The 111033-nt window shown below is 61.6% G+C and carries 112 protein-coding genes (2 of these 112 only partly in view); 36 read left to right on the forward strand and 76 right to left on the reverse strand.

Annotation, left to right across the window (positions count from 1 at the left end):
* From AB4Z25_RS06995 to AB4Z25_RS07005, 3 genes are all read right to left on the reverse strand, one after another.
* Nucleotides 1-95: the 5' end (the start) of an ArsC family reductase gene (locus AB4Z25_RS06995; protein ID WP_112385160.1), read on the reverse strand. It extends 256 nt beyond the left edge of the window; 95 of the gene's 351 nt are visible here — the first part of the coding sequence; its start codon is at nt 93-95; the stop codon falls past the left edge of the window.
* 2 nt (nt 96-97) lie between these two features.
* Nucleotides 98-1156 (reverse strand): M14 family zinc carboxypeptidase, encoded by a 1059-nt coding sequence (locus AB4Z25_RS07000; protein WP_112538359.1) that lies wholly within the window; start codon nt 1154-1156, stop codon nt 98-100.
* Nucleotides 1157-1233: 77 nt separating this feature from the next.
* Nucleotides 1234-1707 carry a 2'-5' RNA ligase family protein gene (locus AB4Z25_RS07005; protein ID WP_162698716.1) on the reverse strand — a complete coding sequence of 158 codons (474 nt, stop codon included), beginning with the start codon at nt 1705-1707 and terminating at the stop codon, nt 1234-1236.
* Between the two features lie 327 nt (nt 1708-2034).
* Between AB4Z25_RS07005 and AB4Z25_RS07010 the strand changes: the two genes are divergently transcribed.
* Nucleotides 2035-2598 carry a methylated-DNA--[protein]-cysteine S-methyltransferase gene (locus AB4Z25_RS07010; protein ID WP_112538360.1) on the forward strand — a complete coding sequence of 188 codons (564 nt, stop codon included), beginning with the start codon at nt 2035-2037 and terminating at the stop codon, nt 2596-2598.
* Nucleotides 2599-2662: 64 nt separating this feature from the next.
* On the opposite strand, the gene AB4Z25_RS07015 is transcribed toward AB4Z25_RS07010, so the two are convergent.
* Nucleotides 2663-3688: an SDR family oxidoreductase gene (locus AB4Z25_RS07015; RefSeq protein WP_112538361.1), complete on the reverse strand. Its 1026-nt coding sequence runs from the start codon at nt 3686-3688 to the stop codon at nt 2663-2665.
* 111 nt (nt 3689-3799) lie between these two features.
* Between AB4Z25_RS07015 and AB4Z25_RS07020 the strand changes: the two genes are divergently transcribed.
* Entirely contained in the window at nt 3800-4396 is a 597-nt protein-coding gene (locus tag AB4Z25_RS07020; RefSeq protein ID WP_442207914.1) for a TetR/AcrR family transcriptional regulator, read from the forward strand.
* 52 nt (nt 4397-4448) lie between these two features.
* Here AB4Z25_RS07020 and guaA read toward each other — a convergent pair whose 3' ends face one another.
* From guaA to AB4Z25_RS07085, 13 genes are all read right to left on the reverse strand, one after another.
* Complete coding sequence (gene guaA / locus AB4Z25_RS07025) at nt 4449-6011, reverse strand: glutamine-hydrolyzing GMP synthase (protein WP_112428816.1); 1563 nt, start codon at nt 6009-6011, stop codon at nt 4449-4451.
* A gap of 94 nt (nt 6012-6105) precedes the next feature.
* Nucleotides 6106-6744, reverse strand: coding sequence for a 5'-methylthioadenosine/S-adenosylhomocysteine nucleosidase (locus AB4Z25_RS07030; RefSeq protein WP_112385166.1), 639 nt, complete (start codon nt 6742-6744; stop codon nt 6106-6108).
* Nucleotides 6741-7190, reverse strand: a complete 450-nt coding sequence (locus AB4Z25_RS07035; RefSeq protein WP_442207915.1) for a PaaI family thioesterase — start codon at nt 7188-7190, stop codon at nt 6741-6743. Before AB4Z25_RS07035 ends, AB4Z25_RS07030 begins: the two co-directional genes overlap by 4 nt.
* A 68-nt stretch (nt 7191-7258) precedes the next feature.
* On the reverse strand, nt 7259-7711 hold the full coding sequence (locus AB4Z25_RS07040) for a TspO/MBR family protein (RefSeq protein ID WP_112538362.1): 453 nt from the start codon (nt 7709-7711) through the stop codon (nt 7259-7261).
* 40 nt (nt 7712-7751) lie between these two features.
* The gene (locus tag AB4Z25_RS07045; protein ID WP_112538363.1) at nt 7752-8843 is read right to left on the reverse strand and encodes a DUF1513 domain-containing protein; all 1092 of its coding nucleotides are present in this window, start codon (nt 8841-8843) and stop codon (nt 7752-7754) included.
* A gap of 5 nt (nt 8844-8848) precedes the next feature.
* The gene (locus tag AB4Z25_RS07050; RefSeq protein ID WP_112538364.1) at nt 8849-9943 is read right to left on the reverse strand and encodes an imelysin family protein; all 1095 of its coding nucleotides are present in this window, start codon (nt 9941-9943) and stop codon (nt 8849-8851) included.
* The gene (locus tag AB4Z25_RS07055) at nt 9943-11481 is read right to left on the reverse strand and encodes a di-heme oxidoredictase family protein (protein ID WP_112538365.1); all 1539 of its coding nucleotides are present in this window, start codon (nt 11479-11481) and stop codon (nt 9943-9945) included. Before AB4Z25_RS07055 ends, AB4Z25_RS07050 begins: the two co-directional genes overlap by 1 nt.
* Before the next feature lie 46 nt (nt 11482-11527).
* Complete coding sequence (locus AB4Z25_RS07060; protein WP_112385171.1) at nt 11528-12805, reverse strand: imelysin family protein; 1278 nt, start codon at nt 12803-12805, stop codon at nt 11528-11530.
* Between the two features lie 176 nt (nt 12806-12981).
* Complete coding sequence (locus tag AB4Z25_RS07065) at nt 12982-14271, reverse strand: RsmB/NOP family class I SAM-dependent RNA methyltransferase (protein WP_112538366.1); 1290 nt, start codon at nt 14269-14271, stop codon at nt 12982-12984.
* A 140-nt stretch (nt 14272-14411) separates the two neighbouring features.
* Nucleotides 14412-14780, reverse strand: coding sequence for a septal ring lytic transglycosylase RlpA family protein (locus tag AB4Z25_RS07070; protein ID WP_112385173.1), 369 nt, complete (start codon nt 14778-14780; stop codon nt 14412-14414).
* A gap of 399 nt (nt 14781-15179) precedes the next feature.
* Complete coding sequence (locus tag AB4Z25_RS07075) at nt 15180-16052, reverse strand: SDR family oxidoreductase (RefSeq protein ID WP_442207916.1); 873 nt, start codon at nt 16050-16052, stop codon at nt 15180-15182.
* Nucleotides 16052-17209, reverse strand: coding sequence for a tRNA epoxyqueuosine(34) reductase QueG (queG, locus tag AB4Z25_RS07080; RefSeq protein ID WP_112538368.1), 1158 nt, complete (start codon nt 17207-17209; stop codon nt 16052-16054). The genes AB4Z25_RS07075 and queG overlap by 1 nt, the downstream gene beginning before the upstream one ends.
* Nucleotides 17210-17221: 12 nt before the next feature.
* Complete coding sequence (locus AB4Z25_RS07085) at nt 17222-17914, reverse strand: glutathione S-transferase family protein (protein WP_112385176.1); 693 nt, start codon at nt 17912-17914, stop codon at nt 17222-17224.
* Between the two features lie 269 nt (nt 17915-18183).
* On the opposite strand from AB4Z25_RS07085, the gene AB4Z25_RS07090 reads away from it, so the two are divergent.
* Nucleotides 18184-18981: an undecaprenyl-diphosphate phosphatase gene (locus AB4Z25_RS07090; RefSeq protein WP_112538370.1), complete on the forward strand. Its 798-nt coding sequence runs from the start codon at nt 18184-18186 to the stop codon at nt 18979-18981.
* Nucleotides 18982-19102: 121 nt separating this feature from the next.
* Here the strand turns inward: AB4Z25_RS07090 and AB4Z25_RS07095 are convergent, their stop codons facing one another.
* The 7 genes from AB4Z25_RS07095 to dnaN form a co-directional block, all read right to left on the reverse strand.
* The gene (locus AB4Z25_RS07095) at nt 19103-19399 is read right to left on the reverse strand and encodes a hypothetical protein (RefSeq protein WP_148194260.1); all 297 of its coding nucleotides are present in this window, start codon (nt 19397-19399) and stop codon (nt 19103-19105) included.
* A 141-nt stretch (nt 19400-19540) separates the two neighbouring features.
* A complete protein-coding gene (locus AB4Z25_RS07100) occupies nt 19541-20521 on the reverse strand; it encodes a complex I NDUFA9 subunit family protein (RefSeq protein ID WP_112538371.1) in 981 nt (326 codons plus the stop codon).
* Nucleotides 20522-20633: 112 nt separating this feature from the next.
* Nucleotides 20634-20921 carry a DUF1330 domain-containing protein gene (locus tag AB4Z25_RS07105; protein WP_112514160.1) on the reverse strand — a complete coding sequence of 96 codons (288 nt, stop codon included), beginning with the start codon at nt 20919-20921 and terminating at the stop codon, nt 20634-20636.
* Between the two features lie 23 nt (nt 20922-20944).
* Nucleotides 20945-21640, reverse strand: a complete 696-nt coding sequence (pyrF, locus tag AB4Z25_RS07110) for an orotidine-5'-phosphate decarboxylase (protein ID WP_112538372.1) — start codon at nt 21638-21640, stop codon at nt 20945-20947.
* Entirely contained in the window at nt 21637-22227 is a 591-nt protein-coding gene (locus AB4Z25_RS07115) for a histidine phosphatase family protein (RefSeq protein WP_112538373.1), read from the reverse strand. Before AB4Z25_RS07115 ends, pyrF begins: the two co-directional genes overlap by 4 nt.
* On the reverse strand, nt 22227-22820 hold the full coding sequence (pmtA, locus tag AB4Z25_RS07120; protein WP_112538374.1) for a phospholipid N-methyltransferase PmtA: 594 nt from the start codon (nt 22818-22820) through the stop codon (nt 22227-22229). Before pmtA ends, AB4Z25_RS07115 begins: the two co-directional genes overlap by 1 nt.
* Before the next feature lie 114 nt (nt 22821-22934).
* Nucleotides 22935-24053 (reverse strand): DNA polymerase III subunit beta, encoded by a 1119-nt coding sequence (dnaN, locus tag AB4Z25_RS07125; protein WP_112385183.1) that lies wholly within the window; start codon nt 24051-24053, stop codon nt 22935-22937.
* Between the two features lie 95 nt (nt 24054-24148).
* Between dnaN and AB4Z25_RS07130 the strand changes: the two genes are divergently transcribed.
* The 10 genes from AB4Z25_RS07130 to AB4Z25_RS07175 all read left to right on the forward strand — a co-directional run bounded on the left by AB4Z25_RS07130 (nt 24149) and on the right by AB4Z25_RS07175 (nt 33297).
* Nucleotides 24149-24307, forward strand: coding sequence for a hypothetical protein (locus tag AB4Z25_RS07130; RefSeq protein WP_162698717.1), 159 nt, complete (start codon nt 24149-24151; stop codon nt 24305-24307).
* On the forward strand, nt 24300-25217 hold the full coding sequence (gene rsmI / locus AB4Z25_RS07135) for a 16S rRNA (cytidine(1402)-2'-O)-methyltransferase (RefSeq protein ID WP_112538375.1): 918 nt from the start codon (nt 24300-24302) through the stop codon (nt 25215-25217). The genes AB4Z25_RS07130 and rsmI overlap by 8 nt, the downstream gene beginning before the upstream one ends.
* The gene (locus AB4Z25_RS07140) at nt 25207-25575 is read left to right on the forward strand and encodes a YraN family protein (protein WP_442207917.1); all 369 of its coding nucleotides are present in this window, start codon (nt 25207-25209) and stop codon (nt 25573-25575) included. The genes rsmI and AB4Z25_RS07140 overlap by 11 nt, the downstream gene beginning before the upstream one ends.
* 125 nt (nt 25576-25700) lie before the next feature.
* The gene (gene ugpB, locus AB4Z25_RS07145) at nt 25701-27026 is read left to right on the forward strand and encodes a sn-glycerol-3-phosphate ABC transporter substrate-binding protein UgpB (RefSeq protein ID WP_112385186.1); all 1326 of its coding nucleotides are present in this window, start codon (nt 25701-25703) and stop codon (nt 27024-27026) included.
* A gap of 62 nt (nt 27027-27088) precedes the next feature.
* The gene (gene ugpA, locus AB4Z25_RS07150) at nt 27089-27973 is read left to right on the forward strand and encodes a sn-glycerol-3-phosphate ABC transporter permease UgpA (protein ID WP_112538377.1); all 885 of its coding nucleotides are present in this window, start codon (nt 27089-27091) and stop codon (nt 27971-27973) included.
* Between the two features lie 10 nt (nt 27974-27983).
* Nucleotides 27984-28832 (forward strand): sn-glycerol-3-phosphate ABC transporter permease UgpE, encoded by an 849-nt coding sequence (gene ugpE, locus AB4Z25_RS07155; RefSeq protein ID WP_112385188.1) that lies wholly within the window; start codon nt 27984-27986, stop codon nt 28830-28832.
* Between the two features lie 2 nt (nt 28833-28834).
* Nucleotides 28835-29938, forward strand: a complete 1104-nt coding sequence (locus tag AB4Z25_RS07160; protein ID WP_112538378.1) for a sn-glycerol-3-phosphate ABC transporter ATP-binding protein UgpC — start codon at nt 28835-28837, stop codon at nt 29936-29938.
* 100 nt (nt 29939-30038) lie between these two features.
* Nucleotides 30039-30542, forward strand: coding sequence for a cupin domain-containing protein (locus AB4Z25_RS07165; protein ID WP_112538379.1), 504 nt, complete (start codon nt 30039-30041; stop codon nt 30540-30542).
* Between the two features lie 97 nt (nt 30543-30639).
* Nucleotides 30640-31587, forward strand: a complete 948-nt coding sequence (gshB, locus tag AB4Z25_RS07170) for a glutathione synthase (RefSeq protein ID WP_112538380.1) — start codon at nt 30640-30642, stop codon at nt 31585-31587.
* Between the two features lie 177 nt (nt 31588-31764).
* The gene (locus tag AB4Z25_RS07175) at nt 31765-33297 is read left to right on the forward strand and encodes a YifB family Mg chelatase-like AAA ATPase (protein ID WP_112514154.1); all 1533 of its coding nucleotides are present in this window, start codon (nt 31765-31767) and stop codon (nt 33295-33297) included.
* Nucleotides 33298-33470: 173 nt separating this feature from the next.
* Here the strand turns inward: AB4Z25_RS07175 and cysK are convergent, their stop codons facing one another.
* Both cysK and AB4Z25_RS07185 read right to left on the reverse strand, forming a co-directional pair.
* Nucleotides 33471-34433, reverse strand: a complete 963-nt coding sequence (gene cysK / locus AB4Z25_RS07180; protein WP_112385193.1) for a cysteine synthase A — start codon at nt 34431-34433, stop codon at nt 33471-33473.
* 133 nt (nt 34434-34566) lie between these two features.
* Nucleotides 34567-35184, reverse strand: a complete 618-nt coding sequence (locus AB4Z25_RS07185) for a LysE family translocator (RefSeq protein WP_112538381.1) — start codon at nt 35182-35184, stop codon at nt 34567-34569.
* Nucleotides 35185-35267: 83 nt separating this feature from the next.
* Here AB4Z25_RS07185 and AB4Z25_RS07190 point away from each other — a divergent pair, with 83 nt between their 5' ends.
* Complete coding sequence (locus AB4Z25_RS07190) at nt 35268-35825, forward strand: cysteine hydrolase family protein (RefSeq protein ID WP_112538628.1); 558 nt, start codon at nt 35268-35270, stop codon at nt 35823-35825.
* Here the strand turns inward: AB4Z25_RS07190 and AB4Z25_RS07195 are convergent.
* On the reverse strand, nt 35815-36711 hold the full coding sequence (locus tag AB4Z25_RS07195; protein ID WP_112538382.1) for a DMT family transporter: 897 nt from the start codon (nt 36709-36711) through the stop codon (nt 35815-35817). The two genes, AB4Z25_RS07190 and AB4Z25_RS07195, sit on opposite strands and share 11 nt — an antisense overlap.
* A gap of 70 nt (nt 36712-36781) precedes the next feature.
* On the opposite strand from AB4Z25_RS07195, the gene AB4Z25_RS07200 reads away from it, so the two are divergent.
* A complete protein-coding gene (locus tag AB4Z25_RS07200) occupies nt 36782-37273 on the forward strand; it encodes an Lrp/AsnC family transcriptional regulator (RefSeq protein WP_442207918.1) in 492 nt (163 codons plus the stop codon).
* Here the strand turns inward: AB4Z25_RS07200 and AB4Z25_RS07205 are convergent, their stop codons facing one another.
* A complete protein-coding gene (locus AB4Z25_RS07205) occupies nt 37274-38167 on the reverse strand; it encodes a GNAT family N-acetyltransferase (RefSeq protein ID WP_112538384.1) in 894 nt (297 codons plus the stop codon).
* The gene (gene dut / locus AB4Z25_RS07210; protein WP_112538385.1) at nt 38164-38634 is read right to left on the reverse strand and encodes a dUTP diphosphatase; all 471 of its coding nucleotides are present in this window, start codon (nt 38632-38634) and stop codon (nt 38164-38166) included. Before dut ends, AB4Z25_RS07205 begins: the two co-directional genes overlap by 4 nt.
* A 91-nt stretch (nt 38635-38725) precedes the next feature.
* On the opposite strand from dut, the gene AB4Z25_RS07215 reads away from it, so the two are divergent.
* The 4 genes from AB4Z25_RS07215 (at nt 38726) to AB4Z25_RS07230 (ending at nt 43106) form a co-directional block, all read left to right on the forward strand.
* Nucleotides 38726-40306, forward strand: a complete 1581-nt coding sequence (locus AB4Z25_RS07215; RefSeq protein WP_112538629.1) for a peptide chain release factor 3 — start codon at nt 38726-38728, stop codon at nt 40304-40306.
* A gap of 87 nt (nt 40307-40393) precedes the next feature.
* Entirely contained in the window at nt 40394-40924 is a 531-nt protein-coding gene (locus tag AB4Z25_RS07220; RefSeq protein ID WP_112538386.1) for a transporter suffix domain-containing protein, read from the forward strand.
* A 30-nt stretch (nt 40925-40954) separates the two neighbouring features.
* Complete coding sequence (locus AB4Z25_RS07225) at nt 40955-42064, forward strand: HlyD family secretion protein (protein WP_112538387.1); 1110 nt, start codon at nt 40955-40957, stop codon at nt 42062-42064.
* Nucleotides 42065-42230: 166 nt separating this feature from the next.
* Nucleotides 42231-43106 carry a DUF2955 domain-containing protein gene (locus tag AB4Z25_RS07230; protein WP_442207919.1) on the forward strand — a complete coding sequence of 292 codons (876 nt, stop codon included), beginning with the start codon at nt 42231-42233 and terminating at the stop codon, nt 43104-43106.
* Nucleotides 43107-43116: 10 nt separating this feature from the next.
* Here the strand turns inward: AB4Z25_RS07230 and betC are convergent, their stop codons facing one another.
* On the reverse strand, nt 43117-44631 hold the full coding sequence (gene betC, locus AB4Z25_RS07235; RefSeq protein ID WP_112538389.1) for a choline-sulfatase: 1515 nt from the start codon (nt 44629-44631) through the stop codon (nt 43117-43119).
* Between the two features lie 147 nt (nt 44632-44778).
* Here betC and AB4Z25_RS07240 point away from each other — a divergent pair, with 147 nt between their 5' ends.
* The gene (locus AB4Z25_RS07240) at nt 44779-45681 is read left to right on the forward strand and encodes a choline sulfate utilization transcriptional regulator (RefSeq protein WP_112538390.1); all 903 of its coding nucleotides are present in this window, start codon (nt 44779-44781) and stop codon (nt 45679-45681) included.
* 3 nt (nt 45682-45684) lie between these two features.
* Here AB4Z25_RS07240 and otsA read toward each other — a convergent pair whose 3' ends face one another.
* From otsA to AB4Z25_RS07270, 6 genes are all read right to left on the reverse strand, one after another.
* A complete protein-coding gene (otsA, locus tag AB4Z25_RS07245) occupies nt 45685-47058 on the reverse strand; it encodes an alpha,alpha-trehalose-phosphate synthase (UDP-forming) (protein ID WP_112385205.1) in 1374 nt (457 codons plus the stop codon).
* A gap of 44 nt (nt 47059-47102) precedes the next feature.
* Nucleotides 47103-47900 (reverse strand): trehalose-phosphatase, encoded by a 798-nt coding sequence (gene otsB / locus AB4Z25_RS07250; RefSeq protein WP_112538391.1) that lies wholly within the window; start codon nt 47898-47900, stop codon nt 47103-47105.
* Nucleotides 47901-47955: 55 nt separating this feature from the next.
* Nucleotides 47956-49431 carry a S10 family peptidase gene (locus tag AB4Z25_RS07255; protein ID WP_442207994.1) on the reverse strand — a complete coding sequence of 492 codons (1476 nt, stop codon included), beginning with the start codon at nt 49429-49431 and terminating at the stop codon, nt 47956-47958.
* A gap of 163 nt (nt 49432-49594) precedes the next feature.
* On the reverse strand, nt 49595-50884 hold the full coding sequence (locus AB4Z25_RS07260) for a CynX/NimT family MFS transporter (protein WP_112538393.1): 1290 nt from the start codon (nt 50882-50884) through the stop codon (nt 49595-49597).
* Nucleotides 50881-51558, reverse strand: a complete 678-nt coding sequence (locus AB4Z25_RS07265) for a FadR/GntR family transcriptional regulator (protein ID WP_112538630.1) — start codon at nt 51556-51558, stop codon at nt 50881-50883. The genes AB4Z25_RS07260 and AB4Z25_RS07265 overlap by 4 nt, the downstream gene beginning before the upstream one ends.
* Nucleotides 51559-51916: 358 nt before the next feature.
* A complete protein-coding gene (locus tag AB4Z25_RS07270; protein ID WP_162698718.1) occupies nt 51917-52090 on the reverse strand; it encodes a hypothetical protein in 174 nt (57 codons plus the stop codon).
* 58 nt (nt 52091-52148) lie between these two features.
* Between AB4Z25_RS07270 and AB4Z25_RS07275 the strand changes: the two genes are divergently transcribed.
* Nucleotides 52149-52958 carry a class II glutamine amidotransferase gene (locus AB4Z25_RS07275; RefSeq protein ID WP_112538394.1) on the forward strand — a complete coding sequence of 270 codons (810 nt, stop codon included), beginning with the start codon at nt 52149-52151 and terminating at the stop codon, nt 52956-52958.
* Here the strand turns inward: AB4Z25_RS07275 and coaBC are convergent.
* The 3 genes from coaBC to AB4Z25_RS07290 all read right to left on the reverse strand — a co-directional run bounded on the left by coaBC (nt 52945) and on the right by AB4Z25_RS07290 (nt 56146).
* On the reverse strand, nt 52945-54156 hold the full coding sequence (gene coaBC / locus AB4Z25_RS07280) for a bifunctional phosphopantothenoylcysteine decarboxylase/phosphopantothenate--cysteine ligase CoaBC (protein ID WP_112538395.1): 1212 nt from the start codon (nt 54154-54156) through the stop codon (nt 52945-52947). The two genes, AB4Z25_RS07275 and coaBC, sit on opposite strands and share 14 nt — an antisense overlap.
* 72 nt (nt 54157-54228) lie before the next feature.
* Entirely contained in the window at nt 54229-55152 is a 924-nt protein-coding gene (locus AB4Z25_RS07285; protein WP_112538631.1) for a DMT family transporter, read from the reverse strand.
* Nucleotides 55153-55246: 94 nt separating this feature from the next.
* Nucleotides 55247-56146 carry a LysR family transcriptional regulator gene (locus AB4Z25_RS07290; protein ID WP_112385387.1) on the reverse strand — a complete coding sequence of 300 codons (900 nt, stop codon included), beginning with the start codon at nt 56144-56146 and terminating at the stop codon, nt 55247-55249.
* A gap of 121 nt (nt 56147-56267) precedes the next feature.
* Between AB4Z25_RS07290 and AB4Z25_RS07295 the strand changes: the two genes are divergently transcribed.
* The gene (locus AB4Z25_RS07295) at nt 56268-57131 is read left to right on the forward strand and encodes an NmrA family NAD(P)-binding protein (RefSeq protein ID WP_112538396.1); all 864 of its coding nucleotides are present in this window, start codon (nt 56268-56270) and stop codon (nt 57129-57131) included.
* A 53-nt stretch (nt 57132-57184) separates the two neighbouring features.
* On the opposite strand, the gene AB4Z25_RS07300 is transcribed toward AB4Z25_RS07295, so the two are convergent.
* Nucleotides 57185-57949: an SDR family oxidoreductase gene (locus AB4Z25_RS07300; RefSeq protein ID WP_112538397.1), complete on the reverse strand. Its 765-nt coding sequence runs from the start codon at nt 57947-57949 to the stop codon at nt 57185-57187.
* Nucleotides 57950-58064: 115 nt separating this feature from the next.
* Here AB4Z25_RS07300 and AB4Z25_RS07305 point away from each other — a divergent pair, with 115 nt between their 5' ends.
* Nucleotides 58065-58973, forward strand: a complete 909-nt coding sequence (locus AB4Z25_RS07305; RefSeq protein ID WP_112538398.1) for a LysR family transcriptional regulator — start codon at nt 58065-58067, stop codon at nt 58971-58973.
* Nucleotides 58974-58983: 10 nt separating this feature from the next.
* On the opposite strand, the gene AB4Z25_RS07310 is transcribed toward AB4Z25_RS07305, so the two are convergent.
* Nucleotides 58984-59856, reverse strand: a complete 873-nt coding sequence (locus AB4Z25_RS07310; protein WP_112538399.1) for a LysR family transcriptional regulator — start codon at nt 59854-59856, stop codon at nt 58984-58986.
* A gap of 114 nt (nt 59857-59970) precedes the next feature.
* Between AB4Z25_RS07310 and AB4Z25_RS07315 the strand changes: the two genes are divergently transcribed.
* Nucleotides 59971-61209: an MFS transporter gene (locus tag AB4Z25_RS07315; protein ID WP_112538400.1), complete on the forward strand. Its 1239-nt coding sequence runs from the start codon at nt 59971-59973 to the stop codon at nt 61207-61209.
* Nucleotides 61210-61218: 9 nt separating this feature from the next.
* Here AB4Z25_RS07315 and AB4Z25_RS07320 read toward each other — a convergent pair whose 3' ends face one another.
* The 7 genes from AB4Z25_RS07320 to ubiE form a co-directional block, all read right to left on the reverse strand.
* Nucleotides 61219-62880, reverse strand: a complete 1662-nt coding sequence (locus AB4Z25_RS07320) for a urocanate hydratase (RefSeq protein WP_112538401.1) — start codon at nt 62878-62880, stop codon at nt 61219-61221.
* Nucleotides 62881-62936: 56 nt separating this feature from the next.
* Nucleotides 62937-64034, reverse strand: a complete 1098-nt coding sequence (locus tag AB4Z25_RS07325; protein ID WP_112538402.1) for an S-methyl thiohydantoin desulfurase domain-containing protein — start codon at nt 64032-64034, stop codon at nt 62937-62939.
* Complete coding sequence (locus AB4Z25_RS07330; RefSeq protein ID WP_112538403.1) at nt 64034-65296, reverse strand: Zn-dependent hydrolase; 1263 nt, start codon at nt 65294-65296, stop codon at nt 64034-64036. Before AB4Z25_RS07330 ends, AB4Z25_RS07325 begins: the two co-directional genes overlap by 1 nt.
* Nucleotides 65293-66675 (reverse strand): amidohydrolase family protein, encoded by a 1383-nt coding sequence (locus AB4Z25_RS07335; protein WP_112538404.1) that lies wholly within the window; start codon nt 66673-66675, stop codon nt 65293-65295. The genes AB4Z25_RS07330 and AB4Z25_RS07335 overlap by 4 nt, the downstream gene beginning before the upstream one ends.
* A gap of 24 nt (nt 66676-66699) precedes the next feature.
* Nucleotides 66700-68283 carry an aromatic amino acid ammonia-lyase gene (locus AB4Z25_RS07340; RefSeq protein ID WP_112538405.1) on the reverse strand — a complete coding sequence of 528 codons (1584 nt, stop codon included), beginning with the start codon at nt 68281-68283 and terminating at the stop codon, nt 66700-66702.
* Between the two features lie 93 nt (nt 68284-68376).
* Nucleotides 68377-69951, reverse strand: a complete 1575-nt coding sequence (ubiB, locus tag AB4Z25_RS07345; RefSeq protein ID WP_112538406.1) for a 2-polyprenylphenol 6-hydroxylase — start codon at nt 69949-69951, stop codon at nt 68377-68379.
* A 170-nt stretch (nt 69952-70121) separates the two neighbouring features.
* A complete protein-coding gene (gene ubiE, locus AB4Z25_RS07350; RefSeq protein WP_112538407.1) occupies nt 70122-70898 on the reverse strand; it encodes a bifunctional demethylmenaquinone methyltransferase/2-methoxy-6-polyprenyl-1,4-benzoquinol methylase UbiE in 777 nt (258 codons plus the stop codon).
* A 152-nt stretch (nt 70899-71050) separates the two neighbouring features.
* Between ubiE and mutM the strand changes: the two genes are divergently transcribed.
* The 5 genes from mutM to AB4Z25_RS07375 all read left to right on the forward strand — a co-directional run bounded on the left by mutM (nt 71051) and on the right by AB4Z25_RS07375 (nt 76841).
* Nucleotides 71051-71941 carry a bifunctional DNA-formamidopyrimidine glycosylase/DNA-(apurinic or apyrimidinic site) lyase gene (mutM, locus tag AB4Z25_RS07355; protein ID WP_112538408.1) on the forward strand — a complete coding sequence of 297 codons (891 nt, stop codon included), beginning with the start codon at nt 71051-71053 and terminating at the stop codon, nt 71939-71941.
* Between the two features lie 10 nt (nt 71942-71951).
* On the forward strand, nt 71952-72725 hold the full coding sequence (locus AB4Z25_RS07360) for an enoyl-CoA hydratase (RefSeq protein ID WP_112385226.1): 774 nt from the start codon (nt 71952-71954) through the stop codon (nt 72723-72725).
* Nucleotides 72726-72919: 194 nt separating this feature from the next.
* On the forward strand, nt 72920-73198 hold the full coding sequence (gene rpsT, locus AB4Z25_RS07365) for a 30S ribosomal protein S20 (protein ID WP_112385227.1): 279 nt from the start codon (nt 72920-72922) through the stop codon (nt 73196-73198).
* 878 nt (nt 73199-74076) lie between these two features.
* The gene (gene dnaA, locus AB4Z25_RS07370) at nt 74077-75627 is read left to right on the forward strand and encodes a chromosomal replication initiator protein DnaA (RefSeq protein WP_112538632.1); all 1551 of its coding nucleotides are present in this window, start codon (nt 74077-74079) and stop codon (nt 75625-75627) included.
* 131 nt (nt 75628-75758) lie between these two features.
* Nucleotides 75759-76841, forward strand: coding sequence for a saccharopine dehydrogenase C-terminal domain-containing protein (locus AB4Z25_RS07375; RefSeq protein WP_112514122.1), 1083 nt, complete (start codon nt 75759-75761; stop codon nt 76839-76841).
* 24 nt (nt 76842-76865) lie between these two features.
* On the opposite strand, the gene fhuF is transcribed toward AB4Z25_RS07375, so the two are convergent.
* A complete protein-coding gene (gene fhuF / locus AB4Z25_RS07380) occupies nt 76866-77630 on the reverse strand; it encodes a siderophore-iron reductase FhuF (RefSeq protein ID WP_112385229.1) in 765 nt (254 codons plus the stop codon).
* Nucleotides 77631-77807: 177 nt separating this feature from the next.
* A complete protein-coding gene (gene gcvA, locus AB4Z25_RS07385; protein WP_112385230.1) occupies nt 77808-78692 on the reverse strand; it encodes a transcriptional regulator GcvA in 885 nt (294 codons plus the stop codon).
* A 207-nt stretch (nt 78693-78899) separates the two neighbouring features.
* Between gcvA and AB4Z25_RS07390 the strand changes: the two genes are divergently transcribed.
* On the forward strand, nt 78900-79820 hold the full coding sequence (locus AB4Z25_RS07390) for a DMT family transporter (RefSeq protein ID WP_112538409.1): 921 nt from the start codon (nt 78900-78902) through the stop codon (nt 79818-79820).
* Nucleotides 79821-79823: 3 nt separating this feature from the next.
* Here AB4Z25_RS07390 and hemW read toward each other — a convergent pair whose 3' ends face one another.
* The 4 genes from hemW to rph are packed head-to-tail and all read right to left on the reverse strand — an operon-like array spanning nt 79824 to nt 82821.
* A complete protein-coding gene (gene hemW, locus AB4Z25_RS07395; RefSeq protein WP_112538410.1) occupies nt 79824-81026 on the reverse strand; it encodes a radical SAM family heme chaperone HemW in 1203 nt (400 codons plus the stop codon).
* Between the two features lie 9 nt (nt 81027-81035).
* Entirely contained in the window at nt 81036-81680 is a 645-nt protein-coding gene (rdgB, locus tag AB4Z25_RS07400) for an RdgB/HAM1 family non-canonical purine NTP pyrophosphatase (protein WP_112538411.1), read from the reverse strand.
* An 8-nt stretch (nt 81681-81688) separates the two neighbouring features.
* The gene (locus AB4Z25_RS07405; protein ID WP_112538412.1) at nt 81689-82105 is read right to left on the reverse strand and encodes a VOC family protein; all 417 of its coding nucleotides are present in this window, start codon (nt 82103-82105) and stop codon (nt 81689-81691) included.
* Nucleotides 82102-82821: a ribonuclease PH gene (rph, locus tag AB4Z25_RS07410; protein WP_112538413.1), complete on the reverse strand. Its 720-nt coding sequence runs from the start codon at nt 82819-82821 to the stop codon at nt 82102-82104. Before rph ends, AB4Z25_RS07405 begins: the two co-directional genes overlap by 4 nt.
* A 182-nt stretch (nt 82822-83003) precedes the next feature.
* Here rph and hrcA point away from each other — a divergent pair, with 182 nt between their 5' ends.
* Together hrcA and grpE are read left to right on the forward strand one after the other, a co-directional pair.
* Nucleotides 83004-84092 (forward strand): heat-inducible transcriptional repressor HrcA, encoded by a 1089-nt coding sequence (gene hrcA / locus AB4Z25_RS07415; RefSeq protein ID WP_112514114.1) that lies wholly within the window; start codon nt 83004-83006, stop codon nt 84090-84092.
* Between the two features lie 102 nt (nt 84093-84194).
* Complete coding sequence (grpE, locus tag AB4Z25_RS07420; RefSeq protein WP_112538414.1) at nt 84195-84827, forward strand: nucleotide exchange factor GrpE; 633 nt, start codon at nt 84195-84197, stop codon at nt 84825-84827.
* A gap of 51 nt (nt 84828-84878) precedes the next feature.
* Here the strand turns inward: grpE and AB4Z25_RS07425 are convergent, their stop codons facing one another.
* Nucleotides 84879-85823 (reverse strand): nucleoside hydrolase, encoded by a 945-nt coding sequence (locus AB4Z25_RS07425; RefSeq protein WP_112538415.1) that lies wholly within the window; start codon nt 85821-85823, stop codon nt 84879-84881.
* Nucleotides 85824-86095: 272 nt separating this feature from the next.
* Between AB4Z25_RS07425 and AB4Z25_RS07430 the strand changes: the two genes are divergently transcribed.
* Both AB4Z25_RS07430 and AB4Z25_RS07435 read left to right on the forward strand, forming a co-directional pair.
* Nucleotides 86096-86521, forward strand: coding sequence for an Hsp20 family protein (locus AB4Z25_RS07430; RefSeq protein ID WP_112385237.1), 426 nt, complete (start codon nt 86096-86098; stop codon nt 86519-86521).
* A 49-nt stretch (nt 86522-86570) separates the two neighbouring features.
* Nucleotides 86571-86828: a DUF1150 family protein gene (locus AB4Z25_RS07435; RefSeq protein WP_112385238.1), complete on the forward strand. Its 258-nt coding sequence runs from the start codon at nt 86571-86573 to the stop codon at nt 86826-86828.
* 9 nt (nt 86829-86837) lie between these two features.
* Here AB4Z25_RS07435 and trmB read toward each other — a convergent pair whose 3' ends face one another.
* The 17 genes from trmB to AB4Z25_RS07520 all read right to left on the reverse strand — a co-directional run bounded on the left by trmB (nt 86838) and on the right by AB4Z25_RS07520 (nt 101853).
* Nucleotides 86838-87539 carry a tRNA (guanine(46)-N(7))-methyltransferase TrmB gene (gene trmB, locus AB4Z25_RS07440; RefSeq protein WP_112538416.1) on the reverse strand — a complete coding sequence of 234 codons (702 nt, stop codon included), beginning with the start codon at nt 87537-87539 and terminating at the stop codon, nt 86838-86840.
* The gene (metK, locus tag AB4Z25_RS07445; protein ID WP_112514110.1) at nt 87536-88789 is read right to left on the reverse strand and encodes a methionine adenosyltransferase; all 1254 of its coding nucleotides are present in this window, start codon (nt 88787-88789) and stop codon (nt 87536-87538) included. The genes trmB and metK overlap by 4 nt, the downstream gene beginning before the upstream one ends.
* Before the next feature lie 181 nt (nt 88790-88970).
* The gene (locus AB4Z25_RS07450; protein ID WP_112385241.1) at nt 88971-89390 is read right to left on the reverse strand and encodes a helix-turn-helix domain-containing protein; all 420 of its coding nucleotides are present in this window, start codon (nt 89388-89390) and stop codon (nt 88971-88973) included.
* Between the two features lie 150 nt (nt 89391-89540).
* On the reverse strand, nt 89541-91142 hold the full coding sequence (gene lnt, locus AB4Z25_RS07455) for an apolipoprotein N-acyltransferase (RefSeq protein ID WP_442207920.1): 1602 nt from the start codon (nt 91140-91142) through the stop codon (nt 89541-89543).
* Nucleotides 91143-91222: 80 nt separating this feature from the next.
* Nucleotides 91223-92359, reverse strand: coding sequence for a hemolysin family protein (locus tag AB4Z25_RS07460; protein WP_112385243.1), 1137 nt, complete (start codon nt 92357-92359; stop codon nt 91223-91225).
* Complete coding sequence (gene ybeY / locus AB4Z25_RS07465) at nt 92356-92871, reverse strand: rRNA maturation RNase YbeY (RefSeq protein WP_112538418.1); 516 nt, start codon at nt 92869-92871, stop codon at nt 92356-92358. Before ybeY ends, AB4Z25_RS07460 begins: the two co-directional genes overlap by 4 nt.
* A gap of 5 nt (nt 92872-92876) precedes the next feature.
* The gene (locus AB4Z25_RS07470) at nt 92877-93923 is read right to left on the reverse strand and encodes a PhoH family protein (protein ID WP_112538419.1); all 1047 of its coding nucleotides are present in this window, start codon (nt 93921-93923) and stop codon (nt 92877-92879) included.
* Between the two features lie 24 nt (nt 93924-93947).
* Complete coding sequence (gene miaB / locus AB4Z25_RS07475; protein WP_112538420.1) at nt 93948-95360, reverse strand: tRNA (N6-isopentenyl adenosine(37)-C2)-methylthiotransferase MiaB; 1413 nt, start codon at nt 95358-95360, stop codon at nt 93948-93950.
* A gap of 49 nt (nt 95361-95409) precedes the next feature.
* Nucleotides 95410-96207, reverse strand: a complete 798-nt coding sequence (locus tag AB4Z25_RS07480; protein WP_112538421.1) for a lysophospholipid acyltransferase family protein — start codon at nt 96205-96207, stop codon at nt 95410-95412.
* 30 nt (nt 96208-96237) lie between these two features.
* Entirely contained in the window at nt 96238-96666 is a 429-nt protein-coding gene (locus tag AB4Z25_RS07485) for a Fur family transcriptional regulator (protein ID WP_112385248.1), read from the reverse strand.
* A 38-nt stretch (nt 96667-96704) separates the two neighbouring features.
* Entirely contained in the window at nt 96705-97205 is a 501-nt protein-coding gene (locus tag AB4Z25_RS07490) for a GNAT family N-acetyltransferase (RefSeq protein ID WP_442207921.1), read from the reverse strand.
* The gene (gene tsaB, locus AB4Z25_RS07495; protein WP_112538422.1) at nt 97202-97861 is read right to left on the reverse strand and encodes a tRNA (adenosine(37)-N6)-threonylcarbamoyltransferase complex dimerization subunit type 1 TsaB; all 660 of its coding nucleotides are present in this window, start codon (nt 97859-97861) and stop codon (nt 97202-97204) included. Before tsaB ends, AB4Z25_RS07490 begins: the two co-directional genes overlap by 4 nt.
* A gap of 99 nt (nt 97862-97960) precedes the next feature.
* Nucleotides 97961-98527 (reverse strand): NifU family protein, encoded by a 567-nt coding sequence (locus tag AB4Z25_RS07500; protein ID WP_112538423.1) that lies wholly within the window; start codon nt 98525-98527, stop codon nt 97961-97963.
* Nucleotides 98528-98640: 113 nt separating this feature from the next.
* Complete coding sequence (locus AB4Z25_RS07505) at nt 98641-99132, reverse strand: universal stress protein (protein ID WP_112385250.1); 492 nt, start codon at nt 99130-99132, stop codon at nt 98641-98643.
* Between the two features lie 83 nt (nt 99133-99215).
* Nucleotides 99216-100175: a hypothetical protein gene (locus AB4Z25_RS07510; protein WP_112538424.1), complete on the reverse strand. Its 960-nt coding sequence runs from the start codon at nt 100173-100175 to the stop codon at nt 99216-99218.
* Between the two features lie 120 nt (nt 100176-100295).
* On the reverse strand, nt 100296-101360 hold the full coding sequence (gene trpS, locus AB4Z25_RS07515) for a tryptophan--tRNA ligase (protein ID WP_112538425.1): 1065 nt from the start codon (nt 101358-101360) through the stop codon (nt 100296-100298).
* Nucleotides 101361-101451: 91 nt separating this feature from the next.
* A complete protein-coding gene (locus AB4Z25_RS07520) occupies nt 101452-101853 on the reverse strand; it encodes a VOC family protein (RefSeq protein WP_112538426.1) in 402 nt (133 codons plus the stop codon).
* Between the two features lie 332 nt (nt 101854-102185).
* Here AB4Z25_RS07520 and AB4Z25_RS07525 point away from each other — a divergent pair, with 332 nt between their 5' ends.
* The gene (locus tag AB4Z25_RS07525) at nt 102186-102614 is read left to right on the forward strand and encodes a D-Ala-D-Ala carboxypeptidase family metallohydrolase (protein ID WP_112385254.1); all 429 of its coding nucleotides are present in this window, start codon (nt 102186-102188) and stop codon (nt 102612-102614) included.
* Nucleotides 102615-102617: 3 nt separating this feature from the next.
* Here the strand turns inward: AB4Z25_RS07525 and murJ are convergent, their stop codons facing one another.
* The 4 genes from murJ to mutS form a co-directional block, all read right to left on the reverse strand.
* Nucleotides 102618-104198 carry a murein biosynthesis integral membrane protein MurJ gene (gene murJ, locus AB4Z25_RS07530; protein ID WP_112538427.1) on the reverse strand — a complete coding sequence of 527 codons (1581 nt, stop codon included), beginning with the start codon at nt 104196-104198 and terminating at the stop codon, nt 102618-102620.
* Nucleotides 104195-107086 (reverse strand): [protein-PII] uridylyltransferase, encoded by a 2892-nt coding sequence (locus tag AB4Z25_RS07535; protein WP_112538428.1) that lies wholly within the window; start codon nt 107084-107086, stop codon nt 104195-104197. The genes murJ and AB4Z25_RS07535 overlap by 4 nt, the downstream gene beginning before the upstream one ends.
* A gap of 127 nt (nt 107087-107213) precedes the next feature.
* Nucleotides 107214-107486: a hypothetical protein gene (locus AB4Z25_RS07540; RefSeq protein ID WP_112385257.1), complete on the reverse strand. Its 273-nt coding sequence runs from the start codon at nt 107484-107486 to the stop codon at nt 107214-107216.
* 10 nt (nt 107487-107496) lie between these two features.
* Nucleotides 107497-110211, reverse strand: coding sequence for a DNA mismatch repair protein MutS (mutS, locus tag AB4Z25_RS07545; RefSeq protein WP_442207995.1), 2715 nt, complete (start codon nt 110209-110211; stop codon nt 107497-107499).
* Nucleotides 110212-110513: 302 nt separating this feature from the next.
* On the opposite strand from mutS, the gene AB4Z25_RS07550 reads away from it, so the two are divergent.
* Nucleotides 110514-111033: the start of an NADP-dependent malic enzyme gene (locus AB4Z25_RS07550; protein WP_112385259.1), read on the forward strand. The gene runs 1766 nt beyond the window's last position; 520 of the gene's 2286 nt are visible here — the first part of the coding sequence; the start codon lies at nt 110514-110516; the stop codon falls past the right edge of the window.

Here is a 111033-nt window from a genome sequence, read left to right on the forward strand (position 1 = left end):
TCGTGGAAGTCGTAGCCCGCCCCATTCTCCTCAAGCCAGGTGCGGGCCTTCTTCATCGTGTCGCAGTTCTTGATGCCGTAAATCGTCGTTGCCATCGTCAGTCTTCCAGCGTTCCGGCCTTGCGCAGCGCCGTGCTCGGCTCGTCGCAGGCAATCTTCATCAGGTCTGCGCGCCGCCGCACCAGCCGGTCGGACGTGCGCGTCACGATCAAGCCTGCCTGCGGGGCACGGATCTCCGTCTCGCCATCGGCCATGCCCGGCCGCGCGACGATGGTTGCCAAAAGATCGCCGGCAGCGACCGTCTCGCCGATGTCGCGGTGGAAAAGAAGGGTGCCGGCAACCGGCGTGCGGATCATCTCGATATTGTCGAGCGGCACGGCAGGTCCGGTAAAAGCACCGAGAGGGGCGCTGTCCCTGACCGCCCCGCGGGCGGCGAGGAAGGCGAAGACGCCATCGGCGTCAGCGCTTGCCATGTCAGGATAGACGTCGCGGCGGCCGCGAAGCTCCACCGTAACGGAGAGCTTGCCGGGCAGGCGGCTGCGCTTCTCGCCGGGCACCTCGTATTTCCACGCAAAACCGACAGCTTCCTCGAAAGCCGAGCTTTCGCCATCCGAAAGCAGCAAGGCATCCATCGACAGAGCGCTGGCCAGATCGGCGGCCTCGGGCCAGAAGGCCTCGTCGATATAGGCATATTGCAGCGATTCATCGTCGCAATGCAGATCGAGCACCAGATCGGCGCCGAGTGCCATGTGGATCAGCTGTCGCTTGAGACGATCCGTAGCCGGATACCGATCCAGATCCTCGACCAGCGTATCGCGGTCGCGCAGCGAAATCAGCGGGAAATCGCGATTGAAGTTAGTGCGCGATCCGAGATCGAAGCGTCCCTGCAGCTCGCCGAAATGCGATTGCGCCGCGCCGATCGGGTTGGCCTGCGGAACGATGGTAATGTCGCTGGCGATCCTTCCGGCATCTTCGGCAGCTCTGAGCTTCCGGCAGAGGAAATGCAGCAGTGCCGTTCCCGGCAGCTCGTTGGCATGCAGCGCCGCCTGAATGTAGATCCGCGGCGCGTGCGGGTCGCTGCCCTTGAAATGCAGCACCGGCAGGCGCCATTCGATGCCCGGCGTATCGCCAGGAATGATGATCTCGGTCGTATCCATGTCAGCACTCCGCAAAATCTGCTGGGAGCAGCTTTAAGCAACTCCGCTGCACTGGCGCAAGCGTCAATAGGGGCGCCTCATCCAAGCAGCGGCCATTCTTCGATATCCACATGCCGGCCTTCGCCGACGAAGCTGTTGACCAGAACGAAAGACTTCGCCGTCCAGACGATCGGCTCCGAAAGGATTGTCTCGGGCACGCTGCGATAATCATATAGCAGCGTCATATGGGGCTCGAGTTTCGGCTGAACCCTGACGCTGACGCCGCGGTTGAGCAGCGACAGGGCGAGCTGCGCATGCAATGAGAGAACCTCCTGCCGCCCTTCGTCTGCCCGCAAAACCAGTGCCGGCTTACCCTGGCGAAAGCTCACGGCGCGCCGGAAGGTCAGCTTGAAGGGGCGCATTCTGACGGCAGCGGCGGCCGCCAGACCATCGAACAGCATGCTCGGCGGGATCGCATCCCATTCCCCGAGATAGCAGAGAGAGACGTGGAGCAGGCGCTTGGGCCGTGGCTTCTCCCGTAAGCCGAAACGCCGCCGCAGATCACCCGCCATGCGCCTCGTCTGCTCTGCCGCCCGCTCGTCGGGGCGCAACGCGAAGTAGACATTGCAAGGCTTTCGATCCGCTCCGCCGCGACCCGGCGCCGCGGGGTCAGCCGCACGGTCAAATGAAAATTCCGTCTGGTTCTGAGCAACCATCTCCAACCGGCAAGCGCCGCCTCCTCGTGAAGGACCAGAGGCTAGCAACAAGGGCAGGAATTGACAAGAACAAAAAGAGAACAAATAATCGAAGCGTTGAGATTGCGTTGGTGGGCAAGAATCGGGTTGAAGGCCGGGCGCAGGCATACGATCTTTGGGGCAGTCAATCATGGAGGTTGCGTCATGAGCGAGGCAACGCATCACTACAGCATCTTCGAAACCGCAGGCGGCTTTTGCGGCATCGCCTGGAATGCGGCCGGAATCATCCGCTTCCAGCTGCCGACCAAATCCGGGCATTCGACCGAACAGTTGCTGCTGAAGCGACTGTCATCAGGTCTTCGCGCCGATCCGCCGGCCGCGGTCGCGGCGACGACCGAATCCGTCAAACGCTACTTCGCCGGAGAGACCGTCGATTTTTCGGATGTTGCAGTGGATCTATCCAATCAGGACGAGTTCTTCCGGGAAATCTACGCCGCCGCACGCCGTGTCGGCTGGGGCAGGACGACGACCTACGGCACGCTCGCAAGGGAACTCGGCCGCGGCCCGGAAGCCGCCCGCGACGTCGGCCAGGCCATGGCCAAGAACCCAGTCGCGCTGATCATCCCCTGCCACCGCGTCCTTGCCGCCGGCGGCAAGCTCGGCGGCTTCTCGGCCCCTGGCGGGTCGAACTCCAAAGCGAAGATGCTGGAACTGGAGGGTGTCAACCTCGGTCCGCCTGAACCGGCCCAACAGTCGCTGGGGTTTTAGGCAGCGAGAGGGGTTCTGCTCCCATCTGCCTTTCGAGTTTACGGCGGGATCTGCTCATCGGCAATCAGGTTTTGACAAGGCCCAACCTTAGCAGACTTTCGGCGCTGGCCACAATTGCCTCTTCTCGCGAGCGAGGCGTCCAGCCGAGCAGGCGTTCTGCCTTTTCTCCGCTGGCGTCCAGTTTGGCCCCCAGAAGCGGCAGGAGACCTTTCATTGCTGGGTTGGCGAGAGCCATCGAACGCACGAGTATGTTTGGCAACACACGCGTCGAGACACGGCTAGCAGCCATGCCCATACGCTCTTTAAGCAGCCTAGCAATTTCCGCCAGCCAAAGCCCTTCGCCTGAGGTGGCCAGGAAGCGTTCGCCGTTTGCAGCAGGATCGGTCATGGCACGCAGATGCAGGTCGGCGACATCCCGCACATCGACGACGCAGGTCTTGATCTTCGGGTATCCGGGCTGACCCTCCAGCATTTCTCTGATCGTGCGGATCGAATGCGAATAATCCGGCCCCAGCGCCGGTCCGAGTACCATGGTGGGGTTGACAGACGCGAGCTCCAGCCCGCGGCCTTCGTTGGCAATGAAGTCCCATGACGCCCGTTCGGCAAGGGTCTTCGATTTTTGGTAGGGCGCGACGTTTCCGGTCAGGTCGGTCCAGTCGGTCTCGACGAACGGACGGGCGAGCGGCTTGTGCCCAGCGCCGATTGCGCCGAAGGCCGAGGTGAGAACGAGCCGCTTGACGCCTGAATCGCGCGATGCACGCAGAACGCGGAGGTTGCCATCGACTGCAGGCTTGATCCATTCCTCCTCGCTCGCATAGGTTCCGGATGGGGTGGGTGAAGCACCGTGAAAGGCGTAGGAGCAACCGGCTGCCGCTTCTGGCCATCCATCGTCGGAATTGAGATCGGCAGCAATGAAAGACAACCGCTCGCCAGGCTCGACACCACCGGCCTTCAAGTTGGCGCGCACTTCTGCCTCGCGCGACAACGATCGCACGGTTGTCCTGACTCGGTAGCCGGCATTTATCAGGGCGATGATGCAGTGTTGTGCGATAAAGCCGGTTCCGCCCGTGACGAGGACAAGTTCGTCCATATGAAACTCCTGAGGATATTGAGCGATCGGCGTTATAGGGTACGAACGGATCGCGGTTGTGACATTCGATATACGACCGTATACTGAATTTCGAATTAAGTCTACAGGTGTATGATGAAATCAACGCAGCCGCCCAATAGCCGCGCCGCCAAGGCCGACGCGACACGTGCCGCGATCCTCGCATCGGCGCGAAGAGCCTTTGCGGAACATGGTTATGACGGTGCGGGCCTGCGTGGCATCGCTGAAGCAGCGGGTGTCACCGCGATGATGGTCGGACGCTATTTCGGATCGAAGGAGGGTTTGTTCGGTGAGGTGGTCACCGACACGATGCGGGATCCGATCATCCTGTCACAGGACAATCTGAAGCGGGCCGAGTTATCCCGCGCCTTTGCGGAAGCGCTCGTCGGGGTCACAACCCAAGGCAAGGTGCCGCTTGACGGATTTCTGATCCTGTTTCGCTCTACTGGAAGTGCGACAGCGGCGCGAATTGCCCGTGAGCGCATCGCCAAAGTGCATCACGCGGCCGCGACCGGGGCCATTTCAGGGGACCACGCTTCGGAGCGTGCAGCTCTATTTCTGGCGGTTGTTGCGGGCGTGCAGATGATGCGACAGATGCTCGAACTTGAACCGCTGACGAAAGCGGAACCGGCTTTGCTCGTCGAACTACTGACGCCGGTCATTGCAAGCCTGATCGAACCGAAGAAATAGGCGCTTCCGATCAGGCTCGAAACGATCTAATCGAAAGCAAGGGCGTTCTCTCTCACTCCCACTCGATCGTGCCCGGTGGCTTGCTCGTCACATCATACACGACGCGGTTGATACCGCGGACTTCGTTGATGATGCGAGTGGCGGCGCGGCCGAGGAATTCCATGTCGTAGTGGTAGAAGTCCGCCGTCATGCCATCGACCGAGGTCACGGCGCGCAGCGCGCAGACGAATTCGTAGGTGCGGCCGTCGCCCATGACGCCGACGGTCTGGACCGGCAGCAGCACCGCGAAAGCCTGCCAGATCGCGTCGTAGAGACCGGCCTTGCGGATTTCGTCGAGATAGATGGCGTCGGCTTCGCGCAGGATCTCCAGCTTTTCGCGGGTGATGCCACCCGGGCAGCGGATCGCCAGACCTGGACCCGGGAACGGGTGGCGGCCGATGAAGCTGTCGGGCAGGCCGAGCTCCTTGCCGAGCACGCGCACTTCGTCCTTGAAGAGCTCGCGCAGCGGCTCGACGAGCTGCATGTTCATGCGCTCGGGCAGGCCGCCGACATTGTGGTGCGACTTGATCGTCACCGACGGGCCGCCGGTGAAGGAGACGCTTTCGATCACGTCGGGATAGAGCGTGCCCTGGCCGAGGAAATCGGCGCCGCCGAGCTTCTTGGCCTCTTCCTCGAAGGTCTCGATGAACAGGCGGCCGATGATCTTGCGCTTCGTCTCGGGATCGGAAACGCCCTCGAGCTCGCCGATGAACTTGTCGGACGCGTCGACGTGGATCAGGTGCAGATTGTAGTGTTCGCGGAACATGGCAACGACGTTGGCCGCCTCGTCCTTGCGCATCAAGCCGTGGTCGACGAGCACGCAGGTCAGCTTGTCGCCGATAGCCTCGTGGATCAACAGGGCCGCAACGGAGCTGTCAACGCCGCCGGAGAGGGCGCAGAGCACGCGCTTGTCGCCGACCTGCTCGCGGATCGTATCGACCGCCTTCTGGCGGTAGGCCGACATCGACCAGTCGCCCTTGATGCCGGCGATGTTGTGAATGAAGTTGCCGATCAGCTTGGCGCCATCGGGTGTGTGCACCACTTCCGGGTGGAACTGAACGCCGTAATATTTGCGCTTCTCGTCGGCGATGAACGCATAAGGCGCGTTCGGCGAGGTCGCCACGACCTTGAAGCCCTCAGGCAGCGCGGTAACGCGGTCGCCGTGGCTCATCCAGACCTGGTGGCGCGAACCCTTCGACCAGAGGCCCTCGAACAGCTTGCTGTCCTCATCGACCTCAAGGAAGGCGCGGCCGAATTCGCGGTGATGGCCGCTTTCGACCTTGCCGCCGAGCTGCATGCACATCGTCTGCTGGCCGTAGCAGATGCCGAAGACAGGAAGACCGCTGTCGAAAATGATCTGCGGCGCACGGGGCGAGCCTTCATCGACCGTCGAGGCCGGGCTGCCGGACAGGATCACGGCTTTCGGCTGGAGGCGCTTGAAGCCCTCTTCGGCGGACTGGAAGGGAACGATCTCGCAGTAGACGCCCGCTTCGCGCACACGGCGCGCGATCAGCTGGGTTACCTGGCTGCCGAAATCGACGATGAGAACGCTGTCGGGATGTGCTGTCTGGGTCATGGCGAGCCTTTAATGAATAGCACCCGGTCTTGCAATGCGGGAAATCACGGCCTGGCCGATTTTATTGTCCCGATTGTCCCTGCCTGCAAGGCTTTCAGAACCAGAAGACACCGTCTTCGAGCGCTGTAAAGAGGCTGTCCACGGCATAGGAAAGCTTGCGGTCGATGACATGCAGATATTCCGTCCAGCCGGAAATATGCTGCAGTTCCTCGATGCCGTCGGAAATGCCGCGCAACCCGATCAGCGGCAGATTATATCCCTGGCAGGCCCGCAGGATCGCGAAGGTTTCCATGTCGACCATATCGGCGTCGATCGTCTGATAGGCGGCGCCTGAAATGACGTTGCCGCCGGTCGAAAGCGTCGCCTCGGGGATGCCGGGAATGCGCAGAGGCAGGTCGAGCGTCGCAGGAAGATCGAGAAACGGCGTCTTGCCCTTCTCGAAACCGAGCGGCGAGGCATCCATGTCGCGATAGGCGACCGAGGAAACCTGATAGACCTCCGTCTGCTCCAACTTGGCGGAACCGGCCGACCCCAGCGAGACGACGAGTTGCGGGAGATCGTCGGCAGCATCGAGCCGCGTCAGCGTCTTGGTCATCGCCACCGCTGCCTCGACAGGACCGATACCGGTCATCAGCGGTTCGAAGCGGGACTTGAGGAACGGACCGTATTCCGCCTCCGCTGCCATCACGAACAGGATCGACTTTCCGGCAACGGATTTCAGTTCGAACTTCATCCGGTAATTCCCTCTCTTCCCCGCACGACCATCATCGTGCCTGTCATCGATGCGATCAGTTTGGCCGGACCGTCGCCGATCGCGTAGCCGCGCCCGTCTGCGACGATGATGTTGCTGCCCGGCTTGGTGATCTCTCCCCGGAAGACAAAGCGATCACCCCTGCCGGGAGACATCAGGTTCACCTTGAATTCGATTGTCAGGATCGAGGCATCGGCGTCGATCATCGTGTAGGCGGCGAAACCGCAGGCGCTGTCGAGCGCGGCGGAAATGATGCCCGCGTGCAAAATGCCGTGTTGCTGTGTCAGTTTCACGTCGAACGGCAGTTCGATCTCGACGACGCCGTGTTCGACGCGCGTCAGTTCCGCTCCGATCGTCTCCATCGCCGCCTGGCGCGAGAAGCTCTGCCTTATCCGTTCGCGGAAATCACCGTTATTACCGACGCTCATGCCTTGTCCCCTTCGAGCCGCGAAAGTGGCACGGCGCGCCGGATTCGACAAGGATGCCAAGGGGTAAATCAGTTCAGGTAGGCAATCGAGGCGTTGAGAATTGTCGCAAAGCCGACCCAGGCGGCGTAGGGCAGGAAAAGGGTGGCGGATATCCGGTCTGAGGACCAGCGATTGGCAATGAACGCCAGTACCAGCCCGAGCAGGATCACGATCACGACGAGCGCTGCCTTCGGCATCTGGGCGCCGAAGAAGAATGGCGACCAGAGGAAGTTGAAGACCATCTGCCCGGCCCAGATCAGCATGGCGGCCGAGAGGTGGCCGCGCAGCCAGGTCCGCGCGCCGGCAATGCCGATCAGCACGTAAAGGATCGACCACACAGGGCCGAAGATCCAGTTCGGCGGATTGAAGACCGGCTTGGCCAGCGACTGATACCATTCGCCGGGCAGATTGTTGGTGCCGATCAGGAGGCCGCCGCCGAGGGAGACGGCAATGAAGACGATATAGGTGAGCGCTTTGTTCATGCCGCGAAGTTAGGGCCGTCCGTCCGGCGGTCCAGCAATGTCAGGCGCCTTTGCGCTGAATTCGGACGATGTGTTGATCCCATGCCACATCGCTCTGGGTCGACAGGAATTCACCCTCGTAGGAAGATACCGCAAACCCGTGTTCCGCGGGCGCGACACCTGCCGCCTCCGGCAACGCATCTTCTGCAACCATCCGTCCCGTGCGGGCATCGATGGTGACCGAAACACCCTTTGGCGAGGTGATGCCGATCAGCCGGTCGCCGCGGTTGACGGCAATGGCGCCGACATAGCTGCCGAGCCGTCGCGTCGTCTCTTCGGGCAGGTCAATAAGGGTGAGATCCTCGCCCTTGGAGAAGTGGCCGACCAGCGGCGGAAGATCGCGCCGCGACCCTTCGTACTGGCAGGCAAACCAGACGCGGCCATCCGCATCGAGATCGACATGCCGGGTCGAGACCTGCGCCCATTGCGGTGGCAAGGTACGCCGCTCGATGAGCGCGCCCGATGCCGCGTCGATCAGCGCCAGAGATGGCTGCATATTGTCGAGATTGAGTTTGGTGCGGCCAAAATCCGGATGTGTCTCGATACCGCCATTGGCAATGATCAGCATCTTTCCGTCATCGGAAACGGTCATGTCGTGCGGGCCGACGCCATAGGTCTCGTATTCGCCGATCCGGGCGAAGCGGTTGGTGGTGTCATAGAGCCCGATCATGCCGCGATTGGCGTCGAAGTCGTTCTCGCTGGCATAGAGGATGCGGCCATCGGGAGAGAAGGCACCATGCCCGTAGAAGTGCCGGCCTTCGACCGAAGTGATGACAACGGGCTCGCCCTTGTTCCAGGGATCGAAGATCATCGCATAGGTGCCGGGACGGCGGGCAAAGGCCACGGTCCTGCCGGTCGCCTTGCTGAAAGCCATGCCATGCGCACGGTCAGGCAAGGTTACCTGATCGATGATCTCTCCGCGCTCGGTGACCGTCGCCACCGCGAAAGAGCCGTCAGCTGCGCGGATGCCGGAGGCATAGACGGCGTCGGCGCGCTCGAGCGCAAACAGGCTGCGTGGCTGTAGTGCAGCCAGGAAGGTCACGCCTGCAGCCTTCATGAAGCCGCGCCGGTCGATCGCAGCACTGCGCCACATCGGTATCAGTCTCCGTCGGAGAAGGAGAAACCGGCCGAAAGGCCGACCGCACCACCGAAATCATCGCTGATACGGGTGATCAGGTCGCGGCTGGTCGCCAGAAACGCATCGAGCTTGGCCTTCTCGGCATCGCTGGTCGCGACGTCGATGTCAGGGTTGAGCTTCGGCACCGTGTCGAGCAGCGTCTTGAAATTGGCGTCGATCGCGTCGGCGATCGGCTTCTTGTCGGCGGGCAGCAGCTCGGCCATGCCGGCCTTCTGCCAGAGCGTGCGCAGACCTTCGATGTTGGCCGTCATCGACTTCCAGGTGTTCTTGGAGCGCCAGTAGATCGCCATGCGCGGGCGCGGTGCTGTGTCTTTGCCCTTGTAGAACTGTTCCAGCCGCTGGTCGCGCACCGTCTCGGCGCCATGAACGAGGATGCCGAGCAGTGCTGTGACGGCTTCATTGTTGTCCATGAAGTCTTCGCTCTCAGGGCCTGGATGTTTCCAGCTCGCCTGCACGCCATCGGGCTTTTCCCAGGCGGCGACGACTTCGCCGGCCTCGCGCTGGATATTGCCGGCGACGGCCGCGCCATATTGGCAGCGGAAGCCGTTCTTCTGCTTGATCAGATCTTCCGAGCCGTTTCCATAGAGTACGTATTCCAGCGCCGTCAGGCCCTGCAGTGCAACGCTCTTGCCGGCGATCGCATCGACGGTCGTATCCTTCGGATCGGCCTTGGCGATCAGCGCCTGGACCTGCTTGAGGCCGACGCCCTTGCGATCGGGGAAGAACAGGATGTGTTCGAAGAGGTTGTCGTGAATGACCGGTCCTGTCTGGACGATCTCGATATTCGACCAGTAGCGGATCGTATCGTCGAAGGTCGACTTCGCCTTGTCGAGCGTCTGCTGCGTGCCGTCGGCGCAAAGGTCTTTCATCACCGTCGTCAGCCGGGCCGCCGACTGCTGCATGTTGCGGTAGCCGGGGCGGATCACCTCGTCGACGGCGCGGGCCATCACCTGCGGCACGGCATCTTCGTTGAGACCTGAGGGAGGCGCTGCCGTCTGTGCGGCTGCCTGGCCGGCAAGGGCAAGCGAAAGAACGAGAGGCTGCCAAAGGCGCATTACAGGGACTCCAGGAATCTGATCAGGGCCTCTCTATCGTCTTTCGGCAGAGAGGAGAATGCGTTGCGGGCTTTTTCTGCTTCGCCGCCATGCCATAGGATCGCTTCGGTGAGGTTCCTGGCGCGGCCGTCATGCAGGAAAAAGCTGTGTCCGCTGACAGTCCGGGTCAGTCCTATACCCCATAGCGGCGGGGTGCGCCATTCACGTCCGCTTGCAAGCCCGACCTGCTGACCGTCGGCCAGTCCATCGCCCATGTCATGCAGCAGAAAATCGGAATAGGGCCAGATCAGCTGAAAAGATTGAGCTTTTTCAGCCGTATCGCGACGGGTGACGAATTTCGGAACGTGGCAGGAGATGCAGCCGGACTGATAAAACAGCTGCTTGCCGCGCAGCGTATCCGGAAAGCTCGCCTTGCGGCGGGCGGGTACGGCGAGATTGGCGGAGTAAAAGGTCACGAGGTCGAGCACTGGCCCGGGCGCCTCCTCGTTGCCGAGCCGCTTCTGAACGCCCGTCGGCATCTTGCGGCATTTGGTCTCGGCATCCGTGCAGTCGCCATAGGCATCCGGCCGGTCGGGGGTGGAGATGCCGATATCGTTGGAGAAAGCGTCGGCGCTCTGGTCGCGCGCCGTGGCGTTCTGCGCCTTCCAGCCGAAGCGGCCGAGCGCGATGTCGCCGGTGCGGTGATCGCGCACGATCGCCGCCTTGCCCGAGATGCCATCGCCGTCGCGATCATCCGGATCGGCATGCGCCAGGATATCGGCAGGCGGGATCGCTTCGATCAGGCCAAGCCCGATCATTGCCGGTGCGACGCGCGGCGAAATTGTCGTCGCCGGATCGAGCGGCCCATAGGCGAGATCGGTGACCGAATATTCGGGCGCGCGCAGCAGGACTGTTTCGCCGCCCGCCAGCGTCACGCTCTTTTCGGTGTAGTGGATCGCCATCTTGCCTTCGGCCGCAAGGCCGGGAACGGCGAGGTCTTGCAACTGATGTCCGTACACCGGATCGGGAAAATTCACCGTCTCGGCGCCGGCAATCGCTTTTTCTTCTGCTGCTGTCTCCGGCGTGCGCGCCAGCCGCAGGAACATCGACGTTGCGCTGGCGCCGCCCTCCGGCGGCTTGCCGCGCCCGTCATTGACGTGGCAGCTCATGCAGGAGCGTGCATTGAAAAGCGGGCCAAGCCCATCGGATGCCTGGGTCGAGGATGGTGCCGATACCCAGAGCTTCTTGAATAGTGCATTGCCGAGCTTGAAGTTCTGCTCTTCCTCGAAGGGAATGTTGGCGGAGATATGCGAGAAACTGTCTTCGGTGACGGGATCGATCGATGTCGCTGCCCCGGCCTGCATGGCCTCGTATGGCTCCGCCTTCGCGAAATCCGCGGTTGGGCGCGTCACGTCGGCAACGCGCTTCATATCGGCGTCGGAAAGATCGGTCCGCTTCACCGGCAGATCGAAATTGGCGGCGAGGGCGACGGGAAGACCGGCAAGCGTGGCGAGAAGCGCGACGCTGAGATAGAGACGGCGAGCCGGTGGATGGGGCATTTCGGAGTTCGGGCCGCCCTGTTTCAGGACGGCCCGCCTTTATTGCTTACTTGAAGACAGCGTTAGGATTATCCAGGCTGTCCGAACCTTCAAGCTCGACCTTGCCGAGATCGAGTGCGGCAATAACGCGCTGGATCGACTTGGTCTGATCGACGAGGCCGTCGATGGCGGCCTGAACAGTCGCGTTGCCTTCCTTGTTGCCCTCGGCAATCATCTGGTCGTATTTCTCGACAGTCTCGCCGCGCTTGGCCATGGCGTGCATGGCGTCGAGCGTGGTCTTCAGCTTGCCTTCGACTTCCTTGTCGAGCTTCTTGTCCTTCGCAGCGACGAGGTCGTGAAGCGACGGGCCGGTCATCTTCTTGCCGTCGACGCGGGTGTAGTCACCCGTGTAGGCAGCGGCGATACCGATCGCATCGTTGAGGTGCGAGTTGTAGGTGTTGTCGGAGAAGCAATCGTGTTCTTCTTCCGGATCGTGCAGCAGCAGACCGAGCTTCATGCGCTCGCCGGCAAGCTCGCCGTAGGAGAGCGAACCCATGCCGGTCAGGATGGCGGTGAGGCCAGCCTTGGCATTTTCCTCGACATGCTTGGTGGCAGCGCCATCCGGAGCCCAGTTGTCGGTCATCTCCTGCAGATCGGAGACCAGCAGGGTGGAGGCCGACTTCAGGTATTCGGCGCGGCGGTCGCAATTGCCGTGCGTGCAATTCTTCAGGTCGTAGTCGCTGGCAGGACGTTCGCCGGCACCCGGTCCGGTGCCGTGCAGATCCTGGCCCCAGAGCAGGAATTCGATGGCGTGGTAGCCGGTCGCAACGTTCGCCTCGACGCCGCCTGCTTCAGCCAGCGTGCCGGAGAGGAACTCAGGCGTCAGCTTGGATGCGTCGACATCCTTGCCGTTGATCTTGATCGTCTTGTTGGCGATGACGTTGGCAACGTAGAGCGAGTTCTCGTCGCTTTCGGTGCCGTAGGAGGCGTCGACATAGTCGATCAGGCCTTCGTCGAGCGGCCAGGCGTTCACCTTGCCTTCCCAATCGTCAACGATCGGGTTGCCGAAGCGGTAGACTTCCGTCTGCTGATAGGGAACGCGTGCCTTGATCCAGGCGTCGCGGGCAGCCTTCAGCGTCTCGTCGGTCGGCGTCTTCAGGAAGGCGTCGATCGCTGCATCGAGCGTCTTCGCCGTGGTCAGCGAGTCTTCGTATTTCGCATGCGCGACTTCGGTATAATATTTGACGACTTCGGCAGCCTTCGGGGCTGCTGCGAGAGCCGGAGCGGCGGATAGGGGGGCTACCGCCAGCGCCAGTGCTGCGCAGACATTCTTGTTGAGCTTCATGGTCCTCTCCTTGACGGATATCCGTCTGAAATGCCGGAGTCTCATCGCCCAAAAGCAAACTGGTGTCAAACACTCTAGTTTGGAATGGTTTTAAGGATCGAACGTACTAAAACGTCCGCGTTTCAAAAACGCGTTCCGCCGCGGCATCCACATCGCTTGCAAGCGGTGAAAGCGCCTTACGCCTTCCGCTGCATCCGGCAGAAAAAGAAGCCGTCGGTATCGGTCGATGCCGGCGTCAGCGTAATCGTCTGCTGATCGGAGGAGCGCGGTTGCGGCGCTGCCGCACCGAACAGGTCTTTCCAGGCGGGCAGGGCGCTGGCGATCGAGAATTCCGGGTTATCGCCGGTGAACTTGCGGACCTGTTCCTCGTTCTCCTGCGGCAACACCGAGCAGGTCACATAGATCAGTTCTCCGCCGGGACGCACGAAGGCGCTGGCCTGGGTCAGCGCGTCCTGCTGCTGGCTGGTGCGCTCGTCGAGATTCTTGGCGGTCAGCCGCCACTTGGTATCCGGGCGGCGGCGCCAGGTGCCGGTGCCGGTGCAGGGCGCATCGACCAGAACCTTGTCGCAACGGTCCTTGAGACTTGCGAGCGCTCTCGCATCGTCATGAACCTGGACATTGCGCGTTCCCGCCCGCTTCAGCCGCTCGATGATCGGCGCAAGGCGCTTGCGATCGGCGTCATAGGCGTGGACCTGCCCCTTGTTATGCATGGCTGCCGACATGGCGAGCGTCTTGCCGCCACCGCCGGCGCAATAGTCGAGCACCTGCTCGCCATCCTTCGGCAGCACCAGATCGGCGACGATCTGCGATCCTTCGTCCTGAACTTCGAACCAGCCTTTTTGGAACGAAAGCTCTGCCGTGACGTTTGGAAGTCTTGAGGCGCCTTCGCCGGCCGGTATGCGAATGCCGTAGCGGGCGATCTTGGCATCCTGCGCGCCTGCGCGTTCCAGCGCCTTTACGGCCTTCTCGCGGCTGGCCTTCAGGATATTGGCGCGCAGGTCGAGTGTCGGGCGGGCGGCAAGCGCCTGCGCCTCGGCAAGCCAGCTGTCGCCGAAGGCGGTCTCGAAGGACGGCTGCACCCATTCGGGTATGTCACCCTGTATATGCGCGGGAGCAGACGAAAGATCGCGGCTTGCGAAAGCCGCCGTTGCCGCATCCGGCAGTTCCGGCGGCGCAAATTTGTCGCCGGAAAGTTCGGCTGCGAGGCTTTCCTGTGTAAAGCCCCACTGACGCAACATCACCGCATAGGCAAGCGCCAGCGGGCTGTCGTCATCCATCAGGAAAGCATGCGAGAGCCGCATGCGCAGCGCGTCATAGACGATGTTGCCGATCGCGGCGCGGTCGCCGGATCCGGCAAATCGGTGCGCCAGGCCCCAGTCCTTGAGAGCGTCGGCGACAGGTCTCTTTCGCTGCTCGATGTCAGCCAGAACCGAAATCGCCCCTTCGAGGCGGCCGCCCAAACGCATTCACAAGTCTCCTGTTGCCAACGGCTTGTGAACGATCCGCGGGAAAGAAGACGGATGCAGCGGATAATTCACAAGTCTCAAGCGCGTGGTAAACGCGATTGACGGCAAGAGCAAGCGCCTCGGCGCAAGCAGATGGACGTCTAGCGGGAGGCGACGACTTCGTAGCAGACCTTGGCGGTGCCGGAGCTGACCATGCCGATGTTCTGAGCGGCGGCACGGGAAAGATCGAGGACGCGGCCGCGAATGAAGGGGCCACGGTCGTTGACGCGAACGATGACCGTGCGGCCGTTGTTGCGGTTGGTGACCTTCAGCTTGGTACCGAACTTCAGCGAGCGATGTGCAGCAGTCAGTGTGGCGGGGTTCATGCGTTCGCCGGAAGCTGTTTTGGAGTGCAGTGCGTACCACGAAGCACCACCACATCCGGCTGCAGCAAATCCTTCGGCAGGAAGGATGAAAGAACAGGCTGCAATCGCCGCGGCAGTGATTAGAGAACGGCTGGTTTTCCTCAAAACGGAGTATCCCTCAACTATTGAACTTGCGCCTTGGGGGCGGTGAGGGCTTGAATCCGCTCAAAAGTGGCGAAAAAGTGCCACGCGCAATCACGGAATGTTACAGTCTGTAATATTCGTGATTCCCGGCGGATTAAGGTCAATAAAGTCTTGCCGCCGCACTCATGGAAAAAAGACAATAGAATCAGGTAAAATTAGAACAATTTTTCCGAGGACTGAGTTCGCTCACGGAATGTTACGGTGATCACAAAAATAATTTTGCTAGACCGCCATATTTGTTGCCGTATTTGCGCAAATTTAGAGGCCGTTAACCATAAATGGGCGCGAAATTTTGATTGCTAAAATTCGGAAGTAGGAATTTTCTGCTCTTTGAGGGGTTAGATCGCTAGCTCGGAAGTGTTAGATTTTCCATCGCCCGTCCTGCCACATCTGGGCGAGCGACATGGGATAGTTCGGAAAGGCGAATGCAAAACCGGCAGCTTTCAGCTTGGCATTCGAGACCCGTTTGTTCTCGCCGTAAAAGGAGCGGGCCATCGGCGTCAGCTCGGCGGTCTCGAAGGCCTGTTCGGCAGGCGGCTCGACACCCATCAGGTGGGCCGCCTCGACGATCACATCCTGCGGCGGGCCTGGCAGATCGTCGGTGACATTATAGATGCCATCCAGTTTTCTCTGCGAAAGAAACAGGGCCGAACCGCCGATATCCTCGACACGGATCCGGTTGAAGACCTGATCCTTCTTGACCAGCCGCCGCGCCGTGCCGCGCTCGAGATTGACGAAAGCGTTGCGTCCCGGCCCATAGATCCCGGAGAGGCGGAGTATGGCAGCCGGTACATTCAGTGCTGCGCCGAGGTCGCTCCAGGCCTGTTCCGCCTCCAGCCGCTCCTTCGAACGCCCGGAAACCGGAACGCATGCGGTATCCTCGCTGACCCACGCCCCCTTATGATCGCCATAGACGCCGACCGTTGAGAGATAGCCGATCCACTGCAGTCCAGGCATCAGCGTCCGGAGGGACGATCCGCCAATACTGACGAGGGGATCGCCGCTTTCGCGTGGCGCGATCGATTGCACGAGATGCGTTGCCCCATGCATCGCCGCCATCAGCTCCGGGCTCAAGCTCTCGCCGTCGAAGATATGACCGTCGATCCCGGCGGCGCGCAGCTGATCGAGCTTGTTGCGGCTGCGGGTCGTGCCGCCGACGCTGGCACCCGCTGCGGCAAATGCCTTGGCAATCGCCATTCCCGAAAAGCCACATCCGAAGATCATCAGCTTCATCACAATACTCCCGCCAGCCGCCACTCGTTCAGGACGTCGCCGTCCTCTTCGACTTGCCTTTCTGCCGCAAACGACTGGAATTCGCCAGCGTCCATCAACCCCGAAAGGGCCCACACCGCCATTCCGCGCACATCAGGCGAGGGATCGCGGCTGAGGCTGCGGCAGAGATCGATCAATTGCCGCTGGCCGGAATTGCCGGCGGCGATCAGCACATTGCGGATAAAGCGGTTGCGGCCGATCCGCTTGACGGGCGAGCCGCTGAAGAACGTCCGGAAGCCTGGATCGTCGAGCGTCAGCAGAAAGGCAATCTCCGGTTCCTTCAGGTCTTCGCGGGCCTGCAACTTCATCTCGGAGGCAGACGCCGCAAACTTGTTCCAGGGACAGGCGGCGAGACAGTCGTCGCAGCCATAGATGCGGTTGCCGATCATCGGCCGGAACTCAGGAGCTATTGGCCCCTTGTGCTCGATCGTCAGGTAGGAGATGCAGCGCCGCGCGTCGATCTGGTAGGGGGCGGGAAAGGCATTGGTCGGACAGGCGTCGAGACAGGCGCGGCAGGAGCCGCAATGATCACTCTCCGCCGCGTCGATATCGAGGTCGGCGGTGGTAAACATCGAGCCGAGAAACAGCCAGGAGCCGTGCGCCCGGCTGACGAGGTTCGTGTGCTTTCCCTGCCAGCCGAGCCCGGCAGCGGCAGCCAGCGGCTTTTCCATGACGGGCGCGGTATCGACGAAGACTTTCACGTCGGCTCCGGCGCGTGCGGCAAAGCGCGTGGCGATTTCCTTCAGGCGGCCCTTGATGACATCGTGATAGTCGCGATTGCGGGCGTAGACCGAGATTGCCGCCTTATCGGGCTTCTCGAGAATGCTGCGCGGATCCTCTTCCGGGCCGTAATTCAGTCCGAAGACCACGACGGACCGGACATCGCTCCAGAGCGAGCGGGGATCGCCACGCCGCTCCTGCGTCTCGGCCATCCATTCCATCGTTCCGTGCCGTCCGGCATCAATGAATTCACCGAGCCGTGCCTTGGCTTCAGGAATGGAGTCCGGCCGGGTCACGCGACAGAGCTCGAAGCCGAGGCTTGCTGCCTCGGCGCGCACGAAAGCGGTCAGGCTCTCGCGCTTCTTTCGCTCTTTATCCTGCTCTGATCGTGCGGGCATCGAGAGCCCCCGTCAGAAATCCAGGTCGGCGTAATGGGAAACCGGCGTCAGGCCGCGAACCCGCTCGTTGAGCATCGGGCGGAAGGACGGCCGCGACTTGATGCGCTGGTACCAGTCCTTGACGACAGGCGTTTCCGCCCAGTCGATCTCGCCGAGGTAATCGAGGATCGAGATCGATGCCGCCGCGGCCAGATCCGCATAGCTCATGCGCTCGCCCGCCAGCCACTGGCGCGAGCCGGCAAGCCAGGTCACATATTTCAGATGCTGGCGGATGTTGCTGCGCGCGGTGCGCAGCATCTTGGAGTCAGGCGCGCCGCCGCCTTGCTCCGCTGTCATCTGCAGCTTGTAGACCCGCTCGCGCGCCAGCGGGCGCGTCACGTCGGTTTCCATCTTCAGCATGAACCATTCGACGAGGCGGCGGATTTCGGCGCGCTGAAACGGGTCTTCCGCCAGAAGCCGGCGGTCCCGCTTGAGGACGCCGTGCGTTTCGTCGAGATATTCGGAGATGACCATGGCGCCGCAGAGTGCGCGCATGCTGTCGTCGACATAGACCGGCAACGTCCCGGCGGGGTTCAACGCCAGGAAATCACGGCGCTTGTCCCAGGTCTGCTCTTCCACGAGATCGACCTGATAGCCGTATTCTGCAAGCACCAGCCGGATAAACCGGGAGGCGGTCGACATGGGGTGATGATAAAGTACTGGCATTATGGGTTTTCGGTCCGCCCGCGTTTCGGCGACATTGTGTCCTTCTCAAACTCCTAACAATTAGAGTTTAAGAAAGATATAGGATTGGATGGCGGCTTCAACTGCGAAGCAGGGTTACAGCCGCTTCTAAGTGCGGCCAATGATGGGTTTTTCATGATCTCCCGAAAGATCCGGCCTTTTTCCGCCATCCTGATGACCAATGAGTTGCCCGCCGCCGGCGCTTGCCCGGTCCTGATTCGGCGGCCAGGAATTTTAACCGGAGACCATAGATGGATTATATAAACGCGATCATCCTGGGTATCATCGAGGGGATAACGGAGTTCCTGCCGATCTCCAGTACCGGCCACCTGATCATTGCAGAGCAGTGGCTCGGCGCCCGGTCCGACACGTTTAATATCGTCATTCAGGCTGGCGCCATTCTGGCCGTCACCATCATTTATTGGCGCCGCCTTGTGGATCTGGTCGTCGGCTGGCGAGAACCCAAGAACCGCCGCTACGCCTCCAGGCTCATCGTCGCCTTCCTGATCACCGCCGTGCTCGGCCTGATCGTCAAGAAGCTCGGCTTCGAGCTGCCGGAACATGCGACGCCGATTGCCTGGGCGCTGATTATCGGCGGCTTCTGGATGATCTTTGCCGAATGGGCCGCCGCCAAGAAGCCGCCCTACAAGGACATCACCTGGATGGTTGCCATTCTGGTCGGTATTGCTCAGGTCGTCGCCGGCATCTTCCCGGGCACCTCGCGCTCCGGCGCAACGATCTTCGTTGCCATGCTGGCCGGAACGGCCAATCGCGCCGCGGCAACGGAATTCGCCTTCCTCGTCGGCATTCCGACCATGTACGCGGCCAGTGCCTATCAGCTGTTCAAGACCGTGAAGGATGGCGGCGCGGCGAACGAAGACTGGACAGCGCTCGGCATTGCCTTCGTGGTCTCGACCATCGTTGCCTTCATCGCGGTCAAATGGCTGCTCTCGTATATCCAGAGCAACCGATTCACCGTCTTTGCGATCTACCGCATCATTCTCGGCGCCGTGCTTCTCGGCATGGCCTATGCCGGTATCATCGCCTGAGGCTCAACGAAAAACAGCCCCTTGCCGACAGGCAGGGGGCTGAAACCAATTCAGACTATTTTGAAAATCATTGCTTTCCGCCAAGCGGGCGTTCAACTCAGCCGCGCGGAAAAGCTCCCACTTATTGGGGAATGCTTGCCGTCGAGCAGGGGTCGACACCGTAAGCCGGCGCACAGCCATCCTTCACAGCCGCGACCGAGCCGGGCGCGATGAAGGAGCCGGCCAGGATAACCAGTGCCGCACACGCAAAGAGAAGCGCGATTGACTTGCCCATCGGTATAAAGCCTTTCAAATCGATTGAACGCGCCTGCCAAGCCTCGTGAGCCGCTAGTTGCGCGCCGGGTGTGTAGTCAGTGGAATGGCAAATAGCAATAAATGTTCCTGCTAAATGTGACGTTAATTTCACTAATTTTTTCATGCGGCTTTTATGCAACGCCAATCCGCTTTTCAGGCCACAAAAACACGCGAAACTTGCGCCAGATTTGAGCTTTCACCCAAAACAGAAACGCCGCCTGTGGAAATCCGCAGGCGGCGTTTCAGTTAATTCTAATGGGACGAATCAGGCGGCCTTGCCGGTGCCCGTGTACTGCCCATGCGGACGGTAGTGCACTAGGTAGGACGGCAGAACCGAGGTCGCCATCGTCGGCGTGACGCCGAGGCCTTTCAGCGTGCGCTCTTCTTTCTCCGCCTTTGCCGATACGACGTTGTCGTATTTCAGCAGGCGAACCTGGTCAGGCGTGATCGGCGGTGAAACGAAGGGGATCAGCGATGCGATGCTGCCGATCAGCGAGGCGATACCTGCCGGCATCGATACCAGCGGATTCTTGCGCGCTGTCACCTTCAGCATGGTCTCGAGACATTCACGGAAGCTGAGGACTTCAGGGCCGCCGAGTTCGTAGATCTTGCCAGGGAGAGCCTTGCCGTCGGCCGCGCGCGCCACGGCCTCGGCAACGTCCTCGACGTAGACAGGCTGCAGCTTGGTCTTGCCCCCGCTGATGACAGGCAGAACCGGCGAAAAACGGGCCATGTCGGCAAACTTGTTGAAGAAGCTGTCCTCGGGTCCGAAAACGATCGACGGGCGGAAGATCACTGCATCCTTCTTGATCGACAGCACCGCCGTCTCGGCGCGCCCCTTGCTGCGGGCATAGCTCGATTCCGACTTCTCGTCGGCGCTGATTGCCGAAATGTGGATCAGACGAGCCTTGGCATTCTTCGCTGCTTCGGCAACGGCGCGCGCACCGAAATCCTGCACAGCGTCAAAGGTGTTGCGGCCGGTCTCGAAAAGAATGCCGACGCAGTTGATCACACAGTCGGAGCCTTCGACGGCGCGCTCGACCGACTGGCGGTAGCGCAGATTGGCCTGCACGAAGGAGATCTGGCCGACATTGCCGAGCGGCTGCAGGAAACCTGCGAGATCGGGGCGGCGCACCGCGACCCGGATGCGGTATCCACGCTTGGCAAGCGCGCGAACCACGTGCCTGCCGACGAAGCCGGAGCCTCCGAACACGGTGACGAGCGGCGGCAGGTTGGCAAGTGTCATGGCAGGTTCCTCGAAAGGCTTGGGAGAGAGTGGTTGTTGGCTCCCGTATTAGCCCAATCCAGACGCGACGGAAAGGCCCATCGCGCCGCAGTTTCGCATCTGCGAAGACGCCTCAGATTCCCTCGACGACCACCATTTCGGCATCCGCGACTTCCTGGCGGATTTTGGCGGCGATCTGGTATTCCGGCGAGTTGTAGCAATCAACGGCTGCCTGCATCGACGGGAACTCGATAACCACGTTGCGCGCCCGCGCCTTGCCCTCGAGTTCGGTGATCGCACCGCCGCGGGCGAGGAAATTGGCGCCGTATTTCTCGAAGGCGGGCTTTGCGGCCGCGACATAATCCTTGTAGCGCTCTGCGTCGCGAACATCGACGCGCGCAATCCAGTAACCCTTTGCCATGATTTTCCTCTCCCTCTCTTTGTTTAACCGAGCGCGGCGTCCATCTCGGCCAGGATCGCGCGGGCGGCATCCTTCGGATCCGGCGCCTTGACGATCGGGCGGGCGACGACGAGGTGGCTGGAGCCGGCCTTCAGAGCGTCGGCGGGCGTCATCACGCGCTTCTGGTCGCCCTTGTCACTGCCGGCCGGGCGGATGCCCGGGGTAACAATCGCCATGTTGGGGCCGACGATCTTGCGGACGGCCGACGATTCCTCGGCCGAGCAGACGATGCCGCCCATGCCGGCGGCGAGCGCCTGTTCGGCGCGCCGCAGCACCAGGGTATGCGGGTCATATTCGTAGCCTGCGGCAACAAGGTCCTGCTCGTCCATCGAGGTCAGCACCGTGACGCCGAGCAGGCAGAGATCGGAGCCTTTTGCGGCCTCGACGGCCGCCTTCATCGCCTTCGGATAGGCGTGCAGCGTCAGCATCGACATGCCCATCTTGACGATGTTCTCGACACCCGATGCGATCGTGTTGTCGATGTCGAGAAGCTTCATGTCGAGGAAGATCTTCTTGCCGCTCTGGGCAAGTTCGCGGGCAAATTCCAGCCCGCCAGCAAAGACCAGCTGATAGCCGATCTTGTAGTAGAGAATGTCGTCGCCGAGCGTCGAAACGATCTTTTCCGCTTCGCCCAGTGTCGGAACATCGAGCCCGACGATCAACCGTTCGCGTGCGTTCATCGCATCCACCCCTGCCAGCTTTCAATGGGCGTCCAGTCGCATGATAAGCGCCGGTCTGCAAGGGAGAAAGCGTAGAGATTGCCGCCTCCGCCGGGCTGGTCGCGGTCGCGCCCAATCGGCTTTGCTTCCAGGTGGCATTTCAGCAGTGTTCCGACGCCGCCATGCCCGATAAAGGCGATCGGCTCGTCCGAATTGTGAGACGACAGGATGCGATCGACGGCGGAAACGACGCGGGCCTGCGCATCGATAGCGCGCTCCCAGCCCTTGAAGCTGAGGTCTGGATTGGCAAAGAACCAGTCGGCGGCCTTTTCGAATTCCGCTGGCGGCAGAAATCCGGTCGCCGACCGGTCGTTCTCATGCATGCCATGGACGATCTCAACACCGATCCCGGCGGCTTCCGCCAGAATGTCTGCTGTCTCTATCGCCTTGGTCTCGTCGCTGGAGACGATCCGCCGCAGCTGCGTGGCCCACGGGCGTTCGGCGGCTAGTCCGGCGCGGGCAGCACCTGTTTCCGACAGGCCCCATTGCGGAACGGGGACATCGGGATCGATCCTGACCTGTGGGTGAGTGATATAGAGCGCGAACATCAGCCGCGGCGGTAGATCCAGAGCTGAGCCGGGGGGATGTTGCGAACGATGAAGTCGAAATGCTGGATGTGGTAACGATCCGGCCGCGCGATGATCGGCGAGACGGCCCCATAGGAAATCTGGACGACGGGCCGGCCAGCCGGAACGCGGTCGAGAAGACTTTCCAGCAATGCGCTGCGGGCCTGCATCGGAAAGTTCAGCAATGGCACGGCGGACACCACGGAATCGAACATCTGTCCCTTCAGTGCGCCGAGCGTCTTGTCGAGATCGAAAGCGTCACCGTTGATGAAATGGACGCCCGGATAGAGGCGAACGAGGTGCTCGTAGAAATCCGTCGAATATTCGATTGCGACAAGCTTTTCTGGCTTAACGCCGCGGCCGAGGATCGCCTTTGTGATCGCGCCCGTTCCCGGTCCAAGCTCAAGCACCGGCAGGCCGGAATTGATGTTGATGACGCTTGCCATCTTCTTGGCGGTAATCGAGGAGGTGGGGACGATGGAGCCGACAGTCTTCGGCCCCTGCATCATTCCCTTGAAGAAACGGATTTCTTCATCGAACTTTTTGCCGAGCCGTTCTTTCAGCCGCAACGCCATGCCGTCCTCCTCGTCAAGCAACAAACTGCTGGCTATCTAATTGCAATCATCCGGCAGTAAAACAAGACCAAACGTCGCAATCTGAAAACTTTGCCCGCCAAATGCGACGCGCGTTTACACGCGCATCGGCATCAGAACGTAGAGCGCATCATCGCCAGCCGTGTCGCGAATGAGCGTCGGCGAACCGGCATCGGCAAGCAGGAAGATCGCCTGATCGCCGGAAAGCTGCGCCGTGATATCCAGCAGGTATTTGGCGTTGAAGCCGATTTCCATCGAATCCGTGTCGTAACCGACGGCCACTTCTTCCGTCGCGCTGCCGGAATCCGGATTGTTGACCGTCAGTAGCAGCTGCCCATCGGAAAGCGCCAGCTTCACGGCACGGCCGCGCTCGGACGAAATCGTCGATACGCGATCGACGGCCTGGGCGAAAGTGGTGCAATCGACGCGCATTTCCTTGTCGTTGCCGGTCGGAATGACGCGCTGGTAATCCGGGAATGTGCCATCGATCAGCTTCGATGTCATGACGATCGAGCCGATGCTGAGGCGGATCTTGGCATCGGAAACTTCAACGGTAACAAGCGCATCCGGGCTATCGACCAGCTTCTGCAACTCGCCAACGGTCTTGCGCGGGATGATGATGCCGGGCATGCCCTCGGAGCCCGAAGGCGCCTTCACGTCGGCGCGGGCGAGACGGTGGCCGTCAGTCGCAACGGCGCGCAGCTTCAGGTCGCCTTCGCTTTCGATCGTGTGGAAGAAGATACCGTTCAGGTAATAGCGGGTCTCTTCGGTGGAGATCGCAAACTGGGTGCGATCGATCAGCATCTTGAGATCCGTTGCCTTCAGCTTGAAGGAATGGGTGAAGGTGCCGGCGGTCAGATCCGGGAAGTCGGATTGCGGCAGGCACTGCAGCGAGAACTTCGAGCGGCCGGACTGGACGGTCATCGAGCCGCCATCGGTCGATGTCGCAAGCAGAACTTCCGAACCGTCGGGCAGCTTGCGGACGATGTCGTAAAGAAGATGGGCAGGAACGGTGGTCGCACCGGCCTGTTCGACATTGGCAGGCGTCGCTTCGGTGACTTCGAGATCGAGGTCGGTCGCCTTCATGTCGAGATTCTGACCATCGGCGCGCAGCAGGATATTGGACAGGATCGGGATCGTGTTCCGTCGTTCGACGACGCGGTGAACGTGGTTCAGCGACTTCAGGAGGTTGGAACGCTCAATCGTAATACGCATGGGATGCTACCGCTTTCGACCGTGACTGTCCGGGCGCGCGAGCGCGCCAGAAAAATGCCTTTCCGGCTCCATGGCCGGAGGAGTGGACGGGCAAAATGGCAGAACTTTGCCGGGCATTGCAAGGGGTGCAAGGCTTTGCAGGCCTGCAAAGGCGCATTTACCCGATGATCCTCACAGAAATCCGAACCCTTGCCGCGAACGAAGCCTGCGCGCATAAAGAGCCGACGCCAGAGAGGGCCTTTGAAATTGAGTAATGAAGAGACGGCGGGCGAGGGCGGCAAGCATCGCACCTACCGCCTGCATAATGTCAGCATCCCCGCCCGCCCGCTCGAAGCGGCGCTGTATCTGGTCGCAACGCCGATCGGTAATCTCGGTGACATCACGCTTCGCGCGCTGGAAACGCTGGCGGGAGCCGATGTGCTCGCCTGCGAGGATACGCGTGTGACGCGCGTGCTTCTCGACCGCTACGGCATCCAGAACCGGCCCTTTTCCTATCACGAATACAATGCAGACGAGGCCGGTCCGCGTCTGATGCAGGCGATCGAGGCCGGAAAATCGGTCGCGCTGGTCTCGGATGCCGGAACGCCGCTGGTTTCCGATCCGGGCTACCGTCTGGCGCAGACAGCCATCGAGACCGGTTACAAGGTCGTTCCGATCCCGGGCGCTTCTGCCCCGCTAGCGGCCCTCGTCGGCTCCGGTCTGCCAAACGAAGCCTTTCTTTTCGCCGGGTTTCTGCCGGTCAAGGACAAGGCGCGCCGCGACCGGCTGGGCGAATTCGCAACCACGCCAGCGACGCTGCTGTTCTTCGAATCCCCGCATCGTATCGGCGCGACGCTGGCGGCTGCGGCCGATGTGCTGGGCGGTGAACGCCTTGCCTCGGTTTGCCGCGAGCTGACCAAGACCTATGAGGAATTCCGCCGCGGCACGCTCGCGGAACTTGCTGCCCACTATGCCGAGAACGACAATGTGAAGGGCGAAATCGTCCTCGTCGTCGCACCGGCCGCCGAGAAGCCGGCCGATGCGGCCGATGTCGATGCGATCCTTGCCGATCTCTCGGGCACGATGCCGACAGCCAAGGCGGCAGCCGAGGCCGCAAAGCTGACGGGCCTGCCCCGCAAGGAGCTTTATCAGCGCTTGCTGGAGATGAAGGCGGATGAGCGGTAGCGGCCCTCGCGCGGACAGGCAGACGGCGCTGCGCCGGGGCAGGTTCTCGGAATACGCAGCCGCACTCTTTCTTATCTTGAAGGGCTACCGCATCGCCGCCTTCCGCTATCGCACCAAGCTCGGCGAGATCGATATCATCGCCCGCAAGGGCGATCTGGCCATTTTCGTCGAGGTCAAAGCCCGGCGTGACGAGCGTGGCGCGGTGGACGCCGTTTCTTATGCGGCTCAGAAACGCATCCGTGATGCCAGCGACCTCTGGCTTGCCCGCCAGCCGGCCAATCACCTTCTATCGCAGCGTTACGACATCGTGGCCGTGTTGCCCGGCCGCTTGCCCCGGCATTTCCCAAATGCCTTCTAGCGGCATTGCATAGGCGTGCAGACAGTCAGGCTTTGTAATTTTTCTGTCATGCAAATGTAAAGGAGGCGTCACGTAAGGCCTCTATTGGCTTCCTCACCCCAACAATTGGTGGAGAGGATTTATCCATGTTCAAGACGTTTTCTCTGGCCGCTGCCGCGGTCGTATTGTCTTCGTCGGCATCGTTCGCCGCAACCGAGATCACCTGGTGGCACGCCATGGGTGGCGAACTCGGTCAGAAGCTCGAGCAGATCGTTCAGAAGTTCAACGACAGCCAGACCGAATATCACGTGACCCCGGTTTTCAAAGGCACCTATCCTGAGACCCTGACTGCCGCTATCGCCGCTTTCCGCGCAGGTCAGCAGCCGGCTATCGTTCAGGTCTTCGAAGTCGGCACCGGCACGATGATGGCCGCCAAGGGCGCCGTCTATCCGGTTTACAAGCTGATGGCGGACGAGGGCGAGCCCTGGGATCCGTCGAAGTTCATCGCGCCTGTTGTCGGTTACTATTCGGACCCGGAAGGCAACATCCTTTCCTTCCCGTTCAACTCTTCGACGCCGATCCTCTATTACAACAAGGACGTCTTCAAGAAGGCCGGCCTCGATCCGGAAGTTGCCCCGAAGACCTATGCCGAACTGGCTGAGTTCTCCAAGAAGATCGTTGACTCCGGCGCTGCCAAGTGCGGCTTCACCATCACCTACGCTGCGACCTGGCTCGGCCTCGAAAACTTCTCGGCCATCCACGATCTGCCCTACGGCACGCTGCAGAACGGCTTCGGCGGCACCAAGGCTGAGCTGAGCTTCAACGGCCCGAACCAGGCTCGTCTCTGGAGCGACCTGAAGAAGTGGCAGGATGCCGGTTACTTCCAGTACGGCGGTCCGGGCGGCGGCCCCGATGCAGCTCCGAAGTTCTACTCGCAGGAATGCGCCATCTACATGGGCTCCTCGGGTTCGCGCGCCGGCGTCATCAACAACGCCAAGGCGTTCCAGGTCGGCTTCTCGACGCTGCCTTACTACGACGACGTCACCAAGGATCCGAAGAACTCGATCATCGGTGGCGCAACGCTCTGGACGCTGAACGGCCAGAAGCCTGAAGTCTACAAGGGTGTTGCCAAGTTCTACACCTACCTCAGCCAGCCGGAAGTTCAGGCTGATTGGCACCAGTTCTCGGGCTACCTGCCGATCACCAACGCTGCCTACGATCTCGGCAAGTCGCAGGGTTACTACGACAAGAACCCCGGCTCCGACGTCGGCCTGAAGCAGATCCTGCGCGGCACGCCGTCTGAAAACTCCAAGGGCGTTCGTTTCGGCAACCTGACCCAGATCCGCGACGTTATCGACCAGCAGTTCGAAACCGTGCTGTCGGGCAAGCAGACCGCCCAGCAGGCGCTCGACGAAGCCGTCAAGGAAGGCAACGCCATCCTGCGCGAATTCGAAGCCGCCAACTCGAACTAAGCTTTCGAAGCAAAGCTGAGCCCTCCCCAGTCCGGGGAGGGCCTTTCCATATCGGGCGAGCCATGCAGACAAAGCGCACAATCTTCTCGAACCGCGTCCTGCCATATTTTCTTCTGGCGCCGCAGCTCGCAGTCACTCTGGTCTTCTTCATCTGGCCGGCCTTTCAGGCCTTCCGGCAGTCTTTCCTGCGCGAAGACCCTTTCGGCATGAAGACCACCTTTGTCTGGTTCGCCAATTATACCAAGCTCTTCGGCAGTACCGATTATATGAACGCGCTGTGGGTGACGCTGATCTTCTCGGTCTCCGTCACCGTGTTGTCGATGGGGCTGTCACTGCTCTTTGCCGTCTGCGTCAACCGCGTGCTGAAGAGCGGCCGCATCTATACGACGCTGCTCATCTGGCCCTATGCCGTGGCGCCAGCGGCGGCCGGCCTGCTCTGGTGGTTCATGTTCAACCCCAGCATTGGCATCCTGCCCTATATCCTTCGCCAGTTCGGCTATGACTGGAACCACCGCCTCGACGGCAATGACGCGATGATCCTCATCGTCATCGCCTCAGCCTGGAAGCAGATTTCCTACAATTTCCTGTTCTTCGTCGCCGGCCTGCAATCCGTCCCGCAGTCGGTCATCGAGGCCGCATCGATCGATGGCGCCGGACCGTTCAAACGGTTCTGGACGGTGGTCTTCCCGCTGATTTCGCCGACCACCTTCTTCCTGGCAGTCATCAACGTCACCTACGCGCTGTTCGACACCTTCCCGATCGTCGATTCCACGACGTCAGGCGGCCCGTCGCAGTCGACGAATACGCTCGTCTACAAGGTCTATGCCGATGGTTTCGTCGGCCTGAACCTCGGCCCTTCGGCGGCGCAGTCGGTGGTGCTGATGCTCATCGTTGTCGCCCTGACCGTCATCCAGTTCCGCTGGATCGAGAAAAAAGTCCAGTATTGAGGCCCGTGCGATGATCGAGAACCGTCCCTTTCTGAACTTCCTCACGCACTTGATCCTGATCGTCGGCGTCGTCACGGTGGTCTTCCCCGTCTACCTCGCCTTCATCGCCGCCACTCATGGTCCGACCGATTTCATGAGCGGCCTCATGCCACTGCTTCCTGGCGATCAGCTGATCACCAATTTCGACCAGCTGCTCAGCGCCGGCAATTCTGTGGCCGGTGCGCCGCCTTTCGCGCTGATGCTGGCAAACAGCCTGCTGATGGCTGTCATGATCGCCGTCGGCAAGATCGCCATCTCGATCATCTCCGCATTCGCGATCGTCTATTTCCGCTTTCCGCTGCGCATGGTCGCCTTCTGGATCATCTTCCTGACGCTGATGCTGCCGGTCGAGGTCCGCATCCTGCCGACCTACAAGGTGGTCGCCGATCTCGGCATGCTGAATTCCTATCCGGGCCTCGTCATCCCGCTAATCGCCTCGGCGACCGCGACCTTCCTGTTCCGTCAGTTCTTCCTGACCATCCCGGAAGAGCTGATGGAAGCGGCCCGCGTTGATGGCGCCGGCGCCATGAAATTCTTCCGGGATATCCTGCTGCCGCTGTCGCGCACCAATATCGCAGCGCTGTTCATCATCCTCTTCATCTATGGCTGGAACCAGTATCTCTGGCCGATGTTGATCACCACCGATCCCGGCTATTACACCGCGGTCATGGGCATCAAGCGCCTGGCTTCGGTACTGGACGGCGACACCCAATGGAACCTCGTGATGGCAGGCGTCATCCTCGCCGCCCTGCCGCCGGTTCTCATCATCATCGTCATGCAGCGCCTTTTCGTCAAAGGCCTGGTCGAAACGGAGAAATGACAATGGCCTCTATCGATGTAGAAGGTGTCGGCAAAATCTATCAGGGCGGCGTCAAGGCCGTTTCGGGCGTCGGCATCAACATCAAGGACGGCGAGTTCATCGTCCTCGTCGGCCCGTCCGGTTGCGGCAAGTCCACCCTGCTGCGCATGATCGCGGGTCTCGAGAGCATCTCCGAGGGACAGGTGAAGATCGGCAACCGCGTCGTCAATAATGTCGAGCCGGCCGATCGCGACATCGCTATGGTATTTCAGAACTATGCGCTTTACCCGCATATGTCCGTCCGCCAGAACCTCGAATACGGTCTGAAGAACCGCAAGACGCCTCGGGCGGAGATCGACGCCCGCGTGGCCGAAGCCGCCCGCATGCTGCAGATCGAGCAATATCTGGAGCGCAAGCCGAAGGCTCTCTCGGGCGGTCAGCGCCAGCGCGTCGCCATGGGCCGCGCCATCGTTCGCAAGCCTGCCGTCTTCCTCTTCGACGAGCCGCTGTCAAACCTCGATGCCAAGCTGCGCGTCTCGATGCGCGGCGAGATCAAGCGTCTGCAGCGCCGCCTCGGCACCACCTCGATCTATGTCACCCACGACCAGCTGGAAGCGATGACGCTGGCGGACCGCCTCGTCGTCCTGAATGGCGGCGAGATCGAACAGATCGGCGCGCCGCTCGACGTCTACCACACCCCGGCCTCCACCTTCGTCGCCAGCTTCATCGGCTCACCGGCCATGAACCTCCTGAAGGCCGAACTGCATGGCGACAAGCTGGCGATCGGCCCTAGCCTGATCGACCTCGCAGGCAACGCTCCGGCCTCCGGTCCCGTTACCATCGGCATGCGCGCCGAGGACCTGCGTCTCGCGCGGGCAGATGAATATGCGATGCCGCTCGCCGTTGAATATGTCGAGGAATTGGGCTCGCAGCGCCTCGTCCACGGAATGCTCGGCGATCAGCAGCTGACTGCTGTCGTCTCGCCGGAAACGCCGATCGCCAGTGAAATGCGCTTCGTCATCGCTCCCGAAAAGCTGCACTTCTTCGCAGCCGATAGCGGCAAGCGGATCGGTGCCGGCGTCGCGGCCAGCACAAGCGCGCCTGTCGCCGCCGAGCCAGTCCAGTAGGCTTCGTCAGGATCCGTTAAAATTTTAGCGGCTGCTTGAACGCCTCTCTTACGACTTGTCTGTTATTCCGCGAACATTGGGGTAGCAAACGGGGTGTTTCATGGCCTGGAAGCTGATGCTTGCAAGTGCGGTTGCAATGGCTGCGCGCACGGTGCCATATGCCGTGGCGATGTCGCGCGGCAAATCCTTCATCGCGCATTCGAGCGATCATCTGCCGATGAAATCGACGCCGATCAACCCGGACTGGGTGGTCAGTGGTGACCCGCAGGCCCGCACCGCCGAGCATTCACGCGGCCATGACGAAGCCTCGCTGACGGCGATATGGGATTGTACGGCAGGCGAGTTCCGCTGGTTCTTCGGCTGGGACGAGACCGTGATGATCATCGAAGGAGAGGTCCATATCACCGCCGAAGATGGCACCGAGCGCACACTCCGCGCCGGCGACGTCGCCTTCTTTGCCGGCGGCACCTGGGCCAGCTGGCGGGTCGACAACTACGTTCGCAAGGTTGCCTTCCTGCGCAAGCCGTTTCCGGCGCCTGTCGCGATTGCCTACCGTCTCCGCAACATGCTGCGCAACGGCGGCCAGCAAGGACTCGCCGCCTGAAAAAATCATTGATAGAGGTGCCGGGAAGCCCTTGATTGGCCGTTGCGTTCAGCCGTCTTGCGACCTACATCTGTCCGGCATTCAGTGAGGGACGGAAATGGCCAAGATCAAGAACGTAGCGGTCCAGATGGACCATGTTTCGGGTATCAACATCGCAGGCGATTCCACCTTCGCCATGAGCCTTGAGGCGCAGACCCGGGGCTACAAGCTCTTTCACTACACGCCGGATCGGCTGAGTTTCCGCGACGGCCAGGTCTTCGCCTCGGTCGAGCCTATGGTGCTGCGCGACGTCAAGGGCGACCATTTCGAGCTCGGCGCGCCCGAGCGCATCGATCTCGCGACCATGGATGTCGTCCTGCTGCGTCAGGATCCGCCCTTTGACATGGCCTACATCACCTCGACGCATCTGCTCGAGCGCATCCACCCGAAGACGCTCGTCGTCAACGATCCGGTCTGGGTGCGCAATTCGCCGGAAAAGATCTTCGTCACCGAGTTCGCTGATCTGATGCCGAAGACGCTGATCACCAAGGATGCCGCCGAAATCCGCCGCTTCCGCGATGAGATGGGCGACATCATCCTCAAGCCGCTCTATGGCAATGGCGGCGCCGGTGTCTTCCATTCGACCAAGGACGACCGCAACCTTTCCTCGCTGCTCGAAATGTTTGGCCAGCTGTTCCGTGAACCCTTCATCGCCCAGCAATATCTGCCTGACGTGCGCAAGGGCGACAAGCGGATCATCCTCGTCGACGGCGAGCCTGTCGGTGCCATCAACCGCGTTCCGGCCGAGCATGACAGCCGCTCCAACATGCATGTCGGCGGCCGCGCCGAGGCGACCGAGCTGACCGCGCGCGAGAAGGAAATCTGCAAGCGCATCGGCCCGGCTCTGAAGGAGCGCGGCTTCTTGCTGGTCGGCATCGACGTCATCGGCGAATACATGACGGAGATCAACGTCACCTCTCCGACCGGCTTACGCGAAGTCGCGAAGTTCGGCGGCGCCGATATTGCCAGCCTTCTCTGGGATGCCATCGAGCGCAAGCGTACCTAAAACGGGTGTTTTGTTCTCATTTTGATGAGCCAATACAACCCGCTGCAACCTGAACGCAGCGGGTGCGGGAATCTGTTCGTTTATTGTTCTTGTTTTATTCTGTTTTCCATGCCAGATTGCAATTGGCGGCCATGATGGGTCGTAAAACGCGATGTAGTTGGTTGCGGGGGCAGGGGCATGGTCGCGCGCGTCAGTACGGTTGCATTTCAGGGCATTGAAGGTGTGCCGGTCGAAGTCCAGGTGATGGTCGCTCCGGGCAAGGTCGGCATGCAGATCGTCGGTCTTCCCGACAAGGCCGTAGCGGAAAGCCGCGAGCGGGTTCAGGCCGCCCTTCATGCGTCGGGGCTGGCGCTTCCGGCCAAGCGGGTCACCGTCAATCTGGCACCTGCCGATCTTCCGAAGGAAGGCTCGCATTTCGATCTGCCGATCGCGCTCGGCCTAATGGCGGCGCTCGGCGCCATTCCCGGCGATGCGCTTGCGGATTATGTCGTGCTCGGCGAGCTCAATCTGGATGGCACGATAGCCCCGGTTGCCGGCGCGCTTCCGGCGGCGATCGGTGCCAACGGTCTTGGTAAGGGCCTGATCTGCCCGGCCGACAGCGGCCCGGAAGCGGCCTGGGCCGGGACCGGCCTTGATATACTGGCACCGAGAAGCCTGATCGCTCTCGCCAATCATTTCCGCGGCACGCAGGTTCTGTCGCGCCCCGAGCCGTCGATCCGCGCCAACGCTGCCAACCTGCCCGATCTCGCCGATATCAAGGGTCAGGAAAGCGCCAAGCGCGCGCTCGAGGTCGCCGCTGCCGGAAATCATAATTTGCTGATGGTTGGGCCTCCCGGCTCGGGCAAATCAATGCTCGCAGCGCGGCTGCCATCGATCCTGCCGCCGCTTTCGGCTGCCGAGCTACTCGAGGTCTCGATGATTCACTCGATCGCCGGGCAGCTCTCCGGCGGCAAGCTTTCCGATCGCCGTCCATTCCGTACCCCGCACCACTCGGCGACCATGGCCGCCATGGTCGGCGGCGGTCTGCGGGCGAGGCCCGGTGAGGCGTCGCTTGCCCATCACGGCGTCCTCTTTCTCGATGAGTTTCCGGAATTCTCGCCGCAGGCGCTCGATGCATTGCGTCAGCCGCTGGAAACCGGCGAATGCATCATCGCCCGCGCCAATCACCGGGTCTCCTATCCGGCCAGTATCCAGCTGGTCGCCGCCATGAACCCCTGCCGCTGCGGCATGGCCGGAGAGCCCGGCCACAGCTGCGCCCGTGGCCCTCGCTGCCAGTCCGACTATCAGGGGCGGATCTCCGGCCCGCTGATGGATCGCATCGATATCCGCATCGACGTACCGGCCGTGGCCGCGACCGACCTGATCCGGCCGATGCCAGCCGAGGCGAGCAGCACGGTGGCCGCCCGCGTCGCGCGCGCGCGAGACTTGCAGGCCGACCGGTTCATCGCTGCAGGCCTCGGCGGCATCGTCACCAACGCGCGCTGCTCGACGGCGCTCATCGAGAAATACGCCGAACCGGATGCCGGCGGCTTGCAGCTGTTGCGGGATGCGGCGGAGAAGATGCGCTTCTCCGCCCGCGGCTATCATCGCGTTCTGAAAGTCGCGCGTACGCTCGCCGATCTCGATGGAAAGACAACGGTTGGTCGTATCCATCTGGCTGAAGCGATCTCCTATCGGATCGCGGGCGAGCGGCTGACGGCTGCAGCATGAAGGGAAGCGAATAGCGAATAGAAAAAGAAAAGCTTGCTTAGCACTCAGGGCCGAGCAAGCTTCGCTATTCGCTATTCGCTATTCGCTATTCGCTATTCGCTATTCGCTATTCGCTATTCGCTATTCGCTATTCGCTATTCGCTATTCGCTATTCGCTATTCGCTATTCGCTGATCAGCTCCCGAGCCCATCAAATAGCGCCGTCGAAAGATAGCGCTCGGCAAAGGACGGGATGATCACCACGATGGTCTTGCCGGCATTTTCCTCGCGGCTGCCGACCTTGATGGCGGCGGCAAGCGCCGCACCGGACGAGATGCCGACCGGCACGCCTTCGAGCCTGGCGACCAGACGGGCGGTTTCCATGGCCAATGCGCTATTGATGGTGACGACCTCGTCGTAGATCTTGGTGTCGAGAATGGCGGGCGCAAAGCCGGCGCCGATGCCCTGGATCTTGTGCGGTCCGGGCTGGCCGCCCGAAAGCACGGGCGATTCTTCCGGCTCGACAGCGATGACCTTGATGCCGGGCTTCTTCGACTTCAGCACCTGTCCAGCGCCGGTAATCGTGCCGCCGGTGCCGATGCCGGAAACGAAGATATCGACTGCGCCGTCGGTATCGTTCCAGATTTCCTCGGCCGTCGTCTTGCGATGGATTTCAGGGTTGGCCGGGTTTTCGAACTGCTGCGGAATGATCGCGTCAGGCAGGGTCGAGGCCAGCTCCTCGGCCTTGGCGATGGCGCCCTTCATCCCCTTCGGCCCCTCGGTGAGCACCAGTTCGGCGCCAAGCAGCGCCAGCATCTTGCGGCGCTCGACGGACATGGTTTCCGGCATCGTCAGGATCAGCTTGTAACCCTTGGCAGCGGCGGCGAAGGCGAGTGCAATGCCCGTGTTGCCGGAGGTCGGCTCGATCAGCGTCGTCTTGCCGGGCGAGATCTTGCCCTGTGCTTCCAGGCTCTCGATCATCGCCACGCCGATACGGTCTTTGACCGAGGCGATCGGATTGAAGAACTCGAGCTTTGCCAGCAGGTTGGCCTTCACGCCCTTTTCCTTGGCAAGCTTGTCGAGGCGCACGATCGGCGTATCGCCGATGGTTTCGGTGATCGACGAGTAGATGCGGCCGCGGCCCGGTTTTTTCGACATGAGTGCTCTCCCTTGAAGTGTGTTGCGCAGACAATAGGGTCAAAGCGCGCGCCAGACCAGACCGGCCTCACGCGCGGGAGTGGCAAGCCAGAGAAAAAATCCTTTGAAAACCGCCGTTTGACGGATGAATTTTTCAGGCCGCGCGGGTGGCGATAAAGGCTGCGGTGCCCGCCAGAATGCCGGCCGCCGTCCGGTTCAGGGCCTGCAATGCGCGCGGCTGCTTCAGCATGCTGCGGGCACGGGTTGCCAGCAGCATATAGGGGATCAGCACCGTCAGCAGGACGATGAAGGTCGCGGCCAGCAGCAGGCCATATTCGCGCAGGTCGATGGTATGGATGTCGATCAGCGTCGGCACCAATGCCACATAGAAGAGCATCGTTTTCGGATTGCCGAGGGTTACGAGCAGGCCCGAAAGAAAAGACATGCCCATGCTGCTCGATTTGCGCGCTGAGATATCCTGCGGCAGAAGTCCGGAAGTCCAGAGCTTGTAGGCGATGTAGCAGAGATAGATCACGCCTGCGAACTTGATGACCAGGAAGATCTCGGTGAAGGTCTGCGCCACGAAGGCAAGGCCGAGGATGACGGCGGTCAGGTAGGTCATGTCGCCAAGCACCAGGCCGAGCCCCATGAAGAAGGTCTCGCGGAAGTTCGAGCCCAGCGCCCGCGCCACGATCGCCGTGATACCCGGCCCCGGAATGGCTGCTGCAATGAACAGTGCGCCGCTATAGGCAATGAGCGCTGCAATCGTCATTTGTCTCTCCCTGATTGCCGCCTATTTACGTCCGTGCGAAATGGCTTTCAAGCGACTTCGAGAATGACGTCATGGGGGATGAAATGTCCAAGGCCTTGCTGCTGATCGATGTCCAGAATGCCGTGCTGGAAGGCATGGGCGCGAAAGAGCGTGTACCGGCGATCCAGGACGCCTACGATGCAATGACCAGGCGGCTCGCAGCCGTGCTCGCAAAAGCGCGATCGGAAGCCGTCCCGGTTATCATCGTCCAGCATGACGAAGCCGAAGGCGATCCGATCGCCAAGGGTACCAAGGGCTGGGAAATCAGGGCGGAAGTGGTGCCTGCGCCCGGCGAGCTGCTGATCAACAAGCGGGCTTGCGATGCCTTCTTCGAGACGCTGCTGGAAGCTGAGCTGCGCAGGCGCGGCATTACCCATCTCGTCATCGGCGGCTGCGTCACGCCCTTCTGCATCGACACGTCGGTTCGCCGCGCCGTCTCCCTCGGCTTCGATGTGACGTTAATCACCGACGGTCACATGAGCGGCGATATCGGAGCACTTGGCTTCGAGCAGATCATCGCGCATCACAACACCGTTCTCTGGGGATTCGGTGCCGGCTCTCACGGCGTCAGATTGTCAAAGGCCGCCGAGGTCAGCTTCTGACCACGCGCAGAAACCGCCCCGGCGTCCAGCCGAGGTTCATGCCCGCAGCGGCAAGCAGAATGATCGCCGCTCCCACCACCTGCAGGGGCTGCAGTGCGTGGCCGAAGGCGATGCGATCAACCGCGATTGCGGCAATCGGATAGATGAAGGACAGCGCACCGGTGAGATGGGTCGGCAGCTTCTGGATCGCGCCATAGAGCAGCACATACATCAGTCCGGTATGGACGACACCCATGGTCACCAGCAGCGACCAAGTCCCCGCCGCCGTAGGCATGGCGGAAAAATCGGCAAAGGGCGCCAGCATCAGAATGCCGGTCGAAACCTGGATGAGGGCGATCAGATGCGGTGGCGTGCCCTTCAGCCATTTGGCCGCCAGCGCCGCTAGCGCGTAGAAGAAGGCGGCGCCGAGCGCCAGCGCGATCCCCATGCCGTAGCTGCCGCTGATCGCGCCGCTATCCGGTTTCGCCTCGACGATCGTCGCCATGCCCGCGAAGGCGAGCCCGAGCCAGAACAGCTTCGTGCCGGTGATCTTCTCGCCGAGAAAGGCCGCACCCAGCGCCAGCAGCATGAAGGGCTGGGTATTGTAAACAGTGGTGGCGATCGAAATCGACGCATGTGAATAGGACGCAAACAGCATCAGCCAGTTCAGCACGATGGCGATGCCGCCGAAAACGGCGATGCCGAAGCTCTTCAGCGACAGCAGGCGAGGATTGAGAAGCCCGAGCACCGCGCAGATGACAAGCAGGCTGATGGCCCCGAACAGGCAGCGCCAGAAAACGACATTGCCAACCGGTTGCCCTGACATGATAACGAACCAGCCTATGCTGCCCGAAATCAGCATTGCCGCCGTCATTTCCGCGCTTCCTCGTCTGATCTCGCTCTGCATCGCAACTCTCCCGTGATAGAGGCGCAGATTATTGCGCAATCGCTGTTGTCTCTATATCGTATGAAGCAGAATGAAAGCGTCTCGCCTAATAAATTTAGGTGAAAGGATTGTTGTGGCTAATCCCGAAAGAATCGACGAAACGGACCAGAAGCTGCTGGATGCGCTCGCGGTCAATGCACGCCTCTCGCTGAAGGAACTCGCCCAGGCAGCCGGTATGTCTTCACCGAGTGCCGCCGAGCGCCTGCGCCGGCTGGAGGAGCGCGGCATCATCAGGGCTTTCACCATCGATATCGATCCGGCGGCACTCGGCTATCCCATGCAGGCGATCGTCCGCGTCCGCCCGTTGCCAGGTCAGCTGCATATCGTCAAGAAGCTGATCCAGGAAACCCCTGAATTCATCGAATGCGACAAGGTGACGGGCGACGATTGCTTCATCGCCCGGCTCGTCGTGCGCTCAATGGGAGAGCTGGATGGCATCCTCGACAAGATTGCGGAGCGCGCCGAAACCAACACGTCGATGATCAAGTCGTCGCCGGTCAAGCGCCGACTGCCGCCAGTTTGATCAGAAATCCGCCATCGGCGAGAGCATGGCGGGGCCCTGCAGCTCGAGGCCGTCCAGTCCGCGGATCATGAAATGCGTCCCGTGCGAAGAAGGCAGCGGCGCGCCGTTCCAGCCAAGCTTATCGGGGTTGAACAGGATTTCAGCGCGCGAAGGCTTGATGCCGAGCCCGCCGAAAATGGCGGCGAGGGAAGGGATCGAGGGCGCCAGCACATCGAGCAGGATAAAGCGCTCGCCATCGAGCTTCCAGGCAATGACCGCATCGAGCTTCTCGATGAATGTCAGCCGCACATCGGGATCGAACTGTGTATTGATCAGAAACATCGCCGGACTGCTGATAACGGCCAATGTGTCGGACACCGCCTCCCGCCGCGCCAGCAGATCCTGGAGCAAGGCGAGGTCAGCAGCGACCCGGGGATCGAGCGTCCTTGCGTCAGCGGCGCCATCCGGTTTCGGCGCATCACCCTCGAAGCTGTGCATCGGCAATGTCCGGAAGCCGTAAGGCTCATAGAGCGCAGGCTTGTCGGTATAGAGCACGATCGCCGCGAAGCCTTGCGCTTGGCACCAATCGAGCGCCTTCGTCGTCACGTCGCGATAGAGCCCGAGACCGCGCCAGGGCGGCCGCACGGCGCCAGATTGCAGGCCGGCTGCATTGATCCGGCGGCCGTTGACGATGATAGGCATGGCAAAGGCCGAAAGATTGGCGGCCAGCGTCCCGTCTTCGGCAAACCAGCCAAAGGGCATGCTGGATGGATCAGGCCCGCCGAGCTTCATCAAGGGGCCGATATCGATGCCGAAGGTGTCGTCTAGAAGCGAGACCAATGCCCGCCAGGCGGCGTGGTCGGCAAAGTAATCCTGCCGGAACGTCAGACTCGTCGTGTCAGGCGCGGCGCTCATACGCCGGTGGAGCCGAAGCCACCGGCGCCGCGTGCGGTGGCACTCGTCTCGGTGATTTCGGCAACGCGGACCTGGGTCACCGGCGCAATGATCATCTGGGCAATCCGCATTCCCCGGCTGATCTCGAAAGATTCGTCGCCGAGATTGATCAGCAGCACCTTCACCTCGCCGCGGTAGTCGCTGTCGATGGTCCCAGGCGTATTGAGGCAGGTGATGCCGTTCTTGAAGGCGAGGCCGGAACGCGGGCGGATCTGCGCCTCAAAACCTTCGGGCAACTCGAAGATGAAGCCGGTTGGTACGAGAGAGCGCTTGCCCGGCGCCAGCACCAGCGGTGCGCCGTCATCGACAGCGGCGCGCAGGTCCATCCCGGCAGCCCCTGACGTTTCGTAGGAGGGCAGGTCCAGCCCTTCGCCATTGGCGAGGCGGATGAGATTGAGCTTCGGGCGGAGGTCGTTTTGAATGTTCATGCGGGCATTAGTTTGCATCCGGTCGCCGAAGGTCAATTGCAAAGCCCGGCCTAAATCGCTAGATAGCCCGCAATTCCACAGGATTCACATGATGGCCGAAACACTCGCCGAGGCGGTCTCCCGCCGCCGCACATTCGCTATTATCGCGCACCCGGACGCGGGCAAGACGACGCTGACCGAAAAACTGCTGCTGTTCGGCGGCGCCATTCAGCTTGCCGGCGAAGTCAAGGCGAAGAAGGACCGCATCCAGACGCGTTCCGACTGGATGAAGATCGAGCGCGAGCGCGGTATTTCCGTCGTCACCTCGGTGATGACCTTCGAATATGCCGACAAGGTCTTCAACATTCTCGATACGCCCGGTCACGAAGACTTCGCCGACGATACCTACCGCACGCTAACGGCGGTGGATGCCGCCATCATGGTCATCGATGCCGCCAAGGGCATTGAGCCACGGACGCTGAAGCTCTTCGAAGTTTGCCGCATGCGCGACATCCCGATCATCACCTTCATCAACAAGATGGACCGTGAAAGCCGCGATGTCTTCGAAATTCTCGATGAGGTCGAGGAAAAGCTGGCACTGGATACCGCCCCGGTCACTTGGCCGATCGGCCGCTCAAAGAGCTTCTGCGGCACTTACCACCTCGCCGCAAACCGGGCGCGCGGATCGGACAAGGAAGATGCGATCGTGGTCAATGGCCTGCAGGCCGTGGCCGATCGCCTTCCGGAAAACGAACGCGCGGCTTTCATCGACGAGGTCGACCTCGCCAAGGAGGCGTGCCGCCCCTTTGATCGCCAAGCATTTCTGGAAGGCCACATGACGCCGGTCTTTTTCGGTTCGGCGCTGCGCAATCTGGGTGTGCGCGATCTGATCAACGCGCTTGCCGATTTTGCGCCGCCGCCGCGTGACCAGGTGGCCGATATCCGTACCGTTCATGCCAACGAAGACAAGATGACCGCCTTCGTCTTCAAGATCCAGGCGAACATGGACCCGAACCACCGCGACCGCATCGCCTTCGCCCGCATCTGCTCCGGCAAGCTGGAGCGTGGCATGAAGGCGCGTCTCGCCCGCACCGGCAAACAGCTCGGCCTTACCGCGCCGCAATTCTTCTTCGCCTCGCAGCGTCAGCTGGCCGATACCGCCTATGCCGGCGATGTCGTTGGTATCCCGAACCACGGCACGCTGCGCATCGGCGATACGCTGACCGAAGGCGAACCGCTGGTCTTCCAGGGCGTCCCGAACTTCTCGCCGGAAATCCTCCGCCGCGTTCGTCTCGAGGATGCGATGAAGGCGAAAAAATTGAAGGAAGCGCTGCAGCAGATGGCCGAAGAAGGCGTCGTGCAGCTGTTTTCACCGGAGGATGGCTCACCGGCGATCGTCGGCGTCGTTGGTGCTCTACAGCTCGACGTGTTGAAGGAACGCCTGCAGCAGGAATATGGCCTGCCTGTTTCCTTCGAAATGTCACGCTTCTCGGTCTGCCGCTGGGTTTCGTCGGAGAATGCCGCTGATCTCGACAAGTTCCTGACCGTCAAGCGCGGCGATATCGCCCGCGATCTTGACGGTGATCCCGTTTTTCTGGCGCAGGACAGCTTCTCGCTGCGTTACGAAGCCGAGCGTTTCCCGGCAATCAAGATGGATGCCATCAAGGAATATCACGTCGCCAAGGCGGCGTGATCTCGCCGAAATGCTGGGATGACTGCGCAATCATACTAATGTACATTAGATATTCGTAAATCGTTCATCCATGGGGGGCTGGCGAACGTGAGCACGAATATCGAGCTGGAGAATGCGCCTGCGAGTGGCGGCTGGCGTTTCAAATGTGGCATTGCGCTCTTTGCGCTGATGTTGCTGCTGGTCATTGCAATCCCGGTTCTGGCGATGTCCGGAATGCCGCCTGCGCGCGTCGCGGCGCTGACGGGCGCCATCTTTGTCGGCAACAAGATCATCCTTGTCGTGATGATCGCGGTGATGGGCAAGGCCGGCTTCCAGGAATTGAAGCGCACCCTCGGCGGCTATCTGCCATCGCTGAAAGACGAGATAGTCAGTCCAGTGCGCCATGTCGTTGGCCTGGTGATGTTCTGCTTGCCGCTCGTTTCTGCGCTGTTCGAACCCTATGTCGATAACATCTGGCCGGATTTTCGCCCGAACCGCTGGGAATTTCAGCTGCTCGGCGACCTCATGCTGATTGCCAGCATCTTCGTTCTCGGCGGCAATTTCTGGGGCAAGATCCGGGCCTTGTTTGTGCGGACCGCGCGCGCGGTAAACACCGCTGAGGGCATCCAAACCAGCTGATCATTCTCGCAGAGATTTCGGGAGGGGCGAATGGATCAGCAGGACAACAGAGCTGTGCAGGACGTTGCCGCGCCGGTGAGCGCACGAAACCCGCTGCGCCGGGCCGCGGTCTGCGTCCTCGTGTTTCTTGTCTTCGCCTTCGCGGTTTCCGTTTTCATGGAGCGCCGGACGCCAATAACGGCGCAGGCGACGGTCAACGCCTATGTGGTCGGCATCGCGCCTGAAGTTTCCGGCCGGGTGGTGGATGTCGCGGTTTCCGACAACAGCCCGGTCACCAAGGGTCAGATGCTGTTTCGCATCGATCCGCAGCAATACGAACTGGCGCTGGCGCAAGCAGAGGCGCAGCTCGCCAAGGTCGGCCAGTCGATCGGCGCCTCCATCGCCGCGCTCGATGGCGCCCAGGCGAAAGTCGTCGAAGCGCGCGCCGTACGCGACAACGCGCTGGAACAGGCCAACCGTTCGGAGGCCTTGCTGAAACGCGGGGTGATCGCGCAGACGCGGGCGGATCAGGCGCGGACCACGCTCCAGCAGGCGCAGGCGGGAGCAGCTGCGGCCGATGCAGAACTTGCGAGCGCCGAGAAAGAGCTCGGACCGGCCGGCCAGGATAACCCGCAGCTACAGGACGCTCTTGCAGCGCTGGAGCGGGCCAGGCTCGATCTGCTCCGCACCACCGTGCTCGCGCCCGCCGATGGCGTCGTCACCAATCTTCAGCTGTCCGTCGGTGGCTTTGTCAACACCGGACAGAGCGCCATCACCTTCATCGACGCCGGCACGATCTGGATAGCGGCCAACTTCAAGGAGAACAGCCTCGAGAATGTCGCAAGCGGCAACAAGGCCGAAATCCTGTTCGATGCGCTGCCCGGAAAGCTGTTTCCGGCCCATGTCGAAAGCGTCGGTTTCGGTGTCGCTCAGGGCAATGTCGATCCGAATACGGGCCTGCCGAAAGTATCGGATCAGAGCGGCTGGATCCGCACGCCGCAGAGCTTCCCCGTGCGGCTCATTCTCGACGGCGAGCGGCCGAAGGGTATTCGCTACGGCGCTCAGGCTAATGTGGTGATTTATACCGGAGACAATCCGGTGACCAACGCGCTGGGCGCATTGTGGATGCGCATCATCTCGGTTCTGACCTATGTCAGCTGACGCCGTATCGGGTCATCGCTGGTGGCATTCGCCTGAGGCTTCGCAAGGTCTTCGTGTGGCATTCGCCGCCACGCTCTCGTTTACTTGGTCCGTTGCCGTTGGAGACGCTATCCCGTTTCTCGGGGCGCTCTTCGCCGTCCAGTTCCTGCTGACGGATCGCACGCCGATGCCATTCGGCAAGGCACTCGGCATGGCGTTGATTGTGACGCTCACAGGGCTCTGCCTGCAGATGTTCCTGGCGGTCACCGCCGATCATCCACCGGTGATCCTCACCTTCCTTGCCGCGATTTACTTCCTTTGCTTTCTCGCGCAAGCGACAGGAAGGGCAGGCGCGCTGCCATTCATGATCCTCGTCGTCGCCGTCATGCTGCCGCTTCTGACGTTGCTGCATTACGATCTTGGCAGCTCGGTTCTCGCACTGCTGGTCGGGGGCATCGTCGAGGGCATCGTCTGGGCCTGGGTAGCACATGCCGCCTTTCCCCACCGCGGACTGACTGGCAGCGGCCAGCCGCCCGCTATTCATCACCAGAGACCGATACCCCGGGCGCTGGCAAGCGGAGCGATATTGCTGGGCGCTGTCGCCATCTGCCTGACAAATGATCGCTTCGCCACAGCGCTGGTCATACCGATTACCGTAGCGTCGATGCTGATGCAGCTGGATGTTCTTGCGGGCGCAAGAGCGGCCTTCGGCCTCATCCTTGTCAACATATTCGGTGGCGCTGCGGCGAGTGTAGTCTTCGGCTTCGTCACCCTGCGGCACTCGCTATTTTTTTTGTTCCTCAGTGTTTTTGCCGTAAGTCTGGTCCTCGCCGGCAGTGCGGTGTTGCCGCGGCCTTCCGCCAAGGTGTTTGCAGGTGCATTGACGATATTCCTCGTGGTGCTGGGATCGGGAATATCGCCGCTGCCCGGTACGGCGGCGGAAACATTCGCCACGCGCATCGGCTATATCATTCTCGCGACGCTCTACAGTCTGTTCATGGCCGCCTTGCTTTGGCCGGCCGAACGCCGGGTGGCCGCGGCTCTGCCGAAGGCACGGCAATAGTCCGAAAGGCTCACTCTCCGCGCGGATACCTCTGGCTCTCTTCGAGGATGTTGAGGTCCATGTGGTTGCGCATATAGCGCTCCGATGCCTTCTGCAGCGGCTGGTAGTCCCAAGGATAGTAGGCACCGTTGCGCAGCGCTTCATAGACCACCCAACGGCGGGCCTGGCTTTCACGCACGGCTGCGTCGAAGGTCTCAAGGTTCCAGCGGGCATCGGCTTGGGCCTTGAGAGACGCCAGGACTTCAACATAGTCAGGGTTCTCAGCGAGATTGTTCAGCTCGTATGGATCGGCGTCGAGATCGTACAGCATCGGTGGATCCTTGACGCAAAGCGAAAGCTTGAAACGGCCGTCGCGGATGCCGACAAGCGGCGCGATCGACCCTTCCGCGGCGTATTCCATTGGTACCGGGCTGCGGCTGCCGGTTCCCGTTGCCAGCAGCGCCAGATCCTCGCCGTCGGTCCATTTCTTCAGCGACGAGATGTCGAGGCCGGCGAGACCGGCGAGCGTCGGCGTCACGTCGAGCGTCGAAACCGGGCGGTCGATCTTTGCCGGGGTCCAGCCGGGCGCCGCGATCATCAGCGGCACGCGGGCAGAGCCGTCAAAGAAGCACATCTTGAACCACAGGCCGCGGTCACCCAGCATGTCGCCATGGTCTGATACGAAGAGGATGATGGTGTTGTCTGCCATCCGGCTGCGATCAAGCACGTCGAGGATCTCGCCGATCTTCTCGTCGACATAGGAAATATTGGCGAAGTAGCCCTGCCGTGCGCGGCGGATCTGCTCGGGCGTGATATCGAACGCCTTGTAGTCGCAGGCTTCGAGCAGGCGCTGCGAATGCGGATCGAGTTCCTCGAAAGGCAGAGGCGCAACGGCCGGGTTGAGCGCCGGGCAATCCTCGTAGAGATCCCAGAACTTGCGCCGGGCGACATAGGGGTCGTGCGGATGCGTGAAGCTGACGGTCAGGCACCAGGGTCGGTCGTCCTGGCGGCGTGACAGGTCGTAAAGTTTGCGGGTCGCGTTGTAGGCGACCTCGTCATCATATTCCATCTGGTTGGTGATTTCGGCGACGCCCGCGCCGGTGACCGAGCCGAGATTGTGATACCACCAGTCGATGCGCTCGCCGGGCTTGGTATAGTCCGGCGTCCAGCCAAAGTCCGCCGGATAGATATCGGTCGTCAGCCGTTCCTCGAAGCCGTGAAGCTGGTCCGGGCCGACGAAATGCATCTTGCCGGATAGCGCAGTCTGGTAACCGGCGGCACGCAGGTGGTGGGCGTAGGTCGGAATATCGGAGGCGAATTCGGCGGCGTTGTCATAGACGCGCGTCCGGCTCGGCAGCTGGCCGGACATGAAGGAGGCGCGCGCCGGGGCGCAGAGCGGGCTCGCCGTATAGGTATTGGCGAAGCGTACCGAGCGTTCGGCCAGCGCCTTCAGATGCGGCGCATGCAGGAAATCGGCAGGGCCATCTGGAAACAGCGTGCCGTTGAACTGGTCGACCATGAGGATGAGAATATTCGGGCGCGCCATGCTGTCATGTCCTGATGATGTGGAGCAAGGTCACGCGCGGTCTTCGAAGGTCGTTGCGTTCCGCCTGCTATTCGAGCATTTTATTCAACAACGGCTCACGGCCCTTGTGAAGCTGAAATTTTTCGATGCGTGCCAAAAGGATTTTTTATGGCTGAGCGGCCGGTGGATCTCGGATGGCTTCGTATTCTCGCGGAGATCGGCAGGCTCGGCAATCTGTCGGCGGCGGCTCGCGCTCTCGGGCTGACGCAGCCGGCCGTCAGCTACCAGATTCGCCGCCTCGAAGAGCAGATGAACGTCAGCCTGCTGCAGCGGCGTCATCGCGGGGTCGAATTGACGGTCGAGGGCCGCAGGCTCTTCGATGTCGCCGCCCGCACCGTCGGAGACGTGGACGCGCTTGCGCGCAGTTTTCGCAACGAGGCGGAGCGATCGACGGTGCGGCTGCGCACCGATTATGCCTTCTCGTCGCTCTGGCTGATTCCGCGCATGCATGGCTTCCGCCAGCTCTACCCTGGCATGGACATCCAGATCGTCGCCACCCAATTCGTCGAACAGGGCGTGCCGGACGCAAGCGACGCCGCGATCGTCTTTGGAAGCCGGCGCGAGCTTGGCGGACATGCCATCTTGCTGTTGCCGGAAAAAGTGGTGCCGGTCTGCTCGCCGGGTTTTGCCGAGCGGCACGGTCCGCTCGGGACGCCGGAGCGCCTCTCCGTCGCGCGACTTCTGCATCTGGATGCCCGCGGGACGCCGCCCTGGTTCGACTGGACGAGCTATCTCGACGAGTTCGCCATCAGCCGCAATGCCGCTGCCGCGCCCGGCGAGATCAGCTTCAACACCTATTCGCTGGTGGTGCAGGCCGCTGTCGGCGAACAGGGTGTTGCGATCGGCTGGATGGGGCTGGTCGATTCGCTGCTGGCATCCGGCATCCTTGTTGCGGCCGGCCCGATGGTCGAGGCCTCGGACCGCGGTTACTGGCTGGTGCCGCCGAAAGAGATGACGGAGGAGACCGGCAGGCTTATTGCGTGGCTGCAATCCGAAGTCGCGACCGCGTGAAGCCTAAGGCGCCAGATCCGTCAGGAAATCCCTGCACCATCGAGACACGTCGAATTCGAGGAGCTGATCCATCATCACTTTCCAGCGTTCCTGCCGCTCCTCCAGCGGCATGCTGAGCGCGCGCGCCAGCGCGTTGGCAGTTCCCTCGATGTCATAGGGATTGACGAGCAGCGCGCCTTTCAGCTGGCGCGCGGCGCCGGCAAAGCGGGAAAGCACCAGAACACCAGGATCCTCCGGATCCTGCGCCGCCACATATTCCTTGGCGACGAGATTCATGCCGTCGCGCAATGGCGTCACGAGACCGGCTTTGCCGAGCCGGTAGAGGCCGGCGAGAATGGGGCGTCCGACCGAACGGTTGATGTAGCGGATCGGCACCCAGTCGACGGAGCCGAGAGCGCCGTTCACCCGCCCGGCCTGCTCGGCGACCGTCCGCTGCATCGCCTCGTATTCCGGCACCTCAGAGCGCGATTTCGGCGTGATCTGAAGATAGGTCACGCGGCCCTGCTGGGCCGGGTTTGTCAGGATGAAATGCTCGAAAGCGTCGATGCGCTGCGTCAGTCCCTTGGAATAGTCGAGGCGATCGACGCCGATGATCAGGCTGCGGCCTTCGATGCTTTCGCGCGCTTTCCTGACCATGCTGTGGGTTGCCGATTTGCGGGCGAATTCGGCAAAGGCTGCCGTCTCGATGCCGATCGAATAGGCGCCGCCCTTGAAGGTCCGGCCATGCGAACTGAAGCGGCCATCGCCGAGCTCGTCGCCGATGCCTTCGCGGCGCAGGCAGCCCGCAAAATTCTCGAGGTCATGGTCGGTCTGGAAGCCGACGAGATCGTAATGCGAAAGGCCGCGCATGATCTCTTCGTGGACAGGCATGGTGAACAGCACATCCGCCGGCGGCCAGGGGATGTGCAGGAAGAAGCCGATCTTGTTTTTCAACCCCATCTGCCGCAGCTCGGCGGCCAGCGGAATGAGATGATAGTCATGCACCCAGATGACGTCATCGGGCTTGATCAGCGGCGCAAGCCGGTGGGCGAAGAAGCGGTTGACGCGGAAATAGCCCGCCATCTCCTTGCGGCCATACTCGGCGAGATCCAGCCGGTAGTGACAGATTGGCCAGAGCACGCGGTTGGCGAAGCCGTGGTAATATTCCTCGACATCGGTATCGGTGAGATCGGTGAGCGCATAAGTGATATTGCCTTGCTGGATTTCCTTCAGCTTTTCCGGCTCCTGCGCGCCGCTGGAATTCCCCGACCAGCCCATCCAGATGCCGCCGCGCTCTTCGAGCGCTGCCTTGAGGGCAACCGCAAGCCCACCGGCGGGCGCAATGCCGCCCTTCTCGGGAACGGGGACGCGATTGGAAACGACGACGAGACGGCTCATGAAAGGATCCTTTTCTCAGAAAATGTCTTAGATGCTGAAATGGTTCACGCCGTCAGCCGGGCGATCACATCGCGCACCGCAGCTGCGGACGGGAAGGAGGCCGTCGCCTCGCTGGCAGGCGCAAGCGGGCCGACACGAATCGACAGGCCACCAAGCCGGTTGACGGCACGAAACATCGCCTCGTCCGTCACGTCGTCGCCGATAGCGATGGCGCGCCGTCCTTCGAAGGGCGGCTGTGCAAGAAAGGCTTCGACGGCATGTCCCTTGTCGGCGCTTGAGGGACGGATTTCGATCACCATCTTGCCATGCTGGATGTGCCAGCCGGGCCCGGCACGGTCGAGCGCCTGCTGCATCAGCGGCTCCAGATCGATTTCCCGCTCCGGCGCCTGACGGTAATGCGCGGCGACCGCCGCACCTTTGTCCTCGATGAGGATGCCCGGCCAGCCGGCCGTCTGGGCGGCGAGATCAGCCTTCACGGCGTCGAAGGCCGCGGTTGCCGCGGCGGTCGTGAGCGTTCCGTCGGCATCGCGACGCTCGGCGCCGTGCAACCCGGCAATCGGAAAGCGGAGCGGTGCAAATAGGCTGTCCGCGTAGGCAAGGCCGCGGCCCGTGACCAGCGCCAGCGCACCGCCAAGTTTTTGCGAGAGAGCGTCGAGCTGGCCCGGGAGACGGGTGGGGACTTCGATGCCGTCAGGCGTATCTGCGAGATCGAGCAAGGTGCCGTCGATATCGAGAAAGAGCGCCCATTCGTGCGGCGCTCCGGCAAGTGCGGCAAGCATGGACTCCTCGCCTGAAGCCGCATCCGGCTCCGCGATAACAAGCGGCTGCTTTTGGTAGGACATGGGGTCTATCTAGGTCAGTGCTGCACTGCGGCAACCCTCATGCGCCAACCAGAGCCTAGTCCGCGGGCTGCGCTGTGCCGCTCAGCGCGTAGAATGCCTTCGCATCGGCCGTAAAGGCAGCCCGCTGTTCGGCATTCGTGTAGAACATGTGGCCGCCGCGATAGACATCCAGCTTGACGCGGTCTTTCGCGAGACTTTGCGGCAGGTGATCCACGATATAGCGGCTGACGCCATAGGGCGTGACGAGGTCACTGTAGCCATGAGCGATCAACAGATGGAAGGATGGGTTTGACGCCAGCAGCTGGCGGATATCGCCGGTTATACTGGCCTGCAGCCGCGATCCGCCGCCGCGTCCGCCCCATTCCCATTGACGGCTGATATCGCTGTCGAGCAGAGAATAGGTCATCTCCGTCTTGAAGCCGAGCTCGTTGCGGGCATAGCCGGAAAACTCACCGCCATAGGCGCGGGTGAACCCGTCGAGGATTGCATCGTCACCGCGATCATAGTCGGATTCGGGATAGGGATCGGGAGATGCGAAAGCCGCATCATAGGGGCTCATCACCTTACCGGCGGGTTTGCCGGAATGCTTGGCATAGGCGTCACCCAGAAAGCCGCGGTTGCGGGTGACGACATCCTCCGGGATGCCGGTCATTGCCGATATCTTGCCGTAAAAGGCCTTTGCCGTGTCGCCTGTTGGCTCCGGGCCGGCAAGCGTCGTCAGATAGTCGCCGAGCGCGAATTTTTCCGCCTCGCGCTGCGCATCCTCCGAAAAGGCGCCGCGGCGGTTCATGTCGGCGGCTGCGAGCGAGGGGAGCTCCAGAGCGGCACCCAACGCGAACTCGTCGGCATTGAACATCAACTGCGCCTCGATGAGCGGCGAGAGCATGACGGCGCCCGAAACGATGATTCCCTGGTTCTGCTGCAAAGCACCCGCGACCCGCGCCGCGCGGAAGCCGCCATAACTTTCGCCGAGCAGGTATTTCGGCGAATTGGAGCGGTTGTTGTGGGCAACGTAAAGCGCGATCGCCTTGGCGATGCTCTGCGCGTCCGAACCGACGTTGTAATAATCCTTGGCATCGTCGGCCTTCGCCGTCCGGCTCCAGCCGGTGCCGATCGGATCGATCAGCACAAGATCGGTAAAGTCGAGCCAGCTCTGCGGATTGTCGGTGAGCCTGGCATTGGCGCCGTCGCGCGCCTGCGGCCCAAAATCGAGGATGCGCGGGCCTACGAGGCCGAGGTGGAGAAAGGCAGATGCTGCCCCGGGTCCACCGTTGAACGCAAAGGTGATTGGGCGATTTGTACCCCCATTCTTGGCGGCATAGGCGGTGTAGAAGATCGCCCCCGTCTGGTTGCCGTCCTGGCCGAAGAGATCGAGTGTTCCCGCGGTTGCCGTATAGTCCAGCTTGCGGCCGCCGATCGTCGCTTGGTGCTCGGTCACAGCATCGCCGGGCAGCAGCTTCAGCACGCCCGGGCGTTCCTGGGACAATGCCGGTGCGGCGGCAAGGGATGCGGCGAGCGCGATCGTCAGCATGAGAGAGCGAAGCGGCAAATGATCTCCTCCGGCGGATTGGTCCAGCCCGGAGCTAACCTACCATCGCCTGCCGCGAAGGCTCATCAAGACATGGTGATCCCAGGGTGAGCGCAGCTCATCCCTCAGGTGAGCGCAGCTGATCCGCCAAGTAGCAAAGGTCTGCCTAAGGCGCCTCGATCGTCCTTGCGTTGACATGCAGCGCCCGCCCGGCGTTCCAGCCGTTGATCGCAGCACCAAGGCCGAGGATGACGAACAGCACCGCGCACCAGGCGAAACTGCCCGTCCAGCTGCGGATCATGCCGACGACAAGCGGGCCGATGGCGGCAAGCAGGTAGCCGACGCATTGCGCCATGCCGGAAAGATGGGCCGCGACATGGGAATCGCGCGAGCGAAGCACGATGGCGGTCATCGCCACGGCAATCAGCCCGCCCTGGCCGATGCCCTGCAGCGCCGCCCAGAACCAGACGGTCCAGAGAGGCGCAAACAGAAGACCGAGCAGCGCAACGACGGCGACGATGCAGAGCGAGGCGTTGATGACGCGCTGATCCTTGCCGCGCACGGCGATCTGCGGCGCAACCAGACATGCCGCGGCCTGAACCATGACCGACATGGAGACGATCGCTCCGGCGGTCACGCCGTCGAGGCCGCGTTCGCGGAGAATCGGCACCAGCCAGCCGAAGACGCAGTAGGCAAGGGCCGATTGCAGCCCCATGAAAAGCGTCACCTGCCAGGCGAGCCTGTCGCGCCAGAGACCTTCGACACGGAAGCCGCTGCGCTTGGCGGTGTTCTTGGTGCGCAGCACCTGTGGAAGCCAGATCAGTCCGACGGCAAGGGCGGGTAGGGCCCAGATGGCAAGCGCACCGGAAAGAGAGCCGCCCAGCATATGCTCGGCCGGCAGCGTCAGCCCGGCGGCGCTGGCAGCACCGGCGCAGAGCGCCATGGTGTAGCAACCGGTCATCAGCGCGGCCCGGTCTGCAAAGTCGCGCTTCACCAGACCCGGCAGCAGCACGTTGCCGACGGCGATGCAGCCGCCGGCAAGGGCAGTTCCCAGAAACAGCAGCGGTATCGAGTTCAGACCGCGCATCGCCGTTCCAAGCGCCAGCAGGAAGATGACTCCGAGAAGCGTCCGCTCCGAGCCGATCCGCTGGGCAAGCCGTGGTGCGAGCGGCGAAAAGGCGCCGAGGCAGACGACCGGCAGGGTGGTGAGCAGGCTGGCGCCGAGCGCCGAAAGACCGAGGCCGGAGCGAATCTCGGGAAGCAGCGCTGAAGCGCTGGAAAAGACTGGCCGGAGATTGAAGGCAATCAGCACCAGACTCACGCCAAGCAATATGCGGGCTGTTGCGGAAAGTTTCGCAGGTGGCTGAACCGGCGGCACGCTGTCTGCTTCGGCATCGATCAGTTGCTCGCCGGACGCATCGAAAGCATGCGCGGCATCGGCGTGAGGGGTATTCATGAAAGCAGCATCCGGTCCAGTGCGGCGATGACGGGGGCCATGAAGCGGCGAACCGCCGCATCCGCCCGTTCGGGATCGCCTGTTTCGATTGCATCGACGATATCGGCATGCGCCTGCATATCCGGCTCCGGCACGTCCTGGCCGAGCGTCGCCTCGATGGTCTCGGCGATCGATGCGGAGAAGAAATCGTATATTTCGATCATCGCGCGGTTTTGCGATGCGGCGATAACCGCCTGATGAAAAGCCAGATCGCGCCTGATGAAGGCAGCCTTGTCGCCGCCCTCGTAGTTGCCGCGCTTTTCGAGCAGCGCTCGCAATCCGGCGATAATCTCTGGCGTCTGCCGGAGGCTCGCCAGACGCGCAGCCTCGACATCCAGCGCGCAACGCGCCTCGAACTGGTCGCGCAGGCTTGAGCGTCTCGCCATGGTGAGCGGGCGGCTGGCGTCGGCTGTCGACAGCACGTAGGTGCCGGACCCCTGTCTCGTCTCAAGATATCCCTGTGACGCCAGGACGCGAACTGCCTCGCGCACGGTCCCGCGGCTGACGGACAGCATGCTGCAGAGGGCAGCCTCGTTCGGCAGCTTTTCGCCCACGGCCCAGCGCTTGGCGACGATTTCGCTGCGGATCGCTTCGATTGCCGTATCGGCGAGATTGGTCTTGCTCAGAGGCTGCATCGGCATATTCATAAAGTCATCAGATGACTTTATGAATATGCCCGGTGGCTGATGAGGTCAAATGGATTCTGCCGGACGTGAAAAAGGGCCGCTTTCGCGACCCTTTCCATGAGTTTGGCCTTGAACTGGCCGGACCGTCAAAGCGATCCTAGGAAGGTAGGCTTTAGAGCGAGGGCTGCCCCGCTTTCGTCACCACTTCCATGCCTGCTACAAAGACCGAAATCTCATTAGACATTGGATCACCTTCCTTTCATTTCGTTGAACACACCTTGAAGGTAGGCCGATTCGCCGTCGATGCAAGAAAAAATCGGCAGTCCGGCCGAAGTGGCGAGATGGCGCGGGTTTTCCCCGCTACGTCTCAAAGGTGTTTTCCAAGAATAATCAGCGCGATGCCACCACGCTTATTGATCTCGCCGTTCACGCTGAAATGCTGGCGGCTACGCAATGTGATCGCCGGCTTCGCCAACAATCGGTCACAAACGCTTGCCAGCTCTACAACCCTTAAGTTTTTATTCACCACGTCGCCCGACAATCGGGCCTCGTGTTTTCGGGCATTCCTGCTGCAGAGACGGCGGGCTGGAGCAAAGAGCATGTGTCGTTGGGCAGCCTATCGCGGAGACCCCCTCTATCTGGAGGAGCTGGTGTCGTCGCCTGCCCATTCGCTGATCGAACAGTCGCATTGCGCCACCCGCGCCAAGACCGCCACCAACGGCGATGGTTTCGGCATCGCCTGGTATGGCGATCGCTCGGAGCCGGGGCGCTACCGCGATATTCTTCCGGCCTGGGCCGATTGCAATCTGAAGAGCCTGGCGCGCCAGATCCGCTCACCGCTGTTCCTCGCACATGTGCGCGCCGCGACCGGCGGCGGTACGCGCCGCGACAATTGCCACCCTTTCACCCACGAAAACTGGTCGTTCATGCACAATGGCCAGATTGGCGGCTTCGAGCGGCTGCGCCGGCCGATGGAAGCGATGCTCGATGACGAGCTCTTCCACGCCAGAAGCGGCACGACGGATTCGGAGCTGATGTTTCTGCTCGCCATGCAGTTCGGCCTCCGTCAGGCGCCGGTCGCCGCCATGTCGGAGATGGTAAGCTTCGTCGAAGGACTGGCCGAAAACATTCTCGGTGATGCCCATCTCCGCTTCACCGCCGCCTTTTCCGATGGCGCATCGCTCTACGGCATCCGCTATGCGACGGACCGCAAGGCGCCAACCCTTTACGCATCGCCGATGCGGATGGGTCATTGCCTGGTGTCGGAGCCGTTGAATGATGATGTCGATGCCTGGATGGAAATCCCGGATGGCAGCGCCGTCACCGTCAACGAGGCGGGAATCACGATTACGCCGTTCCAGCCTGAGCGGCGGGTGGAAAGAGCAGCAAGCCTGGCTATCTCTGCCTGAGCCGTTCGGCGATCAGGGCAGCAAGCTTTTCCGCCACATCTTCTTTCGCCATATCAGGCCATTGGTCGATGCCTGCGCGGCTGATGAGCTTCACGCTGTTGCGCGTCCCGCCCATGATGCCGGTCGCCGGAGACACGTCGTTGGCGACGATCATGTCGGCACCCTTGCGCTCCAGCTTCGTCTTGGCATTGCTCTCGACATCCTGCGTTTCGGCGGCAAAACCGACGACGATTTTCGGCCGCATCGTATGATGGCCGACGGTTTTGAGGATGTCCGGATTCTCGGTTAGCGCCAGCGTCGGGATGGATTCGCCGGGATGCTTCTTGATCTTCTGGTCGGCGGCCGAGGCCACCCGCCAGTCGGCAACGGCGGCTACCATCACGGCGATATCGGCAGGCAGCGCTGCCAGCACGGCGTCGCGCATCTCTTCGGCCCGCTCGACATGGATGGTTTTCACGCCAGAAGGGTCTGGGATCGTCACCGGTCCCGAAACCAGCGTCACATCGGCGCCGAGTTTGGCAAGTGCGGCCGCGATCGCATGCCCCTGGCGCCCGGATGAGCGGTTGGCGATGTAACGGACCGGGTCGATCGGCTCGTGGGTCGGGCCTGACGTGACCACAGCCTTGCGTCCGGCAAGCGGCTTCGGTCCGTCGTCCAGAAGCGCCTCGGCTGCGGCGACGATTTCCAGCGGCTCCGCCATCCGGCCGACACCGGCCTCGCGGCTCTCGGCCATCTCGCCGGCCATCGGCCCGATCATGCGGATGCCGTCGGCAGTAAGGGTCGCGACGTTGCGCCGGGTGGCCGGATGCGCCCACATCCTCGGGTTCATCGCAGGCGCGGCAAGCACCGGCTTGTCGGTCGCAAGCAACACGGTTGAGGCAAGATCGTCGGCCAGCCCATTCGCCATCTTCGCCAGCAGATCGGCGGTCGCCGGCGCGATCAGCACCAGATCGCAATCGCGCGCCAGGCGGATATGTCCGACGTCCTGTTCGTCCTGCCGGGAAAAGAGATCGGTGAAGACATGATCGGCAGCAAGCGCGCCGACGGCAAGCGGCGTCACGAATTCCTGCGCGCCTGATGTCATGACCGGGCGCACCGATGCGCCGCGTTCACGCAGCCTGCGGATCAGGTCGAGGCTCTTATAGGCCGCGATGCCACCCGAGATGATAAGCAGGATGCGTTTGCCGCTGAGAGCCATGGCCTTTTACCCGTCGTCCTATTGGTCGAACGACCCTAAGCCTTTGGCGAATAACATGCAATGCGCGGCTGGTCAGTGGGCCCGCCGCTTGCGGGAGGGCGTGAAGATGGCAATCGCCAAGCCGACGCCGGCGAGCTGCAGGATCGAGCCGCCTGCTTCGGCAACCGTCGGCAGCCGCTGCTCGAACAGGAAGCCGAAGATCAGGCCGAACACCGTTTCGGCCACGATCAGCTGCGCGGCAAGCGCCAGCGGCAGCCGCTTGGAGGCGATCATCCAGAGCAGGGTCGCAAGCCAGGCGCCGGCCAGCCCCATGATCAGCGACCAGAGGATGAAGCGCAGAAGTTCCGCTCCGGTGAAGACGATATCGGTCCCGATCGAGGTAAAGGGAATGAGCACCAGGCAGCCGATCCCGGCGCCGATGCCCTGCAAGCCCGTCCATTGCAGGATATCGGGCGCATCGGGCGATTGCATCGCCGCCGTGCTCGCCAGCCCGTAGATCACCCAGAGCGTCAGGCCGATCAGCGCCGATCCGATGCCGAGCCAGATCGCGCTCTGGTCGCCCGAAGGCGTTGCCGCGAAGATCGAGACATTGACCCAGCCGATGCCGGCCGCGATCAGGATCAGCGGCAGCGCAAGCAGCTTCCAGGCGACCGAGCGGTCGCGCAGGTTGGCGATGATGGCGAGCAGTACCGGCATGGTGCCGATAACGAGCGGCGGAATGGCTGCCCCCGCAAGCCGCACCGCATAGGCGACGCTGACGAAATAGCCGACATAGCCGATGCCGCCGAGCAATAGCGCGGTGATCGCCATGCGCGGCCTGATATTCTTCGGCCGGAACCGCGGGCTGACCATCAGCACGATGCTGGCCAGCGCAAACAGTCCATAGCGCGTGACCGTCAGATCCATGGTCGTGAACGGCGCGATGGCGCGCGGCACGACGAAGGTCAGTCCCCACAACGCACAGGTGGCGAGGCCGCAAAGAATACCGAGAAGCATGAAGCACCGGAGGCACAAGGGCCGGAAGATGAGATGGATTTCAGCATCGTTGATAGGCTTGGCCGCGCCCGGAAACAAGTCTCACCAGCGACATCTAGCGGGCGATTTCGGCGCAGAAGTCGATGAAGGCTCGGACCTTGGCCGGCACGTGATGCCGCGAGGGGTAGAAGCAGTGCAGCGGAAAGGTTTCGCCCGGCCAATCCGGGTAGAGATCGACCAGTTGCCCGCTGTCGAGATAGGGCTTCATGCCGAGCGAAAACACCTGGGCAATGCCGATGCCGGCGAGACATGTGGCAAGCGTCGTCCCGGCATCGTTGACGAGAATCCGTCCGCGCGTGGCGATCGGCACCACTTCCTCGCCGCGCCGCAGTTCCCATTCGAAGGGCTTTCCAGTGAGCGGATCCTGATACTGGATGCAGGTGTGATCGCCGAGATCCTCAGGAAGCCGGGGGCGTCCATAGCGTTCGAGATAGGCGGGGGCCGCGACCGTGATGACCCGCGTCCGAAACAGCTGCCGGGAAATCAGCGCGCTTCTGGCCGGGATCTCTCCGAAGCGCACCGCCACATCCATGCCATCGGCCACCAGGTCGCCGATCTCGTTGCGGGTGATGATTTCGAGCTGGAGATCAGGATAGCGATCAAGAAAGGTGCCAAGCTCCGGTGCCAGGATCAGCCTGGAGAAATAGGGATCGGCGTTGACGCGAAGGCGCCCGCGCACCGCCTGTGCGGTGCCAGCGGCATAACTGGCCGCTTCTTCGATGCCGCCGAGCAGGGGCACGACCTGTTCGTAGAAGCGCGCACCGTCATCGGTCAATCTGAGCGACCGCGTCGTCCTGTCGAGGAGCCGGACGCCGATCCGCCCCTCCAGCCGCGATATGGCACGGCTAACGCCCGATGCGGTTAAACCAAGTGCCTCGGCGGCGCGCGCAAAACTGCCGCTTTCGACCACCGCCGCCAGCACGCTGACACCATTCAGCAGTCGTCCGTCCAACATCATCTGATCCGTGATTTTCTGTCATGAATAATATGACAAAAGCGCAATTCAGTCAAAAATGAATTGCGTGCATCTTCCGCGCATCGCGGCGGCCTGTTGCTGCCGGAAAAGGAGCGTGACGATGTTTGCAGTAACTGGAGTGACGGGTCAGGTCGGCGCGGTGGTGGCCGAGCGATTGCTGGCTGGACGCCATGCCGTGCGCGCCGTGATGCGCAATGCGGAAAAGGGAAAGGCGTGGCGGGATAGCGGTGCTGAAATCGCGATCGCCGAGATGACGGATGCGGACGCGCTCGCCAAGGCTTTCGAGGGTGCCGAAGGCGTCTTCGTGCTGCTGCCGCCTGCCTTCAATCCGGCGCCGGGCTTTCCGCAGGCGCGCGCCATCATTGAGGCGGTGAAGGCAGCGGTGATTGCGGCAAGCCCGAGGAAGATCGTTTGCCTCTCCACCATCGGCGCTCAGGCGCAGCAGGAAAACCTTCTGACCCAGCTCGGTATTGCCGAGCAGGTCTTTTCCGCGCTGCCGGTGCCGGTCGCGTTCCTGCGGGCCGCCTGGTTCATGGAGAATTCCGCCTGGGATATCGCTTCAGCGCGGGAAAGCGGCGTGATGCCGAGCTTCCTTCAACCGCTCGACAAGCCGGTGCCAATGGTCGCGGTTCGCGATGTCGGCGCGACCGCCGCCGGAATGCTGCAGGAAACCTGGACGGGGCGCCGCATCGTCGAACTGGAGGGCCCCTCCCGCATCACGCCGTTACAGATGGCCGAAGCTCTTTCGCTAGTACTCGGCCGGCAGGTCCGTGCTGAGGCGGTTGCAAGGGAAAGCTGGAGCGAACTGTTCCTTTCGCAGGGCATGCAGAACCCCGGCCCGCGTATGCGCATGCTCGATGGTTTCAACGAAGGCTGGATCGAGTTCGAAGCCGGCGCGAGCGGTTCGCGAAAGGCAAAGACGGATTTCGAAACGGCGATCCGCACGCTGATCGAAACCCGCTGACGCGAAAGGCCGCGGCGCTCTCGTGCCGCGGCCTTGCTTCGATGTTGAAAGGCTTACGTGCGGGTGATCGATGCGCCGCCATCGACCAGCGATGCCGTGCCGCTGACGAAGCTCGAGTCGTCGGAGGCGAGGTAGAGCACCGATTGGGCAATCTCTTCCGGCTTGGCGACGCGCTTCAGCGCATGCAGGTTGGTGATGAAGCCCTGCTTGTCTTCGGTGTCGTTCATCTCGCGATACATGTCAGTGTCGACGCCACCGGGCAGCACGGCATTGACGCGCACATTCTGCGCCCCGAATTCGGCGGCAAGCGTCTGTGTCAGGCCGATCAGGCCGGATTTGCTGGCTGCATAGCCGGCAACGCCGGGGAAAGAGAAGCTGTAGCCGACGAATGTCGAGGTGAAGATCACCGAGCCGCCGCCAGTCTTGACCATGGCGCCGATCTGGTGCTTGGCGGCAAGGAAGGAGGCGACGAGGTTGATCGTCAGCGCTTCGGTAAAGCCTGCTTCGGAAACCTCAGTGCTCGGGCCCGCTTCGCCGAGGATGCCGGCATTGTTGAAGGCGATGTCGAGCTTGCCGCAATTGCCGACGGCAGTGGCGACAAGTGCCTTGTGGTAATCCTCCGAGCGTACGTCGCCCGCAACTGCGATGGCAGTGCCACCGGCTTCCTTGATTTCGGCAACGAGGCTATCGAGCTGCGCTTGACGGCGGGCGCCGACCACGACCTTGGCGCCTTCGGCGGCAAACAACTTGGCCGTCGAACGGCCGATACCCGAGCTTGCGCCGGTGACGATTGCAACTTTGTTGTTCAGGCGGTTCATAATTCCATCTCCTATTTGCGGGGCGTTGTGCCCCTTCGATGAGTGGAAGATGGCATTTTCCAGTTGTTCGGATTAGTCTGCAAATGGTGGAACTCGATTTCGGAAATACCGAACAATGATCAAGATTGAGGGAATTGCGGCTTTCGTCGCCGTGGTCGAGGCCGGTTCGGTCAGCGAAGCGGCACGTAGGCTCCGCCTGTCGAAATCCGTCGTCAGCGAACGCCTTGCGGAACTTGAGAAAACGCTGGGCGGCCTGCTTCTCCATCGCACCACCCGCAAGCTGACGCTGACGGAGGATGGGACTGCCTTTCTGGAGCGCGCGCTGCGCATCGTCCACGAGGTGGAGGAAGCTTCAGCCAGCATGGCGGAGCGCCGCGGCACGCTTGCAGGGCCGCTGCGGATTGCCGCCCCCGTCACTTTCGGGCGCATGCATCTTGGGCCCGCCCTCTATCCGTTTCTCGCCGAGCATCCGGAAATCGCCCTGACGCTCGATATTGACGATCGCCGCGTCGATGCGGCGTCGGAAGGCTACGACGCCATCATTCGCAACGGCCCGATCGCCGACTCGCGTCTTGTCGCCTGGAAACTCGCTCCGAGCCGCCGCATGCTTGTCGCCTCGCCGGACTATCTTGCCAAGGTGGGCATCCCGCGCACTCTGGCCAGTCTTCAGGAGCACAGGGGACTTTTCTACACCAATCGCGGTGTTGCCGACTGGCGCTTCCAGACCGCAGAGGGTGTCGCCGTAGTGCGCGCCCAACTGGCGATGGGCATGAACAATGGCGACATGCTGCGCGATGCGGCGATCGCGGGTCTCGGGATTGCGCTTCTGCCAGCCTTCATCGCCGGACCGGCCATTAGCGAGGGTGCGCTTGCCGAGATCGACGTTGGCAGCACGCCAGAACCGGAATTCATCTACATGGCCCATCCCGAAGGCCGCAATCCTTCTGCCAAGCTGCGCGCCATTGCCGATCACCTGAAGAAGGTTTTCGGCGATCCGCCCTATTGGGATCGGCCCGCATCCTGAAGCTGGAGATCTAGAGCAGGCTCATCAGGTTTTCTGTGACCGGCGAGCGCTGAGTCTTGAGTACTGCAAGCGCCAGCCGGGCAACGGCCGGCGGTCCCTCGATCGGCCGGTACGCGACGCCGTCGAGCCTGATCTGCGCTATCGATTCCGGAACGATGGACACGCCGAGTTCCGCGGCCACCAGATTGACGACCGATGAGATTTGCGGCGCTTCCTGCGCCACTTCAAGTTCGAAGCCCGCTTTCCGGCAGGCGAGCACAACGTCGTCGAACAGGCTGAGCCCCACAAGCCGCGGAAAGAGGATGAACGGCTCGTTGGCGAGCAGCGAGAGCGGCAGTGCGGCGCGCTTTGCCAGCGGATGACTTGCCGGAAGTGCGATAACCATCGGTTCGTCGGCAAGCCGCTTCAGCCGGACACCGGGCGGATCATCTAGGCTCGGGCGCATGAAAGTCGCGTCGAGTTCGCCGCGGTGCAGTTTCTCCATCAGCGCCAGCGTGTTCATCTCGGTCAATGACAGCCGTACCCCAGGCCATTGTGCCTGGAAGCGCCGGATCGTAGCGCTGACCACGGTGTTGAATGCCGAGGACGCGGTGAAGCCTAGTGCCAGCCGCCCAGTCTCGCCGCGGTTCGCCCGTTGCGCTGCAAGCTTGGCTTTCTCGGCGGCGGCGAGCGATGCTTTCGCCTCACCGAGAAAGGCTTCACCGGCCGCCGTCAGTTCCGCCCCGTGCGGCACTCGATGAAAAAGCGCAGCCCCCACTTCCGCCTCCAGATCGCGGATCTGCTGGCTGAGCGGAGGCTGGCCGATGCCGAGCTTGGCTGCGGCGCGGGTGAAATTGCGCTCCTCGGCAACAGCCAGGAAATAACGGATATGCCGGAGCTCCATCTGCATTATCTCCAAAAGCTATCGAGAATGGTTGTTCCATATATTGGAAAAATTGCGCCTTGCTGGCTAGATCAAAGGCGAAAGGCGCCTGATATGCCAAAGACAGCAGCAAGAATGAGCGACATTTCTCCGGTTGAGGCGCAGGCGATGGCGCCTGCAAGGGATTATCTGACCCGCGGCACCGCGTCCTACCGGCGGGCGAGTCTTGCCTTGTTCCTGTCAGGCTTCTCGACCTTCTCGCTGCTTTATTGCGTCCAGCCGCTGCTTCCGGTCTTCGCCTCCGAGTTCGCCGTCAGCCCGGCGGAGAGCTCTCTGGCGCTGTCGCTCTCAACGGGATTTCTGGCAATCGCCATCGTCTGCGCCGCCGCCGTTTCCGAAGGTCTCGGCCGCCGCAGCCTGATGTCGATTTCGCTCATCGGTGCCTCGCTCTTGACGATCGCCGCCGCTTTCTCACCGGATTGGCACTTGCTGCTGGTGCTGCGCGCCATGCAAGGTCTCGTTCTCGGCGGCGTGCCCGCTGTGGCAATGGCCTATCTTGCCGAAGAGATCGATCCGAAAGGGCTCGGCGCCACCATGGGCCTTTATGTCGGCGGAACGGCCTTCGGCGGCATGTCCGGCCGGGTATTGACCGGGATTTTTGCCGAATATCTGAGCTGGCGCCCGGCGATGGCGCTGATGGGGACGATCGGACTGGCCGCGGCGATCGGCTTCATTCTGCTGCTTCCGGCGTCGCGCAATTTCATCCGCCGCCCGGGCTTCGACCCGCGCTTTCATCTCCGGGCATGGATCGGCCACCTCCGCAATCCGGCACTTCCCTTCGTCTTCGCCATCGCCTTCCTGGCGATGGGCTCCTTCGTGACGATCTACAACTACGCTGGCTTCCGGCTCGTCGCGCCGCCCTATGAACTCACGCAAACCGAACTCGGCCTGATCTTTACCGTCTACATGTTCGGCATCGGCGCCTCATCGATAGGCGGCATCCTTGGTGATCGTTTCGGCCATTTCGCCGTGCTGCTCACCGGCCTTGCCGTCACGGCTCTCGGCAGCGCTCTCACACTATCAGCGTCCCTGCCTGTCATCATCCTCGGCATCATCGTACTGACCAGCGGCTTCTTCATGAGTCACTCGATCGCCAGCGGCCTGGTCGGCAAGCTGGCAAAGGGTACCAAGGGCCACGCGTCCTCGCTCTACATGCTCGCCTACTACGTCGGCTCCAGCGTCATGGGCTCGGCCGGAGGCTGGTTCTTCTCGGCTGAAGGATGGTCGGCGGTCGTCTTCTTCACGCTCGCCATGCTCGCCTGCGCTTTTGCCGCTGCCTATGCGGCAAGGCGGCTTTCGAGCGTTCAGAGTTAGGCGAAAATCTCAACCAAGCCGGATATACGGCACGTCCTTCTTGGCAACCTCGTCAAGCGCATCCTCGTATCCGGCGTCCGCGTAGCGCATGACGCCGAGCGCCGTGTCGTTGGTCAGCGCGTGGTCGAGGCGCTCGTCGGCGTCATCGGTGCCGTCGGCAACGACGGTGACGCCACAGCTCGTCATGTAGCCGGCATAGCCGCCGCCGCCGGAATGGACGACGACAAGATCGGCCATCGACGAGCAGAGCATCATGGCGTCGATCAGAGGCCAGTCGGCGATCGCGTCGGAGCCGTCCTTCATCCGCTCGGTCATGATATTCGGATGTGCCATGGCGCCGGCATCCAGGTGGTCGCGGGAGAAGGCGACAGGCCCCTTCAATTCGCCACTGGCGACCAGCTGGTTGACCCTCCGCGCCAGCGCCGTGCGCTCGCCATGACCAAGCCAGGCGATACGGGCGGGAAGGCCTTCGAAGGGCACATGTTCGCGCGCCAGCCGGATCCAGTTGGTGATGATCTTGTTGTCAGGAAACATTTCGAGCAGCAGATCGTCGATCCGCGCGATGTCGCTTTCCTCACCTGACAAGGCCATCCAGCGGAACGGGCCGATGGCACGGGCAAAAAGCGGGCGCAGATAGGCTTCGGTGAAGATCGGAATGTCGAAGGCGTTCTGAACGCCGCCTTCCTTGGCCTGGGTGCGGATCAGGTTGCCGTTGTCGAAAACTTCGGAGCCCTTCTTCTGGAATTCCAGCATGGCCGTGACGTGCTGGACGATCGAGGCGCGGCTGGCCGCCATCAGTTGCCCCTGACCGTCGTCGCGCAATTCTTTCACCTGCGCGATGCTCATGCCCTTCGGCACGTAGCCATAGACGAGGTCGTGGGCCGAGGTCTGGTCGGTGACTACATCGGGCACGATGCCGCGCCGGGCAATCTCCGGGTAGACTTCTGCCGCGTTGCCGACGAGGCCGACCGAAAGCGCGCGCTTTTCCTTGACGGCGTCATCGATCATCTGGAGAGCCGTATCGAGGTCAGGCGCGATTTCCTGCAGATAGCCGATCTCCTGGCGCTTCTTCGCCCTGTCGGCATCGATATCGACGCAGAGGATCGCGGCACCTGCCATACGCCCGGCGAGCGGCTGCGCGCCACCCATCCCGCCAAGGCCCGCCGTCAGCACGAAGCGGCCGGAGAGGTCTCCGCCGAAACGGCGCTCGGCGATGCGCATGAAGATCTCGTAGGTGCCCTGGATGACGCCTTGGCTGCCGATATATTGCCAGGCGCCGGCCGTCAGCCCGCCCCAGCAGATCAGCCCCTTGCGCTGCAGCTCGTAGAACACCTCAGCCTTTGCCCATTGCCCGACGATGTTGCAGTTGGCCATGATCACCAGTGGCGCCTTGGCGTGTGTCTTCACCAGGCCGATCGGCTTGCCGGACTGGATCAGCAGTGTCTGGTCCTCGTCCATCTCGGTCAGCGCCTTGACGATGCCCTTATGGGCCGCCCAGTTACGCGCCGCCTTGCCGAGAGCCGCGTAGACGATCAGATTTTCCGGGTCTTCGCCGACCGAGAGCACGTTTTCGAGAAGCCGCAGCAATGCCTCCTGCCGCCAGCCCTTGGCGCGCAGCTCCGGCCCGCCGGGAATAGGAAATTTCGGGTGGCGTGGATTCTGCTTCGGCATCGTGATGTTCCTCGTAATATGGTTCCCGCTTCTCCCCGCTGGGGAGAAGGGAATGCTCAGGCCTTAGATGCCAGCGCGTAGCGCGCGATCTCGATGCCCATCGCCTTTTCGACGGAGGGATAAACCGTCGGGTCGAGAACGCTGGCCGAAAGCGGAATGATGTCCATCGGCACATGCAGGATGAAGATATGCATGCCCGCCTGCAGCTGGCCGACGGACAGCGGTTCGCCGTCAGGGGAGAGCGTGGTGATGACGGACGGGAAGGTCGCGACGCGCGTACCGCCAGCGTCGTCTACGGCCATATATTCGTTCATCACATGCATCGTCACCGCATTGTCGCCGGAGCCGACGACGATCGTGCCGATATCGAAGGCTTCCTTGGTATAGACCACGTCCTTCTTGGTGATGATGCCTTCGGTGAGAATGCTGCCGCCTGTCGTTTTGCAGATCGCGTCGATCACCGCCGATCCGCCCTTTTTCTCGGCGGCGATGATCGCCTCGCCAAGCGCCAGCGCCATCGAGATGCCGCCGAGTGCGGCATTCCTGCGTACATAGGAGGCCCGCAGCGGGTTGCGGCAGGAGGCGATGAAGCCGCCGGATTGATCGGATGCGGCGCGCAGGATCGGCGAGATCTTCGCCGTCGCGCCCTTTACGACGAGCTCGATATAGCGGTTCTCGGCGCGATTGCCGCCGACCGCCGTCTGAATCATCTGCTCCGGCGAACCGGCCATGCCGATCGACCCCATGTCGCCGGTCGGATGCGCACGGATATCGCCGACGGCGTCGACAACCTTGGTGCCGAGAATGGCCGAGGGAAGCCAGCCGTTCAGCGTCGAAGACTTGCCGTTCTGGCCGATGATCAGGCCCGAAAGCTTCTCGCCAAGCTCTTCCTGCAGCAGTTGCACGGCCTTGACGTAGTCGATGCCTTGCATTTCCCAAGGCGTGGTCGAGGCGGGCGCGCCGATGGCCGCAGCCGTCGCGATCCAGTCGTCATCTTTGAGTTCGTCGATGGAAACCAGCTCCGGCTTGCCGACATTGACCGCGGCATAGCCGAGCATCCGGCCATGGTCGGCCCAGCCGCCGCCGCCTGCCGCATAGACGGAGCCACCCTTGACCGCAGCCTCGACGTCCTTCTCAACGAGTATGCGTCCCATCAGGCCTTCTCCTCATTCAAGCTCTTGTCCATGTCGCGGACCGCCTCAAACAGCACGGCGGCGCCGAGCGCGATGTCGTCATTTTCCGCCCACTCGTCGGCGCAATGGCTGCGGCCTTCCTTGCAGGGCACGAAAATCATCGCGGCGGGCGCGACCTTGGCGACCCAGGCCGTATCGTGACCGGCACCCGATGCCATCCGCCGATGCTTGGCGCCGACGGTGTCGCAGGCCTGTTCCAGAATTTTCAGCAGCCGCGGATCACCGGGCGTCGGATAATTGTCGGAAACGCGGTTCGGCGACTTGATGGTTACGCCCTGCGCGATCGCCAGCTTGATCACATGGGCATCCAGCCACTCGCAGAAAGCCTCCATGTCGCCGCGGATCTCGGCGCGCCCGTCGATCAGCAGCACGACTTTCGACGGCACCACATTGGCGGCATTCGGTTCGATCCGAAACTCGCCGACCGTTGCCGCAAAATGCCCCGGCGTCTTCGCCCGCTGGGCCGCGGCTTCGCGAATGTCGAGCACCAGCTGCGAGGCGGCAACCAGCGCATCGACACGCCCGTCCATCGGCGTCGTTCCGGCATGATCAGCGCGGCCCTCGACGGTGATTTCGATCCGGGTGATCCCGGCGATCGCCGTGACGATGCCCACATCCTTCTTCTCGTTCTCGAGGATCGGGCCCTGCTCGATATGCAGCTCGAGGAAACCTTTCAGGTCGGGCCGGCTCTGCGAGAGCAGCGTCGCGGGGTCACCGCCGACTTCGGTGATGCCGTCGGCGAGCGTGCGGTCGCCATTTGTGCGCGACAGCCATGCTTCCGGGATCTGACCGGTCATGCCGCGGCTGCCGATGCAGGAGACACCGAAGATGCTGACTTCCTCTGCCAGAAAGTCGATGATCTCCAGGTCGTGATCCAGCTGGATATTCTGATCCGCCAGCGATCGCGCCACTTCCAGCGCCGTGATCGTTCCGGCAATGCCGTCGAACCGCCCGCCGTCAGGCACGGTATCGGAATGCGAGCCGACCATGATCGTCCCGAGGCCCGGCTTCGTTCCCGCGCGGCGGCCGATCAGGTTGCCGGCGGCGTCCATCCGCGTCTCAAGCCCGGCGGCCTTCATCCGCGCCTCGATATAGGCGCGGCCCTCAAGGAAGAGCGGCGAGAAGGCGCGGCGCGTCCAGGGGTGATCCGGTTCAGTGATCTTTGCCAGCGCATCGATGTCTTCGGCGATGCGTCCGGCGTTGACGGGCAGGTTGCGGCTCATGCGGATTCTCCAGAAAGGACGTGGCGGGGCAGCGGGCGGACGAACTTGCCGTTGCCCGGCTCGGAAAGCACCTTGGCGCCATCGGTTATCTTTTCGCCGCGCAGATAGGCGGCCGAAACGCTCCAGGGCAGGCGGATGCCGTGATAGGGGCTCCAGCCGACGATATTGTTGCCACTCGCGGCTGCGTCGTAAACGGTCTCGCGTGGCTCGAGCACGACGATATCGGCGTCTTTGCCCGGTGTCAGCGCACCCTTGATGTGGTCAAGGCGGAAATGCTTCGCAGGGTTCTCGGCCATCAGCTTGGCCGCCCAGGTGAGCGATATGCCGCGCTCGAGCGCGCCCTTCACGAACAGCGGCACCATGACTTCCAGGCCCGGCACGCCGGAAGAGTTCGCCAGCATATCCGGATTGGTCTTGCGGTTTTCTGACCAGCTGACGTGATCGGTCGAAACCAGCCAGACATTGCCCTCGGCGACCTTGCGCCACAGCGTCTCGACTTCGGCGCGCGGGCGGATCGGCGGGTTGATCTTCGCCTTGCCGCCGAGCCGCTTCACGTCATTTTCCTCGTCCAGCGTCAGGTAGTGGATGCAGCATTCGACCGTCGCCTCGAAGCCGTCGCGGCGGTAGGCGCGGGCAATGTCGTAGCCCCGGCCGAGCGAGCAATGCACGACATGCGACGGGCAGCCGGTGTTGGCGCCGGTCTCGAAGATCGTGTGCATCGCCAGCAACTCGGTGATCGGCGGACGGGAGAGGCCATGGGCACGCCAGTCTGTGATGCCGCTCGCCTTGACCTTTTCCATATAGGTGCGGACGGCCTCGTCATCCTCGTTATGGACGCCGGCCGTCAGGCCGGTCGGGGCGATGGCCGCGAAGCATTCGTCAAGCAGGGCAGGGGGAATGCGCGGGAAGCGCTTGGCATCCGTGCCGAAGGTGGAGAACTTGAAGGCCGCAACACCGGCATCCACCATCTCGCGGATGCGCTTCGCGCCTTCTTCGGGATCGACGGTACCATAGAGCGCGAAATCCACGCGTGCCTGCGGGCCGGCATGGTCCATCTTTTTCTTTACCGCTTCGGCTGAGCAGACCAGATTGCCCTCGTCATAGGGCATGTCGACGATCGTGGTGACGCCGCCTGCGGCAGCCGAGCGGGTCGACCAGATGAAGTCTTCCTGATTCTTCTGCGACAGCGAATGTGTCTGCGCATCGATCGCGCCGGGCAGGATCAGAGCCTTGCCGAGCAGATGCCTTTCCCGGGCGGCAGGCGGGATGCCCTGGCCGACTTCGGCTATCTTGCCGTCGCGGACGGCGACATAGCCCTGCTCCAGAATGCGTTCTGGCAGAACGACCGTACCCTGTAGAACGAGATCGAAATCAGCCATGCCGCTTTCCTCTATGCTTGAATTTCAGAGAACCATCGGCTCGGTGGCGAGCCGTTCTTCGATGCGCTCCAGCGAGCCGAGCGCGAAGAAATCGTCGAAGGAGGCGATTGGCATTTCGGCTATCAGCTTCGAGACAAAGGCGTCAGAGCCCAGGTCCTCTTCGATCGCTTCGACCTCCGCCGAAAGCGGCCGGTCCACCGTATAGAATTCGGCATGGCTGCGAACGACCTCATAGATCATCCCCGCCACGCCCTTCGGCTTGTCGCCAAGGATATCGGCGGCCTGCGCAGACAATAGGGCCTCCAATGCCGCGAGGCGGCGGAGTGCGCGCGTCTGGCGTTCGAAACGCTCGATCACGAGCGGCAGGAAAGCAGCTTCGTCTTCAAGACCGGCCGCCACCACGAGAGACTGCGCCGAGACAGGATTGGACATCGACAGCACGCGGGAGAAGATTTCACCGGCGAGCTTGATGATCGGGCCGAAGCCTGTGGCGATCTTGCCCGGAGGAACGAGATTGACAGGCAGATCGCGGCGCTGGCCATTGCCGAGGATGACGCAACGGTTGAAGGCGTTGCGCGCCGCGTGCGCCATGCAGAGCGCTGCGGATTCAAGCAGGATCGTCACGTCGAGCGGCAGCGAACCGCCCGATGTCATCACCCGGCCCTCGACGACGACAGGATTGTCGTCGGAACGGCCCGTCGCAGCCAGAATTTTATGTCCGGTGGAGAGAAGGTTTTCGATCACCGCGCCGAACACCTGCGCGATCATGCGCAGGCTCAGCGGGTCTTGAACATGCGTTGCGACCGGCCAGTCCCAAGGGTCCGAGGCGTTGCAAAGCCATGATCCGATTAGCGCCTCGCGGGCCGTGCCGACATGGCGGACGGCCTTCCAGGGGTCGCGTGAGGCGCCAAGCGCACCGGCTGCCATCATGCCCGTCGCAAGAAGGACGCGGATCGAAGCGGCGGCATTGCGGGTCGCTTCGCCGGCGGCGGCAAAGCTCACGGCATTGACGCTGAGCGAAGCCAGGCTGTCACGCGGCGCCATCCTGACGGGCTGCAACCCCGCCGCCTGGAACGCTTCGGCCGCCTGCATGCGCTTGCCGCGATAGACGGCCTCGCCAACGCCCGTGAGCACTGCGCCGATCTGGCCCATCAGGCCGATATCGGCGCAGCCGATCGAGCCTGTCCGGCGCACCAGCGGAATAAGATCGGCGTCGAGAAGCCGCATATAGGCTTCGATCAGTTCCGCCGTGCAACCGACCTGGCCCGTCAGCGCCGTATTGATGCGGATCGCCATCGCATTGCGCACGACGGCGCAGGAAAAGGGAGTGCCGGTGCCGAAATGGTGAGCGCGCACCAGCCCGAGATTGAAGGCTTCGAGCTCGTCATTCGACCACTCGACATCCTTCATGGCGCCGACGCCTGTCGTCGAGCCATAGACCGGCACGCCGGAATTGATGGCCGCTTCGACGATCAAGCGGGCGTGCTGGATTCGTGCCATGCCTGCTGCCGAAGCAGAAAGCGCCACTTTGCCCGATCCGATCCTCACCATCTCCGCAAAGCCGAGAGGTTGGCCGGACAATTCTATGCCGGGGCGTTCATGCTTCATCTGCTGGTCTCCTTGAAGCCGAGACTAAGCGAGTGCGTCACACCATGGGATATCCCAAATGCCGAACACAGCATGCATTTGCTTTGCCTGAAGTCAGCTCAACGTCCAGGCAATATAGAGAAGCGTCAAGGCAATTATCCAGAGAGCAATCCGGGCCGAGCGGTTGTGCCGTGCCTCGGACTTGCCGATCGCCTCAGTGGTCTGCTCGTCGAAGCGCAATCCATGCTCGCTCATGTGCAGCAGCTGGTGATGGAATTTCTCCGTCTGCGCGGCGATCTCGGGCACGGCTTCGGCAAGCTTCACGGCCGCTTTCAACCCGTCCTTCAGATCGGTAACGATGCGCTTCGGGCCGAGGTTGTTGCGGATCCATTCGCCGACGACAGGCTCGGACGCCTTCCACATGTTGAAGCGCGGATTGAGCATGCGCGACACGCCTTCCACCACGACCATGGTTTTCTGCAGCATCACCAGCTCGGGCCGCGTCTGCATGTCGAAGAGCTCGGTGACTTCGAAGAGCAGCGTCAGAAGCTTGCCCATCGAGATCGTCTCTGCCGGCTGGCCGTGGATCGGTTCGCCGATCGCGCGGATCGCCTGCGCAAAGCTCTCGACATTGTGGTGGCCGGGAACGTAACCGGCCTCGAAATGCACTTCGGCGACACGGATATAGTCGCGGGTGATAAAGCCGTAGAGGATCTCGGCCAGGAAGCGCCGTTCCTTCTTTCCGAGTCGTCCAACGATCCCCATGTCGACGGCGACGATCATGCCCTGCGCATCGACGAAAAGATTGCCCGGATGCATGTCGGCATGAAAAAAGCCATCGCGCAGCGTATGGCGCAGGAAGGACTGGATCAGCGTATCGGCAAGCGCGTTCAAATCGTGTCCGGCGGCCAGCAGCCCCTCGACATCGGACATCTTCACGCCGTCGATCCACTCCATTGTGATGACGTCGCGGCCGGTGCGCTCCCAATCGACCTTCGGTACCCGGAAGCCCGGATCCTTTTCGGTATTTTCCGCAATCTCGGAAAGGGCTGCCGCCTCGAGGCGCAGATCCATCTCCACCTTGGTGGTCTGCTCCAGCGTCTTGGTGACTTCCACCGGCTGCAGACGCCGGCTGGAGGGCATGAAACGTTCCTGCAGGCGGGCGACGAGATACATCGCCTCGATGTCATGGCCGAAACGCTGCCGCACGCCGGGCCGGACAACCTTGACGGCCACCTTCTTGCGGCCGTCGGTGCCATCGACTTCCGCCGGATGAACCTGGGCGATCGATGCCGCAGCAATCGGATCACCGAAGCTTGCGTAGAGTTCTTCGATTGGCCGCCCGAGAGAGCCTTCGATATTGGCCTTTGCCGCCGCAATCGGGAAAAAGGTCATCCGATCCTGCAGCTGCGACAGATCATTGGCAAAATCGACGCCGACGACATCGGGCCGAGTTGCCAGAAACTGTCCGATCTTGACATAGGAAGGGCCAAGCCGCTCGACCGCCTGCGCCAGACGGTCGCTGCGCTTCTGCCGCTTTGCCTTGCTGCGCTCGAAAATGCTGACGAAGGATTTGGCAAGCGCCACCACGGGCGGAAGCCCTTCGGACGGCAGGGCCGATACGACACCCTCGCGCACCAGCACCCAGCCGACGCGCCAAAGCCGGAAATATGCGCCGAAAGCACTCATGCGGCTGCCCTCATTCCTGTGCTCGTCACAGGAATCCAGTTACGGCGCGTCTGCGCCGTGAACAAAGCAGCAATCTCATGAGAGTCTCCCGCGCCCAAGGACTTGGGCGCACTGGATTCCTGTGACAAGCACAGGAATGAGGGAGGAACCGTATCTATTCCCATTTTCCCTCAGAGCTTCCAGCCAGAATGCAGGGCTGCAATGCCGCCGGTATAATTCGTATATGACACGCGTGAAAAGCCAGCGCCCCGGATCATCGCGGCAAAGTTCGCCTGGTTGGGGAACTTGCGGATCGATTCCACCAGATACTGGTAGGGCTCGGCATCGCCGGTGATCGCCTTGCCGAACTTCGGGATCGCGTTGAACGACCAGGCATCATAGACCTTGTCCAGCAGCGGCAGATCAACTTCGGAGAATTCGAGGACGAGCAGACGTCCGCCGCGTTTCAGCACGCGATAGGCTTCCGACAGCGCCACGTCGATGCGCGGCACGTTGCGGATGCCGAAGGCGATCGTATAGGCATCGAAGCTGTTGGCCTCGAACGGCAGGTCTTCGGCATTGGCCTCGACGAAGGTGAGATTGTCGGAGAGCTTCTTCTTCTCGGCCCGCTCGGCGCCGACGCCGAGCATCGAGCCGTTGATGTCGAGCACGGTCGCATGCGCCAGCCGGTTGGAAGCTTCGATGATCCGGAAGGCGATGTCGCCGGTGCCGCCGGCAACGTCGAGCACCTTGTAGCCCGGTTCCTTGCGCGGGTTCAGCGATGCGATCATCGCGTCCTTCCAGACGCGGTGCATGCCGGCAGACATGACGTCGTTCATGATGTCGTAGCGCTTGGCGACCTTGTGAAAGACCTCGTTGACGAGGCCCTGCTTCTCGCCGTTCGACACTTCACGGAAACCGTAGGACGTTTCCATGCCGCCATCGGCGGAAGTGCGGCTGTCTGACATCGGAAAACTCCGTTACTCGAAATCGGTGCGGCGACCATAGCGAAACGATGCTTTGGACGCTATCTGTAGGCGCGGATCGCAAGCCGCGGCCTTCTGGCGCTATAGCGCACATCGCCAGCGGTTGAAATACGTTTAGCTACAGATGGGTAACGATGCCGGAATTGCCAGAAGTCGAAACCGTCAGGCGCGGCCTGACCCCCGCGATGGAGGGCGCGCGCATCGAGCGGCTGGAGCTTCGCCGCGGCAATCTGCGCTTCCCGTTTCCGGAGAAATTCGAGGCCGATGTCACCGGCCGCACGATCATCGGTCTCGGGCGCCGCGCCAAATATCTGCTGATCGATCTCGATAGCGGCAAGACCATCATTTCGCATCTCGGCATGTCCGGCTCCTTCCGGATCGAGGAGGGGCCTCAGGAAGCCGTACCAGGCGACTTCCATCACGAGCGCTCGAAAGACGAGAAGCACGACCACGCTATCTTCCATCTGGAGAGCAGCAAGGGACCAAGGCGCGTCATCTATAATGACCCCCGCCGTTTCGGCTTCATGGATATTGCCGAGCGTTCGGAACTGCAGACCAATCCGTTCCTTTTTGGCCTTGGACCCGAGCCGACAGGCAACGAACTCAGCGCCGCCTATCTCGCCGAACGTTTCGCAGGCAAGGCGCAGCCATTGAAGAGCGCACTGCTCGATCAGAAGAATATCGCCGGTCTCGGCAATATCTATGTCTGCGAAGCGCTATGGCGCTCGCATATCCTGCCGACACAAGCCGCGAAAACGCTGGTCACCAAGACCGGGAAGCCGAAAGAATCGCTGGAGCTGCTCGTCTCGTCGATCCGCGATGTGATCGCCGATGCGATCAAGGCCGGCGGTTCGTCGCTGCGCGACCATATCCAGACGGACGGTTCGCTCGGCTATTTCCAGCATTCCTTCTCGGTCTATGACCGCGAAGGCGATCCTTGCCGCACGCCCGGCTGCGGCGGTACGGTTTCGCGTATCGTCCAGGCGGGCCGCTCCACCTTCTATTGCCCCGTCTGCCAGAAATAGGGAGAAACGCATGGCCTACGAAACCCTGATCGTCGAAACCCGCGGCAATGTCGGCCTGATCACGCTGAACCGGCCGCAGGCCCTCAATGCGCTGAATTCTAGGGTGTTGAGCGAGCTGAAGCAGGCCTATGCGGATTTTCATGCCGACGACGCCGTTGGCGCGATCGTCCTGACCGGCTCAGAACGGGCTTTCGCGGCAGGCGCCGATATCAAGGAAATGCAGCCGCTCGAATTCGCCGATATATATAAGGCCGAATTCATCGGCGGCTGGGACGAGATTGCCAAGGCACGCAAGCCTGTGATCGCCGCCGTCAGCGGCTTCGCACTCGGCGGCGGATGCGAACTGGCAATGATGTGCGATTTCATCATCGCTTCCGAGACGGCCAAGTTCGGCCAGCCGGAAATCACCCTCGGCGTCATTCCCGGCATGGGCGGCTCGCAGCGGCTCACAAGGGCGGTCGGCAAGTCGAAGGCGATGGATATGGTGCTGACGGGCCGGATGATGGATGCGGCCGAGGCCGAGCGCGCGGGACTCGTTTCGCGTGTGGTGGCGCCGGAGCGCCTGCTCGACGAGGCGCTGGAGGCCGCCGCCAAGATCGCCTCCTTGTCGCGCCCATCGGTGCTGATGGCCAAGGAAGCCGTCAGCCGCGCCTTCGAGGTGACGCTCGAAGAAGGTCTGCGTTTCGAGCGCCGTCTCTTTCACAGCCTGTTTGCCACCGACGATCAGAAAGAGGGGATGACGGCGTTCATCGAAAAGCGTAAACCAGACTTCAAGCACCGCTGATGGGCATTCAGTGGAGAAAGGCTGCGTTTCCGTGAAAATCCGCGTTGACGCGGCCCGGCTTTAGAGTTATATGCCCGCCCACGGTTCGGGAAGCCGCTCTGGTTTTCCGATTATGCTCCCGCATTGCTGGATATTGTGGCCGCAGGGCCCGCGGTGATGGCGGAGTTTTGTTCGAATTCTTTTGAGAGGCATCCATGGCCAATACAGCTTCGGCGAAAAAAGCGACCCGCAAGATCGCCCGCCGCACCGACGTCAACAAGGCTCGTCGCTCGCGCGTTCGCACGTTCGTCCGCCAGGTCGAAGAGGCACTCGCATCCGGCGACGCTTCCAAGGCTAAGGAAGCCTTCCTCGCAGCGCAGCCGGAACTGGCACGCGCCGCAAGCAAGGGCGTCCTTCACGCCAACACGGCATCCCGCAAGATCTCGCGTCTTGCTGCCCGTCTGAAGACGCTCTCGGCGTCCGCAAGCGCATAACATTTCGTTAACGAACTGCTCGTTATGATTAGCCCGGTAATTTTACCGGGCTTTTTCGATTCCGCGATCTGGCCTTTGTATGGCGAATTCAGCGACGATTTCGTGTCGGGCGGATGACACTAAAAATCGTTTAATATCAAATGCTTGCGCTAGGTTCTTTCAACGCCGCGCGACTCTCCCCCCTCCGGAAGGGGGGCGAAATGAGTCAAGCGGATTTTTATTTTTTTTCTTTCATAGCGTGTCGAAAATACCCACTTTGGGAATCTCATTGATTCTTCTGCGATTCTTTTTTGACACCGGCGTGACGCCCTAAACCGGTGCCCGGAGTCAATGGCCCCTCCTTAATTTTGCGTAAAATTCATCGTTGATATCCGCAACCGATCCTGCCTAAATGACTTCCAGCAAAGGGCGCGGACATCACCTGAAAAGGTTCAGTCTTAACTGCCATACCGGCAGGGCGATGAGTTTGTATCTTTTGTCGCGGAGCAGTCTATCTCTCCGTTTTTTCAAGCACTTGAGCATATTTGCACCGCGGCCGTGGCTGGTCTCGGAACGGATAGCTTTTGTGCGCTCGACGGCTGCACGTTTAAGGTGAAGCCGAAGGGGATGGGGAAACTACATTTGTGTTCCGGTTGGTTAGCGGGCGAACGAGGGCCGCCAGCCAGTACGGTTAGGAGACAACATGACGGAGGCCCCATGATGGCGGTTTCCGCCACGGGTTTCTGCGCCGCTCTCTTTTGGAGCTGGGACATCTGTATTGAGTGAACCGGCAAGCCTGCGGCTCATGAGGGGACGCCAGCCTGTCTAACGGGGAAAATTGATCGGGCGGCCGTTTTTTCGGATGACCGCCCGGTGAAATGAAATTGGAAGGCGGCATGATGCAGATGAATTCTATGGCAGCGGGTGCACTTGAGAACGGGGACAAGGCATCGGCATTTGGCTCTACTTCGCTTGAGGCGGCAGGAGAAAAGGGAGACATGAAACATGGCGTACTTTTTGAGCGCGTTAGCGCCCGTCTGAAGGCACAGGTCGGCCCGGACGTATATGCAAGCTGGTTCCAGCGTCTGAAGCTTCATTCGGTCTCCAAGAGCGTCGTACGGCTTACTGTTCCGACGACCTTTCTGAAGTCCTGGATTAACAACCGTTATCTGGATCTGATCACCAGCCTGTTCCAGCAGGAAGATGCGGAAATCCTGAAAGTCGAAATTCTCGTGCGCACCGCAACGCGCGCTGGCGTCAAGCCTGCCGATGAGGTGGCTACCCAAGAGCCGTCCTCACAGGTCACGCCGATCCGCCGTCCGGCATCGGCCCAGCCGGCCGGTCACGCCGTCCAGCAGGCCGTTTCCGCTGCAGCAGCGGCACGTCCGGTAACCTTCGGCCAGCCGCTGTTCGGCTCGCCGCTGGATTCCCGCTTCACCTTCGACACCTTTGTCGAGGGCAGCTCCAACCGCGTTGCATTGGCAGCTGCCAAAACCATCGCGGAAGCAGGCCAGGGCGCCGTGCGCTTCAACCCGCTCTTCGTTCATTCGACGGTCGGCCTCGGCAAGACGCATCTGCTGCAGGCGATTGCCAATGCTGCTGTCCAGAACCCCCGCGCCCTGCGCGTGGTCTATCTGACGGCCGAATACTTCATGTGGCGCTTCGCAACGGCGATCCGCGACAATGATGCGCTGACGCTGAAGGACTCGCTGCGCAACATCGACCTCCTGATCATCGACGACATGCAGTTCCTGCAGGGCAAGATGATCCAGCACGAGTTCTGCCACCTACTCAACATGCTGCTCGACAGCGCCAAGCAGGTCGTGGTCGCTGCCGACCGCGCCCCTTGGGAGCTGGAATCGCTCGATCCGCGCGTCCGTTCGCGCCTGCAGGGCGGTGTGGCGATCGAGCTCGACGGTCCGGACTATGAGATGCGTCTCGAGATCCTCAAGCGCCGTCTGGCCGTTGCCCGCGTCGAAGATCCGTCGCTGGAAATTCCGGCCGAGCTGATGTCGCATGTTGCCCGCAGCGTCACCGCCAGCGGCCGCGAACTGGAAGGCGCCTTCAACCAGCTGATCTTCCGCCGCTCCTTCGAGCCCAACCTGTCGATCGAACGCGTCGATGAGCTTCTCGCGCATCTGGTCGGCTCCGGCGAACCGCGCCGTGTTCGCATCGAGGACATCCAGCGCATCGTCGCGCGCCATTACAATGTCTCGCGCCAGGAACTGGTCTCGAACCGCCGCACGCGTGTCATCGTCAAGCCGCGCCAGATCGCCATGTATCTGTCGAAGACGCTGACGCCACGCTCCTTCCCGGAGATCGGCCGCCGCTTCGGTGGACGTGACCACACGACCGTGCTTCATGCCGTTCGCAAGATCGAGGAACTGATCTCCGAAGACACCAAGCTGTCGCACGAGATCGAGCTGCTGAAGCGCCTGATCAACGAATAGCGCGCCCTTGAGCGCTGGAAATCTGCGGCCGGGAGCGATCCCGGCCCTTTTCTTTTTACGGGCCTTTTATTCTGTACATCCCCTCCAAAGACGGCTCAAAGTGAAGCGGTCGCTGCTTGGGAGGGAACAGGATGAGCTTCAGGAAAATCGCCGTTGTCGGTCTCGGCAAGGTCGGACGTCTCGCCGCAACGCTTCTGCATGAAGGCGGTTTCGAGGTCACCGGCGTCGATGCCCAGCTTCCGCTGTCGGATGTGCCCTTCACCTGCCGGACCGGTGACATCTCGAACGCCGCTGTTGCGGCCGAACTCCTCTCCGGCGTCGAGGCCGTCCTGTCCTGCCTGCCCTATCACCTGAACATCGCGCTTGCTCGCGCTGCGCATGCTGCCGGCGTCCACTATTTCGATCTCACCGAAGATGTGCCGACGACGAATTTCATCATCGAGCTGTCGAAGACCGCGCGCGGCCTCATGGCGCCGCAATGCGGTCTGGCGCCGGGCTTCGTCGGCATCGTCGGCGCGAGCCTTGCCGACGGTTTCGAACGCTGCCGCTCGATCCGCATGCGCGTCGGCGCCTTGCCGCAGCATCCGACCGGGCTTCTGGGCTATGCCTTCAACTGGTCGCCCGAAGGCGTGGTCAACGAATATCTGAACGATTGCGAGGTTATCGAGGGCGGTGTGCGCAAGCTCGTTTCGCCGATGGAGTGGCACGAGACGATCTATGTCGAAGGCGTCAAGCTCGAGGCCTTCACCACCTCCGGCGGGCTCGGAACCATGTGCGATACGCTGCTCGGCAAGGTCGAGAACCTCGACTACAAGACCATGCGCTATCCCGGCCACATGGAGCTGATGAATTTCTTCTTCCACGAACTGTTGATGCGCGACCAGCGCAAGCTTGCCGGCCAGATCCTGACCGACGCCAAGCCGCCCGTCGATGACGACGTCGTCTACGTCCATGTCGCCGCCGAAGGCACCGAGCGCGGCAGTCTGCGCCGCAAGGAATTCGTCAGGGCCTATTATCCGATCGAAGTCGCTGGAGAGAGGCGGACGGCAATCGCCTGGACCACATCAGCCTCGGTCGTCGCCGTCATCGAAATGGTGCGCGACGGACTGTTGCCATCGACCGGTTTCCTGCACCAGGAACATATCCCGCTCGACACCTTCCTGCAGACCCCGACCGGTAGCCTGTTCAAGGCCAGAAGCGCCAGCAGGCATTAGGCGCAGGCGAAGATCAAGTTTGAGCTACTGGTTGCGTCTTTCAGGCAGCGCACAGAGCTTGCCACAGCTCGGTATGCCGGGCAGCATATAGCGAAGGCAGCAGACCTTTCGGCGCGCCACGCATTCGCCGTTCTCCTCCACGTGCCGGATACAGCCGGAGAGCGGATTGACGCCGCCATCGGGCAGGCAGCCGCGCACGAAAACCGGCAGGTCGGCCTGGGCCAGGTCGGGGTCGTCCTTGTCTGCGGTCAGCCGCAGCGCATAGTCGATATAGACGGCCGCATTGTTCCAGCAGAGCTTGGCGGAAATGCCGTGCTTCACCAGCTGGCCTACGGCCTTGAAGAGATGGGTTTCAAGAAGCGGATCAATCGCCTCGAAAGAGCCGCGGGCAGCGCCATCATCCCAACCGCTATGCGGCACGCCGAAGGCGCGCGGCAGTCCGTCCTCGTTGAGCGCAATGGTCATCTCATCGAAAGCAACCGGCAGCCGCCGGCCCCCGGCGCGCCTCGCAATCAGATAGGCGATCGTCAGACCGGCAAAGTAGTAGAGCGTCCACATCGACACGGCAGCACGGCGGTCGGTTCCACCCGAGATGGCGGCATATCGGTCGATTGCTTGTTCCAACGCTCCGCCGGTGAAGAAGCTGTTGAGAGGCATCGCGCCTTCCAGGTCCGCCGACAGCATGAGCTTTTCGGCACACCACGCATGCTCGCCGGTAAACAGTGACGCAAGCCGCTCTGACGGGCGGTAGGCGCCTCTCAGGGCCTCTGTGGCTGCAATCACCGCCATGTGCTGGCCATGCGGCAGGAGCGCGCCTCAGCGCGCCATACAGATGGAATGGCAGAACAACGGATATTCATGGCACCGTTCGATTTCAATGCAGGCAGTCACTGCTTGATAACCGCACCATCAGCGAAAAGGAAGATAAAGGTGACTAAATAATTCACCTTTGATTTATCGACGTGCCTAGCTATGCGCCTCCGAGAGTAGCCAGCGGCGGAACGCGGCCGCGGCCGGGCGTTCAAGGGCGGCGCCCGGATAGACGAGGTGGAAGGCGAGGCGGCTGGCGACGCCGATCGGAAAGGGTGCGATGACGGCGCCTTCCTTGAGCTCCGTGTCGACGAAGGAGCGTCGCATCAGCGCGAAGCCAAGACCGGCCTTCATCGCCTCATAGGCGCCATTGCCATGCATGAAGATCGGCCCGCGGGCCGCGTCAACGCCGGCCGCGCCTGCAGCCTCCAGCCAGAGCTGCCAGTCATGGCGGTAGACGTCGTGGATCAGCGTGAAGGGCGCCAGCGCCGCGGGAGCTGGGTGATCACCGAGCTCTCCGGCAAGCTTGGGTATGCAGACCGGCACGAGCTCGTCATCGACAAGCCGTTCGCTGACCAGCCCCTCATAGCCGCCGAGCCCATGACGGATCGCCAGATCGATCCCGTCGCGCTGGAAATCGAGGACGCGGTGTGAGGCGCTGATCCGCACGTCGATCTCCGGATGCAGTGTTTCGAACCGGCCAAGCCGGGGCACCAGCCAGTAGGTGGCAAACCCGGCGGTACAGGTGACGTTGAGGATCGCGCCGCGCGCCCGGGCCGTGATCGCCGCCGTCGCTTCGCGCACCAGCCGGAATGCCGCCCTCAGCGTGGTGAAGTAGTCGGCGCCTTCGACGGTCAGCGCCAGCGCCCGCGGCTTGCGGTCGAACAGCTGCACACCAAGCGCGGCTTCCAGATCGCGTATCTGCAGACTGACGGCGCCGGGTGTCACATTCAGCTCCCGGGCTGCCAGCGTCATGCTGAGGTGCCGGGCTGCTGCTTCGAAGGCCCGCAAGGCCGATAGCGAGGGTAGATAGTCGCTCATGATTTAGCTCAGCTAAAGTGTAAGGCGAAAAAGACTCGTTTGTGGCGATCCGATTATCGAAATAATATCAGCATCAAATGGATCTGCAATGCACATTGCCTGCCGGTCTCGGACGAGAATAAATCGAAGATAGCCGCATGCTGCGTCTGCAGGAATCGGGTGGCCGGTGCCGCCTGGCAGCTCTATGACGCTTGCATGCGATGGAGGATGACGATGCAGAAGCAGATGGGCTTGGCCGAATGGGGCATGATGCTGGTTCTCTCCCTGCTCTGGGGCGGCTCGTTCCTTTTCAACGGCATCCTGGTCAAGGCGTTGCCGCCTTTCACCATCGTCACCGGCCGCGTGCTGCTGGCCGCCATCGCGCTTAATCTGATCGTGCGGATGATGGGCCACGCCATGCCGCGCGATGGCAAGAGCTGGATCGCCTTCTTCGGTATGGGCGTGTTGAACAACATGATCCCTTTCTGCCTGATCGTCTGGGGTCAGACGCATATCGCCAGCGGGCTCGCCTCGATCCTCAATGCCACGACGCCGCTCTTCGCCGTCGTCGTTGCCCATTTCCTGACGGCGGATGAGAAAATGACGGCCAACCGGTTGATCGGTGTCGTCGTCGGCTTTGCCGGTGTCGCCTATATGATCGGCTTCGATGCGCTGCATGATCTCGGCTCGAACGTGCTGGCGCAGCTCGCCGTCCTCGGCGCGGCGATATCCTATTCCTTCGCCGGGATCTGGGGACGCCGCTTCCGCGCCATGGGCATGCCGCCGCTCTTGCCGGCTGCCGGCCAGGTCACGGCTTCTACTGTTTTGATGATCCCGATCGCCCTGATCGCCGACCGTCCGTGGACGCTGGCAATGCCCGGTGCTGAAACCTGGGTGGCGCTGTTCGGCCTCGCCATCCTCTCGACGGCGATCGCCTACATTCTGTTCTTCCGGATTCTGGCGACGGCGGGTGCGACCAATCTGATGCTTGTCACCTTCCTGATCCCGGTCAGCGCCATCCTGCTCGGCGCGCTGATTCTGGGAGAACAGCTGCAGACAAAGCATCTGATCGGCATGGCGATGATTGCCATCGGCCTTGCGGCGATCGACGGGCGGTTGCTGGCACTCGGCCGCAAGCGCGCGGCCTGAAAATTAGCAGGCGAGATCGGCGACGACGGAATCGAGGATCAGCATCCCCGATGGCGTGCAGCGAAGCCGCGAATTGCCGAGCCGCTCGATGAAGCCGTGTTCCAGCAGGAACTCCTCGCGCGCCGGATCCGGATCGCGTCCCGAGAGCTGCTGCCAGCGGGCGAGATCGACGCCTTCCTTCAGCCGCAGGCCCATCAGCAGCAATTCATCCGACTGCTCTTCGTAGCCGAGCCGCTCCTCTTCAAGAACGCCGTGTCCGTCACGCTCGACCATTTCGAGCCAGGATTCCGGCTTGCGCTCGGTTGCCGTGGCGAGCTTCTCGGAGCCACGGGTCAGGCGGCCGTGGGCGCCTGGGCCAATGCCCGCGTAGTCGCCATAGCGCCAATAGGTGAGGTTGTGGCGGCTCTCGGCGCCGGGGCGTGCGTGGTTGGACACCTCATAGGCCGGCATGCCCTCGCGCTCGGTAATCTCCTGCGTTGCCTCGTAGAGCACGGCCGATTGCTCGCCGTCAGGCACGATGAGTTTGCCGGCCTTGTGCAGGCCGTAGAAAGGCGTGCCTTCCTCGATCGTCAGCTGATAGAGCGACAGGTGATCGACGGCATAGGAGATGGCCTCCTTGAGCTCGCGTTCCCATTCGTTCACCGTCTGGTCGGGCCGGGCGTAGATGAGGTCGAACGACATGCGCGGGAAGATATCGCGCGCCAGCTTGATCGCCTTCAGCGCGTCCTCGACATTGTGCAGGCGGCCAAGGAATTTCAGGTCGCGATCGTTCAGCGCCTGAACGCCGAGCGAGACGCGATTGACGCCGGCAACGCGATAGCCGCGGAACCGCTCTGCCTCGACGCTCGAAGGATTGGCTTCCATGGTGATCTCGATGCCCGAAGGCACGTGCCATTCCCGGGCAATGCCGTTCAGGACTGCGTCCACGGTCTCCGGCTTCATCAGCGAGGGCGTGCCGCCGCCGAGGAAGATGCTGGTCACCGTCTTCGGCCCGCTCAACTGGCGGATCGCGGCCATCTCCTTCAGAAAGGCCGCAACATAGCGCTCCTGATCGACAGGCTGGTGGCGCACATGGCTGTTGAAATCGCAATAGGGGCATTTCGCGGCGCAGAAGGGCCAGTGCACGTAGACGCCGAAACCGGGCTCCCCGGTATCCGGCAGAAGCTTGGCATCACGCAGCGAAGTCAGGTTGTTCAGATCGTCCACGAGCCGACCTTACGCTTCCAGGCAGGTTTCGACAAAGATTTTGAAGGCGCGCGCACGATGCGACAGCGCCTGCTCATCCCCAGGCTTCCAGCCATGCTTCTGTTCGGCGCTCATCTCGCCGAAGGTGGTGTCGTAGCCTTGCGGCTGGAACACCGGATCGTAACCGAAACCCTGCGTGCCGCGCGGCGGCCAGACGACGGTGCCTTCGACTTCGCCGCGGAAAAGCTCCGTATGGCCGTCCGGCCATGCAAGGCAGAGAACGCTGACGAAGCGGGCCGTGCGCTGCTCGGGCTTTGCCGCACCAGCTGTCTCGAGTGCCGTCTCGACCTTCTGCATCGCCATTGCGAAATCGCGGGTGCCATCGGCGGTCTCGGCCCAATTGGCCGTATAGACGCCGGGATCGCCACCGAGCGCATCGACCACCAGACCGGAATCATCAGACAGCGCCGGCATGTTGGCAGCGCTGGCGGAGGCAAGCGCCTTGATTTTCGCGTTCTCTTCGAAGGTCGTGCCGGTCTCGTCAGGCTCGACGAAATTGAGCTCGGCTGCCGACTTGGCTGTGAAACCCAGCGGGCCGATCAGGTCCTGGATTTCGCGGATCTTGCCGGCGTTGTGGCTGGCGACAATGATGGTCTTGGTGTCGAGCTTGCGCATTCTGTTTCCTATTCGATGCCCCAGATACGGGCTTCGGCGCATTCCAGGCTGTTGCTTTCCGGATCGCGAAAGTAGATCGAGCGGCCGCCATTCGGCCAGTGAACTTCGGATTCGATGGCGATGCCCGCCGCCGTCAGCCGGGCGGCCATAGCATCGATATTCCCGGCCGAAACGCGGAAGCAGGCGTGGCCCGCTCCCTTGGTGCCGTGCGGCGGAACCTGAAGCGCGCCCGGCGCCGGTGGCTTGACCGTCTCGTCCGGGTTGAAGATCAGCAACACCCCAGGACCGCACCGAAAGAAGACATGCCGGTTGGCAGCCCGCGTGATCTTGGAAAGACCGAGAATGCCTTCATAGAAAGCTTCGGCTCTATCCAGGTCCTTCGCGTAAAGCGCCGTTTCCAGCATGCCCTCAAGCATGTCGTTCACCCGGCGATTGCCTGCTTCTGCAGTTCCACGAGTTCGGCAATGCCGTTCTTTGCGAGGCCCATCAGCGATGCGAATTCGGCTTCGCTGAACGGCGTGCCTTCGGCCGTGCCCTGAATTTCGACGATGCTGCCGGCACCCGTCATGACGAAGTTAGCATCGGTTTCGGCCGAGGAATCTTCGATATAGTCGAGGTCGATGACCGGCTGGCTGGCGAAGATACCGCAGGAGATGGCCGCGACGTGATCCTTGAGAACACGATCGACCTTGATCATGTTGCGGCTTTCCATCCACTTCAGGCAGTCATAAAGCGCGATCCAGCCACCGGTGATCGAGGCCGTGCGCGTGCCGCCGTCGGCCTGGATGACGTCGCAGTCGATGGTGATCTGGCGCTCGCCGAGCGCAGTGAGGTCAACGACGGCCCGCAGCGAGCGGCCGATCAGGCGCTGGATTTCCTGCGTGCGGCCGCCCTGCTTGCCGGTCGCCGCTTCACGCTTCATGCGCTCGCCCGTGGCGCGCGGCAGCATGCCGTATTCGGATGTGACCCAGCCCTTGCCGGTGTTGCGCAGCCACGGCGGCGTCTTTTCTTCGAGGCTTGCCGTGCACAGCACATGCGTGTCGCCGAATTTCACGAGACAGGAGCCTTCGGCGTGCTTGGAAAAGTTGCGCTCGAAGCTGACCTTGCGCATCTGGTCGGTTTTTCTGCCTGACGGCCGCATTCTCTGTCTCCTGATGCATGAGCCGTTAGGCCGCGAGTGGCGGCACGGCATGATCATGCGTTGTTTCGTGATGCTGCCCCGCTTCTACGATTGGCCGCGGTCATTTGCAAATTCCCTTTTGCCACGCGGGCGAGATTGATTATATTTTGCAGATTGTCATCAGCGTGGGTGTTTCAGAATTCATGGGCTTCAGATCTACGTCGGTTTCGGATGCCGTTGCTGCGCTGGATGAACGCTCGAAGGAAATCTTCCGCCGTATCGTCGAAGGCTATCTGGAAAACGGTGAGCCGCTCGGCTCGCGTAATCTTTCCCGTATTCTTCCAATGTCGCTGTCTCCGGCCTCGGTGCGCAATGTGATGAGCGATCTGGAGGAACTGGGGCTCATCTACTCGCCGCATATCAGCGCTGGGCGTCTGCCGACCCAGGTCGGGCTCCGGTTCTTCGTGGATGCTTTCATGCAGGTCGGTGACCTCTCGGCCGAAGAGCGCGCCAGCATCGATCGTCAGGTGCGCGCCGAAAGCCGCGACAATCCGGTGGAATCGATGATGAACGAGGCAAGCCGGATGCTGTCGGGGATCTCCCGCGGCGCCGGCCTGGTGATCACATCGAAGAACGATCCGGTGCTGAAGCATGTCGAATTCATCCGTCTGGAGCCGACGAAGGCACTCGCGGTTCTGGTCGGCGAACATGATCAGGTCGAAAACCGGATCATCGAGCTTCCGGCGGGCGTGACGTCGTCGCAGCTGACCGAAGCCGCCAACTTCCTCAACGCCCACATGACCGGCCAGACGCTGCCGGAATTGCGCAAGCAGCTCGACCGGCTGAAAACGGATGTGCGCCACGAGCTCGACGCCTTGTCGCGCGACCTGGTGGAGCGCGGCATTGCCGTCTGGTCCGGCAGCCCGGATGAAGGTAAGCCTGCGCAGCTGATCATCCGCGGTCGTGCCAACCTGCTCGAGGGGCTGGACAGTGCCGGTGATCTCGACCGCCTGCGCATGCTCTTCGACGATCTGGAGAAGAAGGACAGCCTGATCGAGCTGTTGAATCTGGCGGAAAGCGGTCCGGGCGTCCGCATTTTCATCGGTTCCGAAAACAAGCTCTTCTCGCTCTCCGGCTCTTCGTTGATCGTCGCGCCCTATCGTGACGACGACGACCGGATCGTCGGGGCGGTCGGCGTCATCGGTCCGACCCGGCTGAATTACTCTCGTATCGTGCCGATGGTCGATTATACCGCCCAGCTGATTTCCCGCCTGTCGCGCGGGTCGCTCTGAAAAAGCCGGAATTTCCGGTTCTTTGTCACGCAGACTTGATTTTTTGCGGTCAAAGCTCGATATCGGGCGCATCCCGAAAGAACCCTTTACCCGGAGACCGTCATGACTGACGAAACGACGAAAAACGGACCTGAGGCTGTTGCGGCTGACGCTGCTGCGGACGCAGCCGCAAACGTCGAGAATGAAGCGGCCGCTGAGGCATCGTCCCAGCCGGATCCGTTGGAACTCGTGAAGGCAGAAAATGCCGAGCTGCGCGACCGCTATCTGCGCCTCGCCGCAGAGATGGACAACCTGCGCCGCCGCACCGAGCGTGAAGTGAAGGACGCGAAGTCCTATTCCGTTGCCGGTTTCGCGCGCGACATGCTCGCCGTATCCGACAACTTGCGCCGGGCGCTCGATGCCATTCCGGCCGAAGCCAAGGCTGCGGGCGAGGCCGGGCTGACGACCCTGATCGAAGGTGTCGAGATGACCGAGCGCTCCATGCTCTCTACGCTCGAGCGCCATGGCGTTCGCCAGCTCGATCCTGTCGGCCAGAAGTTCGACCCGAACTTCCATCAGGCGATGTTCGAAGTGCCGAACACGGAAGTTCCGAACAACACCGTCGTCCAGGTGGTGCAGGCCGGCTTCACGATCGGCGAGCGCGTGCTGCGCCCGGCCATGGTCGGCGTCGCCAAGGGCGGTCCGAAGCCCGAGGCAGAGACGGCCAATTCCTATCTGGATCAGAAGGACGCATAACGAAAAAGGGCCGCTGAGAAGCGGCCCTTTTCTTTTGGTCTTTGTTCTTGCTCAGATGCGGGCGAAACGCTCGATCAGCAGATCGAAGAAACCATCGGCATCGACGAAGCGCATGACCTTTGCATTGCGCTTGCGGTCGGTCACGTGCCACCAGTCGACGACGGTCATTCCGACCGTCAGCTCGGATTTCACCTCGATCTCGACATTGCACTCGCGGCCTTTGAAGAGCTCGGGCTTCAGCAGGTAGGCAACGACGGTCGGGTCGTGCAGCGGGCCGCCGTCGGAACCGTATTTCTCGATATCGAAGCGCTCGAAGAACTCCAGCATCTCTACCATCGCCTGCGCTGGCGCGGTGCCGAGATCGGCCATGCGCTTGACGCGGTCCTTGCGGGTCAGCAGCTGGTGCGTCACGTCGAGCGGCATCATCACCACGGGCACGCCGGAACGGAAGACGATATCGGCCGCTTCGGGGTCGACGTAGATGTTGAATTCGGCGGCCGGCGTGATGTTGCCGCCCTCGAAGAAGCCGCCGCCCATCATGACAAGCTCGCGGACGCGCGCAACGATGTCAGGCGCCTTCTGGAAAGCGAGGCCGATATTGGTGAGAGGGCCGAGCGTGCAGAGCGTCACGCTGCCTTCGGGCTCGCGGCGCAGCGTCTCGATGATGAAATCGACGGAATGCTGTGGCTGCAGCTGCATGGTCGGCTCCGGCAGCGTCGGGCCGTCGAGGCCGGTCTTGCCGTGGACGTGTTCGGCGGTGACGAGTTTGCGGGCGATCGGCTTGTCGGCGCCGGCAAAGACCTTGATGTCGGTGCGCTGGCAGAGCTCGCAGATGATGCGCGCATTGCGGCTGGTATAAGATAGCGGCACGTTGCCGGCGACCGTGGTGATGCCGAGAATTTCGAGCTCTTCGGGGCTGCCGAAGGCGAGCATGATCGCTGCGGCATCGTCCTGGCCCGGATCGGTATCGATGATGATCTTTCTGGGGTTTGCCATATACGTCGTCCCTCCTCAGGTGCACGTCGTTCTGGCAGGCACCATTTGTTTATGATTGCGTCGCAAATCGGCGCAGCCCTTACGGGTGACGATTTGATGCGAGCCCGCATGCGCTTTGTCAAGCAAGGACGAAGGCACCGTTTACCCTAAAATTTCCCGGCACTGTCGCGAGGTCCGCAAAACCTTGCGCGGCTGCCCACCAATTCCCATATTAGCAACAGCCGGATGCTAGTTTAGGTCCGGAAAGGTCGCTTGCATCAAGGACTTGAAACATGAGCCGTATCACTCCCTTCGCCAGCCCGCTGCTTCTGGGCTTCGACGCAATGGAAAAGACGCTGGAGCGTATTTCCAAGGCAAGCGATGGCTATCCCCCCTATAATATCGAGCGCATTGCCGCCGGTCATGACCAGCCCGAGCGCCTTCGAATCACGCTTGCCGTTGCCGGTTTCGGCGAGGATGAGCTCGATGTGACGACGGAAGAAAACCAGCTTTTGATCCGCGGCCGGCAGGTCGAGCAGGGCGAGCGCGAGTATCTCTACCGCGGTATCGCAGCCCGCCAGTTTCAACGTACTTTCGTGCTTGCCGATGGCATGCAAGTGCTTGGCGCAGGGCTAAAAAACGGTTTGCTTTCAGTCGATCTTATTCGGCCGGAGCCCGCCCGCATGGTCAAGAAAATTAACATTTCGGTCCCACAGTAGGACAACGGTTCGAGTTGAGCCGTTAGTCCCTTCTCTTGGAGGTACAGGAATGTTGATGAAAGAAGCGAATTCTCACCTGACCAAATCCGAACTTGCCGGTATCGGCAACGGCGAGGTCGCCTACGTCCGCAAAATGCGTAACGAAGAAGTATCGAAGTGCTTCCCCGAAGCGCCCGATATCGACCCTGGCGTCGATCTATGGGCCCTGTTCGGCGCGGACGGTACGCCGATCCTCTTGACCGACAACCGCTCCAGCACCTTTTTCAAGGCTGCCGAAGACGAGCTGAAGACTGTAAGCCTGCACTAACCTGCGGGCTTATATTTTCTTGAAAGTCAGATAGGCGGAAGAGCGGCCTTCGCGCCGCGCCTTGGCTTCGTAGCGGGTGCTCGGCCAGCCCTCATAGGGCGTCAGCCAGTCGGCGGCATTGCTTGCCAGCCAGTCGAAGCCGCCGTGGTCGCGGCATTTCAGCAGCGTCCAGTTCACATAAGTATCGATATCCGAAGCGAAGCAGAACAGTCCGCCGGGCTTCAGCACGCGATGGAAACGCGCGAGATTCGTCTTCGAGACGAAACGGCGTTTCCAATGCTTCCGCTTGGGCCAGGGATCGGGATAGAGCAGATCGATCTGGTCAAGGCAGCCATCGGGCAGCCAGTCGAGCAGCTGCGTCGCATCGTCGTTATAGACGCGAACGTTCCTGGCGCCCTTGTCCTGGACGCTGGCAAGCAGCTTCTGCATGGAATTGATGAACGGCTCGACACCGATAAAGCCGGTAGACGGCAATTCCTGGGCGCGGTGGATCAGGTGCTCACCGCCGCCAAAGCCGATTTCCAGGCGGAGTTTCTCCACCGGCACCGGAAAGAGGCTTCTCAGCGGCTCGGGATGAGCCGCTGAAAGATCGATGAGGAAAGCCGGGAGCAGGGTACTCAGCTTTTCCGCCTGTTGTCCGCGGAGGGCCTTTCCTTTGCGGCGGCCGAAGAAGGCTTCGGTCGCGCGTCCGCGGCGTTCCATATCCGTCATGCCGCAGCCTTGACCTTGATGGCTTCCTTGAGGCCCTTCACCAGGTCGGTGCGCTCCCAGGAGAACGAGCCGTCACGGCCAGCCTTGCGGCCGAAATGGCCGTAAGCAGAGGTCTTGGCATAGATCGGCTTGTTGAGGTCGAGATGGCGGCGGATACCCGTCGGCGACAGGTCCATGTTCTTGCGGATCGCGGCTTCCACCTGATCCTCGGTCACGCCCTTGCCGGTCTGGTGCAGATCGACATAGATTGACAGCGGCTGGGCAACGCCGATGGCGTAGGAGAGCTGGATCGTGCAGCTGTCGGCGAGGCCGGCGGCAACGACGTTCTTGGCGAGGTAGCGGGCGGCGTAGGCGGCCGAACGGTCGACCTTGGTCGTGTCCTTGCCGGAGAATGCGCCGCCGCCATGCGGGGCTGCACCGCCGTAGGTGTCGACGATGATCTTGCGGCCGGTGAGGCCGGCGTCACCATCCGGACCGCCGATGACGAATTTGCCGGTGGGGTTGATGTACCACTTGCAATCGCTGGCGATCGGCAGCTCGCCGAGAGCTTCACGGATATAGGGCTCGACGACGGCGCGAACCTTCTTCGAATCCCAGCTCTCGTCGAGATGCTGGGTGGACAGAACGATCGATGCGACTTCCGACGGCTTACCGTTGACGTAGCGCACGGTCACCTGGCTCTTGGCATCGGGGCCGAGCTTGGCGACTTCGCCGTCGCCCTTCTTGCGGGCGGTGGCCAGCAGCTGCAGGATCTTGTGCGAATAGTAGATCGGCGCCGGCATGAGATCCGGGGTTTCCTTGCAGGCGTAACCGAACATGATGCCCTGGTCGCCGGCACCTTCGTCACCCTGCTGGTCGGCGGCGCTGTCAACGCCCTGGGCGATGTCGGCGGACTGCGAGTGCAGGAGAACGTCGATCTTCGCCGTCTTCCAGTGGAAGCCGTCCTGCTCGTAGCCGATGTCCTTGATGGCGCGGCGGGCGGCAGCCTTGAACTTCGACGGGTTGATGACGTCCTTGCCGTCCTTGTCCTTCTTCATCAGGCTCGGCGGCAGGCGAACCTCACCGGCGATGATGACGCGGTTTGTGGTTGCCAGGGTCTCGCAGGCAATGCGCACGCCCCATGGGTTTACGCCGGTTTTCGCCGCTTCGCGGTAAACCAGATCCACGATTTCGTCGGAGATACGGTCACACACCTTGTCCGGGTGACCTTCGGCAACAGACTCACTGGTGAAGAGGTAATTAGCGCGCATTCCGGGATTCCCCTCAAAGAATAAGTTCGACGAATTGGTACTCAGTTCAGGCTCGAAAAACAAGCGCAGAAGGACATAAATATATCTTTATATCTGCGGTGAAATGACAAATTTTGCCTTAAAAACGTAAAAAAGGCGGCCTTTCGACCGCCTTTTCTAATTTACCTGCTTTAGGGATCGCTTAGTCGGCGTCCGCTTCTGCAGCTAGCGCCTTCACCAGTTCGACGACCTTCCGGCGAACCTTCGGATCGGAAATCTTGACGAATGCGCGGTTGAGCTGGAGGCCTTCCGACGACGAAAGAAAGTCGACGACGTAGTTCGAGCTGGAAGCTTCCGCCAGCCCGCTCATTCCGCCGCCATGCTCGCCTGGCGCGTCTTCGAAGAAAAAGGAAACAGGAACGTTCAGGATGCTCGAAATATTCTGCAGGCGGCTGGCGCCGACGCGGTTCGTGCCCTTTTCGTACTTCTGAATCTGCTGGAATGTAATGCCCAGGCTTTCGCCAAGTTTTTCCTGGCTCATGCCAAGCATAGTACGGCGAAGACGAATGCGACTGCCAACATGGATGTCGATCGGGTTCGGCTTCTTCTTGTTCTCAATCATGGTTGTGCCCTAACAAAAGATATTTCAACGAGTGAAACCGGCATCCCCTGAACCCATCCGTAACGCCACGTTGCAAGAGGCATTAACCCACTCTCAAGCATACGTTAACAACGCCGATCTGAACTACTATGCAATTTTAGGGGTTTTTGGTCAATTCTGCTTGAAAATAAAACCCATGCGAGAAATCAGCGCAATCATAAACAGCAACGTTTCAGTCAACCAAAAGTAGGCTTGATGTGGATAGCGCGCTGTGGAATTGCCCTGTTCGCCATCAAGAGTTGCGTCTATGAAACCGCTCTCATTGAGCCCAAGGCCGGCAATAATCTCTCCGCGTGAATTCACTAGCGCTGAAATGCCGCTATTGGCGTCGCGAATCAGCGGCAATCCTGTCTCAACTGCGCGGATTCGCGCCTGCTGAAAGTGCTGATAAGGCCCGGGCGTAGACCCAAACCATGCATCATTAGTAATATTGAGAATGGCGTTGGCCTGATTGATACCGGCCATTTCGCCGGGAAAGATGATTTCGTAGCAGATCAGCGGATATAGTGCGAGGCCACCTGGCAGGTTCAGCATTTCGCGGCTTGCAGCTGCGGTAAAGCCTCCCGGCATCTCGACGATATTCTGAATGCCGAAATTATCCAGAATGTTCTCGAACGGCACATATTCGCCGAACGGCACCAGATGCACCTTGTCGGATGCCGCGATGATCTGGCCGCGTCCATCGATGACATAGATCGAGTTATAATAGCGCGGCGCATTACCGGGACCGCTCTCCTCGACACGGACGGCGCCCGCAATAAGGATCTGGCTGTCGTCAAGCGTATCGGCGATCCGCGTCAAGGCGTCTTGATTGTCGGTCAGGATGAAAGGGATAGAGGTTTCCGGCCACACGATGATGTCAGGCTTCTTGGTGCCATTCTTCGGGGCTTCCGCGGAGAGCTTCAGATGCTGTTCGAAAATCGCCGAGCGATCGGCATCGCTGTCGAGCTTGGCCGCCTGGTCGATCATCGGCTGCACCAGGCGGACGACAGGCGGGGTGGCCCCAGGCGCCGGCGTTGGCTTCGGTAGATAGTAGAGGATGTAGCCGCCGTAACCGATATGCGCGGCAAACAGCAGGGCAGCGGCAAAGACACCCGTCCTGGCGCCCTGGCGGGTCCCAAGCAGCGCCGGTGCTGCAAAGACGAAGACGGAAAGCGCCGTGACGCCCATGACGCCAAGCACATGGGCCGATTGCATCATCAGCGGCACCGGCATCATGCCGTAACCGACTGCATTCCACGGAAAGCCGGTGAACGCGACACTGCGAAGCCATTCGAACAGACCGAAGCTCGCCGCCAGCGCTGCGATACGGCCGAAACCCTCAGACCAGAAAATCCGGGCAGCGGCAGCGGCCAGGCCGTAGAAGATCGCCAGCACGGCGGGCAGCCCGAGAATGGCCAACGGCAACGCCCAGGCAAAGGCATCGGAATCGATCAGCAGCGCATGCCCGAGCCACCAGAGCCCGGCGACGAAATAGCCGAAGCCGAAAAGCCAGCCGGTAACGAAGGCTGGCCACAGCCTGCCGATGAAGCTTGCCTCCGGCGAGGCAGCCGCGCCGTCGATCAGCCAGACGAGCAGCGTGAAGGAGATGAACATCGCGGCAAAGAAGCCGATCGGGGGCAGGGCGATGACGCCGATGGCGCCTGCAAGGATTGCCAGCAACGCCCGTTTGAAACCCCAGAGCAGGATAACCCTGTCCGCAAGCCGCTCCATGCACAGTCCCCATCAAGCCGCGAATCAACCCGGCTCGCAGTCTTTCAAAAAAGCAGCTGTTTGTCGTGCCTTACGGGCGCTCAGTTTGCCGCAGAGGATTCTGCGGGCCTGTCGTCGCCCTGTTCGGAGCCGCCTGCGCCGTCTCCGTCCCTCACGCGACGGCGGATCGCCTGGCGCTTGCGGGTGATGCGGACGCGCTTGATGCGCCGCGGATCGGCATCGAGGATGTGGAATTCGAAATCCGGCAGCGCCTGAACCACTTCGCCGCGGACCGGGATGCGGCCGAGTGCGGAGAAGATCAGGCCACCCAGCGTATCCACTTCGTCCACCTGCTCGGCAATGTCGAAATCCGGGCCGATCGCCGCAGCGATCTCTTCCAGCTCGACGCGGGCATCGGCAACGAACATGTCCTCGGAGACACGCTTGAACATCACCTCGTCATCGTCATGCTCGTCGTCGATATCGCCGACAACCATTTCAACGATGTCTTCATGCGATGCCAGGCCGTCCGTGCCGCCATACTCGTCGATCACAAGCGCCATCTGCGTACGGTTGACCTGCATGCGGCGCAGAAGGTCGGACGCCAGCATCGACGGCGGGACGAACAGGATCTTGCGGATGATGCCTGCCTCGGCAAGCGTCTTCTGCAGATCGACCCGTGCCAGATCGAAATTCGGCTTGGATGAGCGGCTGACCTTCTGGAGGTTTTCGGGCGCGATCTCGACGACCGGTTCGGCGGCTTTTGCCTTGATGCCGGTCCGGCGCTTGTTGCGCGCCTGCTTGGCGACATAGGAGAGAAGGTCGCGGATATGCACCATGCCGCGAGGATCATCGAGCGTGTCTGCGTAGACAGGCATGCGTGAGCGGCCGGACTCTTCGAACAAGATCATCAGCTCGCCGATGGTGATCGTCTGATCGACCGCCTCGATATCGGCGCGCGGCACCATGACGTCGGCAACACGAACTTCGCGGAAGCGCAGGATATTGTGCAGCATCGCCCGCTCGTCGGGCGAAAAGGCGTCGTCGCCGGTATCGCTGGTCATCAGCGCGTCGGCGAGGTCCTCGCGCAAGCGCGAGCCTTGCTGTGGCCGGAGGATGCGGGCTGCGCGTGCCCAGAAAGATCGCCCGGCGTTTCTACTACTTCCACCCTCGTCGGAGGAGGAAGATTGGTCGGCATCCTTGCTGTCTGCCGTGGTCTTTGCTGAAAAGTCGCTCATGGTTCCAATTTAAGGTCTTGACCTTCGTAGGGGTCAGATAGGCCGAGATCTGCCAAAATACGAGTCTCCAACCCCTCCATAATTTCGGCTTCTGCATCATTCATATGGTCGTAGCCGAACAGATGCAAGAAACCATGCACCATCAAATGGGTCAGATGGTCTTCGAAAGGCTTCTCAAGCTCTTTCGCCTCGCGCGCCACGGTCTCCCTGGCGATGATGATGTCGCCGAGCATCGGTCCGGGAATCTTGCCCGGCGTGATCGGGTAGGCAGGGAAGGACAGCACGTTAGTCGCCTTGTCCTTCTGGCGCCATTCGGCATTGATCGCCCGGATCGACTCGTCGTCGGTAAAGACCAGCGAAACCTCGGTGGCCATCTTGGGAAACTTCTGCTTGGCGTTGGCCTTGAGATAGTCCGCGGCCTTTTCCAGCACGCGGTCCGTCAAAGGCTGCAACTCGTCCTCGGAAGGCCAGCCGCCTTCCTCCACGCTGATCTGAATATCGAGTAAGGCCATAAGTCCTATTTGATCGCGTCTTCTTCGCGCGCTGTGTAGGTGGCGTCATAAGCCCTGACGATGCGGCCGACAAGCGGATGACGAACGACATCGGCATCCTTGAAGCGGACGATCGAGATGCCCTCGACTTCGGTGAGCAGGTGAAGGGCCTCGACAAGGCCGGATTTCACGCCGCGCGGCAAGTCGATCTGGCTCGGGTCGCCGGTGATCATCATCCGCGAATTCTCGCCGAGACGGGTCAGGAACATCTTCATCTGCATCGATGTCGTGTTCTGCGCTTCGTCAAGGATGATTGCCGCGTTCGAAAGTGTCCGTCCGCGCATGAAGGCGAGCGGTGCGATTTCGATCACGCCCGCGGTAATCGCGCGTTCGACCTTGTCGCCCGGGATCATATCGTAGAGCGCATCGTAAAGCGGGCGGAGATACGGATCGACCTTTTCCTTCAGGTCGCCGGGCAGGAAGCCGAGGCGCTCGCCGGCTTCGACGGCCGGGCGGGTCAGGATAATCTTCTCGACCGCGCCGCGCTCCAGCAGCTGGGCGGCCTGGGCGACCGCGAGGTAGGTCTTGCCGGTACCGGCAGGGCCGACGCCGAAGACCAACTCGTTGCGCTCCAGCGCCCGCATATAGGCGTCCTGTGTCGGGGTCCGGGCAATGATGGTCTTCTTGCGCGTTGAAATCTGAGCCATGGTCAATTTGGCTTTCTTCTCCATCGTCGGCAGGCTCAATTGGTCGTCGGCCGCAACGGCCATGCGAATGGCACCCTCGACGTCGGATCGTTCCACGCTGCCGCCTTTCTGAAGTTTTTCATAGAGATAATCGAGCGTGCGCCGCGCCTGATTGGTGGCGACCACGTCGCCGGTAATGACGACGGAATTACCGCGGGCGCGCGCATCGATGTGGAGCCGCTCTTCGAGGAGCTTCAGGTTCTGATCGAACTGACCAAAAAGTTCGCTGGCGAACCGGTTGTTCTCGAACGTCAGGACAAAGTGATTGGCGTCGCTCGCAATGCGTGGGTGGCGCGGTGAAGAAGAAACCAATTCTTGTCCGTTCAAGCGGTCGAGCTCCTTTGTTGAACCTCAGCCCTCTGCAAATTCGGCAAACAGGCTGTTCGTTCCAGTTCCGGTGATTCGCACTTTAATAATGTCACCGATTTGCGATGCTTTTGCATCAACATTCACTGACTGAAGCCAGGGAGAACGCCCAATAAGCTGTCCTTCCATGCGACCGGGCTTTTCCAGCAACAGGTCGATCGTTTTCCCGATGCAGGATTCGGCAAATTCCTGCTGCTGCTTCAGGAGAAGCGCCTGCAGGCGTTCGAGCCTTTCTGCCTTGACCTCTTCGGGCACTTGATCCTTCAAGTCCGCGCCGGGCGTGCCCGGCCGTGTCGAATATTTGAAGGAGAAAGCCTGCGCATATCGCACTTCCTCCACGAGTTTGAGTGTATCCTCAAAATCGCGATCTGTCTCCCCCGGGAAGCCGACGATGAAATCGCCCGATAGGGCTATGTCGGGGCGAGCGGCGCGGATGCGCTCGATCAGCGCCAGGTATTCAGCAGCGGTATGACGGCGGTTCATCGCCTTCAGAATACGGTCCGATCCCGCCTGCACCGGCAGATGCAGATAGGGCATCAGCGCCCTGAGGTCGCGATGCGCGGCGATCAGCCGGTCGTCCATGTCGCGTGGATGGCTGGTGGTGTAGCGCAGCCGCGCGAGGCCGGGAATTTCAGCAAGCCGGTAGAGCAGGTCGCCGAGCGTCCACTCTTCGCCGTTCGCGCCCGTGCCGTGCCAGGCATTGACGTTCTGGCCGAGCAGCGTGATTTCGCGCACGCCGGCTTCCACAAGCTGTCTTGCTTCATCGACGATCTGCGAAACCGGGCGCGACACTTCCGAGCCGCGCGTATAGGGCACGACACAGAACGTACAGAACTTGTCGCAACCTTCCTGCACGGTGAGGAAAGCCGTGACGCCGCGCGAGCGGATCTTCTTCGCCTCGGCAATCGGCAGATGCTCGAATTTGTCCTCGAGCGCATATTCCGTGTCGACGATCCGCTGGCCTTCCTTGGCCTTGCGCAGCGCTTCCGGCAGGCGGTGATAGGTCTGCGGTCCGATGACGACATCGACGGCGGGCGCCCGGCGCAGGATTTCCTCGCCTTCCGCCTGGGCAACGCAACCGGCAACGCCGATCATCATCTCTTTGCCCTTGGCAGCCTTCTTCTTCTTCATTTCGCGCAGGCGGCCGAGGGCGGAATAAACCTTCTCCGCCGCCTTCTCGCGGATATGACAGGTGTTGAGCAGGACGAGGTCGGCCTCTTCCATATCCTCGGTCGGCTCGTAGCCGTCGCGCGCCAAGGCGTCGCTCATCCGCGTCGAGTCATAGACGTTCATCTGACAGCCGTAGGTCTTGATGAAGACCTTGCGGCTGTTGCTGCCATCACGGAGGCTCTCGCTCGGGAGTTCCGGGGCCTGAAGAAGGGCGCTGTCTTGGGTCATGGCGGGCTATTTAGTGGTTTTTTGCCCGCTAGAAAATCGAAATCTTGCGTCAGTTGATCTCGCGTCCGCGCAGGCTGCTGTTCAGCATCGCGCGGATGCGCCGCGCGATGGTCGAACTCACGTCTTTGCGGTTCGAATCTGCGCGGTAATCGACGGGCTCGCCGAAGCGAACCTCGACATCGATGGCGCCGTTTTTCACGACGTCCATGAAATGCGGCATCAGCTCCACGTCGCCGGGCCAACCCGCGAGCGGGCGATGATAGCGGCCGAGTGCGACGCCGTGCGCCTTGGTATAGGCGATTGCTACAGGCTGAACGAAGACCGAACCGTTGGGCGAATGCGGAACCGCCATGGCGGCCGCGCCAAACAGAGACGATTTCACTTCCAGCAGGCGGTTGCCATCGGATGTCGTGCCCTCGGGAAACAGTACGACGATCTCGCCATCGGCCATGCGCCCGGCAATTTCATTGGCCTGATTGCCGGTGTTGCGTTTTTCTTCGCGGACGATGAAGACGCTCTTCTGCAGCCGGGAAAGCTGCCCAAAGACCGGCCAGCTGCGCACCTCGGATTTGGCGATGAAGGCAACGTCGGCGACTGACGACATCACCATGATATCCATCCAGGATGCATGGTTGGCGCAGAGCATCAGCGGCCGGCGCCGTTCCAGGCTGCCGTGAACATGGACTCGGATGCCGAGTGCGTGACAGGCAATCCTGTGCCAGAACCCGGGAAGGGTGCGGCGGAGCTTCCAGTCGAAGTAGAGCGCGAGCAGCTGGAACGGCATCAGCAGCAGGCTCGCCAGCGCCACGACGATCGCGGCATAGACAATGCGCAGCCAGACCATCAGCGGGCACTTCCTGCGGCTGCGGTCATAGGATCAGCGTTCGTCTTTCTTCAGCGGTATGCCGTAGAGCTCCAGCCGGTGATCGACCAGCTTGAAGCCATGCTCGCGGGCGATGCGTTCCTGCAACGCCTCGATCTCCGGCGAGCGGAACTCAATGACGACGCCATTCTTCAGGTCGATCAGGTGATCGTGATGCTCTTCCGGTACCGTCTCGTAGCGCGAGCGGCCGTCGCGAAAATCGTGGCGGGCAATGATGCCTGCATCTTCGAACAGTTTGACGGTGCGGTAGACGGTCGAGATCGAGATTTTCGCATCGACCTTCACGGAGCGGCGATAGAGTTCCTCGACATCGGGATGGTCTTCCGATTCCTCGAGAATGCGTGCAATCACGCGACGCTGCTCGGTCATCCGCATGCCGCGTTCGGCGCAAAGCTCCTCAAGGGTCTTGGCTACGTCGGTCATTGGCGGCCTTCACAAGAGATTCCAGTTCCAAGAGGGAACTAGCGAAGAACGCGCTTCATGACAAGCGCCGTGGAAACCGCACCCTTGTCGTCTTTGTAATAGCCCCGGCGTTCGCCAACCTGCTCGAAGCCAAGCTTGCGGTAAAGACCGAGTGCCGGCACGTTGCCCGCATCGACTTCCAGGAACAGGCTTTCACCACCCCGCGCATGCGCTTCACGCATCGCCGCCTGCATCAGCCGCCAGCCGAGGCCGGAGCGCGCGGCCTTCGTCTGCACCGCGACCGTCAGGATTTCCGCCTCGCCTGCCACCTGCCGGGCAAGCACGAAACCGGGCAGAGGCTTCTTGAGGAAAGCGTTGGTCTGGCGCGCGACGAAACCGAAGACATTGTCCTGGCTGAGCAGGCTGTGAAACTCGCCGTCGCCCCAGGGGCGGGCAAATCGTTCGCCGTGGAGCACCGCAACCCCATGACAGTCGTCGCTGTCCATCGCGACAATCTCGAATTCCGGCTTAAGCGACAGATAGGCTTCCAGCATCGTCATACTCGCGCAATCGCAAACCCCGCCTGTGGCTTGGCGTCGGGTCCACGCAGATAAAGGGGCTTCGGCTTTCCGGAAGACGGATCAGCGGCAGCACCGAGGCGCGCCACGATGGAAATGGGAAATGCGTTGACATAGTCGCCAGTCAGTTCGGGCCGCAGCAGCGGCGCGGCCGAGCCGGTGATTTCGCCGTCGAAAGACGATGCGAAAGCGATGGCCTCCGCAATCGGTACGGCGCGGGGCTCGTCAAGCGGTTCGCCTTCGGCAGAAAAACTCTGGAGATAGATTTCGTCGCGCTTGGCATCCATGGCGGCAAGGACCGCGCGGCCGGGCGTCTTCAGCCGTTGTGCCGCTGCCATGGTTTCCAGCGTCGTGACGCCGACCGTCGGGATACCGAGTGCGAGGGCGAAACCGCGGGCCGCAGCCACACCCACTCGAATGCCTGTGAAGGAGCCGGGGCCGATCGTCACGGCGATGCGTTCGACCATCGCGAGCTTCTTGCCGGCCTGCGACAATGCGCGGTCGACGATGCCCATCAGATGCTCTGCATGCCCCTTGCCAATCATCTCCGATGCCTCCCCAAGCACCGTCTCACTACCGCTGTCAAAAACAGCGGCAGCGCAATCCACACCTGCCGTGTCGAGCGCCAGAATTATCATGCCATCAATTTCCGAATAAATTCTTCCGCGCGCAGAATAAATTCATCCGGCCGTGCTGCAATAGCCCGGTCGGGTGAATCGATGCGCAAATACTGTTGTTTAGGCCGCGACGACTTCCTGCACTTCGGGAACGAAGTGGCGAAGCAGGTTCTGAACGCCATGCTTCAGCGTTGCGGTAGAGGAGGGGCAACCGGCGCAGGAGCCCTTCATGTTGAGATAGACCTTGCCGTCCTTGAAGCCGCGGAAGGTGATGTCGCCACCGTCCTGGGCCACGGCCGGACGCACACGTGTGTCCAGCAGTTCCTTGATGGTGAGGACGATCGACTCGTCGCCTGCATCGAAAAACTCATCGCCGGCATCCGCATCTTCGGAAAGGATCGATGCATCGCCCATGACAGGCTTGCCCGACATGAAATGTTCCATGATCGAGCCGAGGATCGCCGGCTTCAAGTGCTGCCATTCGGCATTGTCCTTGGAGACGGAAATGAAATCATAGCCGAAATAGACGCCTGTCACGCCCGGGATTTCGAACAGGCGCGCGGCGAGCGGTGAAGCCTGCGCTTCGTCTATGCTGCGGAATTCGGCCGTGCCGTTCTCCATCACCACCTTGCCCGGCAGGAACTTCTGCGTGGCGGGGTTCGGGGTGGCTTCGGTCTGAATGAACATTTCGCTCTCCATGCGGCCAAGCCGTCGCTCGGGGCCGTCTTTAGAATTCTTCAAAAGAAAATAGGCTGTTTGGCCGCGCCATTCAAGAGATAATGACTCCAGAATTGCCCTTCTCAGGCAAGCGCGTCCAACTCTTCATTCGTCAGCGTATCGGGAAGCACGGTGACGGGGATCGGAAAAGCCGCACCCTTGCCGGCAACCGAGGAGACCAGGGGTCCTGGTCCCTCTTTCGCCGAACTTGCCGCGAGCACCAGGATAGCAATATCCCGGTCTTCTTCGATCGCCAGATTGATCTGCTCGGCAGCACTGCCTTCGCGGATGACGATTTCCGGTTCGATGCCGATCGTCTCGCGCACAACCTGCGCTGACTTGGCAACGACAGCTTCCGCTTCCTCGCGCGCTTCCGCACGCATGATTTCCTCGACGCCCAGCCACTGCTGGAAATCGCCTTCCGGGATCACATAGACGAGAACGAGGCCGCCGTTGGAATTCTTGGCACGCCGGCCGGCATAGTGAACGGCGCGCTGGCATTCGGGTGTACCGTCAATGACCGCCATGAACTTGCGGCGATGACCTTCAAGACGGGAGAGTCGCTTTGATACCATGGCGCGGAGTCTGACACCCTAACCCGAAAATTTGCAAGCCCCTCGTACGAGCGCAAAACCTTCCGGACGGGTTCGCTCGGCACTTAGAGCTTGTTGATCCTGGGGAGCCAGGCCGGCGGATCGTCGGCATGAAGCGCGAGGATCGGTTGCGATGCGATCGCGAAGCGGGCTTCCTTCCATGTCTCGAAACGTGAAGCGCCTTCACCTGCAATGCCATCGTTCTTTTTTGACCAGAGATCGAACAAGGCGCTGCCCATGCGGTCGCCGAATTTGCGGGCAAAGTCTTCAGCCTGGGGAACGAAACCGGCAACCTTCAGTCCGCTGGTGCGCGCGGAGGCGATGTAGAGACCGAGAAGGCGCTCGATGACAAACGGCCGCATGCTCGTGTTCTTGTCGCGCGCATAATTGCCGTGGCCGATATAGGCTAGGCCTGCCTGCCTGCCTGCGGCGGCCTCTTGCTCGAGAGCGTAGAGGATAGCCTCGCAATAGGAGAAGTAGCCTCTCCAGAAGCGGTCGTTTGCCACGAAATAATTGCAGAAGAAGAATGTATCCGGGCCTTGCGGCTCGCCCACAGGGTAGCCGGTCGCGGCAAGATAGTCGAAGATCTTGTCCATGCCGACATGACCGGTCGCGATACCCTGATCCCAGGCACTGAGAAAGATCGCGGCGTTGGCCAGCATCGGATTGTAGGCATAGCAGTCGAAACCGGCGCGTTGCGCTTCGCTCGCCTGAGATACGAAATGGGAAAATGGCGTGGCAGCCTTCAACGCGAACTTGCTGGAAACAAGACCCCAGAAGGCGGAAGGGTCGAACCCGATGGCTCTATGGTGATCGTAGAGCGTCCGAAACAGCTCGTATTCGCGCGTCGCGGCCTCGGTATTGAACGATATGTCGAGTGGCACAGCCTGCGGATCCAGCGAGGCGAGCTGCTGATCGTTCAGATAGGGCTGGTATACGAGGCATCCGTTCCCGGCGACCTTGGCCCTCAGCAGTTCGACGTCCGGCAAATGCGCCGCACCTGGAGTGGAGGCAGACGGGGTCATGGATGTTCCTTGCAGCGCGTCAGCGTTGGATGATCGTCCGGACTGTCCGGACAATGCTGGAAATCCATGGCAGGCAAAGCTTGAGCCGGGCTGACAACGCCCGGCTCGAACAATGTTTGCCTAGTAAAGAAATCCGATGATGTCGCGGACGTCCTTCATCGTGGCTTCGGCGCGGGCGCGGGCGCGCTCGCCGCCGTTGCGCAGGATCGTGTCGATATGGGTCGTGTCGTCCATCAGCCGGCGCATCTCGCCGGTGATTGGCGCCAGAACCTGCACCGACAGATCGATGAGGGCTGGCTTGAAGACCGAGAACTGCTGACCGCCGAATTCGGCGAGAACCTCCGCCTTCGTCTTGTCGGCCAGTGCTGCATAGATGCCGACAAGATTGTCGGCTTCTGGGCGGCCCTTCAGACCCTCGATTTCGCTCGGCAAGCCATCGGGATCGGTCTTTGCCTTGCGGATCTTCTTGGAGATCGCCTCTTCGTCGTCCATCAAATTGATGCGCGACAGGTCGGACGGATCGGATTTCGACATCTTCTTCGTGCCGTCGCGCAGCGACATGACCCGCGGCGCCGGACCATCGATCAGCGGCTCGACCATCGGGAAATAGGCGTGAACAGGCTCGTTGCCGACCACGATATCCGTGCCGTGACCGGCCCGGCGGATGTGATCCTGATAGTCAAGATTGAACTTCATGGCGATGTCGCGCGCCAGCTCCAGATGCTGCTTCTGGTCGTCGCCAACAGGCACATGGGTGCCGCGATAGACGAGAATGTCGGCGGCCATCAGGCTCGGATAGGCAAGCAGGCCAAGCGAGGCATTCTCGCGGTCCTTGCCGGCCTTGTCCTTGAACTGCGTCATGCGGTTCATCCAGCCGATACGGGCAACGCAATTGAAGACCCAGGCAAGCTCGGCATGTTGCGGCACGGCGGACTGATTGAAGACGATATGCTTTTCCGGATCGATGCCGGCGGCGATAAAGGCCGCAGCGATCGAACGGATCTGGCCGCGCAGGTCCTCGTGAACCAGCTGCGCGGTGATCGAATGCAGGTCGACGACGCAATAGACGCAATCATTGCCGTCCTGCAGCGCCACGAACTTGCGGATCGCGCCGAGATAATTGCCGAGATGGAGATTGCCGGTCGGCTGAACGCCGGAGAATACGAGCTTCTTGAATTCGCCCATGATGATGTCCTCGATTAGGCTGGTGGAGGGCCCCAGGGCACGACGCCCATGTTGCTAACGGGCGCGCTTATGCACGCGTCAAACGCGGCAATCAAGAGCCTGCTGGTGCGGCGTGTTGGATGAGGTCGAAGGTGTTGCCGTAGGGATCCGAAAACACGGCGACGGTGCCGTAAATCTCGTGCCGCGGCTCCTCCAGAAAGCGAACGCCGGCTGCAGTCATTCCCGTATGGTCGCGCGCGAAATCGTCGGTCTTCAGGAAGAAGCCGACGCGCCCTCCGGTCTGATTGCCGATCGCGGCCTTCTGCTGTTCGTCTGCGGCCTGCGCAAGCAGGAAGGCCGCGCCTTCGCCGCCGCGCGGTTTGACCACGACCCAGCGCTTGCCGTCCGGCATCGCCTCATCCTGCAGGCAGTCGAAGCCGAGCGAACCACAATAGAAAGCCTTTGCGCGATCATAGTCATCGACAACAAGCGTGACGAGAAACAGCGACTGCATGGGTCCGGGCTCCTGATTCAAGGCATTTCAACGGGATGAAGGCTCCCTTCTTAAACTTTTTTCAGCCGCCGAGCCGCATTTTTTGCGCGCCGAAAGCGATTTCGGATGGGCTATGCGCGCAACGGGCAAAGCCTTGATTCCGCTTTGGGTGTCAGGAGTATTTTATACTCATTTATAGCTATGTTGAAAATGTGAATATCCTATAAATGAGGTATTTTCACATTTTCAATTGGTAGAAAATTTCACAAAATGGTCACAATTGAAACCAACGTTCCTGGCGCCATCCGGCCGGGCGCTGCCCTTTCAGCCCGGCCCTTTCCGGAGGGACGTCGATGCACACCATTCTATCCCTGGCGCTCGCCAGTCTTTTCGCCGTGTCTTGTTGCTTGAATGCCAATGCCCAGACCGCCAAGAAGCCATCCGTCAGGCTGCTCAAGAATGCCGCCACATCTGCCTACACGGTGCAGACCGTCAGCGTCCGTGTCGGCTGCTTTCCGCCGCGCCTGAGAGGAATTCTTGCCCATATCGCCGCCAAGACCGGCAGGCGCCCGATGGTCACATCGGGTTTCCGGCCGCATTCCGGCCGGTCGCACTCCCAGCACCGGCATTGCAACGCCGCCGATATCCGGGTGCCCGGCGTTTCCGAGCGGGTGGTTATTGCCGCCGCTCAGAGTGCACCGGGCATCGGTGGTATCGGCCGCTACTGCAACGGCATCGTCCATGTCGATACCGGGCCGAAGCGGCGATGGACCTACTGTTGAGCCTCAGCCTTCGGTGGAAGGTGCCGGCTTGCGGTTGAGGTTGCGGCGGATCATGCCGAGATCGGCGCCGCCGATCAGGAATGCCGTGGCGAAATAGATGATCATCGAGATCCCAATCAGCAGTCCCAGTGTGCCGACCTTGGTCGTCAGATGAGCGCTTGAGGCGAGCCACGGCTCCCAGCGATGCTGCAGATAGATGATGACGCCACCCATGACGGCGGCCGAGACGACGAGCAGCGCCGCGCGCCGCGCCAGCGCCCATTCCCACGCGAGGTGGCCGCGCCGAATAAGAGTGGTGAACAGCAACACCGTGCTGATCCAGCCCGCCGTCGCCTCGGCAACCGCGATGCCGGGAGCGCCGAGATGCGGGAAAAGCGTCAGCGCTGTCGCGCAGTTGACGCCGACGGCAACAGCTGAAAACCGCATCGGCGTCTTGGTGTCCTCGCGGGCATAGAAGCCCGGCTGCAAGGCCTTGATGAGCACGAAAGCCGGAAGGCCGATACCGTAGATCGCCAGGATCGAGCCGACGATAGCAGTGTTTTCCTGGTGGAACGCGCCACGCTCGTAGAGCACGCGGATGATCTCGTCGGAGAGAATCCAGAGGGCGAAGGCAGCCGGGATCGTCAGGAACAGCACGAATTCGATCGAGCGGTTCTGCAGGTTGCCAGCTTCGCGCAGATTACCGCCCTTGAGCGCGCGCGCCAGTTCCGGAAGCAGGACGACGCCGACGGCAACGCCGACGACACCGAGCGGCAGCTGATAGATACGGTCGGCATATTGAAGCGCTGCAATCGCACCTTCGCGCGATGAGGCGATCGCCTGGCCGATCATCTGGTTGATCTGCGTGATACCGCCGGTGACGGCTGCGGGAACCGCGAGGATCAGCAGCCGCTTGACGTTGGGCGTCATGCGCGGACGGCGCAGGCCTATACTCATGCCGGCATGGAGGACGCCGATATAGACGACGGCGAGCTGCAGGATACCCGCCGCCAGAACGCCCCAAGAAAGGTACCAAGCCGTCTGCAGTGGCTCGGAGCCCGTGTAGAGCGCATAAAACAGCGCGCCGATCATGACGACGTTGAGGAAAACAGGTGCAACCGCGGCGGCAAAGAAGTGATGCAGCGAATTCAGCATCCCGCTCATCATCGCCGTCAGCGACATGCACATCAGATACGGGAACATCACCGCCGCCATGCGCACCGTGATCGAGAACTTGTCCGGATCGTCGGTGAAACCCGGCGCGATGATGAAGCGCACCAGAAGCGGCATGCAGAGCTCCATCACGATGGTGATGAGCAGCAGTACCGAGAACAGCACGCCGAAGACTTCTTCCGAGAAACGCTTGGCGCCATCGGTGCCATTCGCCTCGATCTCCTTGGCAAACAGCGGCACGAAGGCTGCGTTGAATGCGCCTTCGGCGAACAGCCGCCGGAAGAGGTTCGGGAAGCGGAAGGCGGCGTAGAACACGTCGGCCATCGGCCCGGTGCCGAGGGCGGCGGCCATCAGCGTTTCGCGGGCAAAACCGAAGATACGGCTGCCGAGGGTGGCGCCGCCGACGGTGGCAAATTTCTTGACGAGGCTCATGCGGGCGAACCGGCTTTCTTGTCGTTCGGCTGCGAAGTCCTGGTGGCAGCAGGCGCGATGATGCCCGAAGGCATGCGCTCGCGCAGTTCGTCCTCCTCGCCCGCCATGACGGCTTTCAGCCGGGCGGTGATGTTGGAGCGCTTGCTGTCGCTGGTGATCTTCTGACCGACGAGGTCTGTGACGTAGAAGGTATCGATCACCTTCTCGCCGAATGTTGTGATGCGGGCGGATTGAATGTCGAGTGACAGATCGGACAGCACGGCGGTGATTTCCGACAGCAGACCGGCGCGGTCGAGGCATTCGACCTCGATGACGGTGAACTTGTTCGACAGGTTGTTGGTGATGTTGACCGACGGCGGAATGACGAAGGCCTTGCTCTTCTTGCGGTTCTTGGTGCGTGTCGCGATGACTTCAGGCAGCCGCTTGCGGCCCGAAAGCACGTCCTCGATCATCCGGCCGATCGTCGCCGCACGGCGCAGCTCGTCTTCGTCGTTGGGAAATTCGCGGCTCACATGGATCGTGTCGAGCGCGCGTCCGTCCGATGTCGTGAAGATCTGTGCATCAACGATATTCGCTCCGGCCGCTGCGCAGGCACCGGCGATGACGGCAAGCAGGCGCGGATGGTCGGGTGACAGCACGGTGATCTCGGTGATCGCATGGAAGCTGTCGGTCCGGACGGTGGTCGCCAGCGCCTGACCGGCCTTGTCGGTCTGGCGGATGAAATGCGCATGGCGCACCTGGTCTTCCAGCGGAACCGAAAGCAGGTAGGGCTGGTAGTGCAGCTTCGTATAGGTCTTGCGGTCCCTCTGTGTCCAGTCGGAGAGCGCGTTGAACAATGCCTCGGCAGCGAAGCCGGCGCGCTCCTTGCGCGACACTTCGGAGAAGCCGCCGGCAAGCAGCAGTTCGGTTTCGTAATAGAGCGTGCGCAGCAGCTGGCCCTTCCAGCCGTTCCAGACACCGGGGCCGACGGCGCGGATATCGCAGATCGTCAGGATCAGCAGCATCTTCAACCGTTCCAGCGATTGCACGCGATCGGCAAAATCGGTGATCGTCTTGCGGTCCGTCAGGTCGCGGGTCTGGGCGACCATCGACATCGTCAGATGTTCCTCGATCAGCCAGACCACCGTCTCGGTCTGCTTTTGCGACAGGCCAAAGCGCGTGCAGAGCTTGCGGGCAACGCGGGCGCCGGCAATCGAATGATCTTCCTGGCGGCCCTTGGCGATGTCGTGCAGCAGCACCGCGACATAGAGCGAGTCACGGTCCTCGATGCCCGGCATCAGCTTGTTGGAAAGCGGGTGTAGCTCCTCGGCCTTGCCCTTGTCGATTTCCGACAGCACGTCGACGCTGCGGATCAGATGCTCGTCCACCGTATAATGGTGATACATGTTGAACTGCATCATCGCGACGATCTTGCCGAATTCCGGAATGAAGCGGCCAAGCACGCCTGCCTCGTTCATCCGCCGCAGGATCAGCGCCGGATCACGGTGTGATGTCAGGATCGACAAGAAAAGCCGGTTCGCATCCTCGTTGTCGCGCAGATCGTTGTCGATCAGGCCGAGCGAGCGGCTGACCCGCTTCAGGGCATCGGGATGGAATTCCAGTCCATTCAGATCGGCCACATGGAAGAGCCGGATGATGGCGACAGGGTCACGCTTGAAGACCTCAGGATCGGCAAGCGTAATACGGCCGCGATCCTCGACGAATTCGGCACTTCCGGCGATCTTGCGGGTCCGGTGCGTGAAGCGGCTCAGCACGCCACTCAGTCCCGGGGTCGACTTTGCTTGCTGGTCTTCGAGCGCGGCGCAGAGAATGCGCGTCAGATCGCCGACATCCTTGGCCACCAGGAAGTAGTGCTTCATGAAGCGCTCGACGGCCGAAAGGCCAGGGCGCGGCTGATAGCCCAGCGCTTCGGCAATCTCGCGCTGGATATCGAAGGAAAGCCGCTCTTCCGCCTTGTTGGTCAGGAAGTGCATATGGCAGCGCACGGCCCAGAGGAAATCCTCGGCGCGCATCAAGAGCCGGTATTCCTGCTTGGAGAGAACGCCGAGCTTGATGAGCTCTGCGGGATCGCGGACGTGATAGTAGTATTTGGAGATCCAGAAGAGCGTGTGCAGGTCGCGCAGACCGCCTTTGCCTTCCTTGACGTTGGGCTCGACGAGATAGCGCGTGTCGCCGGCCTTGCGGTGGCGCTCGTCGCGCTCGGCAAGCTTGGCGGCGATGAATTCCGGGCCGGTGCCGGTGACGATTTCCTTGTCGAAGCGCGCTTCGAGATCGGTCTCCAGCGATTGGAGGCCGCAGATATAGCGCATTTCGAGGATCGCCGTGCGTATGGTCATGTCGGATTTCGACAGCGCGATACATTCTTCGACGGTGCGGGTCGCGTGGCCGACTTTGAAGCCCATGTCCCAGAGGATGTAGAGCATGAACTCCACGGCCTTGTGGGTCTCCTCGCCCGGCTTCGGCAGGAAGAGGAACAGAAGGTCGATATCGGAGCCCGGCGCCAGCGTGTCACGGCCATAGCCGCCGACCGCGGTCACCGCGAACTTGTCCTTCTGCTTCGGAAAGACGTGGGTGATCGCGAAATTGTAGAGAACCGAGATGATCTGGTCCTGAAGCCATGAAATGCGGTAGGCGCAATTCAGTCCGCTGCCGTCGTCCGAAAGCAGCGTCCGGGCTTTCTGGCGGCCCTCTGTGCTTGCTTTCTTGAGAACCGCCAAGAGGTCGGAGCGTAGAAGGTCCGGCCGGTTCCTGTTCGCCTCGGCGACGGCGTCGCATTGGCTCTGCAGGTACGCGGTGTCGAGAATGCTTGAAAAGTCGATGTCCTGCTTCGCCATGCTCTGTTCGCGCGGCGCGGCTTGATCGTTCTGCGCCTCTCGTTTCGTCTGCATGCGCTATAGCCTCTCTGCCCGGCGAATGACACCGGCTTCATACCTCAAGAACCTTTAATTTTGGCGAAAAGGTGTTGGCGCGGGCCGTGGCGAGGCGGTTTGCCGCAAGTTCGGCGGGCGCCGGCTTTCAGGCGGCCTGGGCCTGGACCGAATACAGCACCTGCCGGGCTTCACCGGTAATCGCCTCGAGCGTCGGCCTGTCACATTCGCGGTATCCCGCCTTGGCGATCATCGACGCCAGTTCGCAGATCAGTGCGCAGCTGCGCGTCACTTCCAGAAGGCCGTAGGGCGAGTTCCAGCCCCGCGGATTGCCATGCTCGTCGGCCTTGCGCAGCGCCTCGAGGATCGTGAACATATCGGAAAGCCGCTGTGTCTCGCGGACAAGGCTGCGCATGAACATCCGGCGGCTCCTACTTCACTTGCTTCTTCAGGGCGTAAAGCGCGTCCAGCGCCTCGCGCGGCGTCATGTCGTCAAGACTCATGCCTTTCAGCGCTTCCTCGACCTTTGAAGGGCCACGATTGCCATCTTCGCGGCGCACCGCCACCTGGAAGAGCGGCAGGTCGTCGATCAGCTGGCTCGCCGGGTTCTTGCGGTCGGCGTCTTCCAGACGCGTCAGCACGTCGCGCGCCCGTGAGACGACCGAGGCAGGCAGGCCGGCCAGCCGCGCAACCTGGATGCCATAGGAGCGATCCGCCGCGCCCGGGCCGACTTCATGCAGGAAGATGACGTCGCCGTCCCATTCCTTCACGCGCATCGTGGCGTTCGATAGCCGGGCAAGCTTTTCCGACAGAACCGTCAGCTCATGAAAGTGCGTCGCAAACAGACCGCGGCACCGGTTGGCCTCATGCAGATGCTCGACAGCGGCCCAGGCGATCGACAGGCCGTCGAACGTCGCCGTTCCGCGGCCGATCTCATCGAGGATCACGAGCGAGCGCTCCGTAGCCTGATTGAGGATCGCCGCGGTCTCGACCATCTCGACCATGAAGGTCGAGCGGCCGCGGGCGAGGTCGTCGGATGCGCCGACGCGGGAAAACAGCCGGTCGACGATGCCGATATGCGCTGATGCCGCCGGGACGAAACAGCCCATCTGTGCCAGGATCGCAATCAGGGCGTTTTGGCGCAGGAAGGTCGATTTACCGCCCATGTTCGGGCCGGTCAGCAGCCAGATGGCGCCATCCTTGCCGTCGGAAGCGGGAGACAGATCACAGTTGTTGGCGACGAAGGGACCCGAGGACTGGCGCCGCAGCGCCTGCTCGACGACAGGATGCCTGCCGCCTTCGATCGCGAACATCTTCGAGCCATCGACCATCGGGCGGCAATAGGCTTGCTCGTCGGCGAGCAGGGCCAAGGCCGCGGCGACGTCGATGATCGCGAGCGCCCGGGCGCCGGCCTTGATAGCCTCGGCCTCGGCAACCACTGCCGCAGTCATCCGGTCGAAGGCCTTCAGCTCGATCTGCAGCGCCCGGTCGGCGGCGTTGGCAATACGGCTTTCGAGATCGGCGAGCTCTGTCGTCGTGAAACGCATGGCATTCGCCATCGTCTGGCGATGGATAAAGCGCGCCTTGGCCTCAGCAGTATCGGTCATCGGCCCGGCATTGCCCGCCGTCACCTCGATGAAATAGCCGAGAACATTGTTATGCTTGATCTTCAGCGACTTGATGCCGGTCTCATCGGCATATTGCAGCTGCAGTCCGGCAATCACGCGGCGGGACTGGTCGCGCAGTGCCCGGACTTCGTCGAGCTCGGCATCCGCGCCATCGCGCAGAAAGCCGCCGTCGCGCTTCAGCAGCGGCAATTCGTCGGCCAGCGTCTCGCCGAGCAGCGTTTCCAGCGCGGGCGGAAGCGCAAGAAGCTCAGTCGAGGCGCTATCGAGTTCTGCGGGTAGCAGGGCATCGGAAAGACGGCGCGCCAGTTCACTTGCAGCACCCAGTCCCTGGCGGATCGCCCAGAGGTCGCGCGGTCCGCCGCGATCGAGCGCCAGGCGGGAGAGTGCACGCGGCATATCCGGCACGTGCTTCAAGGCATCCCTCAGATCGCCGCAAAGCGATGGCTCTTCGATCAGAAAGCCGATCGAATCCAGCCGCTCATTGATCCTTGCCGGATCGGTCAGCGGCGACATCAGCCGCTCGGCGAGCAACCGTGCGCCACCACCGGTAACTGTACGGTCGATAGCCTTCAGAAGCGATCCGTTGCGGTCTCCCGAGAGTGTCTTTGCCAGTTCGAGATTGGCGCGCGTTGCCGGATCGATGAAGAGCGTCGAGGCGCCGCTCTCGCGCTCCGGCTTTCCAAGCGGCGGCCGCTCGGCGATCTGGGTCTTCTCGACATAAGCGACAGCGGCGGCTGCAGCCGCAAGTTCGGCCCGCGAGAAAGTCCCGAATCCATCGAGCGTCGAGACGCCAAAATAACGGGTGATGCGGCCCTCGGCTGTGGCGCTGTCGAACAGCACGCCCGGCTGCGGCACGGCGACCCGGCCAAGCACGTCGAAAACGGGCTTCAGTTCCGGATCGTAGAACATCGTATCCGGCACGATCAGCTCGCGCGGTTCGATGCGCAGGATATCGGCCAGCAGGCGGGACGTCTCTGTTTCGGCGAGACGAAAAACGCCGGTCGAAATGTCGATCCAGGCAAGCGCCATCAGCGGTTCGGACGCGCCGCGGATCCGGGTGAGCGCCATCAGGTAATTCGATTCCGATGGCGAAAGCAGCTTCTCTTCGGTGATCGTACCCGGCGTGACCAGGCGGACGACATCGCGCTTGACCACCGATTTCGAGCCACGCTTCTTGGCTTCGGCCGGATCTTCGACCTGCTCGCAGACGGCAACGCGGAAGCCGAGGCCGATCAGCCTCTGCAGGTAATCGTCGGCGGCATGGACAGGGACGCCGCACATCGGGATATCCTGACCCATATGCTGGCCGCGCTTCGTCAGCGTGATGCCGAGCGCGCGGGAGGCATCGAGCGCGTCCTCGAAGAACAGCTCGTAGAAATCGCCCATGCGGTAGAACAGCAGCGAATCCGGATTGTTCGCCTTGATCTCGATGAACTGCTCCATCATCGGCGTCGCCGAGGCGCGGCTTTCCTCCGTCGAAAGTTCGGCAGCCGAAAAGGCTTCGTGTCGAGGATCCATTCTGTCGTTCACGTCGGTCGGCTTTTCCCTAAAAAACAGGTGCCACCCTATCGAAGCGCGGCTATAGAAGACAACAGCTATCGGGAAATGGGAGCCGTTAGCCCACAGGAGGATTGAGGGAGGTATTCGGCGAACCGCGAGGTCAGGAACCCCTTGAGGGGACACCTGTCAGCTCCGGCGGATATTTTAATCGATTGTAGCCGTACGGCTTTTTCGCAAGGCGTCGTGTCGGCCCAAATAAGCGTGCCTATAGAGGGATAACGGCGCAATCGAAGATGGTTGCCAGGAGATTTGGAGGACATATGCCCGACATGAACAGCAAGCAGCGCCCCGCCAACGGCATCACCGACAAGGAAGCACTGGACTTCCACTCTATGGGGCGGCCGGGCAAGCTCGAGGTCAATCCAACCAAGCCGATGGCGACACAGCGTGATCTCTCATTGGCCTATTCGCCTGGTGTCGCCGTTCCGGTCAAGGCGATCGCCGCCGATCCGGCCACTGCCTACGACTACACGACGCGTGGCAACATGGTGGCCGTCATTTCCAACGGTACGGCCATTCTCGGTCTCGGTAATCTCGGCGCTTTGGCGTCCAAGCCGGTCATGGAAGGCAAGTCGGTCCTTTTCAAGCGTTTCGCCGATGTCGATTCCATCGACCTTGAAGTCGATACCGAGAATGTCGACGAGTTCATCAATTGCGTCCGCTTCCTCGGCCCGTCCTTCGGCGGCATCAACCTCGAAGATATCAAGGCGCCCGACTGTTTCATCATCGAGCAGCGCCTGCGCGAGCTGATGGACATCCCGGTTTTCCACGACGACCAGC

Origin of the sequence: Rhizobium sp. RAF36, from assembly GCF_052114105.1 — a bacterium.
GTDB lineage: Bacteria > Pseudomonadota > Alphaproteobacteria > Rhizobiales > Rhizobiaceae > Rhizobium.

What these genes read in the sequence shown, in the direction of transcription:
- AB4Z25_RS07540 (WP_112385257.1), bottom strand. Translation starts at nt 107,486, where the DNA reads ATGTTCATGCGCAGCCTTGTCCGCGAGACACAGCGGCTTTCCGATATG.
- AB4Z25_RS07305 (WP_112538398.1), top strand. Translation starts at nt 58,065, where the DNA reads ATGATCAAGATTGAGGGAATTGCGGCTTTCGTCGCCGTGGTCGAGGCC.
- AB4Z25_RS07060 (WP_112385171.1), bottom strand. Translation starts at nt 12,805, where the DNA reads ATGAAGCTCAACAAGAATGTCTGCGCAGCACTGGCGCTGGCGGTAGCC.
- AB4Z25_RS07205 (WP_112538384.1), bottom strand. Translation starts at nt 38,167, where the DNA reads ATGAGCGCCGCGCCTGACACGACGAGTCTGACGTTCCGGCAGGATTAC.
- rph (WP_112538413.1), bottom strand. Translation starts at nt 82,821, where the DNA reads ATGCGGCCGTCAGGCAGAAAAACCGACCAGATGCGCAAGGTCAGCTTC.
- AB4Z25_RS07090 (WP_112538370.1), top strand. Translation starts at nt 18,184, where the DNA reads ATGGATTATATAAACGCGATCATCCTGGGTATCATCGAGGGGATAACG.
- AB4Z25_RS07175 (WP_112514154.1), top strand. Translation starts at nt 31,765, where the DNA reads ATGGTCGCGCGCGTCAGTACGGTTGCATTTCAGGGCATTGAAGGTGTG.
- rpsT (WP_112385227.1), top strand. Translation starts at nt 72,920, where the DNA reads ATGGCCAATACAGCTTCGGCGAAAAAAGCGACCCGCAAGATCGCCCGC.
- trpS (WP_112538425.1), bottom strand. Translation starts at nt 101,360, where the DNA reads ATGGGCGAATTCAAGAAGCTCGTATTCTCCGGCGTTCAGCCGACCGGC.
- AB4Z25_RS07390 (WP_112538409.1), top strand. Translation starts at nt 78,900, where the DNA reads ATGACGATGCAGAAGCAGATGGGCTTGGCCGAATGGGGCATGATGCTG.
- AB4Z25_RS07115 (WP_112538373.1), bottom strand. Translation starts at nt 22,227, where the DNA reads ATGTTCGCGCTCTATATCACTCACCCACAGGTCAGGATCGATCCCGAT.
- AB4Z25_RS07510 (WP_112538424.1), bottom strand. Translation starts at nt 100,175, where the DNA reads ATGACCCCGTCTGCCTCCACTCCAGGTGCGGCGCATTTGCCGGACGTC.
- otsA (WP_112385205.1), bottom strand. Translation starts at nt 47,058, where the DNA reads ATGAGCCGTCTCGTCGTCGTTTCCAATCGCGTCCCCGTTCCCGAGAAG.
- AB4Z25_RS07505 (WP_112385250.1), bottom strand. Translation starts at nt 99,132, where the DNA reads ATGGTATCAAAGCGACTCTCCCGTCTTGAAGGTCATCGCCGCAAGTTC.
- AB4Z25_RS07075 (WP_442207916.1), bottom strand. Translation starts at nt 16,052, where the DNA reads ATGAAGCTGATGATCTTCGGATGTGGCTTTTCGGGAATGGCGATTGCC.
- mutM (WP_112538408.1), top strand. Translation starts at nt 71,051, where the DNA reads ATGCCGGAATTGCCAGAAGTCGAAACCGTCAGGCGCGGCCTGACCCCC.
- dut (WP_112538385.1), bottom strand. Translation starts at nt 38,634, where the DNA reads ATGAACATTCAAAACGACCTCCGCCCGAAGCTCAATCTCATCCGCCTC.
- pyrF (WP_112538372.1), bottom strand. Translation starts at nt 21,640, where the DNA reads ATGAACGCACGCGAACGGTTGATCGTCGGGCTCGATGTTCCGACACTG.
- AB4Z25_RS07225 (WP_112538387.1), top strand. Translation starts at nt 40,955, where the DNA reads ATGGATCAGCAGGACAACAGAGCTGTGCAGGACGTTGCCGCGCCGGTG.
- hrcA (WP_112514114.1), top strand. Translation starts at nt 83,004, where the DNA reads ATGGGCTTCAGATCTACGTCGGTTTCGGATGCCGTTGCTGCGCTGGAT.
- AB4Z25_RS07275 (WP_112538394.1), top strand. Translation starts at nt 52,149, where the DNA reads ATGTGTCGTTGGGCAGCCTATCGCGGAGACCCCCTCTATCTGGAGGAG.
- ybeY (WP_112538418.1), bottom strand. Translation starts at nt 92,871, where the DNA reads ATGGCCTTACTCGATATTCAGATCAGCGTGGAGGAAGGCGGCTGGCCT.
- gshB (WP_112538380.1), top strand. Translation starts at nt 30,640, where the DNA reads ATGGCCAAGATCAAGAACGTAGCGGTCCAGATGGACCATGTTTCGGGT.
- AB4Z25_RS07195 (WP_112538382.1), bottom strand. Translation starts at nt 36,711, where the DNA reads ATGCAGAGCGAGATCAGACGAGGAAGCGCGGAAATGACGGCGGCAATG.
- AB4Z25_RS07065 (WP_112538366.1), bottom strand. Translation starts at nt 14,271, where the DNA reads ATGCGTTTGGGCGGCCGCCTCGAAGGGGCGATTTCGGTTCTGGCTGAC.
- AB4Z25_RS07185 (WP_112538381.1), bottom strand. Translation starts at nt 35,184, where the DNA reads ATGACGATTGCAGCGCTCATTGCCTATAGCGGCGCACTGTTCATTGCA.
- AB4Z25_RS07190 (WP_112538628.1), top strand. Translation starts at nt 35,268, where the DNA reads ATGTCCAAGGCCTTGCTGCTGATCGATGTCCAGAATGCCGTGCTGGAA.
- AB4Z25_RS07485 (WP_112385248.1), bottom strand. Translation starts at nt 96,666, where the DNA reads ATGACCGACGTAGCCAAGACCCTTGAGGAGCTTTGCGCCGAACGCGGC.
- AB4Z25_RS07260 (WP_112538393.1), bottom strand. Translation starts at nt 50,884, where the DNA reads ATGAATACCCCTCACGCCGATGCCGCGCATGCTTTCGATGCGTCCGGC.
- AB4Z25_RS07165 (WP_112538379.1), top strand. Translation starts at nt 30,039, where the DNA reads ATGGCCTGGAAGCTGATGCTTGCAAGTGCGGTTGCAATGGCTGCGCGC.
- AB4Z25_RS07030 (WP_112385166.1), bottom strand. Translation starts at nt 6,744, where the DNA reads ATGAAGTTCGAACTGAAATCCGTTGCCGGAAAGTCGATCCTGTTCGTG.
- AB4Z25_RS07215 (WP_112538629.1), top strand. Translation starts at nt 38,726, where the DNA reads ATGGCCGAAACACTCGCCGAGGCGGTCTCCCGCCGCCGCACATTCGCT.
- AB4Z25_RS07040 (WP_112538362.1), bottom strand. Translation starts at nt 7,711, where the DNA reads ATGAACAAAGCGCTCACCTATATCGTCTTCATTGCCGTCTCCCTCGGC.
- AB4Z25_RS07085 (WP_112385176.1), bottom strand. Translation starts at nt 17,914, where the DNA reads ATGCCAGTACTTTATCATCACCCCATGTCGACCGCCTCCCGGTTTATC.
- miaB (WP_112538420.1), bottom strand. Translation starts at nt 95,360, where the DNA reads ATGACCCAAGACAGCGCCCTTCTTCAGGCCCCGGAACTCCCGAGCGAG.
- AB4Z25_RS07340 (WP_112538405.1), bottom strand. Translation starts at nt 68,283, where the DNA reads ATGAAGCATGAACGCCCCGGCATAGAATTGTCCGGCCAACCTCTCGGC.
- AB4Z25_RS07460 (WP_112385243.1), bottom strand. Translation starts at nt 92,359, where the DNA reads ATGAGCGACTTTTCAGCAAAGACCACGGCAGACAGCAAGGATGCCGAC.
- cysK (WP_112385193.1), bottom strand. Translation starts at nt 34,433, where the DNA reads ATGTCGAAAAAACCGGGCCGCGGCCGCATCTACTCGTCGATCACCGAA.
- AB4Z25_RS07300 (WP_112538397.1), bottom strand. Translation starts at nt 57,949, where the DNA reads ATGAACCGCCTGAACAACAAAGTTGCAATCGTCACCGGCGCAAGCTCG.
- AB4Z25_RS07000 (WP_112538359.1), bottom strand. Translation starts at nt 1,156, where the DNA reads ATGGATACGACCGAGATCATCATTCCTGGCGATACGCCGGGCATCGAA.
- betC (WP_112538389.1), bottom strand. Translation starts at nt 44,631, where the DNA reads ATGGCGCGCCCGAATATTCTCATCCTCATGGTCGACCAGTTCAACGGC.
- coaBC (WP_112538395.1), bottom strand. Translation starts at nt 54,156, where the DNA reads ATGGCTCTCAGCGGCAAACGCATCCTGCTTATCATCTCGGGTGGCATC.
- AB4Z25_RS07325 (WP_112538402.1), bottom strand. Translation starts at nt 64,034, where the DNA reads ATGGGACGCATACTCGTTGAGAAGGACGTCGAGGCTGCGGTCAAGGGT.
- AB4Z25_RS07240 (WP_112538390.1), top strand. Translation starts at nt 44,779, where the DNA reads ATGGCTGAGCGGCCGGTGGATCTCGGATGGCTTCGTATTCTCGCGGAG.
- AB4Z25_RS07095 (WP_148194260.1), bottom strand. Translation starts at nt 19,399, where the DNA reads ATGAAAAAATTAGTGAAATTAACGTCACATTTAGCAGGAACATTTATT.
- AB4Z25_RS07255 (WP_442207994.1), bottom strand. Translation starts at nt 49,431, where the DNA reads ATGCTGACGATCGCGCTCGCCGCATCCCTTGCCGCCGCACCGGCATTG.
- dnaN (WP_112385183.1), bottom strand. Translation starts at nt 24,053, where the DNA reads ATGCGTATTACGATTGAGCGTTCCAACCTCCTGAAGTCGCTGAACCAC.
- AB4Z25_RS07200 (WP_442207918.1), top strand. Translation starts at nt 36,782, where the DNA reads ATGAAAGCGTCTCGCCTAATAAATTTAGGTGAAAGGATTGTTGTGGCT.
- AB4Z25_RS07360 (WP_112385226.1), top strand. Translation starts at nt 71,952, where the DNA reads ATGGCCTACGAAACCCTGATCGTCGAAACCCGCGGCAATGTCGGCCTG.
- ubiE (WP_112538407.1), bottom strand. Translation starts at nt 70,898, where the DNA reads ATGTCAGACAGCCGCACTTCCGCCGATGGCGGCATGGAAACGTCCTAC.
- lnt (WP_442207920.1), bottom strand. Translation starts at nt 91,142, where the DNA reads ATGGAGCGGCTTGCGGACAGGGTTATCCTGCTCTGGGGTTTCAAACGG.
- dnaA (WP_112538632.1), top strand. Translation starts at nt 74,077, where the DNA reads ATGCAGATGAATTCTATGGCAGCGGGTGCACTTGAGAACGGGGACAAG.
- AB4Z25_RS07035 (WP_442207915.1), bottom strand. Translation starts at nt 7,190, where the DNA reads ATGAGCGTCGGTAATAACGGTGATTTCCGCGAACGGATAAGGCAGAGC.
- AB4Z25_RS07375 (WP_112514122.1), top strand. Translation starts at nt 75,759, where the DNA reads ATGAGCTTCAGGAAAATCGCCGTTGTCGGTCTCGGCAAGGTCGGACGT.
- rdgB (WP_112538411.1), bottom strand. Translation starts at nt 81,680, where the DNA reads ATGCGCAAGCTCGACACCAAGACCATCATTGTCGCCAGCCACAACGCC.
- AB4Z25_RS07525 (WP_112385254.1), top strand. Translation starts at nt 102,186, where the DNA reads ATGCACACCATTCTATCCCTGGCGCTCGCCAGTCTTTTCGCCGTGTCT.
- AB4Z25_RS07105 (WP_112514160.1), bottom strand. Translation starts at nt 20,921, where the DNA reads ATGGCAAAGGGTTACTGGATTGCGCGCGTCGATGTTCGCGACGCAGAG.
- AB4Z25_RS07020 (WP_442207914.1), top strand. Translation starts at nt 3,800, where the DNA reads ATGATGAAATCAACGCAGCCGCCCAATAGCCGCGCCGCCAAGGCCGAC.
- AB4Z25_RS07330 (WP_112538403.1), bottom strand. Translation starts at nt 65,296, where the DNA reads ATGAGCCGCAACCTGCCCGTCAACGCCGGACGCATCGCCGAAGACATC.
- ugpA (WP_112538377.1), top strand. Translation starts at nt 27,089, where the DNA reads ATGCAGACAAAGCGCACAATCTTCTCGAACCGCGTCCTGCCATATTTT.
- AB4Z25_RS07520 (WP_112538426.1), bottom strand. Translation starts at nt 101,853, where the DNA reads ATGCAGTCGCTGTTTCTCGTCACGCTTGTTGTCGATGACTATGATCGC.
- mutS (WP_442207995.1), bottom strand. Translation starts at nt 110,211, where the DNA reads ATGGATCCTCGACACGAAGCCTTTTCGGCTGCCGAACTTTCGACGGAG.
- AB4Z25_RS07435 (WP_112385238.1), top strand. Translation starts at nt 86,571, where the DNA reads ATGTTGATGAAAGAAGCGAATTCTCACCTGACCAAATCCGAACTTGCC.
- ugpE (WP_112385188.1), top strand. Translation starts at nt 27,984, where the DNA reads ATGATCGAGAACCGTCCCTTTCTGAACTTCCTCACGCACTTGATCCTG.
- AB4Z25_RS07430 (WP_112385237.1), top strand. Translation starts at nt 86,096, where the DNA reads ATGAGCCGTATCACTCCCTTCGCCAGCCCGCTGCTTCTGGGCTTCGAC.
- AB4Z25_RS07010 (WP_112538360.1), top strand. Translation starts at nt 2,035, where the DNA reads ATGAGCGAGGCAACGCATCACTACAGCATCTTCGAAACCGCAGGCGGC.
- AB4Z25_RS07295 (WP_112538396.1), top strand. Translation starts at nt 56,268, where the DNA reads ATGTTTGCAGTAACTGGAGTGACGGGTCAGGTCGGCGCGGTGGTGGCC.
- queG (WP_112538368.1), bottom strand. Translation starts at nt 17,209, where the DNA reads ATGCCCGCACGATCAGAGCAGGATAAAGAGCGAAAGAAGCGCGAGAGC.
- pmtA (WP_112538374.1), bottom strand. Translation starts at nt 22,820, where the DNA reads ATGGCGTTGCGGCTGAAAGAACGGCTCGGCAAAAAGTTCGATGAAGAA.
- tsaB (WP_112538422.1), bottom strand. Translation starts at nt 97,861, where the DNA reads ATGATAATTCTGGCGCTCGACACGGCAGGTGTGGATTGCGCTGCCGCT.
- AB4Z25_RS07490 (WP_442207921.1), bottom strand. Translation starts at nt 97,205, where the DNA reads ATGACGATGCTGGAAGCCTATCTGTCGCTTAAGCCGGAATTCGAGATT.
- AB4Z25_RS07310 (WP_112538399.1), bottom strand. Translation starts at nt 59,856, where the DNA reads ATGGAGCTCCGGCATATCCGTTATTTCCTGGCTGTTGCCGAGGAGCGC.
- metK (WP_112514110.1), bottom strand. Translation starts at nt 88,789, where the DNA reads ATGCGCGCTAATTACCTCTTCACCAGTGAGTCTGTTGCCGAAGGTCAC.
- AB4Z25_RS07140 (WP_442207917.1), top strand. Translation starts at nt 25,207, where the DNA reads ATGAGCGGTAGCGGCCCTCGCGCGGACAGGCAGACGGCGCTGCGCCGG.
- AB4Z25_RS07230 (WP_442207919.1), top strand. Translation starts at nt 42,231, where the DNA reads ATGCCATTCGGCAAGGCACTCGGCATGGCGTTGATTGTGACGCTCACA.
- AB4Z25_RS07265 (WP_112538630.1), bottom strand. Translation starts at nt 51,558, where the DNA reads ATGCAGCCTCTGAGCAAGACCAATCTCGCCGATACGGCAATCGAAGCG.
- AB4Z25_RS07160 (WP_112538378.1), top strand. Translation starts at nt 28,835, where the DNA reads ATGGCCTCTATCGATGTAGAAGGTGTCGGCAAAATCTATCAGGGCGGC.
- AB4Z25_RS07535 (WP_112538428.1), bottom strand. Translation starts at nt 107,086, where the DNA reads ATGCAGACGAAACGAGAGGCGCAGAACGATCAAGCCGCGCCGCGCGAA.
- AB4Z25_RS07130 (WP_162698717.1), top strand. Translation starts at nt 24,149, where the DNA reads ATGGCAGAACTTTGCCGGGCATTGCAAGGGGTGCAAGGCTTTGCAGGC.
- AB4Z25_RS07285 (WP_112538631.1), bottom strand. Translation starts at nt 55,152, where the DNA reads ATGCTTCTCGGTATTCTTTGCGGCCTCGCCACCTGTGCGTTGTGGGGA.
- otsB (WP_112538391.1), bottom strand. Translation starts at nt 47,900, where the DNA reads ATGTCCTACCAAAAGCAGCCGCTTGTTATCGCGGAGCCGGATGCGGCT.
- AB4Z25_RS07055 (WP_112538365.1), bottom strand. Translation starts at nt 11,481, where the DNA reads ATGCCCCATCCACCGGCTCGCCGTCTCTATCTCAGCGTCGCGCTTCTC.
- AB4Z25_RS07315 (WP_112538400.1), top strand. Translation starts at nt 59,971, where the DNA reads ATGAGCGACATTTCTCCGGTTGAGGCGCAGGCGATGGCGCCTGCAAGG.
- guaA (WP_112428816.1), bottom strand. Translation starts at nt 6,011, where the DNA reads ATGACCCAGACAGCACATCCCGACAGCGTTCTCATCGTCGATTTCGGC.
- AB4Z25_RS07015 (WP_112538361.1), bottom strand. Translation starts at nt 3,688, where the DNA reads ATGGACGAACTTGTCCTCGTCACGGGCGGAACCGGCTTTATCGCACAA.
- trmB (WP_112538416.1), bottom strand. Translation starts at nt 87,539, where the DNA reads ATGACGGATATGGAACGCCGCGGACGCGCGACCGAAGCCTTCTTCGGC.
- AB4Z25_RS07045 (WP_112538363.1), bottom strand. Translation starts at nt 8,843, where the DNA reads ATGTGGCGCAGTGCTGCGATCGACCGGCGCGGCTTCATGAAGGCTGCA.
- fhuF (WP_112385229.1), bottom strand. Translation starts at nt 77,630, where the DNA reads ATGGCGGTGATTGCAGCCACAGAGGCCCTGAGAGGCGCCTACCGCCCG.
- grpE (WP_112538414.1), top strand. Translation starts at nt 84,195, where the DNA reads ATGACTGACGAAACGACGAAAAACGGACCTGAGGCTGTTGCGGCTGAC.
- gcvA (WP_112385230.1), bottom strand. Translation starts at nt 78,692, where the DNA reads ATGAGCGACTATCTACCCTCGCTATCGGCCTTGCGGGCCTTCGAAGCA.
- murJ (WP_112538427.1), bottom strand. Translation starts at nt 104,198, where the DNA reads ATGAGCCTCGTCAAGAAATTTGCCACCGTCGGCGGCGCCACCCTCGGC.
- ugpB (WP_112385186.1), top strand. Translation starts at nt 25,701, where the DNA reads ATGTTCAAGACGTTTTCTCTGGCCGCTGCCGCGGTCGTATTGTCTTCG.
- AB4Z25_RS07005 (WP_162698716.1), bottom strand. Translation starts at nt 1,707, where the DNA reads ATGGCGGGTGATCTGCGGCGGCGTTTCGGCTTACGGGAGAAGCCACGG.
- AB4Z25_RS07290 (WP_112385387.1), bottom strand. Translation starts at nt 56,146, where the DNA reads ATGTTGGACGGACGACTGCTGAATGGTGTCAGCGTGCTGGCGGCGGTG.
- AB4Z25_RS07335 (WP_112538404.1), bottom strand. Translation starts at nt 66,675, where the DNA reads ATGGCTGATTTCGATCTCGTTCTACAGGGTACGGTCGTTCTGCCAGAA.
- AB4Z25_RS07500 (WP_112538423.1), bottom strand. Translation starts at nt 98,527, where the DNA reads ATGTTCATTCAGACCGAAGCCACCCCGAACCCCGCCACGCAGAAGTTC.
- AB4Z25_RS07050 (WP_112538364.1), bottom strand. Translation starts at nt 9,943, where the DNA reads ATGCGCCTTTGGCAGCCTCTCGTTCTTTCGCTTGCCCTTGCCGGCCAG.
- AB4Z25_RS07320 (WP_112538401.1), bottom strand. Translation starts at nt 62,880, where the DNA reads ATGCCGAAGCAGAATCCACGCCACCCGAAATTTCCTATTCCCGGCGGG.
- AB4Z25_RS07450 (WP_112385241.1), bottom strand. Translation starts at nt 89,390, where the DNA reads ATGATTGAGAACAAGAAGAAGCCGAACCCGATCGACATCCATGTTGGC.
- ubiB (WP_112538406.1), bottom strand. Translation starts at nt 69,951, where the DNA reads ATGAGTGCTTTCGGCGCATATTTCCGGCTTTGGCGCGTCGGCTGGGTG.
- AB4Z25_RS07425 (WP_112538415.1), bottom strand. Translation starts at nt 85,823, where the DNA reads ATGGCAAACCCCAGAAAGATCATCATCGATACCGATCCGGGCCAGGAC.
- AB4Z25_RS07100 (WP_112538371.1), bottom strand. Translation starts at nt 20,521, where the DNA reads ATGACACTTGCCAACCTGCCGCCGCTCGTCACCGTGTTCGGAGGCTCC.